The organism is Pseudomonas sp. DWP3-1-2 (genome assembly GCF_049896285.1).
GTDB lineage: Bacteria > Pseudomonadota > Gammaproteobacteria > Pseudomonadales > Pseudomonadaceae > Aquipseudomonas.
Window position 1 is genome coordinate 1 of record NZ_JAFCTZ010000014.1, and the last position, 111740, is coordinate 111740.

Sequence of the window (111740 nt, forward strand, 5' to 3'; positions counted from 1 at the left end):
ACCGACGCTGTCACACCGCCTCGAACAATTTGCCGCCCGCTGTTTTTGAGAAACGGGCGGCCTAATGCTCCTACGGAACGGTCCAAAAAAACTGGACCACTACAAGCTCGCTCCTACAGGTACTGATTCAACGCGATGCCGGGATGGCGGGCTTAGGCCCCCTGCTCCACCGACCCGATAAAATTCGCCAGCTCATGCGTGCGCGGGTTGGCGAACAGGATTTTCGGGTCGCCGACTTCGTGCACTTTCCCTTGATGCATGAACACCAGCTTGTCGCCCACTTCCCGCGCAAAGCGCATCTCGTGGGTCACCATGATCAGCGTCATGCCGTCGGCGGCGAGTTGGCGCACCACGCCCAGCACTTCGTTGACCAGCTCCGGGTCCAGCGCTGAGGTGATCTCATCGCACAACAGCACCTTGGGCGACATCGCCAGCGCACGGGCGATTGCCACGCGTTGCTGCTGACCGCCGGACAACCGATCCGGGAAGGCATCAAACTTCTCACTCAACCCGACTCGCTCAAGCATGCGTTTGGCCAGTTTGCGGGCTTCGTCCCGAGGCACCTTTTGCACGACCTGCGGCGCGAGCATGACGTTTTCGCCGACGCTCAGGTGTGGAAACAAGTTGAACTGCTGAAAGACCATGCCGACTTTCTGCCGCAACGTGCGCAGGTCTGCACGGGCGGCGTCCAGGTATTCGCCATCGACTTCGATAACGCCGTCATTGATCGACTCAAGCCCGTTCAAGGTGCGCAACAGCGTGCTCTTGCCCGAACCGCTGCGACCGATGATCGCCACGACCTGGCCTTCCTCAACGGAAAGATCAATGCCCTTGAGCACGTGATGGTCGCCGTAATATTTATGCAGCGCGGAAATTCTAAGCAGAGGCATGCAGTCTCCTTTCCAGATAGCGGGCACTGAGCGACAAGGGGTAACACAACATGAAATAGCCCAGGGCGACGAAGCCGTAGACCAGAAATGGCTGGAACGTCGCGTTGGCCAGCATGCCGCCGGTTTTGGTCAGTTCGGTAAAACCGATGATCGAGGTCACGGCGGTGCCTTTGACCACTTGTACGGAAAACCCCACGGTAGGCGCGACGGCAATACGCAGCGCTTGGGGCAGGATCACGTAACGCAATTGCTCCAACGGAGACAGCGCCAGACTCGCGGACGCTTCCCATTGGCCATGAGCAATGGATTCGACACAACCACGCCAGATTTCAGCCAGGTACGCGCTGGTAAACAACGTCAGCGCCAGCGCCGCAGCGGCCCAGGGCGAGATGTCGAAGCCCAGCAGCGCCACGCCAAAGAACACCAGAAACAGCTGCATCAACAGCGGCGTGCCTTGAAACAGCTCGATGTAGACCTTGGCCACAACCCTGGGCGCATTGAGTTTTGAAATGCGCATCCACATGACCAGCAACCCGATCACACCACCGCCGATGAATGCCACCAATGACAGCGCCAGCGTCCACTGCAGGCCGGTAAGCAGGTTGCGCACAATATCCCAGAGGGTGAAATCCATCAGCCTTTCCTCGATATATAGCGACGTCCGATCCACGCCAGCAATTGGCGGATCAGCAACGCCATGCACAGGTAGATCAGCGTGGTCACGATGTAGGTTTCGAAGGAGCGGAAGTTGCGGGACTGAATGAAGTTGGCGAAGAAGCTCAGCTCCTCAGTGGCAATCTGCGAGCACACCGCCGAACCCAGCATCACGATAATGATCTGGCTGCTCAGTGCGGGCCAGACCTTGCCCAACGCCGGGATCAACACCACGTAGCGGAAGGCCTCGAACCGACTCATCGCCAGCGCAGCCGCAGCTTCCAGCTGACCCCGGGGGATCGCCTGGATGCCGGCGCGAATGATCTCGGTCGAGTACGCGCCCAGGTTGATCACCATCGCCAGAATCGCCGCCTGCCATTCCGATATCTGGATACCCAGCGAGGGCAGCCCGAAGAAGATAAAGAACAGTTGGACCAGAAACGGCGTATTGCGGATCAGCTCGACGTACACCCCGAAAATCGCCGAGAAGGGCTGGATTTTCCAGGCCCGCACGATGGCGCCAATGATGCCCAGACCGACCCCGAGAACGGTGCCGATGGCGGTCAATTCCAGGGTGAACAACGCGCCTTTCAAGAGCAGATCGGCGTTTTGCAGAACCGGTACAAAGTCGAAGTGATACGCCATTGGCTGATCCCGAATTCAAAAAGCAGTGAGCAGGCAGCGGTTAGAGATCAGCGGGCAACGGCTGCTTGAGCCAGGTCTGGGCGTTCTTTTCCAGCGCACCGTCAGCCTTGGCGGCATTGAGGATCTCGTTGACCCTGGCCAGCAACTCCGGCTGATCCTTGTTCACGCCCACGTAAACCGGGGAATCCTTGAGTTTCACTTTCAGCTCGGGGATACGTTTCGGGTTCTTCTCGCTGATGGCAACCATCACCACGTTGCCGCTGGCAATCAGATCGGTCTGGCCGGCCAGGTAGGCCGCGATGGTGGAGTTGTTGTCTTCGAAACGCTTGATAGTGGCGTCCTTGGGCGCAACAGCGCTCAGCTCGATGTCTTCAATGGCGCCGCGGGTCACGCTGATGGTTTTGCCCTTGAGGTCGTCAATCGTTTTGATCGAAGCCTCAGGCGGGCCGAATACCGCCAGATAGAAAGGTGCATAGGCCCGGGAGAAGTCGATGACCTTTTCGCGGTCCGGGTTTTTGCCCAGGCTGGAGATCACCAGGTCCACCTTGCCGGTGGTCAGGTACGGGATGCGGTTGGTGCTGTTGACCGGGGTCAGCTCCAGCTTCACTTTCAACTGGTCTGCCACCAGCTTGGCCGTGTCGATATCCAGGCCACGTGGCTTCATGTCCGTGCCCACCGAACCGAATGGCGGGAAGTCCTGTGGCACAGCGACTTTCAAGGTGCCGCGCGAGATCACGTCGTCCAACCCATTGGCATGAGCAGGTGCCTGACTGAGTACGAGGCTGGCAAACAGAGCAGTAAGCAGGGCGCTGTAACGCTTGGTCATAGGAAGACTCCGGGTCGGACGAAAGAGGGTGCTGCGAGGCTGCGGTTCATGCACAAGTGCTTGCTCAGGCCATTGCACAGCCCATGCCATCGCGTGCAATGGGGCCGGAATCTGCGGGATGCAGCGCCGTTTTGGTCTTACTGGTCTGAACAGTTGCGTCCCGGACCGCCCCGCTTTGGAGCGCCCGCAAACCCCGTCGCCCCAGGCCTGGGCGTCGCTTGCCTGATGCAGAGGATGGTTATACAAGGGGCTTCTACTGGACTGACTGGCCTGAACAGTGATGCCACACAGCGCAATCGCAGTACCCGAGTCCGCCTTGCGAGCGATCCGCAAATTGATCGCCGAGCAAGGCTATGAGCCTGGCGACAGCCTGCCTTCACAGCGGGAGCTGGCCGTATTGCTGGGGGTCAGCCGCGCCTCCCTGCGCGAAGCCTTGTCATCGCTCAGTGCCCTGGGCGTCGTCAGCGTACAACCGGGTAAAGGCGTCTTCGTCCAGAAAATTTCTGAACCAGAACAGCGCACGGGCGGTTTTTCATGGCCTTTCGATGTGCAAATTTCACCGGCCGATACGTTTCAGCTGCGTTATGCCCTGGAAGGCTTCGCCGCCGGGCTGGCCGCCGTCACCTTGACCGCTGATGAGCGTGATGTGCTGGAAGACAACGTTGAAGCCATGCGCCTGGAGCTGCGCGCCGGTGATTTTGAAGCCGCAGCACGTCTGGATTTCGAATTTCACCGCCACATCCTCGTCGCCAGCGGCAATCAAGCGATGCTCGGCATCGTCACCGCCGGTGCCGATATCTTTCTGGAAAGCCAGAAAATGCCGTTCATCCGGGCCTCCAGGGCCATGGAAACCTGGCAGGAACACCGCAAAATCCTCCGCGCCCTGGCCCGCCACATCTCAGGCCCGGCCCAGAAAGCCATGCATGAACACATACGTGGCGCCGCGCTGCGCACCGGCATCGTGTTTGTTTCACCTTCCAGCTAAGCGGCGCTATAACCAAAGTCATGGACCGCTATAGCCAGACTCAATGACGTCCGGCTTCCTGAACCGGGCAAGGCCCGCTATGATGGGCGACGTTTTTAGCCTACTAACTCGGAGAACTCCATGAGTAGCGACCTTATCAAGCACGTGAGCGACGCCAGCTTCGAAGCCGATGTCCTCAAGGCTGATGGTGCTGTACTAGTTGATTACTGGGCTGAGTGGTGTGGCCCTTGCAAAATGATTGCCCCGGTTCTGGACGAGATCGCCGAAACCTACAAAGGCAAGCTGACCATCGCCAAGCTGAACATCGACGAAAACCAGGAAACCCCGGCCAAGCACGGCGTGCGTGGTATCCCGACGTTGATGCTGTTCAAGAACGGCAATGTTGAAGCGACCAAGGTTGGCGCACTGTCGAAGTCTCAGCTTGCAGCGTTCCTCGACGCCAATATCTGATGACCAAAGCCCCGCAAATTGCGGGGTTTTTTTCGGGCGATGTACTAGACTCCTCGAAAATCAAGTGGTACATTCGGCCCCGCAACGGCTTCTCCGTTGCCCCCTGCAAGCCGTCGCCGACGCTCTCCTTTCGAATTAGTACGCGATCCTGTCGCCTTCTCTGCGGCGCGGCCTCATTAAGCCAAAAGCTTAATTTCCCCCTCCATACATGATTACGTCATTCCTATATGAACCTGACTGAACTCAAGCAAAAGCCGATTACCGATCTGCTCGAAATGGCCGAACAGATGGGCATAGAAAATATGGCCCGTTCGCGCAAGCAGGATGTCATTTTCTCCCTGCTGAAAAAGCACGCCAAGAGTGGCGAGGAAATTTCCGGTGATGGCGTGCTGGAGATCCTCCAGGACGGCTTCGGTTTCCTGCGCTCCGCAGACGCTTCCTATCTCGCCGGCCCGGACGATATCTACGTCTCGCCTAGCCAGATCCGCCGCTTCAACCTGCGTACCGGCGACACCATCGTCGGCAAGATCCGCCCACCGAAAGAAGGCGAGCGTTATTTCGCCCTGCTCAAGGTCGACACGATCAACTACGACCGTCCGGAAAACGCAAAGAACAAGATTCTTTTCGAAAACCTGACGCCGTTGTTCCCGAACGTACGCATGAAGATGGAAGCCGGTAACGGCTCCACTGAAGACTTGACCGGCCGTGTGATCGACTTGTGCGCACCGATCGGCAAAGGCCAGCGCGGTCTGATCGTTGCTCCGCCCAAGGCGGGCAAGACGATCATGCTGCAGAACATCGCGGCCAACATCACGCGTAACAACCCGGAAGTGCATCTGATCGTTCTGCTGATCGATGAACGCCCGGAAGAAGTGACCGAAATGCAGCGCACCGTGCGCGGCGAAGTGGTTGCCTCGACGTTCGACGAACCGCCAACCCGTCACGTACAGGTTGCCGAAATGGTGATCGAAAAGGCCAAGCGCCTGGTCGAGCACAAGAAAGACGTCGTGATCCTGCTTGACTCCATTACTCGTCTGGCTCGCGCCTACAACACCGTCATCCCGAGCTCCGGCAAGGTACTGACCGGTGGTGTCGATGCCCACGCCCTGGAGAAACCGAAACGTTTCTTCGGCGCGGCGCGGAACATCGAAGAAGGCGGTTCGCTGACCATCATCGCCACCGCGCTGGTTGAAACCGGCTCGAAGATGGATGAAGTGATCTACGAAGAGTTCAAGGGTACCGGCAACATGGAACTGCCTCTGGATCGCAAGATTGCAGAGAAGCGTGTGTTCCCGGCGATCAACATCAACCGTTCCGGCACCCGCCGCGAAGAGTTGCTGACCGCCGATGACGAACTGCAACGCATGTGGATCCTGCGCAAACTGCTGCACCCGATGGACGAAGTCGCTGCTATCGAGTTCCTGATCGACAAGCTCAAGCAGACCAAGACCAACGATGAGTTCTTCCTGTCGATGAAACGCAAATAACAGGCTGAACGGCTAAACAAGAATGGTGTCCTTAGGGACACCATTTTTTTCGCCTGACTTTTGATCATCACGACAAGGAGCGTCATGCACACTTTCGGTAATCGGCGGGATATCGACGGCCTGCGCGCCCTCGCGGTTATTCCTGTCGTGCTTTTCCACTACGGCTTTACCACGTTCAGCGGCGGCTTCGTGGGCGTCGATGTTTTCTTCGTGATCTCGGGTTTCCTGATCACGTCGATCATTCATCGTGAAATCAGCGCCGGCCGCTTCAGCTTCGTCGACTTCTGGGCCCGCCGCGCCCGACGCATCATCCCTGCCTTAAGCGTGGTGCTCATCGCGACCCTGCTCGTTGGCTGGCTGCTGCTGACGCCCCATGACTATTCGCAACTGGGGCGCGCCGTGCGTTATCAGGCGATGTTCATTTCCAACATCCTGTTCATGCGCCAGGACGGCTACTTCAATCCGGCATCGGATTTCAAACCGTTGCTGCACACCTGGTCGCTGTCGGTGGAAGAGCAGTACTACGTCATTTTTCCGCTGCTGATGGTGCTGATCACGCGATTGTTTCGGCACTGGCGTTTGATGCTGCTGGGCCTGCTGCTGGTGTCGTTCGCCCTGAGTATCTGGAGCACCCGTCACGCACCGGACTCGGCGTTCTTCCTGCTGCCGATGCGCGCCTGGGAATTGCTGTGCGGCGCGATGCTGGCGGTCTTGCCTGCGTCCAGCGTCAGGCTGAGACCGTGGGTGTATCAGGCCGTAAGCCTGGCAGGGCTGGCGGCGATTCTGATTGCCGTTTGCGGGCTCAACAGCCGTACGCCGTTTCCAGGCTGGGCGGCGCTGCTCCCGGTACTCGGGGCCACGGCGCTGATCTGGGCCAACGGTCAGGCACAGACGCAGACGCTGGTCGCCAGGGCCTTGAGCACACCGCCGCTGGTGGCAATCGGGCTGATCTCTTACTCCCTATACCTGTGGCATTGGCCCGTATTCGTCTACGCCAACGCGATTTCCATTGATGGCATGCAGCGGCGCGAAGCCTTGATGTGGATCGGGCTTTGCGGGGTGCTGGCCTGGCTGTCCTGGCGCCTGATCGAAAGGCCCTTTCGCGAAAAACGTCTGTTTGCAGGGCGCAAGCCCGTGCTCGTCGGCGCGGCGCTGTGCATGCTGGTTGTCGCCATGGCCGGACAGGCCGTGCGCTGGGCCGACGGCGTACCGCAGCGGCTCACCGGCCAGGCCAGCCAATACGCTCAGGCTCGGGACTGGCAGCGGGGTCAGGTGGATTGCCTGCTGCAACCCGACAGCCCGGATTTGAGCGCCATGTGCCGGTTCGGCACCCATGCCGCCGTGCCACCGCTGCAACTGGTCTGGGGCGACAGCCATGCGGCAGCGCTGATGCCTGCGTTCAAAGAGGATGCCGACCGTTATGGCATTCCGGTCTGGCTGACGAGCCTGTCCGGTTGCGTGCCTGTGTCGGGCTTTGAATCGCGACCACAATGTCAGACCTTCAATCGCCAGACCCTGACGCTGATCGAACAGCAAAAAGTCCGTGACGTGGTGCTCGCGGCCCGCTGGAGCCTTTATTTGTATGGCGAGGAAGACGGCGACCAGGAACACATGACCTACCGCAACGAAAGCCGCGCCGTCGCCGAGCAGCACCTGGCGGACAACCTGCGCGCCACGGTGGCTCAGTTGCGCGCGGCTGGCGCGAACGTCTGGCTGTTCAAGGAAGTCCCGCTGCAACGTCAAGGCACCATTGCGCGGCTCAGCAGCCTGGCGATGGTCGGCCGTTCGGCGCAGGAGGTCGGTCGCCCCATCGCGGATCATCGCCAGCGTCAGCATTTCATCGACGCCCTGTTCGCCGATCTGGCGGCCTCAGACCCTCATGTCCACGTGCTTGACCCCGCGCCGTTGCTCTGCACCGATGGCCTCTGTCGCGCGGCCATGGATGGCTACTCCCAGTACAAGGACGAAAATCACCTGTCCGATCAGGGCGGCGAACGCGTGAAACCCTTGTTTGCGCCGATCTTCATGAGTGAGAACCCGCAGTGATACGCTGCACTGACGCGTTTGCGCAGTCGCTACAAGAGTGAGGCAGTCGGTTCCGAGAGCAGGTACGATACGAACCTATTTTTTAAGTGGCCGGGCTAATGAAATTCAAGGACCTACGCGATTTCGTGCAGCAGCTGGAGCAGCGCGGAGAGTTGAAACGCATTCAAATGCCCATTTCCCCTGTTTTGGAAATGACCGAAATCTGCGACCGCACCTTGCGCGCCAAGGGCCCGGCCTTACTGTTCGAGAAGCCGGTCGGCTTTGATATTCCGGTGCTCGGCAACCTGTTCGGTACGCCCGAGCGCGTTGCCATGGGCATGGGCGCTGAAGAAGTGGGCGAACTGCGGGAAATCGGCAAGCTGCTGGCGTTCCTCAAGGAACCCGAACCGCCCAAGGGCCTGAAAGACGCCTGGTCCAAGCTGCCAATCTTCAAGAAAGTCATCGCCATGGCGCCCAAGGTCGTCAAGGATGCACCTTGCCAGGAAGTCGTCATCGAAGGCGATGACGTGGACCTGGGCATGCTCCCGGTACAAACCTGCTGGCCCGGCGACGTTGCACCGCTGATCACCTGGGGCCTGACCGTGACTCGCGGCCCCAACAAGGAGCGGCAGAACCTCGGTATTTACCGCCAGCAAGTGATCGGCCGCAACAAGGTCATCATGCGTTGGCTGAGCCACCGTGGCGGTGCCCTGGACTTCAAGGAGTGGTGCATCAAGCATCCCGGCGAGCCCTTCCCGGTGTCCGTAGCATTGGGTGCCGACCCGGCCACCATCCTCGGTGCCGTGACCCCGGTGCCCGACAGCCTTTCCGAATACGCCTTCGCCGGTTTGTTGCGGGGCAGCCGTACCGAGCTGATCAAGTGCCGTGGCAATAACCTGCAAGTCCCGGCCAGCGCCGAGTTCGTCCTCGAAGGCGTGATTCACCCCGGCGAAATGGCCGACGAAGGCCCGTATGGCGATCACACCGGCTATTACAACGAAGTCGACAGCTTTCCGGTGTTCACCGTCGAGCGCATCACCCATCGGATCAAACCGATCTACCACAGCACCTACACCGGTCGGCCTCCGGATGAACCCGCGATACTTGGGGTGGCATTGAACGAAGTGTTCGTGCCGATCCTCCAAAAACAGTTCCCGGAAATCACCGACTTCTACCTGCCGCCGGAAGGTTGCTCTTATCGCATGGCTATCGTGACGATCAAGAAGCAGTACCCCGGCCATGCCAAGCGTGTGATGCTGGGCGTGTGGTCGTTTTTGCGACAGTTCATGTACACCAAGTTCGTTATTGTCACCGATGACGACATCAATGCCCGGGACTGGAACGACGTGATCTGGGCCATCACCACGCGCATGGACCCCAAGCGCGACACGGTGATGATCGACAACACGCCCATCGACTACCTGGATTTCGCCTCGCCGGTGTCCGGGCTGGGTTCGAAGATGGGGCTGGACGCAACGCATAAATGGCCGGGCGAGACCACGCGTGAGTGGGGTCGGGTTATCGTCAAGGACGAAGCCGTTACACGCCGGGTTGACGACATCTGGAATCAGTTGGGAATAGATTGATGCGCGTAACCTTGCAGCCATCGGGCGCAGTACTTGAAACACTGCCCGGCGAGCGGATTCTCGATGCCGCGCAACGCCTGGGTTACGACTGCCCGCAAAGCTGCCGCAACGGCAATTGCCATGTGTGTTCGGCGCTGCTGGTCCACGGCCGCGTGTTGCAGGCCGGTGAAGAACTGACCCATGGCGAAATCTACACCTGCCTGGCCGAACCCCTTGAGGCGTGCGAAGTCCTGTGGGATGGCGTTCTCCCTCTGGGTGAGTTGCCGGTGCGCACCTTCGCCTGCCAACTGAGCGAATGCGTCGAAGTGGGCGGCGATGTCTGGCGTATCGGGCTGCGCGCGCCCGCCGGCAAACCGCCCCGTTATCATGCGGGTCAGTATTTGATGATTCATCGGGATAACGGCGAAAAATCCGCCTTCTCGCTGGCCTCTGCCCCGGAAAGCGGCCGCGACCTGCAACTGCATGTCCTGGTTCGTGAAGCCAGCGCCCAAAGCCTGATCGAACAACTGCAACGCAATACCATGGCGAACGTCGAACTGCCGTTTGGCGACACGCACCTGGCTGAACTGCCCGACGGTCCATTGGTATTGATCGCGGCTGGCACGGGCATGGCGCAGATGCAAAGCCTGATCGAGCACTGCCGCATCAAGGGTTTCCATCATCCCGTGCATTTGTACTGGGGCGTGCGGCGGCCGGACGATTTCTACGAAATTCAGCACTGGGACGAATGGAAGAAGCTGCCTAACCTGTTCCTGCACAAAGTCGTCAGCGACTTGTGCGGTTGGGAAGGCCGCTGCGGGATGCTGCATGAAGCGGTGTGCAGCGACATCGCCGATCTCTCTGCCGTACACGTCTACGCCAGCGGCTCGCCAGCCATGATCTACGCCACCCTCGACGCCCTCGTCAGCGCGGGCATGAGCGCCCATCAAATGCGCGCGGACGTCTTCGCCTACGCACCTCGTCCCTGATCAACCACGACAGCGAGGCAGACCGCCCGCCAACGTCACTTTCCCGCCCAATGGTCACGGGCGTGGAGTGCTAATTGCTTCAAGACTGATGATCTTTCCGGCATTTGACGCGTGACTGACAGGCCGTCCGGGCAGTCTGATACGCAGGCACTTTTTGACGAAGCACGGTTTCTTTGTCAGTGCCCGTGAAGACATTTTCAGCAGGGACCGCTACAACTGGCCGGACGTTCGCCAGGGGGCAAAATGGGCAATCAAATCAACGAGTTGGTGGTCGCGGTGCACGACGGCCTTGGCCTGACGTACCCGCCCACCATCGACCTCGGGCCACAACTGACCCGCGAACAACTGATGATTTCAATGCGTGCCACCATGGCCCGCCATGAAGGTGGCCCGGTCTGGCTGTTCGCCTACGGTTCGCTGATCTGGAAACCCGAATGCACCGCCGTAGAGCGCCAACGCGGCCGCGTGCATGGTTATCATCGCGGCCTCTACCTTTGGTCTCACGAACACAGAGGCACGCCGGAAATGCCTGGCCTGGTGTTTGGTCTGGATCGCGGTGGCTCATGCAGCGGATTCGCTTATCGACTGCCCGACGACAACCTGGAAGCGTCGCTGCTGGCACTCTGGCAACGGGAAATGCCGTTCCCCTCCTATCGCCCGCACTGGCTCAACTGCCGGCTTGCCGACGGCACTCGCGTTCAAGCCCTGGGTTTTGTGCTTGAGCGACACCTGCCCAGCTACGCAGGCAATTTGCCGGATAGCGTCCTGAGCCAGGTACTGGCCAGCGCGAGCGGTCGATACGGCACCACCCGCGACTACGTCGAACAAACCGCCAACGCCCTGCGCAGCCACGCCATGCCAGACCTGAATCTGGAGGCGCGACTGAGAAGGTGTTGGGGGGGCTGCGAGGTGACATAAACATCAGGTTGCAAACGGTTCTCGCGATTAGTTGGCTAATCGCTAGACTAGAGGCATCGCCAAAGGAGCTTTGACATGAGCGCTCAATTGTCACCCATCGTTTCAGAGTTCGAATCTGAAGAGCAAGCCGCCAGTTACGATGCCTGGTTCAGAGCCAAGGTGCAGGCATCACTTGATGACACGGCGCCGAACGTTTCGCACGATAAAGTAATAGCCGAGATGAAAGCCCGTCTTGCGGCGAAGCGGGAAAAGCGACGGAATGATCGTTGAATCGCGTCCAGACGCAAGAGCCGCTTTAATCGAGATTCTTGACTACATAGATGAACGAAATCCTCAGGCTGCCCTGGCACTTCTGGAAGATATTGAATCCGCAACTTCAGCCCTCCCGGAACATCCGTACCTCTACAGATTCGGGCGGGTACCCAACACCAGGGAGATCGTCGTGCATCCCAACTATCTGGTGGTGTACCGAGTAACCGACAGAATCGAAATTCTGAATGTCCTGCATTCAAGGCGGCAGTACCCATAAGCCTGTGGCAGATCTCAAACCTTCAAGACCTGCCACCGCTCGCTTTACGCCACCACCTCCCGCGCCGTACTCGCCACCTGTTTATGCCAGAGCGTCGGCAACAGGAACGCGATTGCCAGCACGCACGCGATCAACAGCAAGACAAAGCCGCCGTCCCAGCCGAAGTGGTCCACGGTGTAGCCCATCAGCGCGCTGGCGGCGACTGATCCGCCCAGGTAGCCGAACAGACCAGTGAAACCCGCAGCCGTGCCCGCCGCTTTTTTCGGGACCAACTCCAGCGCCTGCAAGCCGATGAGCATGACCGGCCCGTAGATCAAAAAGCCGATGGAAACCAGCGCGATCATGTCTACCAGCGGATTGCCCGGCGGGTTCAGCCAGTAAACCAGCGTGGCGACGGTCACCATGACCATGAACACCACGCCCGTCAGGCCGCGATTGCCTTTGAATAGTTTGTCCGACATCCAGCCGCACAGCAGCGTGCCCGGAATACCCGCCCACTCATAAAAAAAGTACGCCCAGGACGTCTTGTCGACGGTGAAGTGCTTGGCTTCCTTCAGGTACGTCGGGGCCCAGTCCAGCACGCCATAACGCAGCAGGTAAACGAAGACGTTGGCCAGCGCGATGTACCAGAGCATTTTGTTGCGCAGTACGTACTTGACGAAGATTTCCTTGGCACTGAATTCTTTTTCGTGGCTCTCGTCGTAGCCTTCCGGGTAGTCGTTCCTGTAATGCTCAATGGGCGGCAAACCGACGGATTGCGGCGTGTCGCGCATGGTCGCAAACGCAAACAGCGCCACCAGCAAGGCAACGGCGGCAGGCACGTAGAACGCCGCATGCCAGTCATTGGTCCAGCCCAGGCCCAGCAGGAACAAAGGGCCGATCAAGCCGCCGCCGACGTTATGCGCGACGTTCCATACCGACACCACGCCGCCACGCTCCTTCTGCGACCACCAATGCACCATCGTCCGCCCGCTCGGCGGCCAACCCATGCCTTGCGCCCAGCCGTTGATGAACAGCAGGACAAACATGATTGCCACGCTGGACGTTGCCCAGGATGCGAACCCGAACACGAACATCACCGCCGCCGAAACCAGCAGGCCGAACGGCAGGAAATAGCGCGGATTGGAGCGGTCGGAAACGATCCCCATCAGGAACTTCGACAGCCCGTAGGCGATGGCAATCGCAGACATCGCCACCCCCAACTGACCCCGGGTGTACCCCTCGTCGATCAGGTACGGCATGGCCAGCGAAAAGTTTTTCCGCAACAGGTAATAACCTGCATAGCCAATAAAAATACCCGCGAAGATCTGCCAGCGCAGGCGGCGATAGGTGCTATCAACATTTTCTTCAGGCAACGGGGCCTTGTGTACGGCAGGGCGGAAGAAGGCAAACATCAAAGACTCTCCATTTTTGTTTTTCTGTGCGAAAGCGAATATTACATTTTCATTACAGAAAAAAGGAGAGCCTAACGCCGGAGATTCGGTAGGAAATACGGCTTTTTAGCCGTTGTTTTTTGAACACGCCCTGGATGTGTAAGCAAATGTCATGAGATTAGGATCGGTCCTACGCCTGAATAGGACGCCACTGGATTCACCCTCCGACAATCGCCCCTTACCATCGGCGCCTGCCTGTCATGTCGACAGGAAACGCTTACGGGGGCAGCGTGAAATTTTTTTCTTTATGGGTGCTGTGCTGGGTCTGCCTGACCGTTCAGGCAAACGAAGCCCTGTTGATTCCGGTTTCCAGGCCGGCTCCCGAATTCCCCGAAGACCTGCTCAAAAAACGACATGCCGGCAAGGTGTTCGTGAACCTCACCGTGGGCGCATTCGGGACCGTACAGACGGCCAGAGTCCGGGAAAGCAGTCACCCGAGATTTACCGAAGCAGCGCAAAAAGCCGTTGTTCAGTGGCGGTACCAGCCTTGGGGCGTAACAGACGGCAGGCCTTCAAGCGTTGACATCATCGTGCCAATTATCTTCGGCGCCCAAGGCATCGAACCCTTCTCCCCGCTCATTACCGTCGGCCTTGAGAACACGTTGTGTGCCTATCTCAATTACGAAGTTCAGACCAGCCAACAGAACTTCCCCGACGAGCCACTGAGCACAGTGGATGTCTTCTGGCGTGCCCGAGAGCATCTGACCGGGAGTTACACGCGCTTTATGGTCCCGGATGAAGACGCGAGAAACGTACTGTTATCACGACTCGAAACAGCCATCCCGAAGGCAGTCAACGCCTGCCGCAACAATCCGCAGCGAAAACTTAGCGAGTTTCTGCCCGAAGCAATAACGACGCTTTGGGCAGGCTCAGGCTAGCGCTCGCTCTTGATCACCCGCTGAAGCCCACGAATTTCCGTTCGTCCAACCCAAGCTCGCTTTCTTCCCCTACAAGGATTTTTCCATGCGGTATCTGCTCGTTGCACTAATCCTAAGCTTGTCCTTCATGGCTACGGCTGAGGAGATGACGCTGATTCCCGTGCACACACCCAAGCCCACCTATCCTCCTGAGCTGCGCAGCGACAGGATTACCGGGCAAACGAAAATCCGCTTCATCGTGCACGCCGATGGTTCGGTTTCCGACGTGACCGCTGTCGAAAGTGATCACCCGCAGTTTGCCCAATACTCAATCGAGGCCGTCAGCCAATGGACATTCAAACCATGGACAGTAACCGCAGACGCCCCCTCGGAAGCCGAAGTGTTCGCACCGATGATATTCATGCTGGATTCCCCACTGCCGTTGCCCATGGACATCAACGCGACGCTGTTAAAAACGCCGTGTCGCACCGTCAATCGTCAGGTGGCCAGGAAAAACTTCCTCTACCCCAAACAGCAACTTCGCGACCTGCGCGTTTTCAACGTCGTCATTCGCTACCTGTCCGAAGGCATGGTGAGCAGCCAGCTAGAGCCCGCGCAACGTACTGCGCTGATCAACGAACTGCTGGAAAACCTTCCGACAATCGTCGAACGCTGCAAGGCAAACCCCAAGGCTGCTTATGCTGATCAACTGCCGGCTAGCATTCGGGGGTTGATGTAGCTTTTTGCTCTGTAAAGCATCGAACAACAAAGCTCCTGTTGCGTTCATGTCCACAGGAGCCTGCTCACCGAGACGCCGATCCGCTGAACGTCACAGCATCGAAACCACCACCTTCCCCACCGCCCTTCTCTGCCCCAGCGAATCAATCGCCTTCCCCGCGTCTGCCAGCGGGTAAACCTGTGAAACCAGCGGTTTCAACTTGCCTTCGGTATACCAACTGAACAACTGCTGAAAGTTAGCCGCATTGTCTTGAGGCTGTCGCTGTGCAAACGATCCCCAGAACACGCCCACGACCGATGCGCCTTTAAGCAGTGCAAGGTTGACGGGCAGTTCGGGGATGCGGCCGCTGGCGAAGCCAACGACCAGCAGGCGGCCGTTCCAGGCGATGGCGCGGATGGCCTGATCGAAGAGGTCACCGCCGACCGGGTCGTAAATCACATCCACACCGTTACCTTGGGTGAGGCGTTTTATTTCTTCCTTGAGGTTGGTTTCGGTGTAGTTGATGAGTTCGTCGGCGCCAGCGTTTTTGGCGACTTCGAGCTTTTCGGCGGAGCTGGCGGCGGCGATGACACGCGCGCCCATGGCCTTGCCGATTTCTACGGCCGCCAGGCCGACACCGCCGGAAGCGCCGAGCACGAGCAAGGTTTCGCCGGGCTGCAGATTGGCCCGTTGTTTCAGCGCGTGCATCGAAGTGCCGTAGGTCATGCTGAAGGCGGCAGCGGTGGTGAAGTCCATGTTTTCAGGCATCGGCAGCACGTTGTAGCCTGGCACGGCGACGTGTTCGGCAAAACTGCCCCAGCCGGTCAGCGCCATGACGCGGTCGCCGACTTTCAGATGGCTGACTTTTTCGCCCACGGCCGCCACCACGCCTGCCGCTTCACCGCCCGGGGAAAACGGAAAGGGCGGCTTGAACTGGTATTTGCCCTGGATGATCAGCGTGTCGGGAAAATTGACGCCCGCGGCATGGACCGTCAGAAGGATTTCGTTTTTCTTGATTTCCGGGCTCGCGACTTCTTCGAGCACGAGCGTTTCGGCGGGGCCGAATGCTCTGCACAGCAAGGCTTTCATTGGGCTATTCCTTTTTGACTTGTGGCCGATACGTTCAGGTATGTGGCTTTTTGCGTCAATGAGCATCGCCGGGCCTGATAAGCCTGCATAAGTTGAAGTAACCTGTGCGCCAAACCGGATAAGGAGTGAATTGTGAAAGCGTGGATCCTGATGATGTTGTTGGCCCTGTCACTGCCCGCCCTGGCGCAGGAAGAAGTGAAAGAGGGCGAGGCGCCCAAGGCTATTTATATTTCGCTGACGCCTCCGTTCGTGGGCAACTACGCACTCGATGGCGGACCGAAACTGCGCGTTTATAAAGCCGACATCGCGCTGCGCGTCACCGGCCCGGAAGCCCAGGCCGCCGTGAAGCGCAATGATCCGCTGATTCGTAACCAACTGGTGGCGCTGTTCACTCAGCAGACCGTCGACAGCATGAGCAGCGCCGAAGGGAAGGAAAAAATTCGCCAGGAAGCGCTCAAGCAGGTTCAGCAGGTCATGACGGATGAAGAAGGCAAACCTGTGGTAGAGGATTTGCTGTTCAACAACTTCATTGTTCAGTAATTCGAGTATCCGGTATTGTTTCAGTGCTGATCAGCGCAATGCCAGGACCGCCGCCCATTGTTCGGCGGTAACCGGCATGACGGAAAGCCGACTGCCTTTTTGCACCAACGGCAGTTGTTCCAGCGCAGCCTGCTGTTTGAGGCAGGTCAGGCTGAGTACCTTCGGGAATGCTTCAACGAAGGTGACGTCGATGGCAGTCCACGGATTTTTTTCGGCGCTGGCCTTGGCATCGAAGTAGTGGCTTTTTGAGTCAAGCGCGGTAGGGTCCGGGTAGCCCGCGTGGGTGATTCGCCCGATCCCCGCGATACCCGGCTCCGGGCAACTGGAGTGATAGAAAAAGAACGCGTCGCCTACCGCCATCGCACGCATGAAATTGCGTGCCTGGTAATTGCGAACCCCGTCCCAGCGAGCCGTGCCAAGCGCTTGTAGATTCAAGACAGAGAACTCATCGGGCTCTGATTTCATCAGCCAGTAGGCCATTATTCCTGCTCCTGAAATGAGAAATGGCTAAGTTGTCGGACACTTTTGTGACAAACCGACGGTTGGCTGACGCCAACGTTTGCGTGTGCGGCGCTGTTGTCGGAGAATGCCGGGGTTTTAAGCTTCACGCTGCTGCACGGCCTATCTAAAAAACTGTTGCTCACATCGTATTGGTTTGCCGAAGGGGGGCAATCAATGAAACGCAAGCCGGATTTACTGTGGATACTGGTTATTTTGTTTGGCTTGGGCGTCGTGACGACGGGTTATGCGCAAAGTTTGTGGTCCAGCAAACCGGACGCGCCAATTGAAATTACACAACAGCAACAGAAATATCCTTCGCGGCATTGATTGATGGTCGGACCTTCGGAGCAGGTGTAGGAGCGCTCGGAGGTAACGACGGCCGCGAAGCGGAGTATGAGGCAGACTGCTATCGCTGCCTCGCGTTGCTCGGGAGCTCCTACAGGAACAACGCTTTACGCCAGATACCACCCCTTATCCGAAACAGTGCCATTCAGCGGCACGTCCCAACTGGCCTGAGCCAGCCGCTTCACCTTCTGACACTCATGCGCCAACCCCAGCAACACAGGCTTGCGCCAGGTTTTGCGTCGCGCCCGATACGCGAGGCTGCGGTCATAGAAGCCGCCGCCCATGCCCAGCCGTCCGCCCTCGTCATCGAAACCTACCAACGGCATCAAAACCAGATCCAGCGTCCATATCTTGCGCTGGCGTGCGGGATTGATACGTGGCTCCGGAATGCGAAAACGGTTGGGCTTGAATTTTTCCCCCGGACTGACGCGCTGGAACACCATTTTGGTCCGGGGCCAGGCACTGAGGACAGGCAAATACGTGGCTTTCCCCCGACGCTGAGCCGCACGCAGCAGCAGGCGCGGGTCGATTTCACCGTCCATGGGCAGGTACAGCGAGATATGTCGGGCACGGCGAAACAAGGGATGTTGCGCCAACTGACGATAAAGACCGCGAGCGGCGTCGCGTTGCTCGCTGGCACTCAGGGCGCGACGGGCTTTGCGCAACTGACGACGCAGTTGCTGACGACTCAGCGGCGATTCAAGGGTCATGAAAGGCGGGTCATGCAAACTGATCCATTGAAGATGGAACCAGAGTCGAGTCGTCAAGGCGACGATCCCGGGGGTGTCGGCGCCGGGTAAAACCGGCGACTGACAGAACAGAATAGGTGCTCCCCGACGAACCGCTGTCGGTGTAGCCCTTGAACCCGAAAGTTCAAGGTGGAGATTACAGGAGGTTTTAAGGCTTTCCGTCGAGCGGACATGCACACCAACCCCAACGTGCAACCCCCGTGGTTGTGCGTATCGGCTCAGGGACATGACCGACTGGCAAGCACTCCAGGGAACGGCGCAAGTATACCCGAAACTCTTCCCGACTTTCAGCTTCGAGGTGAATCCGGCGACGTATCGGTGTCGGTAGACAGCACCAGATCGACGCGATCGAGCAGATCACGAACCTGTTCGCGGGTCGAACCGCTGGCCTGCACGTCAGGCGAAACCTGCTTGTGCAGAAGGTCATGCGTAATGTTCAGCGCGGCCATTACGGCAATACGGTCGGCGCCGATAACTTTGCCGCTGCTGCGGATTTCACGCATCTTGCCATCCAGATAACGCGCAGCGCTGACCAGATTGGTGCGCTCTTCCTGAGGGCAAATGATCGAATATTCTTTGTCGAGGATTTGTACGGTGACGTTATTGCCGTTGCTCATGAGTCTTGCTCCAGGGCCTTGAGGCGCGAAATCATTGACTCGACCTTTTGCCGGGCGATTTCGTTTTTTTCAATGAGGTGAGCGCGTTCCTCGCGCCAGGACTTTTCCTGAGCTAATAGGAGTCCATTTTCGCGTTTAAGTTGCTCGACTCGATTGATCAGTAATTCCAGTCGGGCCATCAGCGCTTGCAGGTCGGTATCTTCCATTGTTTTCCACTGAGTTCTTTCTGATGAGTGGCGCTGGAGCTGGCTTTAAGCCACAACCTCGGACGGCCGCCTTGATGAACTTGTTGCTCGGATAGTCTAGGATAGATGCCCTCCATTCTAGACATTGCGCCGTTTGGCGACTAGTTGCCCATGCCCATTCAGAATTCCCCGTACAAAGCATTCGCCACCCTGCTCAACAGCAGCGGTCATCCTGTCTCTCCTGCCGAGCTTCATGGTCTGTTGCTGGGCCGCAGTTGTGCAGGCGCCGGTTTTGACAATGAAGCCTGGCTGGTGGATGCCACCGAAATCCTCGGCGCAGCCCCCGAAGACAACGTCCGCCAAGCCTTGATCGGTTTGCAGGAAATGGTCAAGGGTGAACTCACCAGCGACGACATGACCGTTGTACTCCTGCTTCCGGGCGATGACGAACCGCTCGGCGAGCGCGCTATCGCATTGGGCCAATGGTGTCAGGGTTTCCTTGCCGGTTTCGGCCTGACGGCCCGTGACAATGCCATCAGTGGCGAAGCCATGGAAGTGCTTCAGGATCTGGCGGCCATTTCCCAGGTCCAGGATGCGCTGGAAGAGTCCGAAGACGGCGAAAGCGATTACATGGAAGTCATGGAATACCTGCGCGTCGCTCCGCTGCTGCTGTTTACCGAATGCAACAAACCCGAAGCGGCCGCACCGAAACCTTCGCTGCACTGATTGCTCATCATCGGCGACGCCGGTCGTGGCTGCTTGCCCAGCCATGATCGGGTCGCTTCAGAACGGGAACCTGCCTGCCAATGATCCACATCCCCAAGTCGGAATACGCTCGTCGACGCAAGGCCTTGATGGCGCAGATGGAACCCAACAGCATCGCGATCCTGCCCGCCGCTGCCGTGGCGATTCGCAACCGGGATGTCGAGCACGTTTATCGACAGGACAGCGACTTCCAGTACTTGAGCGGCTTCCCGGAGCCTGAAGCCGTGGTGGTGCTGATCCCCGGCCGTGAGTACGGCGAGTACGTGCTGTTCTGCCGCGAGCGCAACCCCGAGCGCGAGCTGTGGGATGGCCTGCGGGCCGGCCAGGAAGGCGCGATTCGCGACTTTGGCGCCGATGACGCTTTCCCGATCAATGACATCGACGACATCCTGCCGGGCCTGATTGAAGGCCGCGACCGGGTGTACTCGGCCATGGGCAGCCATCCCGAATTCGACCGCCACCTGATGGACTGGATCAACGTAATTCGCTCCAAGGCGCATCTGGGTGCCCAGCCGCCGAACGAGTTTGTTGCGCTGGATCACCTGCTGCACGACATGCGCCTGTATAAATCGGCGGCAGAAGTGAAGGTCATGCGTGAGGCCGCGAACATTTCCGCCCGCGCCCACGTGCGCGCCATGCAAGCCAGCCGCGCCGGCCTGCACGAGTTCAGCCTTGAAGCCGAACTGGATTACGAGTTCCGCAAGGGTGGCGCGAAGATGCCGGCTTACGGTTCCATCGTCGCCTCGGGCCGCAACGCCTGCATCCTGCACTATCAGCAGAACGACGCGGTGCTCAAGAACGGCGATCTGGTGCTGATCGACGCGGGCTGTGAAATCGACTGCTATGCCAGCGACATCACCCGCACGTTTCCGGTAAACGGCAAGTTTTCCCCGGAACAGAAGGCCATTTACGAGCTGGTGCTTAAATCACAGGAAGCGGCGTTCGCGGCCATCGGTCCTGGCAAGCACTGGAATCAAGCCCACGAAGCGACGGTCCATGTGATTACCGCAGGGCTTGTGGAGCTGGGATTGTTGCAAGGCGACGTGGGCGAACTGATCGTCAATGAAGCTTTCAAACCGTTTTACATGCACCGCGCCGGCCATTGGCTGGGCATGGATGTTCATGACGTTGGCGACTACAAGATCGGCGGCGAGTGGCGGGTGCTGGAAGTGGGCATGGCGTTGACCGTGGAGCCCGGAATCTACATTGCACCGGACAACCAGCATGTTGCGAAGAAATGGCGTGGCATTGGTGTACGAATCGAGGATGACGTTGTGGTGACCAAACAAGGTTGTGAAATTCTTACCCGTGGTGCGCCGAAGACCGTGGCCGAAATCGAGGCCCTGATGGCAGACGCCCGCAATCAACAGAGACAGGCTTCATGAGCCGTTTCAATCTGGCCATCGTCGGCGGCGGGCTGGTCGGCGCCAGTCTTGCCTTATCGCTGCAGGCCGGTGCCAAGGCGCGCGGCTGGAAGATCGTACTGATCGAACCCTTCGCCCCCGGCGACACCTATCAGCCCAGCTACGACGCCCGTTCTTCGGCGTTGTCATTCGGCGCGCGGCAGATCTACGAGCGCCTGGGCCTGTGGCAGGACATCGCCCGCCGCGCCGAGCCGATCCGCCAGATTCTGGTGTCGGACCGCGGTCGTTTTGGCGCGGCGCGCCTTTCGGCCATCGAAGAAGGCGTGCCTGCCCTGGGTTACGTGGCGGAAAACGCCTGGCTGGGTCAATGCCTGTGGCGTGGCCTGGACAGTGAAGTGGTCAGTTGGCGCGTGCCTGCAGAGGTCAAGCACATGCAGGCCTTGCCTGATGGCTATCGCCTGACGCTGGACGACGAAACCGAACTGGAATGCGATCTGGCAGTGCTCGCTGATGGCGGTCGCTCAAACCTGCGCGAGCAACTGGGCATCAGTGTGCGCCAGCGGCCTTACAACCAGAGCGCGCTGATCGCCAATATCACGCCCAGCGAAGCCCATTGCGGCCAGGCCTTCGAACGTTTTACCGAAGAAGGTCCGATGGCGCTGTTGCCGCTGCCGGAAAACCGCTGCGCACTGGTCTGGACCCGCACCGGCAAAGACGTTGAACGGCTCGCCGCGCTGGATGACCGGGCCTTTCTCAGCGAATTGCAGAATGTATTCGGCTACCGTCTGGGCACGTTGCTCCAGGTGGGCGCGCGGCATGTCTACCCGCTCAGCCTGATTGAAGCTGAAGAGCAGGTGCGCTCGCATCTTGTCGTCCTGGGCAATGCTGCTCATAGCCTGCACCCGATTGCCGGTCAGGGTTTCAACCTGTCGTTGCGCGATGCTCACGCATTGGCAGAAGCCTTGCTCGCCAGCGACACGATGCCGGGCGATCTGCCGACCCTGCTGGCTTATCGCGAGCGTCAACGGCTGGATCAGCAATTGACGGTGGGGTTTTCCGATCAGGTGACGCGCTTGTTTGGCAGTACCCAGCCCCTGGTTGCGACCGGTCGGAACCTCGGGCTGCTTGGCCTTGACCTGCTGCCGGGGGCCAAACGCTGGTTCGCTCGCCAGGCCATGGGGCTGGGGACTCGGTCCGATGTCTGACGCCTTGATTTTCACATCCCGGCTCACGCCGCCAGCGAGAACGATTTAAAGCATGGAAACCCGCGCAGATGTGCTGATTGTCGGAGCCGGAATGGTCGGTAGCGCCCTGGCGCTGGCGTTACAAGGCAGTGGCCTGAATATCATCGTCGTCGATGGCGGGTCGCTGGACGTCAAACCGTTTGATCCGCAAGCGATGTTCGAGCCCCGGGTGAGCGCCTTGTCGGCGGCCAGCCAGCGCATCCTGCAGCGTCTGGATGTGTGGGAGGGCATTGCCAACCGTCGCGCCAGCCCCTATGGCGAGATGCACGTCTGGGACGGCAGCGGCACGGGACAGATCCACTTTTCTGCGGCCAGCGTTCACGCCGAAGTCCTGGGGCATATCGTCGAGAATCGCGTGGTTCAGGATGCGTTGCTCGATCGTCTGCACCACAGCGATATCGGCCTCTTGGCCCATGCGCGTCTGGAGCAGATGCGCCGCTCCGGTGACGACTGGCTGCTGACCCTGGCCGACGGCCGCCTGCTGCGTGCGCCCGTGGTCGTTGCCGCCGACGGGGCGAACTCAGCGGTGCGACGCCTGACCGGCACCGAAACCCGCGAATGGGATTATCTGCACCACGCGATCGTCACCAGCGTGCGTACGGCCGACTCCCACCGCAAAACCGCCTGGCAGCGCTTCACGGACAACGGGCCGCTGGCGTTCCTGCCGCTGGAGCGGGAAGGCGAGCATTGGTGCTCCATCGTCTGGTCGGTGACGCCGAGCGAAGCCGAGCGCTTGATGGCGCTGGACGAAGACAACTTCTGCCGCGAACTTGAGCACGCCTTTGAAGGACGGCTTGGCCCGGTCATCAGCGCCGACCCGCGCCTGTGCGTGCCCTTACGCCAACGTCACGCCAAGCGCTATGTCGCAAAGGGCCTGGCACTGGTGGGCGACGCGGCGCACACCATTCACCCGCTGGCCGGTCAAGGCGTGAATCTGGGTTTCCTGGATGCGGCCGTGCTGGCTGAAGTGTTGCTGCATGCTGCCGAGCGCGGCGAGCGCCTGGCCGATGTGCGCGTGCTCAGCCGTTTCGAACGCCGCCGCATGCCTCACAACCTGGCGCTGATGGCCGCCATGGAAGGCTTCGAACGCCTCTTCCAGGCCAATCCGCTGCCGCTGCGCTGGCTACGCAACACCGGGCTGAAAGTCGTCAATCAGCTGCCTGAAGCCAAGGCTGTGTTTGTGCGACAGGCATTGGGGCTGACGGGTGATCTGCCGGATCTGGCCCGACCGTAACATCTGGTAACGGCTCCGTCGGGAGTTCCATTGAGATAGCAAATGGGATTCACTACCATTTCGCCTCATTTTTCATACGCGAGACACTCCCATGCAGGCAAGCAAGCGAATTCTGGCGGCTTTGACACTGACCGTGCTCGGCAGCACCGTACAAGCGGCCGACGAAGTGGTGGTGTATTCGTCACGGATCGACGAGCTGATCAAGCCCGTATTCGATGCTTACACCGCCGAGACGGGTGTAAAAGTGAAGTTCATCACCGACAAGGAAGCGCCGCTGATGCAGCGGATCAAGGCCGAAGGCGAAAACGCCACCGCCGATCTGCTGCTTACGGTCGACGCGGGTAACCTCTGGCAGGCCGAGCAGATGGGCATTCTGCAGCCGTTCACCTCCCCCGTCATCGATGCCAATATTCCCGCGCAATACCGCTCGTCCACGCACGGCTGGACCGGCCTGAGCCTGCGCGCGCGCACCATCGCCTACTCTACGGAGCGCGTCAAACCGGCCGATTTGTCCACTTACGAAGCGCTGGCGGACAAAAACTGGGAAGGGCGTCTGTGCCTGCGTACCTCCAAGAAGGTCTACAACCAGTCGTTGACCGCCACCCTGATCGAAACCCATGGCGCCGAAGCGTCCGAGAAGATTCTCAGGGGCTGGGTGAACAACCTGTCCACCGACGTGTTCTCCGATGACACCGCGCTGCTTGAAGCGATCAACGCCGGGCAATGCGACGTGGGCATCGTCAACACCTATTACTACGGTCGTCTGCACAAGCAGAACCCGAAGCTGGCCGTGAAACTGTTCTGGCCCAATCAATCCGATCGCGGCGTGCACGTGAATCTTTCCGGGATTGGCCTGACCAAGTACGCGCCGCACCCTGAGGCCGCCAAAGCCTTGGTCGAATGGATGACCGGGCCGCAAGCCCAGGCGATGTTCGCCAGCATCAACCAGGAATTCCCGGCCAACCCGAAAGTCGCACCGTCCAGGGAAGTCGCCAGTTGGGGTGAGTTCAAGGCCGACACGATTCCGGTGGAAGTGGCAGGCAAGCGTCAGGCCGAAGCGATTCGCATGATGGACCGCGCAGGCTGGAATTGATTTAACGCAAAAATCCGTTGGAGCGAGGCTTGCCCGCGAAAGCATTTATTCAGGCGACAACTGTATCGACTGGAAAAACGCCTTCGCGGGCAAGCCTCGCTCCAACAGGGTCCAGTTTTCTGTAGCCCCCCATAGAGACCCACCCTTGGCCCATCCCGCCCAACGCCGCTGGTACCCACTGGTTTTCGCCATCGCCGCGCTGGTCTTGCTGCCGATCAGCGTGTTGCTGTTGTCGTGGCAAACCATCGACCCGCAGATCTGGTCGCATCTGTGGGAAACCCAGATGCCCCGGTTGCTGGGCAACACCTTGACGCTGGTGCTGGGTGTCGGCGTGGGTGTCACGGTGCTGGGGGTGAGTCTGGCGTGGTTGACCAGCCTGTGTGAGTTCCCCGGCCGACGCTGGCTGGACTGGGCGTTGATGCTGCCCTTCGCAATACCGGCTTACGTGCTGGCGTTCGTTTTCGTCGGGTTGCTGGATTTCGCCGGCCCCGTGCAAACGCTGATGCGTGAGTGGTTCGGCACGGGCCTGCGGTTGCCGCGTGTGCGCTCCACGGGGGGCGTGATCATCGTGCTGGTGCTGGTTTTCTACCCTTACGTGTACTTGCTGGCCCGCACAGCGTTTCTTGCTCAGGGCAAGGGCCTGATGGAAGCGGCACGCATTCTTGGCCAGACGCCGTTGCAGGCGTTCTGGCGCGTGGCCCTGCCGATGGCGCGTCCAGCCATCGGGGCTGGCGTTGCCTTGGCGCTGATGGAAACCCTGGCTGACTTCGGTGCGGTGGCGGTGTTCAATTTCGACACCTTCACCACCGCCATCTACAAAACCTGGTATGGCTTTTTCAGCCTTTCCAGCGCCACCCAACTGGCGAGCCTGTTGCTGCTGGCGGTCATGCTGGTGCTGTACGGCGAACGACGCGCACGCGGCGCGAGCCGCGCCACCAACGAGCGCCCCCGGGTCAAGGCCCTTTACCATTTGCGCGGGATCAAAGCCCTGGCGGCGACCTGCTGGTGCGGGCTGATCTTCGCCTGTGCCTTTGCCGTGCCATTGCTGCAACTGATCGTTTGGGTCTGGCAGCGCGGGCGGTTCGATCTGGACGAACGCTACACCGGGCTGATCCTGCACACGCTTTATCTGGGCGGCATGGCTGCACTCATTACGGTGAGTGTTGCGCTGATCCTGGCGTTCGCACGGCGTCTGGCTCCCACCCGGACAATTCGCTCCGGCGTGAGCCTGGCCAATCTCGGGTACGCGCTGCCAGGTTCGGTACTGGCCGTGTCGATCATGCTGGCGTTCAGTTATCTGGATCGCGAGCTGGTCATCCCCCTTTCCAGTTGGCTGGGCGGCGCGGGCAAACCCCTGCTGCTGGGCAGTCTGGCGGCCTTGCTGCTGGCTTATCTGGTGCGCTTCATCGCTGTGGCTTATGGGCCACTGGAAAACAGCCTGGCGCGCATTCGCCCTTCCCTGCCCGAAGCCGCCCGCAGCCTCGGGGTCAGTGGGCCGCGCCTGTTTTTCAAGATCTACTTGCCGCTGTTGGTGCCGGGCACCTTGAGCGCTGCGCTGCTGGTGTTTGTGGATGTCCTCAAGGAGATGCCCGCAACACTCCTGATGCGCCCATTCGGATGGGACACGCTGGCCGTGCGCATTTTTGAAATGACCAGCGAAGGCGAATGGGCTCGCGCCGCATTGCCGGCGTTGACACTCGTGCTGGTGGGCTTGTTGCCGGTCATCGGTTTGATCAGGCGCTCGGCACGTCAATCAGGCTAGGTGCGGGTCTACCTCCTTGCGGCTACAATGCGCCGCAATCGGTGCGGTCTGTCAGACTGTTCGCATGCTGTGATCAGCTTTAATCCCCTGTTTGTCGGGTTTTCCAGCGTCATGCCTGTCCGCACCTTCGCCACGCCCGGAAGGAGAAACCCATGGGACAGCGTACGCCGCTCTTTGACCTGCACCTCGCCCTTGGGGCGAAAATGGTCGACTTTGGTGGTTGGGACATGCCTCTGCACTATGGCTCGCAAGTCGAGGAGCACCATCAGGTGCGCCGCGACTGCGGTGTGTTCGATGTGTCTCACATGCACGTGATCGACGTCGCCGGCAGTCAGGCCCAGGTCTGGCTGCAATACCTGCTGGCCAACGATGTAGCCCGCCTGCAAAGCCCTGGCCGGGCGCTATACAGCGCCATGCTGAACACCGATGGCGGGGTCATCGACGACATGATCGTCTACCTCACTGACAGCGGGTATCGCCTGGTGGTCAACGCCGCCACGGGCGTCAAGGATCTGGCCTGGATGCAGGCGCATCTGAACGATTTTGATGTGCAGCTCACCGCCCACGACGAACTCTCCGTGTTGGCTATTCAAGGCCCTCACGCCCGAAGCAAGATTGCCGAGCTGGTGACCAGCTCCCGCGCCGAACTGATTCGGCAGCTCAAGCCATTTCAGGGCCACCAGGAACGCGACTGGTTTATTGCCCGGACCGGCTATACCGGCGAAGACGGCCTGGAGATCATCATGCCCGCCGAGCAGGCACCCGGGTTCTTCAATGATCTGGTCGGGGCGGGCATTTCCCCTATCGGCCTGGGCGCCCGTGACACGCTGCGCCTTGAGGCCGGAATGAACCTGTATGGGCAAGACATCGACGAGAATGTCTCGCCGCTGGTCTCCAACATGGCCTGGACCATCGCCTGGGAACCCGCTGCGCGCCCATTCATCGGTCGCGCCGCGCTGGAAGCCGAGCGCAGCGCAGGGCCTGCCTCCAAACTGGTGGGCCTGGTACTGGAAGAGCGCGGCGTTTTGCGCGCCCATCAAGTGGTGCGGATCGCAGAAATTGGCGAAGGAGAGATCACCAGTGGTAGTTTCTCTCCTACGCTAAGCAAGTCGATTGCTTTGGCGCGTGTTCCGATAGCCACTGCTGACCGGGCCGAAGTGGAAATCCGCGGCAAGTGGTATCCGGTTCGCGTGGTGCAGCCGGCGTTTGTTCGTCATGGCAAAGCCCTGATCTAAATTTCCTGGCGGGTTTTCCGCTGACTCGATGTAGAGGATGACTAAATGAGCAATATTCCCGCCGAACTGCGTTTTGCTGAAAGCCACGAATGGGCGAAAGTCGAAGGCGATCTGATCGTGGTCGGCATTTCCGATCATGCGCAGGAAGCGCTGGGCGACGTGGTGTTCGTTGAACTGCCGGAGATTGGTAAAGTGTTCGCCGCCGGTGATGCTGCAGGTGTGGTCGAGTCGGTTAAAGCGGCTTCGGATATCTATTCGCCAGTGGCCGGTGAAGTGGTTGAAGTCAACGAAGCCCTGGGCACTGAACCGGAAGCCTTGAACAACACGCCGTATGAATCCTGGATCTTCAAGGTCAAGCCAAGCGCTGCCGACGCTGATCTGGCGAAGTTGCTGGATGCTGACGGCTACAAGAGCGCGATTGGCGAATAAGCCGGAAATTTGATTAAAAAAATGCCGCTCACTGAGCGGCATTTTTTATGCGTGGGCGATTACTGGTTATCGGCAACCAGATTCTTCGCCAGGATCGCATTGGCCAGATCCATATCAGACGCTTTCAGGCCTGGATTATCGATACGCGCCTGTTGAATCGCGGCTTCCAGAAACGGGCCACGAATCCCGCCATCACTGGCCACAAAACTGCCTGCGTCATCCTGGGCGGCGACAATCAATTTGTGATCCTTGAACGTCAGATACGTGGAACCGGTGGTGGCGCCCGATGAAATCACATTACGCCAAAAACCCGCGTCAGCCATTGCTGAACCAACCGGAAGAGAAAGCAAAGCGAACGTCGCGACAGCAAGCTTGAGACGCATGGTGGGGATACTCCAACGATGGATGTTCTGAAACCGTTGGATAGGTGAAGCGAGGTGGTAGTTCCGTTGAGCGGCTTGCACAAATGAACCTGTTGGAGCGAGGCTTGCCCGCGAAGATCAGGCGCCTCGGTGACCAGGCCCACCGAGTTACCGTTCTTCGCGGGCAAGCCTCGCTCCAACGATGTCATAAAGCCTCCACCCGCAAAATCGCCCCATCCTGACCAATCACCCGCACCTGCCCGCCTACGGCTGTATCCGGTCCAGTCACGATCCACACGCCGTCACCCACTTTGATCTTGCCGCGCCCGTCAATAATGGCGTCATGCACGATGAAGGACCGGCCAATCAGTTCCTGGCCACGCATGTTCAGGCCGGGCTGGTCTGAAGGCCGCAGAACGCTGCGCTGTCGACGCCACCAATAGACGGCCGTGAGCACCGAAAACAGCGCGAACAGCAAGAACTGGATGGTCCACGGCATAAACGGCAAAACGAAGGTCAGGATGCCGACGGCAGCCGCCGCCACGCCGATCCACAGCAGATACCCCCCGGCACCGAACACTTCCAGAATCAACAGCACCGTACCCAGGCCCAGCCAATCCCAGAACGACAGGTTTTGCAGGAATTCCCACATGGTCGCGCCTCAGGCCTTCTTGCCATCGAATGTGGCTTTAACGATCTCGCTGATGCCACCCACCGCGCCGATCACCTGACTGGCTTCCAGCGGCATGAGGATGACTTTGCTGTTGTTGGCAGACGCCAGCTTGCCCAGCGCATCGATGTACTTCTGGGCGACGAAATAGTTGATGGCTTGCACGTTACCGCTGGCAATCGCCTCGGACACCACTTGCGTGGCCCGAGCTTCGGCTTCGGCCTGACGCTCACGCGCTTCGGACTCCAGAAACGCCGCCTGACGGCCGCCTTCGGCCTCCAGTATCTGCGCCTGCTTCTTGCCTTCGGCGGTGAGGATCGCCGCGGCGCGCAAGCCTTCGGCCTCAAGAATCTGTGCACGCTTGATCCGCTCCGCTTTCATCTGCCCGGACATGGCCGCCATCAGGTCAGCGGGCGGGCTGATGTCCTTGATTTCGATCCGAGTGATCTTGATGCCCCACGGCGCCGTGGCTTCATCCACCGTGCGCAGCAGCTTTTCATTGATGTTGTCCCGCTGGCTGAGCATGGCATCCAGTTCCATGGAGCCGAGCACGGTACGAATGTTGGTCTGCAGCAGGTTACGGATGGCATGTTCGAGGTTATTCACCTCATACGCGGCCTGAGCGGTGTTGACCACCTGGAAGAAACACACGGCGTCGATCTGCACCGTCGCGTTGTCCGAGGTGATGACTTCTTGAGGGGGAATATCCAGCACGCTTTCCATGACGTTGATCTTGCGCCCGATGCGGTCCATCACCGGCACAATGATATTCAGGCCTGGCTTGAGCGTGTTGGTGTAACGGCCGAAGCGTTCCACGGTCCACTGGTAGCCTTGCGGCACAACCTTGAACCCCATGAAGACGATGGCAATGGCCAGGCCGACAAACAGCAGGACTACAGTACCTATTTGCATAACTTTTCCCTGTTTAGCGTTGATTTAAAAAGTTGGGGCGAGCGGGCGGCGTTCCGACTTGCCCGCGAAAGCGTCCTGTCAGTCGAATCTTTTTCGCCTGAGAGGCCTTCGAACATCCGCGACTATGAACTCACCGCTGCTCACTCTGCGGCGTCACGCGCAGCACTTCTTCAAGGGTCGTCAGGCCCGCCGAGACTTTCTGCGCCCCGGACAAACGCAGGCTGCGCATGCCCTCCTTGAACGCCTGGCGGCGCATGGCCGTGAGGTCCAGGTCGGCACTGATGAGCGCCCGCACGCTATCGGACATCAGCATAATCTCATACACCCCCGCTCGCCCCCGATAACCGGTATCGCGACATTCCACGCACCCCACGGCACGGTGAGCGCCGGTGGGCACGGGGGCTTGCCACGGTCGCGTGAGCGCTTGCCAGTCGGTTTCGTCCAGTGCGATAGGCGCCTTGCAGTGCGGACACAAGGTTCGCACCAGCCGCTGGGCCATGACGCCCAGAATCGTGGCTTTGAGCAGGTAATGCGGCACGCCCAGCTCCAGCATCCGGCTGATGGCGCTGGGCGCGTCGTTGGTGTGCAGAGTGGAGAGCACCAAGTGACCGGTGAGCGCAGCCTGGATAGCCATTTCGGCGGTCTCCAGGTCGCGAATTTCGCCGATCATGATGATATCCGGGTCTTGGCGCATCAAGGCGCGTATGCCGCCGGCGAAGGTCAGGTCGATATTGTGCTGAACCTGCATCTGGTTGAACGCCGGTTCGACCATCTCGATGGGGTCTTCGATGGTGCACAGATTGACCTCGGGGGTCGCCAGCTTTTTGAGGGTGGTGTACAGCGTGGTGGTTTTGCCGGAGCCGGTCGGCCCGGTCACCAGAATGATGCCGTTGGGCTGGCGCGTCATGCCTTCCCAGCGCCGCAGGTCATCGCTGGAAAACCCCAGTTGATCGAAATCCTTGAGCAGCACATCCGGGTCGAAGATCCGCATGACCATTTTCTCGCCGAACGCCGTGGGCAGCGTCGACAGCCGCAGCTCCACTTCCCCGCCATCGGGCGTGGTGGTCTTGACCCGGCCGTCCTGGGGTTTGCGTTTTTCGGCCACGTTCATGCGGCCCAGGCTTTTCAGACGGCTGACGATGGCCATGGTGACTTGCGCCGGGAATTGATAGACGTTGTGCAGCACGCCATCAATGCGAAAACGCACGGTGCCTTGGTCACGCCGGGGCTCAATGTGAATGTCACTGGCGCGCTGCTGAAACGCGTACTGGAACAGCCAGTCGACGATGTTGACGATGTGCGCGTCGTTGGCGTCGGGCTCCTGATCGCTGGCGCCGAGTTTGAGCAACTGCTCGAAGTTACCCAGATTGCTTGTTTTCTGATCGACCGCCGAGGCGCCGCTCACCGACTTGGCCAAGCGGAAAAACTCAACGGTCACCCGCTGGATATCCACCGGGTTGGCGACCACCCGTTTGATCGGCAGCTTCAAGACGTGCGTCAGGTCGGCTTCCCAGCCCGTCACGTAGGGTTGCGCGCTGGCGATGGTCACCGAGTCCCGATCCACGGCCACGGCGAGAATCTTGTGTCGCTGGGCAAAGGCGTAGGACATCAACGGCGTCACGGCCGATGCATTGATTTTCAGCGGATCAATGCGCATGTAAGGCTGCCCGGCTTGCTGCGCCAGCCATACCGTCAGGGTTTCCAGGTCCAGTTTGCGACCTGGGCGCTTGAGGTCATCCAGCTGTTGCGCCGCGACGAACTCCAAAGGGTGCAACTGGATGTTCGCGCTGGTGCGCCGCAAGGTCAGCGCATGTTCAGCGCTGTTCTGATCGATAAAACCCTGGGCGACCAGTTCGCGCAGCAGCTCATTCAGATCCAGCCAGCGATCCTGGTTTGATGAGGCGAGGACTGACATGCGAGTTCCTTAAGACGATTCAGCTCATACGAGAGGCTAGAGTAGCCCCAAGCGTGCCAGTTGTTGGCGCAACTGTCTGGATAAGCGTTGCGATTATTTTCAGGATGGCCCGAACGGCGGTCCGAAAAGATCAACATCGTCTCTTTGAAAAGGCGGTGAAAAAACGCCCTCGACCCATAGCCATCGGCATTGATCCAGGCCATTGATGTTGCAGGCAAATAGCCATTCCGACAGCTTCGCGTTGGCGGCGGACATGGATCGTGGCACGATGACGCGGTTATCGACCGGGACTTTCAGACCATGCCGCAATCCACAGCCACGAATCTTTCCTTGATCGCCGCCATCGACCTGGGCTCGAACAGCTTTCACATGGTTGTCGCCAAAGCCAATATGGGCGAAATCCGCATTCTGGAACGCCTGGGTGAAAAGGTTCAGCTGGCCGCAGGCATCGATGAAGAGCGACAGCTTTCCGAAGAGTCCATGCAACGCGGCCTGGACTGCCTCAAGCGTTTCGCGCAACTGATCAACGGTCTGCCGCCGGGTGCCGTGCGTATCGTGGGCACCAACGCCCTGCGCGAAGCCCGCAACCGGGGCGACTTCATCCGTCGGGCCGAAGAGATTCTGGGGCACCCCGTCGAGGTGGTTTCCGGCCGTGAAGAAGCGCGCCTGATCTATCTGGGGGTTTCCCATACCCTGGCCGATACGCCGGGCAAACGCCTGGTGGCCGACATCGGCGGCGGCAGCACCGAGTTCATCATCGGCCAGCGCTTCGAACCGCTGCTGCGCGAAAGCCTGCAAATGGGCTGCGTGAGTTTTACCCAGCGTTATTTCAAAGACGGCAAGATCACCCCGGCGCGCTACGCCCAGGCCTACACCGCCGCGCGTCTGGAAATCATGAGCATCGAGCACGCCCTGCACCGACTGAAGTGGGATGAAGCGATCGGCTCGTCCGGCACCATTCGCGCCATCGGCCTGGCACTCAAGGCCAACGGCTATGGCGCGGGTGAGGTCAACGCTGACGGGCTGGCCTGGCTCAAGCGCCGGGTCTTCAAACTGGGCGACGTGGAAAAAATCGACTTTGACGGCATCAAGCCTGACCGCCGTGCGATCTTCCCGGCGGGCCTGGCGATTCTGGAAGCCATCTTCGACGCGCTGGAACTCAAGCGTATGGACCACTGTGAGGGCGCCCTGCGTGAAGGCGTGCTGTATGACCTCATGGGCCGCCATCATCACGAAGACGTGCGTGAGCGCACGCTCAGCTCGCTGATGGACCGCTATCACGTCGATCTGGAACAGGCCGCTCGCGTCGAGCGCAAAGCCCTGCACGCCCTTGAGCAAGTCGCCAAGGCGTGGGATCTGGAAGACGACTGCTACAAAGAGCTGCTCAGCTGGGCCGCCAAGGTGCATGAAGTCGGGCTGGACATCGCCCACTATCATTACCACAAGCACGGCGCCTACCTGATCGAGCACTCCGACCTGGCCGGTTTCTCACGCGAAGACCAGCAAATGCTCGCGCTGCTGGTGCGCGGTCATCGCCGTAATATCCCCAAGGACAAGTTCGCCGACTTCGGCAATGAAGGCATCAAGCTGATTCGCCTGTGCGTGCTGTTGCGCTTTGCGATTCTGTTCCACCACATTCGCGGCACCCAAGAGATGCCGCAAGTGGTGCTCAACGCCAACGGTCAGCACCTGGACGTGCAGTTCCCGGATGGCTGGCTGGAAAACAACCAGCTGACCCAGGCCGACTTCGCGCTGGAAGCGGAGTGGCTGACCCGGGCCGGCATCGACCTCAGCGTACGCTGAGGACCGGGTTGCTCAGGCGCTCCAGCAGGGTCGCCTGGGCGCTTCGAGGGTTCTGGTTGCCCGTCGGCATGCTGCGCACGTAACGCCCGTCAGACTGCAACAGCCAGCTGTGAGTGTTGTCGGTCAGGTAGCTTTCCAGCTCCTTCTTGACCCGCAGGATCAGCTTCTTGCCTTCCACCGGGAAACACGTCTCGACACGCTTGTCGAGGTTGCGCTCCATCCAGTCGGCGCTGGACAGGAACATCTGCTCTTCGCCGCCATTGAGGAAGTAGAACACCCGCGTGTGTTCCAGGAAGCGACCGATGATCGAGCGCACCTGAATGTTGTGCGACACGCCGACAATGCCCGGACGCAGGCAGCACATGCCACGCACCACCAGATCAATACGCACACCTGACTGGCTGGCCTTGTACAACGCGCGGATGATCTTCGGATCGGTCAGCGAGTTGAACTTGGCGATGATGTGCGCTGGCTTGCCCTCAACCGCAAACTGGGTTTCCCGGGCAATCATGTCGAGCATGCCCTTCTTCAGGGTGAACGGCGCGTGCAGCAGTTTTTTCATGCGCAGGGTCTTGCCCATGCCGATCAACTGGCTGAACAACTTGCCGACGTCTTCGCACAGGGCATCGTCGGAAGTCAGCAGGCTGTAGTCGGTGTACAGGCGTGCGTTGCCCGCGTGATAGTTACCCGTACCCAAATGTGCATAACGCACGATCTCGCCCGCTTCACGGCGCAGGATCAGCATCATCTTGGCGTGGGTCTTGAAGCCGACCACGCCATAGATCACCACCGCACCGGCCGCTTGCAGGCGGCTGGCCAGTTGCAGGTTGGACTCTTCGTCGAAGCGGGCACGCAATTCGATCACGGCCGTGACTTCCTTGCCGTTACGGGCGGCATCCACCAGCGCATCGACGATCTCGGAGTTCGCGCCGCTGCGATACAGGGTCTGGCGCACGGCCAGCACATGCGGGTCCTTGGCGGCCTGGCGCAGCAGGTCGACCACCGGCGTGAACGACTCGAACGGGTGCAGCAGCAGAATGTCCTGCTTGCTGATCACGTTGAAAATGTTCTCGCTGTTCTGCAGCAGCTTGGGGATCGCTGGCGTGAACGGCAGGTATTGCAACTCGGGATGGCTGTCCAGCCCGGTGATGCTGAACAGGCGCGTCAGGTTGACCGGGCCATTGACCTGATACAGCTCGGATTCGGCCAGGTTGAACTGCTTGAGCAGGTAGTCCGACAGAAGTTTCGGGCAGGTATCGGCCACTTCCAGCCGCACGGCATCGCCATAACGACGGGAGAACAGCTCGCCGCGCAGGGCGCGGGCGAGGTCTTCGACGTCTTCGGAGTCCAGCGCCAGATCGGCGTTTCGGGTCAGGCGGAACTGATAGCAGCCTTTGACCTTCATGCCTTGAAACAGATCGTCGGCGTGAGCATGGATCATCGACGACAGGAACACGAAGTTGTCGCCACTGCCGCCCACGTCTTCCGGCACCTTGATGACACGGGGCAGCAAACGTGGTGCAGGAATGATTGCCAGACCCGAGTCGCGACCGAAGGCATCGATGCCTTCGAGTTCGACGATGAAGTTCAGGCTCTTGTTGACCAGCAACGGGAACGGGTGCGTCGGGTCCAGCCCGATAGGCGTGATGATCGGCGCGATTTCGTCACGGAAATAGCGGCGCACCCAAGCCTTGATCTTGACGTTCCAGTGACGACGACGAATGAAGCGGACCTGATGTTTTTCCAGCTCCGGCAACAGAATGTCATTGAGGATCGCGTACTGGCGATCGACATGGCCATGCACCAGTTCACTGATGCGGGCCAGGGCCTGATGAGGTTGCAGACCATCGGCGCCAGCCTGCTCGCGAGCAAAGGCAATCTGCTTCTTGAGACCGGCGACACGAATTTCGAAGAACTCATCGAGGTTGCTGGAAAAGATCAGCAGGAATTTCAGCCGCTCCAGCAAAGGATAGGATTCATCCAGTGCCTGCTCCAGCACGCGAATATTGAACTGCAACTGCGACAGTTCGCGGTGGATATACAGGCTGCTGTCGTCCAGATTCGGCACGACGACGGCCGGCACAGAGTGCGGCGCCTCGACAACAACCGGTATGACTTCGATGCTTGGCTCGACCACGGGCAGAGCCTCTGGAACAGCGACATCAACAGCGGCTTCGGTGAGTCCTTCGGTATTCATGTGTGATCCTGTGAAGTTATTGCCCTTTTAACAATTGAGCAGCGCGGACGGCGAAGTAGGTGAGGATGCCGTCAGCACCAGCGCGTTTGAAAGCCGTGAGGGATTCAAGAATCACCCCTTCACTGAGCCAGCCATTCTGAATGGCGGCCATGTGCATCGCGTACTCGCCACTGACCTGATACACAAAGGTCGGCACCTTGAACTCATCCTTGACCCGATGAAGGATGTCCAGATAAGGCATGCCCGGCTTGACCATCACCATGTCCGCGCCTTCGGCCAGGTCGGCGGCCACTTCGTGCAGTGCTTCGTTGCTGTTGGCCGGGTCCATTTGATAGGACGCCTTGTTGGCCTTGCCCAGGTTCAACGACGACCCTACCGCATCGCGGAACGGCCCGTAATAGGCGCTGGCGTACTTGGCCGAATACGCCATGATCCGCACATTGACGTGATCCGCCAGTTCCAGCGCTTCGCGGATGGCCTGAATACGCCCGTCCATCATGTCGGAAGGTGCCACGACCTGGGCACCTGCATCGGCATGGGACAACGCTTGCTTGACCAGCGCATCGACAGTGATGTCGTTCTGCACATAGCCGTTCTCGTCGAGGATGCCGTCCTGACCATGGGTCGTGAACGGATCAAGCGCCACGTCAGTGATGACGCCCAGCTCGGGGAAGCGGTCACGCAATGCGCGAGTGGCGCGCTGGGCAATGCCGTCCGGGTTCCAGGCTTCGGCACCGTCCAGGGATTTCTTTTCAGGGGGCGTGACCGGGAACAGCGCCAGCGCCGGAATACCCAGGGCAACCCAGTTCTGCGCTTCTTCCAGCAACAGGTCGATACTCAGACGCTCGACGCCGGGCATCGACGCAATGGTCTCGCGACGGTTTTCACCCTCGAGCACAAAAACAGGAAGAATCAGATCGTCCACGGTCAGGACGTTTTCGCGAACCAGCCGACGAGAGAAATCGTCCCGGCGGTTGCGACGCAGGCGAGTCAAAGGGAAGAGGCGATTAGCTGGGGTAAAGCTCACGGCAAGACTCCTGAGCCCGCATACACGGGCAAGCGTGACAGTTATAAGCCGCCATTATGACCAATGTGTGACGGTCGTGGGTCAGCATGCGACTTGAGGCCGCAGCCTTGCCGCAGCCATTGTCCCTGCAGGAAACTTTAACGTCGAGACACATATCGACACTTTCACGAATGCCTTGGGCGAGTTAGGCTGCGCGTTCATTTCGCCAGCATCCAGACAATGCTCCAAAATTTCTTGCAGGAATTTGGCTACTTTGCCCTTTTCATCGGCACCTTTTTTGAAGGCGAGACCATTCTGGTGCTTGCCGGATTTCTTGCGTTCCGCGAATACATGGACATCAAACTGGTCGTGATCGTGGCATTCTTCGGAAGCTACGCCGGCGATCAGCTCTGGTATTTCATGGGGCGCAAACACGGTCGCAAACTACTGGCGCGCAGGCCCCGATGGCAACTGATGGGCGACAAGGCGCTGGAGCATGTTCGCAGACACCCCGATATCTGGGTGTTGAGCTTCCGCTTTGTCTACGGCCTGCGCACGGTCATGCCGGTGGCGATTGGTTTGTCCGGTTATCCACCGGGGCGTTATCTGCTGCTCAATGGCATTGGCGCGGCGGTGTGGGCGACAGCGTTGGGCTCTGCGGCCTATCACTTCGGCGCGGTGCTTGAAGGTTTGCTGGGCAACATCAAGAAATACGAGCTCTGGGTGCTGGGTGCGCTGGTGGTGATCGGCGTGGCGCTGTGGTTACGCCGGCGTATCAAGAACGCCCGCATCGCCCGGGAAGAAGCGGCAGCCAAGCTCATCACGCCCCTGGCCACGGACGTGCCGGCTGAAGTTGTGGTCGAGATCAAAAAAACCGCTGACGAATAAGCTTTCGTGTGCGCACCGCAGCTGCGCAGTGCGCACACGAACAGGCCTGATCGCCCCTCCAGATACCCCTCGCCCCACCCGCGCAAATCAGCCGCCGATTGAATCCCTGCCCCACGCCCTTGTCACACACAGTGAACGCCTCGCTATAGTCTTGCTATAGCTACGATTCATGTAATCAAGGTTCCGAGCAGGCAAGTTCATGAGCCGTTGACCCTAGGGAGTGCCTGGCATGCAAAAGAAAGTCGCCGTGATTCTGTCCGGATGTGGCGTCTATGACGGTGCGGAAATTCAGGAAAGCGTCCTGACACTGTTGCGCCTCGATCAGCGTGGCGCGCGGGTGCAGTGTTTTGCGCCCAATATCGCGCAGCATCACGTCATCAATCACCTGACGGGCAAGGAAATGCTCGAGACCCGCAATGTACTGGTTGAGTCGGCACGCATCGCACGCGGCGCCATCGAAGACATCCGCGAAGCCGACGTGACGCAATTCGATGCGCTGATCATCCCCGGCGGTTTCGGGGCGGCGAAGAACCTGTCGGACTTCGCCACGGCGGGCGCCGACTGCAAGGTTCAAGCGGAAGTGCTGGCCCTGGCAGAGGCGTTTGCGGTGGCAGGCAAACCCGTCGGCCTGATCTGCATTTCCCCGGCGCTGGCGGCAAAGATCTATGGCCCGGGCGTGATCTGCACCATCGGCAACGATGCCGAAACGGCCCAGGCCATCGTCAGGATGAAGGGCGAGCACCGCGACTGCGAAGTCACTGACATCGTCGAAGACACCGCCCGCAAACTGGTCAGCACCCCGGCCTACATGGTGGCTCAATCCATTGGTGAAGCCGCCGCCGGGATCAACAAGCTGGTGGACCGCGTGCTGGAGCTGACGCAGGAGTGAGCCGAGTCGGTGAATGGTCGCCTATCGCCGCCTTGCGTGACGCGTGAGGCAGCGATCAAAGGTCTACAAGCCCATGAACTCAACCCGCTCCGGCACCCGCGTCATCAGCACCTTGCCGCCACGAATCGACACCCGTGCCTTGGCCTGACGGCGCACGGCCTCATAGTCGCTGTCGGCGTCCAGCAACACCAGATTGGCCGGACGGCCTACGGCGATGCCATACCGGTCGCCAAGATTCAGCGCACGGGCGCTGTTGTCGGTGACCAGATCCAGACTGCGCGCCAGATCCTCAAACCCCATCATGTGGCAGATGTGCAGTCCGGCATCCAGCACCCGCAGAATGTTGCCGTTCCCCAGCGGATACCAAGGGTCCTTGATCGAATCCTGGCCAAAGCACACGTTCATTCCGGCTCGGTCCAGCTCCGCGACCCGCGTCACGCCGCGACGTTTGGGGTAGCTGTCAAAACGACCCTGCAAGTGAATGCTTTCGGTCGGGCAAGAGATAAAGTTGATGCCCGACAGCTTGAGCAGTCGAAACAGCTTGAAGCAATAAGCGTTGTCGTAAGAACCCATGGCGGTGGTGTGGCTGGCGGTGACACGGCTGCCCATGCCCCGCACTCGCGCCTGTTCGGCCAGCACTTCGAGGAAGCGCGAATTGGGGTCGTCGGTTTCGTCGCAATGCACATCCACCAGGCAGCCGCTGCGCTCCGCCAGGTCCATCAGAAACAGGATCGAACTGACGCCCTGCTCCCGCGTGTTTTCAAAGTGCGGAATACCGCCGACCACATCGACACCCAGCTCGACCGCACGCTCCATCAACTCGCGCCCACCCGCATAGGATTCGATGCCTTCCTGGGGAAAAGCCACAATCTGCAGATCAATCAAGCCCCGGGCTTCTTCGCGCACTTCGATCATTGATTTGAGGGCGCCGAGGGTCGGGTCGGTGATATCGACATGAGTGCGTACATGCTGGATGCCGTGCTCAGCCAACATACGAATGGTGGTGTGGGCGCGCAGCTTGGTGTCTTCGTGGGTGATGGTTTCCTTGCGTTGCGCCCAGCGCTCGATGCCTTCGAACAGCGTGCCGGACATGTTCCATTCCGGCTCGCCCGCCGTCAGCGTGGCATCCAGATGGATGTGTGGCTCGACCAAGGGTGCGATGAGCAACTGGCTCTGAGCATCGATGTCGCCCGGCTCCGCCGACACTCGGCCGGCCTGCACACGTATGTCGCTGATGCGTTCGCCTTCCCAACTGACCGTGTGCAGCCCTGAGGTTTTACGCAGCGTGGCATTGATGATTTTCATGGTCGTTCCTGTCGTTGAGCCTCGGTCATGCGCCACACCAGCAGCGCCACCGAAGCGTTCATCCGAAACAGCGGGTCATCGAGCGACTGTTGGCTTTGCTGCTCGATGCGCTGAATCCGTTGATTGAGGGTGTTGCGATGAATGCTCAGGCGCTGGGCCGTCTTGAGCGCGTTACCGTTTTCCTGCAATAGAGCGTCGAGGGTTTCGATCAGCAGATGGGGCTGCTTGCGGTTGGCTTCGATCAGCGGCCCCAACGTCTGTTTGACGAAGGCATCAATTACCGAGCGATCCGCAATGGCCTGCAACAGACGCAACACGCCCAGCTCGCTGAAATCGCACAGCCCGTTGGCCGGACGCAGGTTTTCCGCGACGTCCAGCGCCTGTCGTGCTTCATTCAGGGCCTGCTGATACTGCCCGCAGTCCTCAACCCGGCTCGCCAGCCCCATGAACAGCGCAAGGTCGCCGATCAGCCGGTGCAGCTCGCGATTGAGACCGAACAGGTCTGCGCGAATGCCGTCGTGCTCGGGCAGCAACAGGATGAACAGATCCCCCTGAACGATGACCGGCAGCGTGTCGGACAAGGTGCGGTTCCAGGCATCGAGATGGTCCTGCACGGCTTGCCGGGTCTGCTGTAACTGCCGTTCGGCCTCTTGAGGCGCATGGTTATCGAATAACCGGTTCACCGCCGACAGGCGCAGCGCCACCAGACGACGGGGGCCGTCCAGTGGCAGGTTCAGGTGCGCGGCACGCTGGCGTGCGATGGCCAGGCTCGGGTAATCACCGCAGAGCAACTGGCCGAGAATGTCGTGGCGGGAACGCTTGGTTTGCGCCATCTGCACCAGCGCCGTGCCGATCAAATGCGTGACGATGACCATCTTCAGCAAGTACGGCTGCTCAATCAGCGGCAGACCGCACTCCTCGGCCAGATCAATCACGGCCTGGGGGATTTTCCGGATGAATGAGCCTCCGGTCAGAATCACCAGACCGGCGATGCCACTGGCTTCACCGTCGCGCACCAGACTCAGCAAATTGGCCTCGTCGCGCGGGTGGTTGATCCCAGTGACGAACACCAGTTCGCCCCCCATGACCCACTCCGCGATGCCTTCGTTTTCCGCCACGTAGGACCAGCGCACACTGCGGTGCAGGTGGCGGGCACCGGCACACAGGGTCATTTCTTCCAGACCGGGCAGTTGCAGGATTTCTTCGACCGTGAGGCTCAAAGCTCCTCCTGCACACCGATGACAACTGTGCGGCGACCGGTCACTTCCAGCATGACGATGTAACACAGCGCCGAGGCAGCAATCCCCACCAACGGTGCAATCCAGGGCGAGAAGTAAGCCAGCGCGGCACCCACGGCGTAAGCGCTCAGGCCCAACAGGTTGTAGCGCGGCAGCGTGACGCTGTTCAGGGCCGGGTACTTGCCGCGATGGCGGTACCAGAAGTCAGCCATGATCACGCCACCAATGGGCGGGATGATCGAACCCAGCAGCACCAGAAACGGAATCAGCATTTCATACATGCCGCCAATGGCGAGGACCACGCCCAGGGCTGCAGCAATCAGGGTCATGGTGCGGCGCCGCTCGCTGCGCAGCAGGTGGCAGGCGGCGGCTGACACGTTGTAGATCGTCGGGCCCTGAATCGTCCACAGGTTGAGACAAAGCATGACCACGGCGGCAAAGGACAAGCCTTGCAGCATCATCACTTCAACGATATCGGCTTGCTGATAGACCATGGCGCACCACGCACCCGCCACGACCATCAAGCCATTGCCCAGCAGGAAGCTGACCACGCTGGCGATCACCGCAATGCGCCCGGTGCGGGAAAGCCGCGTCCAGTTGGTCGCCTGGGTCGCGCCGCTGGCGAAGGTGCCGAACACCATGGTGATGGCGGCAGAGAACGTCATGGTTTCATGGGGGATGACGGCCGCCAGGCCCTGAAAGCCGCCAATGTCATGGGTGGCGATATAGATGGAAATGATCAGCAGGACGAACATCAACGGCACGGACACCCGCGACAACACGTCGAGCCCCTTGTAACCGATGATCGCGGTGATACTGAAACCCATACCGAACAGGATCATCAGCGGGATCGTAAAGCCGCCCGCCAGGCCGAGCATTTTCACCAGAACAATGGCCACGGTCGCCGTGCCCCAGGCATACCAGCCGAGTTCGGCAAACCCCAGCAGAAAGTCCGACAGACGACTGCCCGCCTCGCCAAAGCAAAAGCGCCCCATCAATACCGTATTCAGGCCGCTGCGCGAGGCGATCAACGCCAGCGCGGCGGCATAGAGCGCCAACAGGCTGTTGCCGATGGCGGCGATCCACAGCATGTCGACAAAGTTGAACGCCATGCCCAGCTTGCCACCGGCAAACATGGTTCCGGTGAAGAAGGTGAAACTGAACAACACCATGGAAATGGACAGCAGCCCCTTGCGCGCTTCACGCGGGGCTTCGCTCAAGGGAAATTCGCCGGGTGAACTCATATCGTTTAGCTCCACATCGAAAGGGTCGGGGTTCGGACTCAATGGCAGGCTTGTCCAGGAGCAATAAACAGGCCCATTGCGAACAACCGCTCGAAGCAGAGAAAAGCAGGCACTAGTGATAAGCAGTGATGTGCACCCTGCACATTTTCAGAAGATGATCAGCCTTCAGACTGTGCAGAGTGATTCATTGTGAGGCGCGAATGCACCGTTTCAGGCAGGGTTACGAACGAGCGAGGCGGGTCAGAATGCGGTCGAGCGAATTGGCGAACGCCTGTTTTTCCCGATCGCCATAAGGCGGCTGACCACCGCCCATCTGGCCCTGATCCCGCAAGTCGGTGAACAGATTACGCACAGCCAGTCGGTCGCCCATGTTCTGCGCGTCGAACTCCTTGCCACGGGGGTCGAGTGCGGCCACGCCCTTCTTCACCAAACGGTCGGCCAGCGGCACATCGCTGCAAATCACCAACTCGCCGGGCACCGCATGCTCCACCAGATAATCATCCGCCGCATCCGGCCCGCTGGGCACCACGATCAGTCGGACGAGGCTGTACGTTGGCTTGACCTGACTCTGCCCTGCCACCAGCAACACCTCGAACTGACGCTTCAAGGCGAACTTGATGACTTGGTCCTTGGCCTGCTTGGGGCAGGCATCGGCATCGATCCAGACGCGCATGGGAATCGCCTTGCAAAGTGGATGAATGTTGGAGCGAGGCTTGCCCGCGAACCGGAACTCCCGGTCGACATAGCCTCGCCTGACCTGACGCCTTCGCGGGCAAGCCTCGCTCCAACGGGTCGAGGATTGCCAAGCGAAGGTGACACTGTTTACAACGCAAACGGCAATGGAACAGGCGTCTGCTGACGCTGTTCCAGGCGTTTCCGGGGTCCAGGTCTGTAGCTTACGCCACCTGTGCCCTGCGCTTCTCGGCCAGCCAACTGCGGCCATACAACACCGCAATGGCCGTCAGGGCAATCGCCTGAGCGCTCAACGAGTAAGCATCGGCGTGAATACCCAGCCAGTCGAACTCAAAGAACGGCACCGGCCGTGTGCCGAAAATGCCGGCTTCTTGCAGCGCCTTGACGCCATGTCCGGCGAACACCACCGAAAGCGCACACAACAGCGCAGCGTTGATGCCGAAGAAAACGGTCAGCGGCAGTTTCGCCGAGCCGCGCAGAATGATCCACGCCAGACCGACCAGCAACACCAGCGCCGTCGCACCCCCGGCCAAGACCGCATTGTGACCCGCCGGACCCGCCTGCAACCACAGGGTTTCGTAGAACAGAATCACTTCGAACAGTTCGCGATACACCGAGAAGAACGCCAGAATCGCAAAGCCGAACCGGCCGCCACCGCCCACCAGACTGCTCTTGATGTAATCCTGCCACGCCGCCGCATGGCGACGATCATGCATCCAGACCCCCAGCCACAGCACCATCACGCTGGCAAACAGCGCCGTGGCACCTTCGAGCAGCTCACGCTGGGCCCCGCTCACGTCAATCACATACGCGGCCAACGCCCAGGTCCCAAGACCCGCCAACAGCGCCAGGCCCCAACCGATATTGACGCTGCGCACAGCCGACTGCTGGCCGGTATTGCGCAGAAACGCAAGAATCGCCGCCAGCACCAGAATCGCTTCAAGGCCTTCACGCAGCAGAATCAACAAGCCGGAGATAAAACTCAACGAAGTGCTCAGGCCATCGCTGCCCAGCAGGTCCGCGGACGCCTTGAGCTTGCCCTTGGCGAACGCCAGCTTTTCCTCGGCCTGCGCCACCGTCAAGCCGTCCTGCAATGACTGACGGTAGGCCATCAGGGCTTTTTCGGTGTCCTTGCGCACGTTGGCGTCCACGTTATCCAGCGAGCTTTCCACCAGCTCGAAGCCCTCCAGATAAGCCGCTACCGACAAGTCGTAAGCCTGTTCATGGTCGCCCGCCCGGTAAGCGGCGAGGCTTTTGTCCAGGGTCTGGCTGGTGTAGTCGAGCAACTGCGCCGGGCCCCGCTGGACCTGCGGCGGCTGAGCACGCTGGGCTCGGAAAGTGGCGGCAGCAGGCGCGCCTTCAGCCGCGCTGACCTCGGCTGGCGTCTGACGCGCCAGATCGGCCAGGTTGTAGGTCTTGCCCGGCGCAGTGACCGGCTGGGCGCTGAAACCGGCAATGTACGTCGCCACGTCCCAACGCTGGCGGTCGTCCAGTTGATCGGCAAACGCCGGCATGTCCGTCCCCGACACCCCAAGCCCGAGGGTGTTGTAGATGTCGTACAAACTCAGCCGATCAAGACGGGCCGCATCCCGCAGATTGGCAGGCGGCGGCTCCAGGCCGATCCCCGCCGGGCCATCCCCCGCACCGGCATCGCCATGGCAAACCGAGCAGTGCTGGGCGTACAACGGCGCGCCCCGGGCAGGGTCCGGCGTAATCACCGGTGCCTGGCTCACCTCGTAAGCCACTGCCAGCTTCGCGCCCAATTGCCGCGCCTGACGCGCCACCGCCGGGCCGTCCTGTTTTTTGGCCACGGCCTCGGTCAGGCTGGCGACGCCGTGTTCAAGCTCGGCACGCTCGGCGCGCTGGGGCAAGGCGATCACCAGCCCCTGCAAAACGCCCAGAAACTCCACCTGTTCGCGGTATTCGGACTCATCAATGACCTTACCGTCGGCCACGGTGGACGGGTAATCAGCGCCAATGTAATCGAGCAAGTGCAAAGCCTGCGCCGCGCCATCAGTGGCATCGGCCAACAGGTTGAAACTGCAGACAGCCAGCACCGGCAGCATCAGCCAGGCCAGAAAACGGGAGCGCATCGACATCGTGAATCTCAATAAGAATGCTTGGCATTACATTGTTCACGTCCAAGCGCCCGTACTCAAGGCTTTGGCCGAAGTTTGTTACTGAATATTGCGTATTTCTCGACTGACGTTAACGCTGTAGGCCATTCCCCCAACAGGATCGAAACACGTCCTACGCCATTTGCGGCCGTTTCTGACCCCACTCTTCGCGCAGCCTTTGAATAATCCGTCTCGACGCTTGTCGCGCCATTTCGTCAGCCCGACCCGAGACCCGCAGATGACCGATTACCCACCCCACCGCTCACGCGTTGTACTGCTCAATGAAACCCTCGAGGGGGAGGAGAAAATGTGCCACTACCGCTGTGAGTTCGGGCACGAATGGACCGCCCCCGCCCGGTACGGCAATCGCGGCAACTGGTGCCGACTGTGCGTGCAGCGCCCCCGCTCACTGTCCCTGAACGATGCCCGCAAGCATGCCAAGGCAATGGGCGGCAAATGCCTGGCGACGCACTACCGCAATTCGTTGGTCAAAATGCCGTGGCAATGCCGCGAAGGGCATACGTGGGAACAAAGCCTGAGCCAGATACGCTCGGGAGAATGGTGCCGCATTTGCCGAAAAGCCGAACGCGAGGCGCTGTTCATAACCCTGGAAGCGCAGATCCCGGGCGTCGAGACCGGCGACCAGCCGATAAAACCCGGCCGCCGGGACACCTCGAAAAAAAACCTACGACGACGGGGACGTAAACCATGACAGCGGGTTCCAGCTCCGTCGGCAAGGCGCATCCAGCAAAACGCTGGGCATGTCCCGCAACCGGATCCACGGCTCGTTGCGCCAGTGCAGCAGGCTCAGGGAAGTGCCCGGCCCCTCCAGCACGCCCAATGTGGGCCGTTGCACCCGGCCGTATTCGTGCCGGTCCCGCAGCGCCGGCACCACATGATGGTCGAACCACTCACGCAGGCCCCGATTGGCGGCCGTCAGGTGATAGACCAGCAGCGCGTAAACGCCCGACTCGCTGAGCATCAACATCTCTTGCGCCTCGCCGTAGCGGTACAGCCACAGCGTCTTGCGTTGGTCCGGGTCAAGCTTGCGGGCCAGACGCCCATCCAGAAAAAAGCCCATCAGATAGCCCAGATCACGGGCACAGAACCACGCCTGATTGTCGATAATCAGGGCGTGGAGGCGGGTTTTGTTGCGGGTGAAGGTGATGGGGGTGTGCGTCAAGGTTGCGGTCATATCGGTAAACATCTCTTTTGTTTGGCCATAGCCACCCAACACGTCGCCAAACGAAAAAGGTGGCCGCTGTGTGCAGGTTGGCGAACCGGCAGAAGAGCAAATCCGGCAGACCCACAGGTCTCCCGCACACAACAGCCATAACGAAGTCAGGCGAAAATGGCCTGTCTTTGAAATGCCCGTACATTGTGACTGCTCTAATTCGGATCGCCAAACCCGGTGCTGAAAAAGTCAGCAGGCCGCAGCGTATGACCGTGACAGGCCCGGAGCAAGCCGGATTGCTGTGCAGACAAAAGCTTCAGCCGGGCCCCACCCGCAGAAGGCTTTCGCCCTACACGAGTATCGGAAATGTCTGATTTTAGGCCGCCGCAACCGGCCGCAATACTGCGCGTCACGCCCACCGCGCTCCATTGCCCGCAGACCCTCGCCCATGACCTAGCCAGCTCCCACACACCCCGTTCTTGATCGCAGCCCCAAATTGCGGGCCGCCGCCGACCGGTTTGGCTTCGGGTGCCTGGACCAACAGTGGATATCCTGGAACACACCGATGCGCTTCATCTGCCGCAACGGCCATCTGATGGTACGCACCCCGGTGTTGGCGCTGGCGTTTGGGCCACGCACCTGCAAGGAGTGCCTGGGCGAAGAGTACGCCCGCACGCTGCGCACCCGAGCCGAGGCGGCGGGGCTGCGCTGGCTGGATGAGCGATGGGTGAAGAATCCTGGCTTGATGACGTTTCAATGCCAGTGCGGCCATGAATGGAAAACCCCCTACCTCAATATCCGTCGCCACCTCAACTGCCCCCGCTGCGTTCAGGCCCGCCGACGCCAGTCCAGGGCGGCCATGGAAGAGGCTCTGCGCGCCATCGCCGCCAGCCACGGCGGCGAATACCTGTCTCGAAGCAAACGCCCTGAGCACCACCATTTCCGCTGTGCAAAAGGCCACCAGTGGGAAGCGACATCCACCCGGATCAAGCGTGGCGCGTGGTGCTATCCCTGCGGGCATGAGCAGCGAGGCAAGAGGATGCTGCGCACCGACAATCTGGCGCGAATTCATCAGGCCGCTCAACAGCGGGGCGGAACCTGCCTGGATGACATCTACCATGGCATGAGCCATCAGTACCGCTTTCGCTGTGACGCCGGGCATGAATGGCAGGCAAACGGCAACACCGTGACAACGGGTTCCTGGTGCCTGAAGTGCTACAAACTGGAACATGGGCTGACCCTCACGATCGCCCAGCAGCATGCCCGCGAGCGCGGCGGGCAATGCCTGTCCACGGAATACAAAAACATCAGTACGCCTATGCATTGGCTATGCGATCAGGGGCACGCATGGTACGCCCCCCTGCTCAGCATTCGCCAAGGGCATTGGTGCCACGTGTGTCACGTTCTGAGCCGCACCTGGGACCCGAAAAAGCGCGCGCGCTACCTGGCTGTGCGGCATTGAACCCGAGGGTGTGCCGGGTTGGACGTGTCCCGCTGCGCCCGGATACACCGCTGAAGCTGAATAGGTAAGCAGTGTTGCCTGCGACCCGGCCAGCGCATCGCAGACAACAGCGCTGTGACCCTAACTGCCCGCCCCGGAATTTTTCTTCGCCAGCTCCAGCCACAACGGATGGATGTCCGCCAGGAATTGGCTGAGCATGTCCAGTTCCTGTTTGGGTTCGGCGTTTTTCCTTGCCGCTTCTTTCAGGGCGGCCGCTGCGTGCACGGCGTCCAGGACCTGTTGCAGCTCGGGCGTGGTGGCGGTTTGTTCATTGAGGGGCGGCGGCAGTGGCAAGGCGGCGGCCTGTCTGGCCACGGCGCCGGGTTGTCGGGTGAAGTCGCGCAGCGGTGGCGGCACCTCCACCATGGGCAGGGCAATGCCGGTCAGGCTGTCGGTGGCGATGATTTGCGTCGGCCCCAGCTTGCCACGCATCGCTGGAATAGCCAGCGACGGCAGCACCAGCCCGGTGAGGTAGCGCGGGTCCTTGCGCTTGACGGTCAGCCCGACGCTGGCCACGGCAAGGGCCACGCCCAGCACTTGCCCGGTGGTGGCCAGCAGCGACAGTCGTTTGTTGGATTCGTCGTCGAAAAACACGCCGCGATAGCGAAAGTAGTCGCTGAACAGCTCCCGCTCGTTAAGGGCCGCGTTCATGAACCAGGCGCGGGAGTCGTGCACGTGCTCGTCGAACAGCAGGGTCAGCCCCGCGGCTTTATCGTCAAGCGCCTCGCCGTTGTCGGGGTCGTACAGCCGGTAAAAAGCCTTGTTGCCACCCTCGCGCAGACGCCGGTATTCGTCGGCCTCGTCCTGTTCGTTGGTCATGTACACCAGCCCGCCGAACAGCGCGTTCACCAGGGTTCCCGTCGACCAGCCCGCGTCATTGTCCATGGGCTTCCAGTCCCCCAGATAATCCCGGAGAAACTCCTTCATGGCGTTTTCCATCTGCCGGTGCGTCAGGTCCGGCTCGAACGCCTTGCTGGCATTGAGCGCCATGGGTTGCCGGGCACCGGTGCGTTGCTCGTAAGCCTGTTTGATGGCCAGGTGTTCGTCGTGCTGCACCTGCTCGCTTTCGCTCAGCGGTGCCAACGGTTTGCCCTTTTGCAGGGCGACGGTGTCTGCCAGGTGCCGGGCGTGCAGGGCCTCGAAGGCGTCGATCTCCTGGGCGGTCATGTCCTTTCCCCGGTAATGCTGATACCCGACGGTGGTGCGCAACATCGAATTGGCATACCGGTTGATGCGCCAGCCGGTGATCAGCTCGGCCTGGGAGGCCATGACGTTTTCCAGCGGGCCGTGTTTACAATCGGCGAGCCAGGTGTTGAAGCGGTTGGCGAGGGTGTCGGAGACGTTGAAGGCTTCGAAGGTCTCGAAGTCCATTTGAATCCACGGCCAGCGTTCGCGTTGATTCGAGCTCAGCGCCTCTGGCGGCACCTGTAACGGCGCACCCATCTTGAATGCTTCGGCGTACATATGCTGCAAAGGGATTTGCGACAACAGGTGCTCGCCGCCCCACAACGCCTTGCCCTGATCACCGGGCGGGTAGCCGCCGCCCACATCCGAATGCATGCCGGGGTAAAGGTATTCAAAAGTGCCAGCCCGGTAGGTGGAGGGACAGTCCGGGTCGTCAGGGTTGGCCTTGCGCCGGATCGAGTCCACCGGGAAGCAGCCGCGCTGTTCGTGGGCGGCCACCAGGTGAACGCAGCGCTCCAGAAACCGTTCCGAATCCGGCAGGCGCAACGAATCGTCGGCCCAGCCCATATGCCCTTCGGCAAAAGGCATCAGATACGCCATGCCGGCCGCCGCCACGGTGTCGAACAGCCCCAGAAAGCCAATGCGGATGGGAATGCCGGCGAACAGGTAGCAGGTTTCGCCGTCCACTTCGGTTCGGGTCAGTTGCTCCAGCCAGCTCGCAAACGCCCGCGCCTGCGCAGCGCCACGGGAAAAGCCATACACCCACAGGCGGATCGCGATGATTTTGGGAATGGTCTTGGCCCGGTGCACCCAATCCACGCGCCGGGTCAAGGTGGCCAACGGCACCTGAAACGCCCGCACCCGACGTTCATGGCTGTCGCTGAACAGGCCCGCGCCCAGCACGTCTTCGGTCATCGAAGTGCCCATTTTTCGGACCAGTTCATAGGCCGCTTCATGGCTCAGCGGTGGATCCCCACAGGTCCGCCCCACGGCGTCCAGCAAGCGGGTCAGGCCCCAGTTGATGCGGTTTTCGCCGCCGGTGGCGTACTTGAGCCCCGCACCCGAGGGTTCGTACTCGCCGATTTCCTTGAACTCGGTGCCGACGCCTTGGATGTAATAACGAAAGAACCCCTCTTTACTGGCTGAATTCTGGCCCTCCCCATTTTCCGGGCCAATACTGGCGTGATACAGCCGGGCCACATTGGAAGTGGTCGGTGGCATGCCTTTTTTGTCGGACGGCTCATGGTTATTGGTGCCGTCGAAGCACAGGGTGATGTTCAACATTTTCATGCACGGCGGGCCGGGGTAAGCGCGGTGCTCGGCCTCGGCCTGCAGCTCGGCGGCATATTCCGCATCCCTCAGCGGCAGTTGTTGCACGCGAACATGCTGCGCCACCGCCTCCGAGGTGCGGGGCAGAACGCCGGTGGCTTCGAATGCAGGCGTACGGCTCAGAGATTGCGGAGCCGGACGGTTCTGCTTAGGGATCAGGGCTTCGGACATACGGCAGGCACTTCCATTTTGTAGGGGTAGTTGAAGGGGTAACCGGGCTGCCCCGGCAATTGGGCAACGGCGGCCACCGCCAGCCGGTCACAAGGCAAAAAATGCACATCAAGCACGCCCAGCTCCTCATACGGCGCCACTTCGACGACGGCGCTGTGGCGGGTGTAGCTGGAGCGATGGCGTTTCACACGAGAGTTCCACTCATCCGAAAATCGACGCTCCGGCCAGCTTCCGTAGTCGTGTGGTTTGGGGTCCTCCTCCCACTCCACCAGCACCGTCAGGCCGGGATGCCATTGCCTTGGCAGGGAGATGCAACACGTCTGGCTGCCGCCGCCCATGTGCGGGCCGAAGTTGGAGCCGCCATTGCCATTGACCGTGAACCAGTTGATCGCCGCCGAGGTGTGGTTGTAACCCTCGATGGGCGCGCTGCCGCGTTCGGATTTTGTCGGGGTGCAGGCGGTGGCCAGCACCACCATGCAGAGCAAGGTCATCACCCCCGCCTGCCGTGTCCGGCTTTTTGAGGCACGGCGTTGCAACGTCAGGGCTTCGGACATACGGCAGGCACTTCCATTTTGTAGGGGTAGTTGTAAGGGTGACTGGGCATGCCGCGATAAGTCAGGCTGGCGGCGACCTTGACCTGATCGCAAGGCAGAAAATGCACATTGAGCAGACCCAGCTCTTCATACGGGGCTACTTCGACGATGGCGCTGTGACGGGTGTAGCTGGAGCGATGGCGTTTCACACGAGCGTTCCACTCATCCGAAAATCGACGCTCCGGCCAGCTTCCGTAGTCGTGTGGTTTGGGGTCCTTCTCCCACTCCACCAGCACCGTCAGGCCGGGATGCCATTGCCTTGGCAGGGAGATGCAGCAGTTCTGCTTACCCCCACCGCCGTAGGGCCCGATATTCGGCCCGCCATTGCGGTTAACCGAAAACCAGTTGATCGCCGCCGAGGTGTGGTTGTAGCCCTCGATGGGCGCGCTGCCGCGTTCGGATTTTGTCGGGGTGCAGGCGGTGGTCAGCAGCACTATGCAGAGCAAGGTCATCACCCCCGCCTGCCGTGTCCGGCTTTTTGAGGCACGGCGTTGCAACGTCAGGGCTTCGGACATACGGCAGGCACTTCCATTTTGTAGGGATAGTTGTAAGGGTGATTCGGCATGCCGCGATAAGTCAGGCTGGCAGCGACCTTGACCTGATCGCAAGGCAAAAAATGGACGCTGAGCACACCCAGCTCCTCATACGGCGCCACTTCGACGATGGCGCTGTGACGGGTGTAGCTGGAGCGATGGCGTTTCACACGAGCGTTCCACTCATCCGAAAATCGACGCTCCGGCCAGCTTCCGTAATCGTGTGGTTTGGGATCCTTCTCCCACTCCACCAGCACCGTCAGGCCGGGATGCCATTGCCTTGGCAGGGAGATGCAACACGTCTGGCTGCCGCCGCCCATGTGCGGGCCGAAATTGGAGCCGCCATTGCCGTTGACCGTGAACCAGTTGATCGCCGCCGAGGTGTGGTTGTAGCCCTCGATGGGCGCGCTGCCGCGTTCGGATTTTTTCGGAGTGCAGGCGGTTGAAAGCGCCACGGCGCAGAGCAGCGCCAAGGCTGCACCGCACCTCATGACTTGCGCTCCGGCGACGGTTGCCCTGGATAGCAGGGCGAGTTCTGCGCGAGCCACTGGCGAATGAATTCGTCCCGTTGCGCGTCGTTGAGCTTGCCCCGCTCACGACTGGCCGCCAATTGGCCATGGAAGACGTGCTGAATCAGGTCTTCGTGGCGGTTAAGGCCATATTGGTAAGGCTTGATGTCATGGTCACAGCACCAACGTTCGGCGGCACCTCGGGCACGCAGCCAGGTCACTTGTTCTTCGTTCAGCACCAGCGCAGACGGCGAATCAGGAGCCTCTGTGTGGCGGCAATGCCGCCCGGCCAACTCTCGCGATGTCCCGCTGCGGTCCAGCCAGCACCAACTGAATGCCGCCGCGTGAAAGCGCGTTGAGTACGGCGCAGCAAGCGCCTGAACGCTGCCCTGAAACAGGCGGGCATCGTAATAACAGAAGAGGCCGTGACTCGCCCCTCGGTCCCATTGCGCCTGTGAGCACCAACGCAGATGCTTGGCCAAGGCTTCAAAAGGCCAGTCACTCAAGGGCGAAATCACCCGCGCCTCGCGGTGCAGCCTGGAAAGAAATTGATCCAGCCATTCAAAATGGTCTGCCTCAAGGCGCGTCAGCCGCACCAACACCGGCCCCTGCTGCGCCAATGCGTGTTCCGGGGTACCTTCAAACAGCAGGGCGATGAGCGGTGCCGGTTGCAATGCCCTGAGCTCTGGCAGTAATGGATACTCAAGCCCTGTGGCATTGATCAGCACATCCACATGACCGAGCCCTTTGCCCATGGCCCTTGCATGCAAATGGTTCAGCCAGTCCTTGACGTACATCGACATCAAACAGTCCCCTGGGTCAGCGCTTTATCAGCGGATCGAACATGGCGCGTGCTTTTTGCAGGCATTCTTCACACACCGCCGCCTCTGGCACCGGCATCTCGGGCTCTAGCTCCACTCGGGATTCCCAGCCTTTAAGAGTCAGCCCCGGCACAGGCGCGATGGAGAGCAAACGGCCAGCCGCTTCGGCGGGGGTTTCACCCGGTAACCGAGGGGCACCCATGCCCATGCCGACACCGGGCACGGGCACACCGCCGGGCAGAATCGGGCAACTGCTGAAAATGCCGGCGGGGGTGATCAGCAGATGTTGCCCGCCCGCCTTGAGGGTCAACGTGGCACCGGCTTCCATCACGACTTGCGCGCCGGCCTGGATGTGCACCTGTTGCCCTGCCCCGATCACAACCGCCTGAGCGGCCTGGGTATTGCTGCTGCCAAGCACGTTCAAGTGATCATCGGCACCGACCTGAACCTTGCGCGGGCCGACGGTAGTGTGGCTTTCTTCGCCACGCACCTGGGTCAGGCTGTCGCCCTTGATGATGCTGTGCTGGTCGTTGCCGACTTCCAGGTGGCAGTCATTTTCCACCTGACTGTGCAGGTCGCGCTGGGCATGGAGGTAGATCCGCTCGGCCCCCTTGCGGTCTTCGACGTGCAGCTCGTTGGAGCCGCCGCCTCCCAGGGAGCTGACGGTTTTGAAGACGCTGCGGGTTTTGTTGGCGGGCAGTTCATACGGCACCCGATTGACGCTGTTAAACAGGCATCCGGTGATCAGCGGTCGGTCGGGATCGCCCTCTTCGAACGTCACGATGACTTCCATGCCCACCCGCGGAATGCTTATCGCGCCATAGCCATTGCCTGCCCAGCTTGACGCCACCCGCACCCAGCAACTGCTGTTGTGGTCTTCGGTACCGGAGCGGTCCCAGCGAAACCGGATTTTGACTCGACCGTATTCATCGCAATGGACTTCTTCGTTTGCAGGCCCGCACACCGTCGCCGTCTGGCTGACCAAAGCCAACGGTTTGGGGTGTTCGATCGGCGGACGGTATTCGCCTTTCCAGGGCATGGCGCAGAACGTGTTGCGATAGCCCTGGGAGAAACCGTCTTCTGAGGAAGCGGCTTCGGGGTGTGCCGATTCTTCCAGCACCTGAGGTTGCTTGCCCGCGTGCTCGACGCTGATGAGCAGCCAGCGGTCATTCCAGTCCTTGCGCGGATGCTGCTGCAGTGCCACACATTGCCCGCTCAGCATAAGCGGATGATTGCTTGCCCCGGTGGCCTGGTGCGTCGCCACCCGATGGCTTTCAAACAGGTGCATCGCGATGCGATGGCCGTCATTTCCCCGAGTGAACAAGCCCGGATAACGGTAGTGCTCAAGGCACGGACCTGGCGGCAACGATTGCTCGCAGTGCACGGAGGATCTGCCTTGCAGTTCCTGGTGCGGGTTGTGGAAATCGTAGTCGGCGGTGATCACCCGCGACGTTCCCACCTGGACACCCACGCTGAATTGATTGATCACCGTTTCGTCGGCAACCATTGCATCATCCATGACAAAGCTGACCGGGCGCGACAGCTGGTTGAACGCGATCTGGCTGTCACTCACTATCAGCTTGTGCTGCGTCGGGCTGTGCTCGAAGCGATAGGAAAATCCTTCCTCCTCACATAGCCTCTGGATGAAATCCAGGTCGCTTTCCTTGTACTGCGTGCAGTAGGTGCGAGGTGAATACCCTCTTGGCGACAACAGAAAGTCGCGCCGGTCGGCCAATATGCCGTTCTCGTCAAGCACAGTGGCGATGATTTGCTCGACGGTCTGTCGTTGAAAAATCCGCTGATTGATGCGGTGGCGCAGATAATCCAGATGCGGCACCAGCGTCAGTTCATAGTGGGTCCAGCGCCCTTGGTTACGCCCTTGAGAGCAGGCCCGCACCAGGCCATGAACGCCATTGCCTTGCTCATCAAAAGCAAGAAAAGCAGGTTGATGCACAATGCTATTGAGATCGAGGTCCCTACGCTCGCAGACCAACTGAATCTGGAACCGATAGGGTCGGTTTAGTCCCTCTTTGCCGTTGAATCCAAGGACGCGCATTTCGCGATGCGCTTGCTCAAGGCTAAGGGTGAATCGGGGTTGCTTGGCGGCGGCGAGCATCTAGAGATCCTTACTTAGCAAGAACCTCCCGCCCGGCGGGGTCATGGCAATTCCGGTGCTGTATGCAGGACTGATCCCTATCAACAGCGGGAAAGGTCTTGTCCACTCGACGCGGGGCAGAAGATCCGACTGGACGCTCAGACTAGTGCTTTCGAGGTGACAGACCGATATTGTGGTGGCGCGCCGTATCCACAGACCTTTCCGAAAAACGCATAGGAAATGTCATACAACGCCAATGCCCGCCAGCGGCACCAGCAACTGCCTGACGAAGGGAAATCCCGCGAACAGTCGATGCGCCCCATCAGCTACCCGGTGACAAAGGCCCGCGGATCCCGCGCTGACCCGGCGCAACACGGAGCGTCGAAAAGGCCGCGGGCAAGGAGGGCTATTGCACTGGCAATAAGGTGATGCGCTCGGTTGTCATCACATCACCGAAGGTGTCTTCAATGGAAGCCAGTGCGGAGCGATGCAATTCATCAGCGCTCACCGATTGCGTGTCTTTGACTGTAATCGCACGGGTGGCGGTGGCATCAGAGGCAACGACCACCGAATAGCCCAGCGGAACGGCATCACGTGCCGCGCCGGCAACACAGGCATGGGTCATCAGGCCCGCAACAATGACGGTCTTGATGCCTGCGCGCTTCAACTCGGCGTCCAGATCCGTACTGGCGAATACGCTGACTGTGGTTTTGCTCAGGGTTCTGTCGTGAGCACGAGGCATCATCAGCGGATGAAACCCAACGCCTTCACTGCCTGCCGCAAACACTGGCGAATCCTTGGGGGCGACGTGCCGGACATGGATCACCGGCAGATTTGCCCCGTCGGCAAAGCGGATCAGACGCTGGGTGTTTTCCAGAGCCTTCATGCCATCGGGAATCGGCAACCTGCCGGTGAAGTACTCGTTCTGAAAGTCGATGACGAGCAAGGCCGTCGTCTTGCGATCAATGTGATCGACCGGCATGGCGCCTGAGATTGCACGAATGGTCAAGTCGGGGGCTGGTGACAGATCAGCCGCCCATGAAAACTGGGCGGCGACAACGCCGAAACCTGCAAGAGCGGCCTTCAAAAGGTCCGGCAGGGATCGACTCCGTTTTTGCGGCAGCGAAACAACGAATGACATGTCTGGCCTTTGGGTGTGTGGTTGACCTGTCCAGCCTAGGAGTTATCCCGGGCGGCAACAACGCGGCAACAAGCACGTGAGGCGTGCGAAAAGGGCACAGAACATTGATGACTTTAGACACCGAAAGGCAGGAACAGAGCTCGGTCGGTCAGAGCATTGAATACAGCGGATGCGCCCATGAACATGGGCGCATTTGATCGTTATTTGACCAGACGCCAGGTGAACGGGTAGCGGTAAGGCAGGCCGTCATTGGCTTTCATACCGCCAATGATGGTCAGCACCAACGCCCCCACACCCACCAGCACCATCAGCGGGAAGCCGATGATGACAACCATCAGCAGCATGCAGATCATGGCGGCGATAGACACGGTGATCTGGAAGTTCAGGGCTTCCTTGCCCTGGGCATCAATAAAGGGATCGGCTTCTTTTTTGATCTGCCAGATGATCAGCGGCCCCAGCACGTTGCCGAACGGGAAGATCAGGCCGAAGAATGCGGCAAAGTGACAGAACATCGCCCATTGGCGGATTTCTGAATCGGGTTTGGGCAGCGGTAGCTGGCTGTCACTCATGTGCGATCCCTCGGGGTTGTCGATCAGTCGGCCAATGCAGCGGTTTGCAGTTCGAACAGTTCAGCCATGCCTTTCTGAGCCAGCGCCAGCATCGCGTTCAGCTCTTCCGGCTGGAACGGCGCGCCTTCAGCGGTGCCTTGTACTTCGATGAAACCGCCAGCGCTGGTCATGACCACGTTGAGGTCGGTCTCGGCTGCGGAGTCTTCAAGATAGTCCAGATCAAGCACAGGCTCGCCCTGATACATGCCCACCGAAACAGCGGCGATCATCTGCTTGAGCGGGTCGCCGCCTTTGAGGCCGCCGCGCTTCTTGATCACTTTCAAGGCATCGGCCAAAGCAACCATGGCACCGGTGATGGACGCTGTGCGCGTGCCGCCATCGGCCTGGATCACGTCGCAATCGACGTACAGCGTCACGTCGCCCAGCTTGGACATGTCCAGCGAAGCGCGCAGGGAACGACCGATCAAACGCTGGATTTCCAGCGTACGCCCGCCTTGCTTGCCACGGCTGGCTTCACGCTGGTTACGCTCGCCGGTGGCGCGCGGCAGCATGCCGTACTCGGCAGTCAGCCAACCCTGACCCTGGCCTTTGAGGAAGCGTGGAACGCCGCTCTCGACGCTGACGGTGCAAATCACTTTGGTATCACCAAACTCGACCAGTACAGAACCCTCGGCGTGTTTGGTGTAGTTGCGGGTGATGCGGATCGAGCGGAGCTGATCGGCGGCGCGACCACTTGGACGTTTCATTTGGGAATACCTGTACTGAGACGGAAAACTGCCGAGCATTATAGAGGCGACAGCCCGGACTGGGCACATCTAAAACTCGGTTGAGGGTGATCCAGCGGGTGAGCGGGCGTTGCAGCGGGTGTTTGCGGGCACTGATGACGCGACATGCAACACCATGCATCGCCTGTCGCATTCCCGGATTGGGAGCCTGCCTTGCACTGCGCTACAATCCTGCGCCTTTACAGCCTCTCGACTTTTCGTGACATCTATTGGTCACTGGCCGAAGCAGTGTGCTGTTCACCGGATTTAAAGAGGTGTTTCCCATGGTCCACAGCATGACGGCGTTTGCCCGGGTCGAACGGGCCGGGGCACAAGGCACACTGAGCTGGGAACTGCGCTCGGTCAACCATCGTTATCTGGAGCCGCATTTGCGTCTGCCGGAGTCTTTCCGGGATCTGGAAGGCGCCATCCGCGAAGCGCTGCGCCAGGGCCTTTCCCGCGGCAAAGTTGAATGCACCCTGCGTTTCGTCGAAGAAACCGCCGGCAAACCGTTACAGGTTGATCGCGACCGAGCGGCCCAACTGGTCGCCGCCGCAGAAATTGTCGCCAGCCTCATCCAGCAGCCCGCACCGCTCAACCCGCTGGAAGTTCTGGCGTGGCCGGGTGTTCTGGTGGCCGACGCCAGCGATCCGCAGGCGCTCAACCATGAAGCCCTGACGCTGTTCAACGAAGCGCTGACCGAGCTGAAAAACGGCCGTGGCCGCGAAGGGGCCGATCTGGCCAAGCTGCTCAATGAGCGCCTGGATGCCATCGTCACCGAAGTCGCCACCCTGAAAACCCTGGTTCCGCAGATGCTCGCGACCCAACGCCAGAAAGTTCTGGATCGGTTTGCCGACATGAAGGCCGAACTCGATCCGCAGCGGCTGGAACAGGAAATGGTCCTGCTGGCCCAGAAAAGCGACGTCGCCGAAGAGCTCGATCGCCTCAGCACACACGTCACCGAGGTCCGTCGCGTGCTCAAGGCGGGCGGACAGGCCGGGCGACGTCTGGATTTCCTGATGCAAGAGCTCAACCGCGAAGCCAATACATTGGGCTCCAAAGCCTTCGACCCGCGCAGCACGCAAGCGGCGGTCAACCTCAAAGTGTTGATCGAGCAAATGCGTGAACAAGTGCAGAATATTGAGTAAGGCAACCCCTGACATGACCCACAGCACCGGCACCCTGTACATCATTTCCGCACCTTCCGGCGCGGGCAAGACCAGTCTGGTCAAGGCCCTGGTCGACGCCCAGCCGTCGATCCGCGTTTCGGTTTCCCACACCACCCGCGCCATGCGCCCGGGCGAAGTGGACGGCGTGAACTACCATTTCGTCGACCGCGCCGAGTTCGTGCGCATGATCGAACATAACGATTTCCTCGAGCAGGCGGAGGTTTTCGGCAATCTGTATGGCACGTCGCAAAGCCACTTGCAGCAAACGCTGGACGAAGGCCATGACCTGATTCTTGAAATCGACTGGCAGGGCGCCGAGCAAGTGCGCGCAGTGATGCCCCATGCCACGTCGATCTTCATTCTGCCGCCGACCCAGCAAGCCTTGCGTCAGCGCCTGACCAATCGCGGCCAGGACAGCGATGAAATCATCGAAGGCCGCATGCGTGAAGCGGTCAGCGAGATGAGTCACTACAAGGAATATGACTACATCGTCATCAACGATGACTTCGCCACGGCGCTGGAAGACCTGAAAGCGATTTTCCGCGCCAACCTGCTGACCCAGTTGCACCAACAGCAGCGTTTCAGCCATCTGCTCGCCCAGTTGCTGGGTTGATATCAGCACGCTGCAAGCCACGGTCCGTCAGCTAAATAAGGCTGAGGACGGCTTGCCGCTTGAAGCTTGGGGCTCGCAGCTTGTAAACTACCGAGTCCGCTCGCCCATCCGGGCATCGCGCATCCGCATTTGCTACGAGGAATACCCATGGCCCGCGTAACCGTTGAAGACTGCCTAGAACACGTGGATAACCGCTTTGAGCTGGTCATGCTCTCTACCAAGCGTGCCCGTCAACTGGCAACCGGCGGCAAAGAACCAAAGCTGGCCTGGGAAAACGACAAGCCCACCGTTATGGCTCTGCGTGAAATCGCAGCGGGCCTGATGGACTACGCAGTTATTGCAGAAGCTGAAATCGTTGAAGATGAACCATTGTTCGCAGCGTTTGAGGACGAGTCCAACGAGGCCGTCTAAGCCTATGCCGGGTCGACGTAGTACGGCGCAGGGTACAAGCCATTGGCAGGGGGTCACGCCTTGCCGAGCATAGACGCCCTCGCCGATCGACTGTCGACCTATCTCGGCAAGGACCAGGTCAATCTGGTCCGCCGAGCGTATTTCTACGCCGAACAAGCCCACGACGGTCAACGCCGTCGCAGCGGTGAAGCCTACGTCACGCATCCTCTTGCGGTGGCCAACATCCTTGCTGACATGCACATGGACCATCAAAGCCTGATGGCCGCGATGCTGCATGACGTCATCGAAGACACCGGTATTGCCAAGGAAGCGCTCTGCGCCCAGTTTGGCGAAACCGTGGCCGAACTGGTCGACGGGGTCAGCAAACTGACCCAGATGAACTTCGAGACCAAGGCTGAAGCCCAGGCGGAAAACTTCCAGAAAATGGCCATGGCCATGGCCCGCGACATTCGGGTGATTCTGGTCAAGCTTGCCGACCGGCTGCACAACATGCGCACCCTGGAAGTCCTTTCCGGTGAGAAGCGCCGTCGCATTGCCAAGGAAACCCTGGAAATCTATGCACCCATTGCCAACCGGCTGGGCATGCACAGCATTCGTATCGAATTCGAAGACCTGGGTTTCAAGGCCATGTACCCGATGCGCTCTTCGCGGATCGGTCATGCGGTCAAGCGGGCACGGGGCAATCGCAAGGAACTGGTCAACAAGATCGAAGAGTCCTTGAGCCATTGCCTGGCGGTGGACGAGATCGAAGGCGAAGTCAGCGGGCGGCAGAAACACCTGTACGGCATCTACAAGAAGATGCGCGGCAAGCGTCGCGCCTTCAATGAAATCATGGATGTCTACGCGTTCCGCATCATCGTCGACAAGGTCGACACCTGCTATCGCGTGCTCGGCGCTGTGCATAACTTGTACAAGCCGCTGCCGGGGCGCTTCAAGGATTACATCGCGATCCCCAAGGCCAACGGCTATCAGTCCCTGCATACGACGTTGTTCGGTATGCATGGCGTGCCCATCGAAATCCAGATTCGCACCCGCGAAATGGAAGAAATGGCCAACAACGGGATCGCCGCTCATTGGCTCTACAAATCCCCGGGCGACGAAGCACCCAAAGGCACTCATGCCCGGGCTCGCCAATGGGTCAAAGGCGTGCTGGAAATGCAGCAGCGTGCCGGCAACTCCCTGGAATTCATTGAAAGCGTCAAGATCGACCTGTTTCCGGACGAGGTTTACGTCTTCACGCCCAAAGGCCGGATCATGGAGCTGCCCAAAGGCTCCACGGCGGTGGATTTTGCCTATGCGGTGCATACCGACGTGGGCAACAGCTGCATCGCCTGCCGGATCAATCGCCGTCTGGCGCCGCTGTCCGAACCGTTGCAAAGCGGTTCGACGGTCGAAATCGTCAGCGCGCCGGGTGCGCGTCCGAACCCTGCCTGGCTGAACTTTGTCGTCACGGGCAAGGCTCGCACGCATATCCGCCACGCCCTCAAACTGCAGCGCCGCTCGGAGTCCATCAGCCTTGGCGAGCGCCTGTTGAACAAGGTGCTGAACGGCTTCGACAGCAGCCTGGAAAAAATCCCTGCCGATCGCGTGCAGCTGGTCCTCGGCGAGTACCGCGCTGAATTCATCGAAGACTTGCTCGAAGACATCGGCCTGGGTAATCGCATGGCTTACGTCGTCGCCCGTCGCCTGCTGGGCGAAAGCGAGCAACTGCCGAGCACCGAAGGCCCGCTGGCGATTCGTGGCACTGAAGGTCTGGTGCTGAGCTACGCCAAGTGCTGTACACCGATCCCTGGCGACCCGATCGTCGGCCACCTGTCCGCAGGCAAAGGGATGGTCGTGCACCTGGACAACTGCCGCAACATCAGCGAAATCCGCCACAACCCGGAAAAATGCATCCAGCTTTCCTGGGCCAAGGACGTGACAGGCGAATTCAATGTCGAGTTGCGGGTCGAACTGGAACACCAGCGCGGCCTGATCGCGCTTCTGGCCAGCAGCGTCAACGCCGCCGACGGCAACATCGAGAAAATCAGCATGGATGAGCGCGACGGGCGCATCAGCGTGGTTCAGCTGGTCGTCAGCGTTCACGACCGGGTGCATCTGGCCCGCGTCATCCGAAAACTGCGCGCCCTGGCCGGAGTCATCCGCATCACTCGCATGCGTGCGTAGCCAACCATCATCAGGAGTTCTTCATGACCAAGACTGTTATCACCAGCGACAATGCCCCTGCGGCCATCGGCCCGTATTCTCAGGCCATCAAAGCTGGCAATACTGTCTACATGTCCGGGCAGATCCCACTGGACCCGAAAACCATGGAGCTGGTCGAAGGCATCGAAGCCCAGATCGTTCAGGTGTTCGAGAACCTCAAGTCGGTGGCTGAAGCGGCAGGTGGTTCCTTCAAGGACATCGTCAAACTGAACATCTTTTTGACTGATCTGGGCAACTTCGCCAAGGTCAACGAAATCATGGGCACCTATTTCCAGCAGCCTTACCCGGCGCGTGCAGCCATTGGCGTTGCAGCCCTGCCGCGAGGCGCGCAGGTCGAGATGGACGCCATTCTCGTCGTCGAATAAATCCCTCGCGGGGCGCCACCGCCCCGCCGCACCTGAAAAGAAGGACTCCGTTATGCGCTTTGCGCTTGCCCTCTCGCTGGTTGCCGTTTTTTTGACCGGCTGTGCCAGCCACGCCGACCGCAATCCTGACGGCACCTGGATCAACCAGGCCGCCATCGACGCCGCCGTCAAGGGCGACAATCTCCGTCAGGCGCTGCTTGCCAACGGCCCGAACCTCGAATGGCAAATCAACACCAAGGCCAGTCAGGCGCTGTATTCCAACGGTTTTGAAGTGGGCGAAGGCAAGATCACCAGCGCCGCCGATGGCAAGTTGCGGGTCGACTACTACAACTCCGTGGAAAAGCTTGAGATCAAGGGCGACCAGTTGATTCAGACCGCCAGCGACTCCGGCCCGGAGCAGCGTTTCGAAAAACCTGCGACCCCGGCGCCTGCGGGCGCACCCGCGGGCAGCAGCTTTGAAAAGGCCCTGTACGGCGCCTATATGGGCGGCAAATGGACCATCGTCAGCGGCGATGGCCAAGGCAGCACCGTGCAGTTCATGCCGGATGGCAGCGTGCAGGGTCTTCCGGAGAACGATCGTTATGCATTGTGTCTGGCCGGAGATTGTGCGGCCATGAGCGGCGAGTACGACAGCATGTGGCTGGAAAAAGCCGAGCAAGGCAATGCCTGGATCTTCTCGCGCACCGGCAATCAGCTGGAGATTTTCCAGGCGGTCAACAACGCCGCTGCCGACCAGATGCCAGAGCTGCGCCCGGGTGCGCGTCGCTGGTTGCTGGAGCGCAACTGAGTTAACACAAGTTCTGTTGGAGCGAGGCTTGCCCGCGAAGGCGTCATATCCAGCGACAAATATGTCGGCTGGGAGTCCGATTCGCGGGCAAGCCTCGCTTCAACAGTCCGATGTTGTCCTTTTAGCCAAGCATCGCCTTATACCCCTCCCGATACGTTGCATAACGCGGCACCCAGCCCAGCGCTTTAGCGCGAGCATTGCTGCAGCGCTTGCTGCCGGACCGGCGCAGGGTCGAGTTTTCCGCCCACTCCGTGACACCCAGGTATTCGCGCAGCCAGGCGACGACTTCACCCAAGGGTGCAGGGGCGTCATCAACGCCTATGTAGCAATCGTCCAGCTCCACACCTTTTGAATCCGCTTGAAGCAGATACGCCAGCAGGCCCGCCGCGTCATCGGCATGGATCCGGTTGCCATATAAAGGTGGCTCGTTGGCAACGCTGTACCCCTGACGAACCCGATTCGCCAAGTCCGTGCGCCCCGGCCCATAAATGCCCGTAAGGCGCACCACGCTGGCGGGTAAACCGCTTTGCAAGGCCACTTGCTCGGCCTCCAGCATCACCTTGCCGGAATAGTTACTGGCGTCTGTGGGCGAGGTTTCGTCGACCCATTCCCCGTGCTGCTGACCATAGACGCTGCTACTGGATACGAAAATGATCCGCCTGGGACGCTGGCCGTGCTGCGCGAGCCATCCCAGCACATGCTGCAAGCCTTGTACGTAGGCGGCGCGATAGCCCGCTTCGTCACGCTCGGTGGGGGTGGCGCAATAGACCAGGTAATCGATGCGGGCTGTCGGCCAATCCACTGGCGCTTGTGCCTGAAAAAGGTCACCTGCAATCCCGATCACACCCTCGGGCAGGCGAGACACCGTGCGGCGCAGCCCGAAGACGGTCCACTGATCCGGCAACAACCGATTGGCCAGACGACTTCCAATATCGCCACATCCAGCGATCAGGACGGAGGGGGCAGACATGTCGATTCTCCACAGAAAATGGCAAGTGAACGCAGCGGGCATTGGGCGAAAACCCGGTCGCGTCGCTGCGAGCGAAAGAAAAAAGATACTGTATTACTTTTGTTAACAAGAATTACTTGCAATAATGACGGCCCGTTTGTTCTCCTTCCAGCGTCGAACGCCCAGCGCGACGCCGCAGAACGACTCACCTATTTCTCTTCTCAGGTCCGGCCAGCATGACACGTATCGACTCCTCCGCTTCGCCTACCAAACTTCCCAGCCTTACGCGGGCATGGCGTGCAATTGCCGTTTTGCTGCTGAGCCTGATGCTTGCTCCCCTGGCATTGGCCGACCAGACAGCGCCTGCAGCACCGGCTGGCGCCTCAGCGTCTGCCTCCGCCCCGGCGCCGACTGCCGCTGCGCCGATGTCGGAGGACGTCGCACCGGTCGAAGGCCCTGCGGTTGTCGACGCTGAAGACAACAGCCTGGGCATGGCCCACGACCTGTCGCCATGGGGCATGTACCAGAACGCGGACGTTATCGTCAAAGCCGTCATGATCGGCCTGGCCATTGCCTCGATCATTACCTGGACCATCTGGATCGCCAAGGGTTTCGAATTGCTGGGCGCCAAACGCCGCCTGCGCACTGAAATTGCCAACCTGAAAAAAGCACGCACGCTGACCGAAGCCAGTGAAACCGCTGCAAAACAAGGCACGCTGGCCAATCTTCTGGTCCATGACGCGCTGGAAGAAATGCGCTTGTCGGCCAACAGCCGCGAACGTGAAGGCATCAAGGAACGCGTCAGCTTCCGTCTTGAGCGTCTGGTAGCGGCCTGCGGCCGTAACATGAGCATGGGCACCGGCGTGCTCGCGACCATCGGCTCCACTGCGCCCTTCGTAGGTTTGTTCGGCACCGTCTGGGGCATCATGAACAGCTTCATCGGCATCGCCAAAACCCAGACCACCAACCTGGCCGTTGTGGCACCGGGCATCGCCGAGGCCCTGCTGGCGACGGCGCTGGGGCTGGTTGCAGCGATTCCTGCGGTCGTTATCTACAACGTCTTCGCCCGCTCCATCGCAGGCTACAAGGCGCAAGTGTCCGACGCATCGGCTCATGTCCTGCTCCTGGTCAGCCGCGATCTTGATCATCAGCCTGCCGAACGCTCCCAGTCGCCGCACATGGTCAAGGTGGGCTAAACCTTGGGCATGCATCTGAAAGAAGGCGACGACGACCTCGTCGAAAACCACGAAATCAACGTCACGCCGTTCATCGACGTCATGTTGGTCCTGCTGATCATTTTCATGGTGGCCGCGCCGCTGGCAACGGTAGACATCAAAGTCGACCTGCCCGCCTCCACCGCCACGCCGCAGCCTCGGCCCGAAAAGCCGATCTTCCTCAGCGTCAAGGCGGACCAGAGCCTGTACCTGGGTGATGACAAGGTCGCTCGCGAACAACTCGGACGGACGCTTGATGCCCGGACCAAGGGCAAAAAGGACACCACGATCTTCTTCCAGGCTGACAAAGGCGTGGATTACGGCGATCTGATGGAGGTCATGAATGCCCTGCGTAGCGCGGGCTACCTGAAAGTCGGTCTGGTCGGTCTTGAGACGGTTGGTAAGAAATGATCAATTCGCGCCAAAAACTGACGCGCTATAGCGGTAGTCTGTTGTTGGTGCTTGCCGTGCATGCCATCGCGATCATTGTTGCGCTGCGCTGGCCGGCATCCCAGGCAATCGAGCTACCTCCGGCGGCAATGATGGTCGAGCTGGCGCCTGAGCCTGTGCCTGCGCCGCCTCCGCCGCCTGCCGTTGTGCAGCCCCCTCCACCGCCCGAGCCGGAGGAGCAGATCCCCGAGCCCAAGGTGGCGGAAGCGCCGAAACCGCAAATCGCCGTGCAAAAGCCGGTGGAGAAACCCAAGCCAAAGCCAAAACCCCAGCCGCCCAAGCCGATCAAGAAACCTGAGCCCCCTCAGGAAAAACCGGTGCAGGAAAAGCCGATCGACACGCCGCCGACCACTGCCAAGGCCGAAAAGCCCGTAGCGCCGACGCCACCGAGTCCGCCTTCGCCACCGAGCAATGCGCTGCCAAACTGGCAAAGCGACTTGCTGCGCCACCTGGCCAGGTACAAGAAGTATCCCGAGGATGCACGTCGTCGCGGCATGCAGGGCGTCAGCCGTCTGCGTTTCGTTGTAGATGCCCAGGGCAACGTCTTGTCGGCTTCGATTGCAGGCAGTTCAGGCAGTCCGGCACTGGACCGGGCCACGATGGAAATGATCCGTCGCGCCCAACCGCTGCCCAAGCCACCGGCTGAAACCCTGAACAACGGCACTATCGAAATCCTCGCACCTTTCGTTTACTCGCTGGACAGGCGCTAAAACGAACTTTTGATACACAGCAGTGACCTTGATAACGTGCGTCTATTGATTGCAGCCGCTATGCTGGGGTCGCAACTTCATGGACGCACGTTATGACCCTCACAGAATTGCGCTACATCGTTACCCTTGCCCAGGAACAGCATTTCGGCCACGCGGCCGAACGGTGCCACGTCAGCCAGCCGACCCTGTCAGTGGGTGTCAAAAAGCTGGAAGACGAGCTGGGCGTGCTGATCTTCGAGCGCAGCAAAAGCGCGGTACGCCTGACGCCAGTTGGCGAAGGCATCGTTGCTCAAGCCCAGAAGGTACTGGAACAGGCTCAAGGGATCCGCGAACTGGCGCAGGCGGGCAAAAACCAGCTGACGGCTCCTCTCAAGGTCGGCGCGATCTACACCGTCGGGCCTTACCTGTTTCCGCACCTGATCCCTCAGTTGCACCGTGTTGCGCCGCAAATGCCGCTTTATATCGAAGAAAACTTCACCCATGTGCTGCGCGACAAGCTGCGCAACGGTGAGCTGGACGCGATCATCATTGCGCTGCCGTTCAACGAAGCCGATGTGCTGACGTTGCCGCTGTACGACGAACCGTTTTACGTGCTGATGCCCGCCGACCATCCATGGACGCGCAAAGAAACCATTGATGCCTCGGCCCTCAACGACAAGAGCCTGCTATTGCTCGGCGAAGGGCACTGCTTCCGGGATCAGGTGCTGGAGGCCTGCCCGACGCTGGCCAAAGGCAGCGAAGGCGCCAGACACACGACGGTTGAGTCCAGCTCTCTGGAGACCATCCGCCACATGGTTGCGTCCGGACTGGGTATTTCGATCCTGCCAATGTCCGCCGTGGACAGTCATCACTACGCGCCTGGGGTCATAGAGGTTCGTCCGCTGACGCCGCCGGTGCCGTTTCGTACCGTTGCGATTGCCTGGCGTGCCAGCTTCCCTCGGCCCAAAGCGATTGAAATCCTCGCGGACTCCGTGCGCTTGTGTTCCGTCGCCCGTCCGAAAACCGAAGCGAGCTAAGCAGGGCCATGAGCGAGCTCTCCACGGTTTCGGTCACGGCGCTCAAAGGCGTGGGCGAGGCCATGGCTGAAAAACTGGCCAAGGTCGGTCTCGAAAACCTGCAGGACGTGCTGTTTCACCTGCCATTGCGTTATCAGGACCGCACCCGTGTTGTGCCCATCGGTCAACTGCGGCCGGGACAGGACGCGGTGATCGAAGGTGTGGTCAGCGGCGCCGATGTGGTCATGGGCAAGCGGCGCAGCCTGCTGGTGCGCCTGAGCGATGGCACCGGAACCCTGAGCCTGCGCTTCTACCATTTCAGCAATGCGCAGAAGGAAGGCATGAAGCGCGGCACTCATCTGCGCTGTTTTGGTGAAGCCAGGCCCGGTGCATCCGGCCTGGAGATTTACCACCCGGAATACCGCGCTCTGACCGGTGATGAACCCGCGCCGGTGGAACAAACGCTGACCCCGATCTACCCCACCACTGAAGGCCTGACCCAGCAACGTCTGCGCCAGTTGTCCCAGCAGACGCTCGCCATGCTCGGCCCTAAAAGTCTGCCGGACTGGCTGCCTGAAGAACTGGCCCGGGATTATCAACTGGCGCCGCTGGATGACGCGATTCGTTACCTGCATCACCCGCCCGCGGACGCGGATGTGGAAGAACTCGCCATTGGCCATCACTGGGCACAGCACCGGCTGGCGTTCGAAGAGCTGCTGACCCATCAACTCTCGCAGCAGCGATTGCGCGAAAGCCTGCGCTCGCAACGCGCCCCGGCCCTGCCTCTGGCGAAGAAGCTGCCGAAAAAATTCCTCGCCAACCTGGGCTTCCCGCCCACGGGCGCTCAGCAACGGGTCGGCAATGAAGTGGCCTATGACCTGAGCCAGCCGGAGCCCATGCTGCGCCTGATTCAGGGGGATGTGGGCGCGGGCAAGACCGTGGTGGCGGCACTGGCGGCCTTGCAGGCGCTGGAAGCGGGTTATCAGGTGGCGTTGATGGCACCCACCGAGATTCTGGCCGAACAGCACTACATCAATTTCCAGCGCTGGCTTGAACCATTGGGCATCGAAGTCGCCTGGCTGGCGGGCAAACTCAAGGGCAAGGCTCGGGTTGCTTCGCTGGCGCAGATCGCGGGCGGCACGCCTATGGTCGTGGGCACTCACGCGCTGTTCCAGGATGAGGTGCAGTTCAAGAACCTCGCACTGGTGATCATCGACGAGCAGCACCGCTTCGGCGTGCAACAACGTCTGGCCCTGCGCAAAAAAGGCGTCGGTGGCCTGATGTGCCCGCATCAATTGATCATGACCGCCACGCCCATCCCGCGAACCCTGGCCATGAGCGCTTACGCCGACCTCGACACTTCGATTCTCGACGAACTGCCCCCCGGACGAACACCGGTCAATACCGTGCTGGTCACCGATACCCGGCGTGTCGAAGTGATCGAACGGGTACGCGCCGCGTGCGCCGAAGGACGTCAGGCGTATTGGGTCTGCACGCTGATCGAAGAATCCGAGGAGCTGACGTGCCAGGCCGCCGAAACGACGTATGAAGACCTGACCAGCGCCCTGGGCGAGCTGCGGGTCGGCTTGATCCATGGCCGCATGAAGCCTGCCGAAAAAGCCGCTGTCATGGCGGAATTCAAACAGGGCGAGCTGCAACTGCTGGTGGCCACCACGGTGATCGAAGTCGGTGTGGACGTGCCCAATGCCAGCCTGATGATCATCGAAAACCCGGAACGCCTGGGCCTTGCGCAACTGCACCAACTGCGCGGCCGCGTGGGTCGCGGCAGCGCGGCCAGCCACTGCGTATTGCTCTATCATCCACCGCTTTCACAGATCGGCCGTCAGCGGCTGGGCATCATGCGTGAAACCAACGACGGTTTCGTCATCGCCGAAAAAGACCTGGAACTGCGCGGCCCGGGCGAAATGCTCGGCACCCGGCAAACCGGCCTATTGCAGTTCAAGGTGGCAGACCTCATGCGCGACGCAGACCTGTTGCCCGCCGTCCGCGATGCCGCTCAGGCCTTGCTGGAACGCTGGCCGCAACATGTCAGCCCGTTACTGGAGCGCTGGCTGCGGCACGGCCAACAGTACGGCCAGGTGTGATGTGAGTCAGGCTTTGGCGTGTGCTTCATACTCAAAATAACGAAGCTGGTTATACTTCAGCGATTGTAGGAATTTGGACACAAACCATGACAGACGCTGCCCACGTTGATGAAGCTCCCCATGCGCCATCCGTTATCCGTCAGCTGCTTGGCAAGTTGGCGATAGACTACAAGGAAGTCATTGATGACACTCACCTGCCCGCTGAGCGAAAAATTCAGGCGGTGTTGGTCGAGGATGCGGTCGGCGCCCTTCTGATTCTGTTTCCGCAAAACCAGCTTCTGGACCTGAACGCGATTACCGAGCTGACCGGGCGCAAGCTGACGGCGGTGCCTCATGATCGTCTGGTTCGCATGCTGGCCAAACACAGCCTGCGAACATTGCCGGGCCTGCCCGCACTCACCAGTTCCCCTTGCCTTTACGAAGAGCGCTTGCTTCAGGAGCCCACCCTGCTGATGGGGTCCGGGGAGCCGGGTATCCTGCTGGAAATCAGCAGTGATGACTTCAAGACCATGCTCAACAAAGCCAGCGCCGCGCGTTTCGGCGAGTTGCTGAGTACGATTCACCCCAATCTTGATCGCCCCCACGACGACCGCGAGGAAATCACCCAGGCCATGCACGCCTTCACGGCGCGGCGCATTCAGCAACGTCTGGAAGCGACCCTGGAAATCCCGCCGCTGGCCGAAACCGCGCAGCGCATTATCAAGCTGCGGGTCGATCCCGATGCCACTATTGATGACATCACCGGCGTGGTCGAAACCGATCCCGCGCTGGCGGCGCAAGTGGTGAGTTGGGCCGCGTCGCCGTATTACGCCTCAACCGGCAGGATTCGCTCGGTTGAAGACGCTATTGTTCGGGTGCTGGGCTTCGATCTGGTGATCAACCTGGCGTTGGGTCTGGCACTGGGCAAAACCCTCAGCCTGCCCAAGGATCACCCGCAACAGACCACGCCTTACTGGCAACAGTCGATCTACACGGCGGCGGTTATCGAGGGCCTGACCCGTGCAATACCTCGTGCCAAGCGCCCCGAGGGCGGGCTGACCTACCTGGCCGGTCTGTTGCACAACTTTGGCTATCTGTTGCTGGCCCACGTGTTTCCGCCCCATTTTTCGCTGATCTGCCGCCAACTGGAGGTCAACCCGCACCTGCACCACAGCTATGTCGAGCAGCATTTGCTTGGCATCAGCCGTGAGCAGATCGGTTCGTGGCTGATGCGCTACTGGGACATGCCCAATGAACTGGCCACCGCGCTGCGCTTTCAGCACGACCCTTCGTATGATGGCGAACATTACGAATACGCCAATCTGGTGTATCTGTCCGTGCGTTTGCTGCGCCAGAACGGCATCGGTTCCGGCCCCCAGGAAGACATTCCGGAAGAGCTGTTCAGCCGTCTGGGCCTGAGCCGCGAAAAGGCCGAAGAGTCCGTGCGCAAGGTGCTGGAGGCTGAAGTGCTGCTGCGCGAACTGGCTTCGCAGTTTGGTCCGCATTAAAAACAGCCTCGAATGAGAGGGCTCTTGTTCGTTGGAGCGAGGCTTGCCCGCGAAGGGCGTCACTTCATGCGAAAGAAATGTTGACCGGGATTACGATTCGCGGGCAAGCCTCGCTCCAACGCGGCCGGAGCTTGCAACGCGTGGCGGCGATTGGACGATCTGCTACAACGTCTCACCTGGCTCTTCCGGCAACTGCTCGTCCAGATGCAGCCACGGCAGACGGCTTTCGGTCCAGATGTGCCGGTCGGCAGGTGCCTGCTCCGGGTGGTCCAGAGTGGCGATGGTCACGTCCATCGCTTCAGGGCTGTTGCGGGAAAACAACGCCAGTTGGGCGCCGCAGTTACCGCAGAAATAGCGCACGCAGGTCGGCCCGGAGTCATAGCTTTTCGGGCTTCCCTCGGTCCACCTGAATGAATTCAACGGGATCGTGATCCAGGTCATGACGATGCCGCCCGAGGTGCGCCGACAGATCGAACAATGGCAATGAGCGATGTCCTGCAAGGGCGCATCGAACTCATAGCGCAGGCTGCCGCAATGGCAGCCACCGGTGTTGATAGCGCTCATTTCCCTTCTCCTTTTGCAGTCTGGACCGATACAGCCTGTGACAGCCGCTGCTCGCCATTGTTGTCATCACACATGATCGACGGTTCAGGCCGCGAAAGGTAGCTGAAAGCTTGGGTCATTAGGATTCACACACCGCCGGCAACAGACCGGTCAGCCACACGAGTGTTTTGTTCGCACTCAACGGCCCAGTTAACAACAACAATGGTGAATCTGATGTCCTGTCACGCCTCCCTGCACGCCCCCATTCCGCTTCGACTCCACGCGCCGCTCCCCTTGAGCTGATTCGTCACTTCGCCCTTTCCCAAGTCGCGTTACGCCTGGAGTATTCCCTATGTTGACCTTCCTCGGCTTTGCCATGGTTGTCGCCTTCATGTACCTGATCATGAGCAAGCGCCTGTCCGCGTTGATTGCCTTGATCCTGGTGCCGATCATTTTTGCTCTGTTCGGCGGCTTTGCCTCTGAAATCGGGCCGATGATGCTCTCCGGCATCACCAAGCTTGCGCCAACCGGCGTGATGTTGATGTTCGCTATTCTTTATTTCGCGCTGATGATCGACTCGGGTCTCTTCGACCCGGCAGTGCGCAAGATTTTGCAGCTGGTCAAAGGCGACCCGGTAAAGGTCTCCGTCGGCACCGCCGTGCTGGCCCTGGTGGTTTCCCTGGACGGTGACGGCGCGACCACTTACATGATCTGCGTGGCGGCCATGCTGCCGCTGTACAGCCGCATCGGCATGAGCCCGCGCATCATGGCCGGCCTGATTATCCTGGCCGGTGGCGTGATGAACATGACGCCTTGGGGCGGCCCGACCGCACGGGCGGCGAGCGCATTGCATGTGGACCCTTCCGACATCTTCGTACCGATGATTCCGGCCATGGGTGCCGGTGTGATCGCGATTCTGGTGATCGCTTACTTCTACGGCAAACGCGAGCGGGCTCGTCTGGGTGAGCTGCATCTGGTGGATGACGATGTCAATCACAGTGAAATCAGCGTTTCCCAGTTCCCCGGCGCACGTCGTCCGAAGCTGATCTGGTTCAACGGTTTCCTTACGCTGGGCCTGATGGCGGCATTGATTGCGGGCCTGTTGCCGCTGCCGGTGTTGTTCATGATCGCCTTCAGCATCGCGATGATCGTCAACTACCCGAACCTGCAGGATCAAAAGGATCGTGTGGCAGCCCACGCCGGCAGCGTGCTGGCAGTGGTCGGGCTGATCTTCGCGGCGGGTATTTTCACCGGTATCCTGTCCGGCACCGGTATGGTTGATGCAATGTCCAAAAGCCTGTTGGCCGTGATCCCGGAATCGCTTGGCCCGTATCTGGCGGTTATTACCGCGCTGGTCAGCATGCCGTTCACGTTCTTCATGTCCAACGACGCGTTTTACTATGGCGTGTTGCCGGTACTGGCCGAGGCGGCTTCCCATTACGGCATCAGCCCGGTGGAAATGGCTCGCGCGTCTATCGTGGGTCAACCGGTCCACCTGCTCAGCCCGTTGGTCCCTTCGACCTACTTGCTGGTGGCATTGGCCGGTATCGAGTTTGGCGATCACCAGCGCTTCACCTTGAAGTGGGCAGTGCTGGTGTGCCTGTGCATAATGGTCGCCGCCTTGCTGATGGGGATTTTCCCGCTGTTCAGCAGTCTATAAGTCGGATCACTTGCCTCAAGGCGTGCCTGTGTGCAGGCCCTGAGGGTTTAACCGCTCAAAGGAATACCTATGGAATGGCTGACCAGTCCAGAAATCTGGATTGCTTTTTTTACCCTGACTGCCCTGGAAATCGTCCTGGGCATCGACAACATCATCATGATCTCGATCCTGGTCAGCCGTATGCCCAAGCATATGCAGCATCGCACCCGGATCTTCGGCCTGGCGCTGGCCATGGTCACGCGAATCCTGTTGCTGCTGTCGATTACCTGGGTCATGCGTCTGACCAACGACCTGTTTGAAGTCATGGGCCAGGGCTTCTCGGGCCGCGACCTGATCCTGTTCTTCGGCGGTCTGTTCCTGCTGTGGAAAAGCTCCCAGGAGATCTACCACGGCCTGGAAGGTGAAGAAGAAACCCTGGACGAGCCGAAAGGCAAGGGTGGCAAGTTCATCTACACCATCATCCAGATTGCGATCATCGACATCGTGTTCTCGCTGGACTCGGTGATCACGGCGGTCGGCATGGTTTCCCATGTTCCGGTCATGATTGCGGCCATCGTGGTAGCGGTTCTGGTGATGATGCTGTGCGCTGGCGCCATCAGCAACTTCATCGACAAACACCCGTCGCTGAAAATGCTCGCGCTGTCGTTCCTGATCGTGGTCGGTACCGTGTTGATTGCCGATGCATTCGACGTGCATGTGCCCAAGGGCTATGTTTACTTCGCCATGGCGTTTTCGCTGGCGGTGGAAGCCATCAACATCAAGATGCGCATCGCCTCGGCCAAGAAACGGGCCCAGAGCGATCCGGTCAAACTGCGTAAGGATGTACCCGGCCAATAAGCCAGTACAGACTGTGAAGACGGGGCTCATTGCGAGCCCCGTTTTTCGTTCTGGCGGGCGAGGTGTTTTGATCCGTACGGAGTGCGTGCGGAGTGCGTGCGGATCAGCCCGCAAACAGGATTGATGTGAACGTCCCGGGCGTATCGAAGTCTGTTAACCATACCGGCCCGCAAGGAAGCACGTTTTATGCGTTGCCTGCTGTTCGCTTGTCTGCTTCTGGTTTCATCGGCGTCACAAGCACTCGACCGCTATCAGGTTGAGGGCTACCTGCTGCCCAACGGTTTGCAACTGCTGCTCAAACCGGGCTATGAGAAGGGCCATGTGGCTATTCGTCTGGTGGTGGGTATCGGCTTTGATGATTTCAACTGCACCGACAAGGAACTGCCCCATGTGCTGGAGCACTTGTTGTTCAGTGGCATTGATGACAGCGGCGAAGGCGGGCTGGAAGAACGCATGCAAGCGTTGGGTGGCGAGTGGAACGCGTTCACCAGCAACACCGACACGACATTCGTCATCGAGGCGCCAGCGCAGAACCAGCGCAAGGTGCTTGACCTGCTCCTGGCCCTATTGACCCGCACAACGCCGAATCAAAAGGCGCTGGACACCGTAAAACGCATTGTTGAACGTGAGGACGGCGGCCATTATTCGCACCTGCAACGCTGGCTGGACCGCAAAGACCTCGGCCACAGCGCCAGCAGCCAATTGGCGGTTGAATTGGGCCTCAAATGCGCTGAGCGCCCTGAGGTCGACCACCTGACGCTGGACCAGATCGAAAGCATCTATAAAGCCTGGTACGCACCCAACAACATGACCCTGATTGTGGTGGGCGATCTTGATCGGTTGCTGCCCAGCTATCTGGAACGCACTTTCGGCGCGCTTGAGGCCCTTGACCCCATTGATCATCCGCCGCTGGATCAGGCCCATGGCGACGCGCAAGCCGAACGCACGCTGATTCGCGGCGTTCTGGGTCAGGGCGCACGCCTGCATTTGATCCTGCCAGAGCCCCTGCTGGATGCCCGGCATGATGAAACCTGGGAGTTGGTCAAAGCCTACCTTGACTGGGCGCTGTACAAGGAGTTGCGACTCAAGCGCGGCTTGTCCTACGGGCCGTCGATTACCCGCGAAGTGTTCGGCGACAGCGGGTTCATGAGCCTGAACGCTGACGTGGAACGTGACGATGTCGAGGAGGCCAGGGACGATATTCAGGCCATGCTCACTGCGTTGCGCAAAGACGGCCTTGACCCGGCCGCCTTCGCCCGCCTGCAGCAAGCGGCCATCGCCAGGCAAACCTGGGCCGTGCAGGGCAACAGCGCATTGGCCGATTACTATTGGGGGGCGCTGAACGATTACGAAAAAGGACGTTTTACGGACCCGGCCAAGCGCATCAAGGCCGTGAGCCTGGACAACGCCAATCGGGCGATGCGCGAATTGTTGAATCAGCCAGGGTACTGGCGTGTCGAACAGCCGCTGTTGACGTATACCAGCCTGATTTGGCTGGCCGCTGCGGTGTTCGGGCTATTGGTCGCGATCCTCTGGTGGGGCTTTAGCCGAACCCGCAAGCGCCGATGAACTGCCGGGGCGACCGACGGGGGTCCGTCGTGCTCCCGATAGCGTCGAATCAGCCGACACAGACTCCGGTTGATGCATCGAATCGCGAGCACGTTCACCCTTGCTGCGGGTTTGTACGCTCCACAATTCCCCGGCGGCACTGTTATCCTGCAGTCGCTTTTTCCGTGTTACTCAAGTAGATCGCTCAAATGCCCGAATGGAGTTCGTACCTCACGCGTATCACCAATCTGATGAAGCGCTACCCGGGCCTTATCGCCGCCGGTGGTTTCATTTCGGGGGTTGCCAGTTTCATTCTGGTGGATCGCCAAGAGGCGCTGGCCACCTGGATCGCCGTCATCATGCTGGTCAGCTGGCTATGGTTGATGGTGGAGAGCAGCGCCGTGGTGTTGTTCACCAAGGTGTTCAAGCGCGAGATTCCCTCCGGCCTGCTGCGCTACGGCACGCAGATGATCCATCAGGAAAGCCTGTTCTTTGTCCTGCCGTTTTTCTTCATCACCACCACCTGGAACAGCGGGCAGTCCATTTTCACGGCGCTGCTGGGCGCGGCGGGGCTGGTTTCGATCATTGATCCGCTCTATTACAAATGGCTGGCGACACGACGCTGGCTGTTCATGGCCTTTCACACGCTGACACTGTTTGCGGCCCTGCTGACCGCCTTGCCCATCATCGTTCACCTGACCACGGCCCAGAGCTACAAGCTGGCGCTGGTCACCGCCATCGTGCTCTCCTTTCCAAGCCTGATCTCGGCGCTGCCCATGACCACCTGGCGGCGCGGGGCGGCACTGGTCCTGGCGATGTTGCTGATGGGCGGCGCGGGCTGGTTGCTGCGCTCATGGGTGCCACCGGCAACGCTCTGGTTGACCGAGGTCGCGGTCAGCACCGATTTCGATAACAAGAACCGCGCACCGGGCGACAGCATCAAGCAAGTCAGCGCCAATCAGATCCGCAGCAGTGGCCTTTATGCCTACACCGCCATCAATGCACCCCGCGGCCTGGACGAACGCATTTATCATGTGTGGCGTTTTAATGGAAAAGAAGTGGATCGCATCGCTCTGGATATTCATGGCGGGCGTAAAGAGGGTTATCGTGCGTGGACGCACAAGCGCAACTTCCCGGAGGATGCGGTCGGCAAATGGCAGGTGAGGGTGCTGACGGAAGACGGGCAGATGATCGGCGTCTTGCGCTTTGAAGTCACCGACACCGATCAGCCCGCCGTTATCCGGCCTTCGGGGAAAATTACCCGACTCAAACCCGGCGGTGATGACAGCGCGGCAGAACAAAAACCCGAGCCAGAGTCCGAGGCAACCAAGGAAGCCAAGCCCGCCGAGCCCGCCACCGAGATGCCGAGTGCGCCCGCGGTTCCCGATCAATAACAGGCCCGAACATGACCACGCGCACGTTGGCCCCATCGACAGCCATCAGCCCCGCCAGCGCTCCGGCACTGGCGGGCACGGCGCTTCTGGACACCTCAACCCAACCCGCTCAGTTGCGGATTTCGGGTGACTGGACGCTGGCGCACTATCGAACACTGAAACAACAAACCGACGCGCTGGGCGGCAACTACGACGCCAGCGTGCCGGTGGACATGACGCGCCTGCACGCGCTGGACACCGCCGGCGCGTCGTTGCTGGTGGAGCTGCTGGGCACCGAGCGTCTGGCCAAACTGTCGGTACAGGCACCGGACCTGCCGCTCTCAAGCCGCGCCTTGCTGCAAACCATCCAGTCCGCGCTCTGTGATTACTGCGCGCCGGTCAAGGAGCCGGAAATTGCCGTCAGCATGCAGCTGCTGTCCCGGATCGGCTGCGCGGTCGACAAAGTCTGGACTGACACCCTGCAATTGCTGGGTTTCATCGGCCTGATCCTGGAAACCATCGCACTCACCGCGCTACGTCCCAAGCGTTGGCGGATGACCTCAGTGTTCGTCCACATTGAACAGACCGGCCTGGACGCCGCGCCTATCGTCGCGTTGCTGACCTTTCTGGTGGGCGCGGTGGTGGCCTTTCTGGGGGCGACGGTACTCAAGGTATTCGGCGCCACGGTCTTTACGGTGGACCTTGTGGCCTTCTCGTTCCTGCGGGAATTTGGCGTGCTGCTGACCGCCATTTTGCTCGCGGGCCGAACCGCCAGCGCCTTTACCGCGCAGATTGGCTCAATGCAGGCCAACGAAGAAATCGACGCCATCCGCACGCTCGGCCTGAGCCCTGTGGAGCTGCTGGTGGTGCCACGTGTCCTGGCCTTGCTGGTTTCGTTGCCGATCCTGACCTTCGTGGCCATGATTTCCGGCATCGTTGGCGGCGGCGTGGTGTGCGCGATTGCGCTGGATATTTCCCCGGCGATGTTTCTTTCGCTGCTGCAAGCCGATATCGGCGTGCAGCATTTTCTGGTGGGCATGGCAAAAGCGCCCCTGTTCGCCTTCCTGATTGCCGCCATCGGCTGCCTGGAAGGCTTCAAAGTCAGCGGCAGCGCGGAGTCCGTCGGCGCGCACACCACCTCAAGCGTTGTGCAGTCGATTTTCGTGGTGATCGTGCTCGACGCCCTGGCGGCGCTGTTTTTCATGGAGATGGGTTGGTGAGGACGATGCCCAAAGCACGTGATCCGGTCATTGAAGTGCGCGGCCTGTGCAATCGGTTTGGCAGCCAGAGCGTGCACGAGAACCTTGATCTGGACCTGTACCGCGGTGAAATCCTCGCCGTGGTGGGTGGTTCGGGCAGCGGTAAATCCGTCCTGCTGCGCAGTATCGTCGGCCTGCGTCGCCCCAATGCAGGCAGTGTCCGGGTGTTCGGTGAAGACCTGCAAGGCGCGTCGGACCAGCAACGTTCGTTAGTCGAACGCCGCTTTGGTGTGCTGTTTCAGAAGGGCGCGCTGTTTTCTTCGCTGACCCTGACCGAGAACGTCGCGCTGCCGCTGATCGAACATGCGGGCCTGAACCGCGATGAAGCGGAGCATCTGGCGGGGGTGAAGCTGGCGCTGGCCGGGTTGCCGCTGTCATCGGCCCACAAATACCCGGCGGCGCTGTCTGGTGGCATGATCAAGCGTGCGGCGCTGGCCCGTGCCCTGGCACTGGACCCGGACATCCTGTTTCTCGACGAGCCGACTGCCGGGCTTGATCCCATCGGTGCAGCGGCGTTCGATCAACTGATTCTGACCCTGCGCGATGCGCTGGGCCTGAGCGTGTTTCTGGTCACCCACGATCTGGACACGCTGTACACCATCACCGACCGGGTGGCGGTGCTGTCCCAGAAACGTGTGCTGGTGGCGGATCAGATCGACAAGGTCTCGGCCACCCCTGACCCCTGGATCCACGAATACTTCCACGGCCCTCGCGGCCGCGCGGCATACTCCGCTTCCCTGCCTAAAGAGGTTTGACGATGGAAACCCGTGCCCATCATGTACTGATCGGCCTGTTCACCGTGCTGGTGGTGGCCGGGGCGCTGCTGTTCGGGCTGTGGCTGGCCAAGTCCAGCGTCGACAGCGCATTCAAGGATTACGAAGTGGTGTTCAACGAGGCCGTCACGGGTTTGTCCCAGGGCAGTGCGGTGCAGTACAGCGGGATCAAGATCGGTGACGTGATCCAGTTGCGTCTGGACCCCAAAGACCCGCGTCGGGTGTTGGCGCAGATTCGGGTCACTGGCGAAACCCCCATCAAGCAGGACACTCAAGCCAAGCTGGCCCTGACCGGCATTACCGGCACCTCGATCATCCAGCTCAGTGGCGGCACGCCGCAAAGCCCGGAGTTGGTCGGGAAAGAGGGCAAACTGCCGATCATCACCGCGTCTCCATCGCCCATTTCGCGGTTGCTCAATGACAGCAGCGACCTCATGGGCAGCATCAATCAGCTGCTGCAGAACGCCAATCACATGTTCTCCACCGAGAACGTGACCAGCCTGAGCCGTACGCTGGACCACCTTGAGCAAACCACCGGCGCCATTGCCGATCAGCGCGACGACATTCGCCAGACCCTGAAGCAACTGGCCCAAGTCAGCAAGCAGGCCAGCGCGACGCTGGAGCAAACCACTGCGCTGATGCGTAACGCCAACAGCCTGCTCAACAGCGACGGCAAGCAGATCTTCCACAACGCCGAACAGGCCATGGCATCGCTGCAACAGAGCAGCGCGACCCTCAACCGCCTGCTCAATGGCAACCGGCAATCGCTGGACAGCGGCATGCAGGGACTGGGTGAGCTGGGCCCTGCGATCCGTGAACTGCGCGACACGATGAGTTCGTTGCGCGGGATTTCCCGTCGACTGGAAGCCAATCCCAGTGGTTATTTGCTGGGCAGCGACAAGAACAAGGAGTTTGAGCCATGAGGTTGTTTCAAAATCCGGACTTTGTAGGAGTGAGGCTTGCCCGCGAAGACGTCATCTCAGGCAACAGATGCGTTGAAGGGAATACCGATTCGCGGGCAAGCCTCGCTCCAACGAGAGGGTTGTTTTCGTTCGCGAAGCTGTTTGTGCTCAGTGCAATCGGCGGGGCCCAAAACCAGCGAAACCCTCGACAGCCCGCACATCTATTTGCTGATTCAAAAAATGCGGACTTTGTAGGAGCGTGGCTTGCCCGCGAAGACGTCATCTCAGGCAACGGATGCGTTGAAGGGAATACCGATTCGCGGGCAAGCCTCGCTCCAACGAGAGGGTTGTTTTCGTTCGCGAAGCTGTTTCTGATGGGCACCCTCCTGCTGAGCAGCGCCTGCTCGATCCTGCCCGCATCCGAACCGGCTGATGTTTACCGCCTGCCGATCCATTCGGCTGCGGACAAACCGGCCACTGTGCAGCCGGTGAACTGGTCGTTGCGCCTGGCGCGGCCCAAAGCCAGCGAAACCCTCGACAGCCCGCGCATCGCCGTGGTGCCGCAAGGGGATTTGATCAGCAGCTACAAGGGCGCACGCTGGAGTGACCCGGCACCGGTGTTGTGGCGTAATCGCTTGCTGGACGCATTCGCGCGCGACGGCCGGGTGCCGCTGCTCAGCACCGATGACAGCAACCTGCAGGCTGACGTAGAAATCGGCGGAGAATTGCAGGCGTTCCAGAGCGAATACCACGGTCAGGCCATTGAAGTGGTCATCCGCCTGGATGCGCGGCTGGTCAGCGACCATCAGCGCATCATCGCCACTCGCCGTTTCGAGGTGCGTCAGCCCCTGAGCGACAAGCAGTTGCCTGCCGTGGTCGAAGGCTTTGGCAAGGCGGCCGACGTGCTGGCCGCGCAGGTGTTGCAATGGACTGTCGAACAGGGCCAGCGACACTACGTGGCGGTAGCACCGAAGAACCAGTAGCACACGAAGATCGCGGCGATCACGCCGGAAAGCTCGGCCAGCAGCGCGCAACCGACTGCGTGGCGCGCGCGCTGGATGCCCACGGCGCCGAAGTACACCGCCAGCACGTAAAACGTGGTTTCCGTGCTGCCCTGTATCGTCGCAGCCACCAACGCGGGGAAACTGTCCACGCCCTGGGTTTGCATGGTTTCGATCAGCATTGCCCGGGCTGCGCTGCCTGAGAATGGCTTGACCAGCGCCGTGGGCAGCGCATCGACGAAGCGGGTGTCCAGGCCGAACCACTGCACCACATGGCGAATGCCTTCCAGGCCAAAATCCAGCGCCCCTGAAGCGCGCAAGACACCGACCGCGCACAGCATTGCCACCAGATACGGCAGCAGGCTTTTGGCAACGTCGAAACCTTCCTTGGCACCTTCGACGAAGGCCTCGTAGACCTGCACTTTGCGTAACGCGCCGATGATCAGGAACATCATGATCATGCCGAACAGCGTCAGGTTGCCCAGGATGGAGGACAGCCCCGCCAACGCCGCCGCCGACATCGTTGCCAGCAAGGCCATGAAGCCGCCAAGGGCCAGCGCGCCAGGGATCAGATAAGCCAGCACGACCGGATCCCACAAGCGCAGCCGCTGCATGAACGCCACCGACAGCAGCCCCACCAGCGTCGAGGCGCTGGTGGCCAGCAGAATCGGCAGGAAGACCAGGGTCGGGTCCACAGCGCCTTGCTGGGCGCGGTACATGAAGATCGTGACCGGCAACAAGGTCAGCGAGGACGCGTTAAGCACCAGAAACAGAATCTGCGCATTGCTGGCGGTGGTCTGGCTCGGGTTGAGCTCTTGCAGCGAGCGCATGGCCTTGAGGCCGATGGGCGTGGCGGCGTTGTCCAGGCCCAGCGCATTGGCGGCAAAGTTGAGGGTAATCAAGCCAAGGGCGGGATGCCCGGCCGGGACTTCCGGCATCAAGCGCAGAAACAGCGGACCGAGCATCTTTGCCAGCCAGTCGACGATTCCGGCTTTCTCGGCAATGCGCAAAAAGCCGAGCCAGAGTGTCAGGGTGCCGAACAGCAGGACCATGACCTCTACAGACAACTTGGCCATGGCGAAAATACTTTCCACCATCGCCGCGAAAATCCCCGCGTTACCGCCAATCAGCCACTGTGCCAATGCAGACACTGCAGCCACGACAAAAAAACCAAGCCACAGGCCGTTGAGCATCAGTAAGTCTCCCGAAGATGCGGCGATGATAGCGGCGGGAGGATAAACAACCAATGGCTTTGCCAATCGCCATCAGAATTGAAATACAGCTTCTTGCACAGGCCGTGCAGGAGCGAGCTTGCTCGCGATGGCGTCGGGTCATTCAGCCTGGGCATGGCCTGAAATATCCAATCGCGAGCAAGCTCATTCCTACAGATCGCCTTCTGCCGCGCTACAGCGCCCTATTCAGTTGGACGCTGCCTCACCCGCCGGCAACGGGTCTTTGCTGCGCCAGTGGGGCAAGGAGTTCCAGTAGCGCTGGCCTTTGGCATCGTCGTACATGCCTTCCCAGCGGGAGATGACCAGCACGGCCAGGGCATTGCCGATGACGTTCAACGCGGTGCGCGCCATGTCCATGATCCGGTCCACGCCCGCGATGAACGCCAGACCTTCCAGCGGAATGCCCGCGCTGCCCAAGGTAGCCAACAACACCACAAAGGACACACCCGGAACCCCGGCGATGCCTTTGGACGTAACCATCAACGTCAGAACCAGCATCAGTTGCGCGCCGACGGAAAGATCAATGCCATACAACTGAGCGATGAAAATCGCCGCGATGCTTTGGTAAAGCGTCGAGCCATCGAGGTTGAACGAGTAGCCGGTCGGCACCACGAAGCTGCAAATGGCTTTTGGCGCCCCGTACGCTTCCATTTTCTCGATGACGCGCGGCAGCACGGTTTCGGAACTGGCGGTGGAGTACGCCAGCACCAATTCGTCCTTGAAAATCCGCATCAGCTTGAGCACGGAAAAGCCGAACATCCGGGCAATCAGGCCAAGCACGACAAACGCGAAGAATGCGATTGCCACGTAAACCAGAATCACCAGCTTGGCCAAGGGCAACAGCGATGCGAAGCCAAAGTTGGCCACCGTCACGGCAATCAGGGCGAACACACCAATCGGCGCGTAGTTCATGATCATGTGCGTGACTTTGAACATGGTTTCCGAAACGCCCTGGAAAACCCTGACCAGTGGATCACGGACTTCCGCTTGCAGGCTGGACAAGCCCAGGCCGAACAGCACAGAGAAGAAGATGATCGGCAGCATGTCGCCACGGGCGATGGCCGCAAAGATATTGGACGGGATCAGGTTGAGGATCGTCGCGATAAACGCGTGATCGTGCTGAACCTCAGCGCTCGTCTTCTGATACTGCGAGATATCCACAGTGCCCAGCGTGCTCATGTCGATGCCGGAACCCGGCTGGAACACGTTGGCCAGCACCAGGCCGACCAGAATGGCGATGGTGGTGACGATCTCGAAGTAGATGATGGTCTTCAGACCGATGCGACCCAGTTTCTTCGCGTCGCCCACACCGGCGATGCCCACCACCAGGGAAGACACCACAATCGGGATCACGATCATTTTGATCAAGCGAATAAAGATGTCGCCAGCCGGTTGCAGGATATTACTGATCCACCAGGCCTTTTCAGCACTGAAATGGTTAAGCAGCGCTCCCAACGCAATCCCGAGAACCAGACCGATAAGGATCTGCCAGGCCAGGCTCAGCTTTGCCTTCTTCATGTCGTTACCTTTTTCAAGTGGCTAGGACATCTCTAAAACCGACACGCTCGACGTTGCTCTTGCACAGCAGCTTCGAGGGCATGGATGCCTTTAGAGCTGTCCTGAGAAGGTCGCCGCAGACGAGCATCCTGGCTCTGTAGCAGGCGAAAAAAGGCGCAACTATTGGCACCTGACGGCTCATCGTCTAATGCCGTAAATGACTACCCTATACCGAATCGGCATAATGCAATTTATGGCGAAAGCTTGAAAAAGCGTCGGGGAAATACCGCTATTCGGCTGTAAAGTGGCTAAAACGTCGTGTGTAGCGAGGTGAGCCCATCGGTTACGCGGTTTTTTAACGACAAATGACGAATTGGGAAGGGAATTTTTCCTACAGAATTTGACTGACGTGCGGCGATGTGACGCGCAGGTTCAACGACCCTGAAACGATAAAACGCGACGCACACCCTGAACTGACACTCGATAATTTTCGAGAAGACAATCATGGACATGCGCCGCGTTTTTTTCCTGACCCGGCCCTTGCGGAAGCACTCCCTGTACTCCTAGGTCGCTTCAATCCGAACAATCAAAGCATCCCGGCCCCATGGTCATGCGTCAGCCCTCATCAAGCTGCGCAACATCAAAGAGCGGCCCTCCAGGAGGAGCGCTCTCAGGGTCTTGAATCAGTACCAGTTCGGGTCTTTGCGCAGTTGCTCTTGCAGCAAGCCCTGCATACCTTCGTCTGGTTTGCCCAGGAAGCGGTAGGTCGCGTGGCGGGTGGGCGACTTGTCAGCGGGCAGGCCCGCCGGCACTTCTACTAGCATCGCGTAAGCGTCTTCCTTATCCAGGCTAAAAGCAACGATCAGACGCTTGCTCTTGCATGAATCAGCCGTTTCGCACAGCGGCCCCACCAGGTAGGGTTCGCCGTCTTCAGTCACGGCATTCATCTGCTGCTCGGAAGCGCCGGAGAGATTGATCACCCAATCGGGCAAGCGCTCTTCCTTCTTGATGACGCCCATCCAGGTCTGCCGGTACTCGGGCGCCGAACTCAAAAGTTCATTAACCCGGGCTTGTCCATCATTGGCAGCCATTGCCGCAGCACTGCCGCCCATGATCAGGGCGGCGGCCAGCAGTTGGAAAGAAGCACGCATGTGTCAGCCTCGGCCGCGACGGCCAAAGAAGAAGGACACAACGAACATGACCAGGAACACGACGAACAGGATCTTGGCGATACCTGTAGCAGTACCTGCGATACCGCCGAAGCCCAATACTGCAGCAACGATGGCGATGATTAGAAACGTGATTGCCCAACTCAACATGGTGATTCTCCTACGACTGTTTTTTAATCGGGTGTGCTGCGTTCACTGGACAGCGGGTTAGAAAATCCACGATTGCCTCGGGGGCATTTCACTGACTGGCACCTTACCTTCTACGGGTATGAAGCTCAGAGCAGCTTCCTTGGCCGAAGGCAAAACTGCCTGCGATGCCGAGGAATAGGACTGGCTGTAAGTGAACGGCTGCTTGGCCTGGGTCGCCTGATGGGCGCCGGACCAATGCTGAAACTGTTGGATGACGATCAATGTGACCAGCAGCGCCAAGGTGGCGAACAAACCTTGCTGGATGTGCAGAGGCGAAATACGCAATTGTGCAAGACGCTGGCTGTTCATCCGAGTGCTCCTTCCACCTTGGTGGACGTACGATCTTGATCTTGTGAGCCGGTAACTTCACGGCTTGGGTTGAGAGATGTACTGCAGTCTGCATGCCAGTTTCGAAAACCTGACAAAACCCATATAAATCAGCACTTTATAAAGATTTTAAACACGTCGCTGGCAGCATCCTGCACGATTGACCCTTTGGCATCGTGCGTTCTGCACGAACGCACGGTGCCCAAGGCATGGCGTGTCAGCCCCCGGTACGCGCCATCACCTTCAGCGCATCCGCATTCACGCCTTTCACACCGCGAATGTTTCGGGCGATTTCCACGGCCAGTTCTTTCTCTGCAAAGTTGGCAACAATGCCATTCAGGGTGACCAGACCGTCCTGAGTGTCCACCTTGATGTTCAAGCCATCCAGATTGCGACTGTAGATCAGGCTGGACTTCACCTTGCTGGTAATCCAGGTATCGCTGAGTTGTTCCACAGGATTGCTGGACGGTGGCTGAACCTTGGAGGCAATGGAGTCCTCGGCGCTCAGACTGATGAGGTTGTTGACGCTCGTGACCCCATTGGTATTGCTCGCCAGACTGCCAGCCAGCTCTTTGGCTTCAGGGCTGGTCGCCCGACCTTTGAGGGTGACTACGCCATCCTTACTGTCCACGTCGATCTTCAGCGCTTCAGTGACGCTGTTCCACAACAGCTTGGACTTGACCGTCGCGGTCAGCGTGGCGTCGTCAAAGCGCTGAGCCAGATTGGTCTTGGTACCAGGATCAGCGGCGACACTGGCGTCAATTTCCAGCTGGTTATCGACTTTATCGATGCCCTTGACGTCCATGGCGATCCTTTCCGCCAGCTCGCGATCCACCTCATTCTCGACCTTGCCTTTGAGGGTGGCGGCGCCTTGTTCCACGCTGACATCGATCTTGAACGGGCTTAAGTGGCGGTTGAGCGCGAAGGCGGTCCAGATCGAACCTTCCTGACGGGCTTCGGTGAGCTGGCTGGGCAAATCTTGTTGCGCAGCGCTGGCAAGCAGCGGGTTTAGACCCAATACGGTGATTGTCGCAGTGGCCAGAGCGAGCTTTTTCAGCGGGTGCATGGCACGTCTCCATCAATTGCTGTGCATGAATTTCATTTGAATCGCCTGAGGCGAAAAGCAAAAGAAACTCGCAAGGCCTGTGCCAGAGACGTTTTCTACAGAATTATCAACAAATTCAGTAGCTTACTGATTATTGTGGTAGGCAGTTACCATGCATCACGCAAAATCAATCAGAATTCACCATGCAACTTGCCCGATTATTCTGAGACTAACCAAGATAATTCACTAAGGAGCGTAGGAAAATGGAAGCAGCCACTGAGAGTCAGGGCCGTATTCTGCTTGTGGATGACGAATCCGCGATCCTTCGCACGTTCCGTTATTGCCTGGAAGATGAAGGCTACAGCGTCGCCACCGCGAACAGCGCAGCGCAGGCGGACACGTTGCTGCAACGCCAGGTCTTCGATCTGTGCTTTCTGGACTTGCGACTGGGCGAAGACAACGGCCTGGATGTGCTGGCGCAAATGCGCATTCAGGCCCCCTGGATGCGTGTCGTCATTGTGACGGCACACTCGGCGGTCGATACGGCCGTGGATGCCATACAAGCCGGCGCCGCCGATTACCTGGTAAAACCGTGCAGCCCGGACCAGCTGCGCCTGGCAACAGCCAAGCAGTTGGAAGTTCGGCAATTGTCGGCCCGGCTGGAGGCGCTGGAAGGGGAAGTGCGCAAACCCAAGGACGGCCTGGATTCCCACAGCCCGGCGATGATGGCCATTCTGGAAACAGCCCGACAAGTGGCCAACACCGATGCCAACATCCTGATTCTGGGTGAGTCAGGCACCGGCAAGGGCGAGCTGGCGCGGGCCATTCATGGCTGGAGCAAGCGCTCCAAAAAATCATGCGTGACCATCAACTGCCCATCGCTGACCGCGGAATTGATGGAAAGCGAGCTGTTCGGCCACAGCCGGGGCGCGTTCACCGGGGCCAGCGAAAGCACGCTGGGTCGCGTCAATCAGGCTGACGGCGGCACACTGTTTCTCGACGAGATCGGCGATTTTCCCCTCACGTTACAGCCTAAACTCCTGCGCTTCATTCAGGACAAGGAATACGAGCGGGTCGGTGATCCGGTGACTCGTCGTGCCGACGTGCGCATCCTGGCCGCGACCAACCTGAACCTTGAGGACATGGTGCGCAGCGGACGCTTCCGTGAAGACTTGCTGTATCGCCTGAACGTGATCACGCTGAATCTGCCGCCTTTGCGCGAACGCAGCGAGGACATCCTGACGCTGGCTGATCGCTTCCTGGCGCGCTTCGTCAAGGAATACGCCCGGCCCGCCCGTGGGTTCAGCGAAGAAGCCAAGGCCGCGCTGCTCAATTACCGCTGGCCTGGCAACATCCGTGAATTACGCAACGTCATCGAGCGCGCCAGCATTATTTGCCCGCAAGAGCGCGTTGAAATCAGTCATTTGGGCATGGCCGAGCAACCCACCAGCAATGCCCCCCGCGTCGGCGCGGCACTGAGCCTGGATGAACTGGAAAAGGCCCACATCGGCGCCGTTCTGGCCACCAGCGAAACACTGGACGCAGCCGCCAAGACCCTTGGCATTGACGCCTCCACGCTTTATCGAAAACGCAAGCAGTACAACCTATGAACTGCCGCCCATGAAGCTGGCCATGAAGTTGCGCACTCGACTGTTTCTCAGCATCTCCGCGCTGATAACCGTCGCGTTATTGGGATTGATGTTGGGGCTGGTCAGCGTCATGCAAATGGCCCGATCGCAGGAATCGGTGATTCAGCAGAACGTCGTTACGCTGGATCTGGGGCTGAAGCTCAGGCAAAACCTCGGCGATCAATTGGTCATGATGCTGGACGAGGCTCCTGAACCTGCGGTTCTCAAGGCTTCTCAGGATCAGTTCCGGCAGTTGCTGATCAAAGGTGTTGAGCACGATCAGCAGTACAACGCCAACAATGGCTTCGAAGAAGCCACTGCTGACTATCAGAAATTCCTCGAAGCCTACGCACGAACCCGTGACGATCCCCGAGCATTGCGCGATAACACCGAGCTGAGTCAGAGCTTCAATACGTTGCGCAATAAGTTGCTGGCGGCTCATCGACTGGCGTTGAACAACATCAGCGAAGCCGAGAGTCATTCCCGTGAGCGGGCACTGTGGGTCGCAGGGCTGTTGGGCCTGGTCGGCCTCGCCGTGCTGTGCATCGGCTTCATTACCGCCCATGGCATCGCACGGCGCTTCGGCGCGCCCATCGAGGCGTTGGCCAAGGCTGCCGACAATATCGGCCAGGGCAATTTCGAGGTCACGCTGCCGATTTCGTCTGCGGAGGAAATGAACCTGCTGACCCGCCGCTTCGGCGTGATGGCTGAAGCCTTGCGTCAGCATCAGGCAACCAATATCGACGAACTGCTGGCGGGGCAGCAACGCTTGCAAGCCGTGCTGGACAGCATTGATGACGGTTTGTTGATGATTGATCGTCAGGGCCGTCTGGAACACCTCAACCCTGTCGCCCAGCGCCAGCTTGGCTGGGACGAGGAACGACTGGGCCAGGGCCTTGGCGAGGCCTTGCAGCGGCCTGAGCTGGATGAACAGCTTTACCTGACGCTGCGCGGTGGCACCCTTGAACGGGCACCGGAGGATCTGTCGATTGATATCGATGGGGAAACCCGCCTGCTGACGTACAGCCTGACACCGGTCAGCCACACGCAAGGGCATATCCTGGGCGCGGTGATGGTGCTCCACGACGTGACGGAACAGCGCGCCTTCGAGCGCGTGCGCAGCGAGTTTGTGCTGCGCGCCTCCCATGAGCTGCGCACGCCCGTGACCGGCATGCACATGGCGTTCGGCCTGCTTCAGGAACGGGTTCACTTCGCCGAAGATTCCCGGGAAGCGGACCTGTTCAATACCGTCAACGAAGAAATGCAGCGTTTGATGCAGCTGATCAACGACTTGCTGAATTTCTCTCGCTATCAGAACGGCCTGCAAAAGCTGACGCTGGAGCCGTGCTCGGTGGACGAAATGCTCGAACAGGCGCGATCACGTTTTGAGGACCGCGCCAGCGAGCAGGAAATCGTGCTCACGGTGGAGGTCCAGGATCAACTGCCGCATCTGCATGCCGACCGGGCGCAACTGGAGCGAGTGCTGGATAACCTGCTGGACAACGCCCTGCGTCATACGCCGGAGAAGGGCCTCATCCGCCTGCAGGCAAGACGCCACGGCGAACGGGTGATCATCAGCGTCGAGGACAACGGCGAAGGCATTGCCTATGGCCAGCAGGGCCGTATCTTCGAACCCTTTGTGCAGGTCGGACGCAAGAAAGGCGGCGCGGGCCTGGGTCTGGCGCTGTGCAAGGAAATCGTGCAACTGCACGGCGGGCGCATGGGCGTGTATTCAAGACCGGGGCAGGGCACGCAGTTCTATATGGCGTTGCCGCTCTAGCAGGCGGCCTGGACGCGCGCCTCGCGCCTATAGACCGCTCATGCCACATCTTCCGCCCGACGCCCATTGCTGCGTCGTCCGCCTGTTACCAGTTCAGTGAACTTGCTGGCGGTGAGCGGGCGGGCAAACAGCCAGCCCTGGCCGTAGATCACACCTTCGCTTTTGAGCAACTGCACCTGGGACTCGAACTCGATGCCTTCGGCAATCACCCGCAACTCCAGCGCGTGAGCCATGCGAATGATATGGGGCGCCACCCCGCTGCTGGCCGCGTCATGGCCCAGCGCGTCGATAAAGGCTTTATCGATTTTCAGGCAGTCCACCGGAAGGGTTTGCAGGTAGGCAAGGCTGCAATAACCCGTGCCGAAATCGTCGATCAACACCTGATGCCCTTTGTCGCGCAGCGCCTGGAGGTGATTGCGCGCCACCACCACATCAATCAAGCCGCGCTCGGTGACTTCGAAGGCAATCTGTCGCGCCGCAACCCGGTGCTGGGCCAGCAATCGCGCTGTTACCCTTCCGATCCGTGGCGCCATGACGTCGCACGCCGCCAGGTTGACCGAGATATAAAGCTGCGGATTGGCGCGCAGTAACGGGCCAAGCTGTTCGAGCAATTGCTGGAGGACAAAGTCGGTGATCTGCCGGATCTGCCCGGTGTTTTCCGCCAGCGGTATGAACAGATCAGGACTGGTCAACGTGCCATCCGGCCTGCGCCAGCGCACCAAAGCTTCGGCACCGACACACTGCCGGGTACTGAGATTGAAGATGGGCTGGTAGAGCACCTTCAGCTCACTGCGCCGCAATGCCCCCTGTAATTCACCCCCGAGAGACTGACGCTGGCGAGCCAGTTGCAGCACCAGCGCGCCGATACACAGGGAAATCAAGACGCTGGCAGGAACAAGCAGCCACCACGCGCCGGTGATTTTTTCCTGTAGACCGCTGCGTGGCGTGGTCAGCACCAATTGATATTCGGGACTTTGCGTCGGCATGCGGTAGATGAGGCGGGTCCGCGTGGTCAGCAGCGTCTCATCGGGGGACGAAGACCAGTCTGTCGTGGGCGGCCAGATTTGTTCCGGCCCGAGGACAGTCACGGCCTTTCTGCCTTGGTCGAGCACCACCAATAAACTGCCGCGTGCGGGCAGGTCGACCACATCGGTCAGGTGTCCGCGGGAAGTGGTGACCCTGAACTCGCCGCGCCCCATCATCAGCGCCGCAAGATTGTCGTCAGGCTGGGCCGCTGTGTTGAGCCAGTAATCGTAGGTGGGCCCGCGGATGTCCGGTTCGCGGGAGGTGCCGAGCTTGCTGTTGCGCGGCCAGCTGGAGCAAACGGTCGTGTCGCCAACGAATCCGGCTTCATAAATGAAGCGATAACTGGAGATCACCTGACGCAAACGGTCCACCATCTGCGGCGTGCATTGCCGTAAAGGCTGCGCCTCAAGCTGGTCCAGCCCGGCACGCAATTGACCGAACAATTGCTCAAGACGCACCAGAAAGCGCTCGCCCTGAGCCTTCATTTGTACGCTTTCGTTTTGCCTGGCCTGATGAACCGCCACGGCAAAACTGCCACATAGCAACACGGCCGCACTCAAAACGGCTGCAAGCAATGCCATTAGCCAGGGGCGGTAGAGGTTCAATCGAAAAGGAACGGGCACATCACGCATCGACGGGTATCCGGATCAATACCCATCAGGTTAGCAACACACCGGGAAATCGCCCGTAAAAATGGCCAATCGGCCGAAATTTATCGGTCGGGACGGTTGAGCACCTTGAGTAACGCGGCGGTGCGTACATCCGGGTCGCCTGTGAAACGCTCTGGACGGTAGTGCATCTGAAAGGCCGCCAGCACATGGCGCGTGGCGACATCCAGTTCGCCCGTCTGCGGCGTTTCATAGCCCAGCCGCGCCAGTTGTTGCTGGAACCACGAAATGCTGGGCACGTTATCCATCATCAACGCTTGCTCGCGCGCCACCCGTTGCTCATCAGGCCATATGCCCAACCCCTCTTTGGCCAGCCGCTCCCAAGGGAACAACGGACCCGGGTCCAGCTTGCGCAGGGGGGCGATATCGCTATGGCCGACGATGTGGCGAGGGTCGATGTGATTGCGCTTGACGATGTCCTTGAGCAACACGATCAGCGACTGAATCTGGCCCTCGGTGTAGGGATACCAGACCCGCCCGGAGGGGGTGTCTTTGAAACCCGGATTGACGATTTCAATGCCGATGGAGCTTGAGTTGAGCCAGGTCCGGCCTTCCCATTGGCTTTCACCGGCATGCCAGGCGCGGGCGGATTCATCCACCAGCTTATAAATAGTGGGCGGCGTATCGCCGATCAGGTAATGGCTGCTGACCTCGCCGTGAGTCAATAACGCCAAGGAGCGCTCAAGATTCGCGGAGGTGTAATGCACAACCACGAACTGAATGCGGTTGTCGAAATTGACCGAAGCATGACGGGTATCGAGCGGCGGCCCGCTGGTGCAGGCCGTCAAGGTGATGAGTAACAACGCAGAGAAAAAAAGCTTCATGAACATCTGAACACACTGACAGGAAAGGGGTGAGCATAACGCACTGGCGCCATAACATTTACAGGCGATTGAGTCACGATCATCCTTGTTCGACCCGATTGCGGCCGTTTTCCTTGGCTCGATAAAGCGCCTGATCGGCGCGCTTGAGCGCAACATCGCTACGCTCGCCCGGGCGCAACGCCGTGAAACCCATCGAGACCGTGACGGTCACAGGCTCGCCCTTGAAATGGAACGGACAGAGTTCGACCGCTGCACGCAGCTCGCCGAGCAGGCTGGCTCCGGCCGTTGCGGCTGTCGCCGGAAGCAGAAGCACGAATTCTTCGCCACCGAAGCGCGCAATGAAATCCGTGCTGCGCAAGCGTTTTTTCAGCACGTTGGCGATGATTTTCAGCACCCGGTCGCCCGCCAGGTGCCCGAAACCATCATTGATGCGCTTGAAGTGATCCAGATCGAGCATGCACACCAGCAGGCTGTTCTTCTGCTGCTGCCAGGTCGCCATTTCCTGCTCAAGACGCTCGCCCCAGGCGGCGCGATTAGGCAGTCCGGTGAGCGGATCGATCAGGGCTTTCTGACGCTGTTCTTCCAGGTGACCACGAAAGCCTTGGGCTTCCTGCTCCATGGTGGCGACACGACTTGCCAGGCTTTGCAGGCGCTCAGCGACTTCCTGTTCCCGGGCATCGCGCTGCGCCTGATGCTGATCCATGGTGCTCAACAGGCCGTCGAGCCGGTTCTCCAGCACGCGCTTGAGGCTGGAAAGATCGGGGGCATCCTGCACGCTGTTTTGCAAGCCATCGACCTGCTCACGCAACTGGCTGTTCAGATCACGGGAAGCCGACTGATTGTCGGCATGGTCTGCGCTGGCCGCCAGCAGGTTGCTCTGGAAGGACTCCAGTCGCTCATTCAACTGCTTGAGGTAAATCTCGAATTCACTCTGACCGCTGTCGGTGATCGCCAGCATCAGCACGGCAAGATCATCGAGGATGGGCAGCAATTCGTACCAGTTCAGTCCGTGTTCCAGACGCTTGCGCATCGCCTCGGCCTGAGGGCGGTGATGCTCCGGGAGCGTCAAGTCATCGAGCAGGCCCAGCAAGGTCTGTTCGATGTGAGCGGCCACCGAGCTGTAACTGGGCTCCGGTGAAACGGGAAGCGAAAATCCCCCGTCCTCTCCTTCGCCAGGCTCCTGCTCATCACTGTCTTCATCTGGCTCGCCAGCCCGCTCGATCACAACCTCAGGCCGTTGCTCGTAAGGAACAGACGGCGTGGGTGTGAGCAGCGCCTGAGCGTCAAACGCTTCAAGCGGTATTTCATCGGCGGATGCCTGAGCGGCAGGTTGCACGGCCTCATCAAATGCTGGCGGCGCATCGAAAGGAACGGGGGGCGCTAGCGCGTCGGCAACGGCGTCAGTAACAGACTCGGGAACCGGCTCGGCAATTTCTGTGACCGGCACAGCCGCCGACTGGGCAACCGGCTCTGCAACCTCACTGACTCGCGGCGGTGGCGTCAGGGAGGCGGATGATTGCTGAACGTCTTCGGTCTTATCTTCTTCAGGCTCAACCGGTAGCGTGACCCCGGGCACAGCAGTCGCAGTGCTGTCAGGCGGGGCGACAGGCGCGGGCTGAGCGTTTTGCTCAGGCTGGTAGTGCTGCGCAGGGGGCTGGTCGTGATCAGGATCGGGCTTGACGTCGCGGGGGGCTTCATGGCTGCCGAACAGACGCTGTAACAAACCGGGGCGCGCGCCCCCTTCGGGCTTGTCCATCATGGTCAGTGCCTGACCTTGCAGGCTGCTCAACTCGCTGAGCAGCAGCGGCAACTCTCGCGCCTGGGACGCACGCTCTTCCAGCTCCTTGGCGAACCGCTTGAGCGGCTTGCGCACGTCTTTGGGCAACGGTAATGACTGCAACTGCGTCACCAGCGCCGTCAGGGCATCATTGATCTGCCCGGCGCGGACTTCCCGACGCTGCTCGGAGTCCAGCACAGCCTTTTCAAGGCGGGGAATAAGCGCGGCGAGGCCCGCGTCCATGTCGTCCTTGCGCACGATTTCACGCATTTCCTTCATGCACTGGTCGACTGCCCGGTCCGAGCCTTCTGCCGCCAGACTGCTGCGCACCAGACCGCGACGCAGAAGGTCGAGACGCGCCTCCCAGCGCTTGTCGAGCTCGTCCTGTTGCTCAATGCCCTTGAGGTACTTCTCTTTCCAGCGTTCGGCTTCATCGCTCATGCAATGGGCTCGCTTGCAACCGTGCTGGGTACCGGTAGCGAGTCCTGATTCATTGAAGCAGGCAGACGAATTTCCACTGCCACGGGCAGGTGATCGGAAATCGGCTGGGCAAGTACCTGGACGCGTTCAAGGGTCAGACTGGGGCTGAGCAAAATATGATCAAGGCAACGCTGCGGGCGCCAACTCGGGAAGGTCGCTTCGATCTGCGGGGCGAGCAGGCCAAGGTCGCGCAGGGGAGAGTTCTCCAACAGGTCCAGCGCATGTGTGTTCATGTCACCCATCAGCACCTGATGACGATAATCACCGATCAGATCGCGGATGTAGGCCAACTGGCGGGTTCGGGTACGGGCGCCGAGGGCCAGATGCATCATGACCACGATCAACGCATCCTTGCCTTCACCGAAGCGCACCAGGATCGCGCCACGACCTGCGGGGCCGGGCAACGGATGATCTTCGATGGCTGATGGCCGCAAGCGACTGAGCACACCATTGCTGTGCTGCCCGAAGCGTCCAAGATTGCGGTTGAGCTGCTGATACCAGTAAGGGAAAGCACCGAGCTGGGCCAGGTGCTCCACCTGATTGACGTAGCCGGAACGCAGACTGCCGCCATCGGCTTCCTGCAGAGCGACAAGATCGAAGTCGCCCAGCAGATCGCCGATTTTCTGCAGATTGCCGGCGCGGCCACCGTGAGGCAGCAGATGCTGCCAGCCCCGCGTCAGGTAATGACCATAACGCTCGGTGCTGATACCGACCTGAATGTTGAAGCTGAGCAAGCGTAACCGGCCATCGGCCGGTAAGCCGCTGGCTTGCACGTGGTGTTCGTTGACCTGTGGATCATGTCGGCCAACGACCCGTTCCGTTCTCCAGCGCCGCATGGCGGGCGCCGCTTACTTGGCTGCCGCTCGCTCTTTGGCGATGAGCTGATCGGCCACCTGCAAGGTTTGCTCCGGACCACCCGCCGTGCCCAGGTCAAAACGGTACTTGCCGTTGACGATCATGGTCGGCACGCCGGTCACTTCATACTTCTTGGCCAGTTCCTTGTACTGAGCAATCTTGCCCTTCACTGCGAAGGAATCGAAGGTCTTCAGGAACTCTTCCTTGTCTACGCCTTGGGTGACGAGGAAATCAGCCATATCGTTCTTGTCGGTCAGACGCTTGCCGCCCTTCTGGATCGCTTCGAAGACTGCGGCGTGAACCTTGTGCTCTACGCCCATCATGTCCAGGGTGATGAACAACTGGCCATGGGCATCCCAAGGGCCGCCGAACAGGGCGGGGATGCGCACGAAGTGAACATCGGCAGGCAGTTTTTCTACCCAGGGATTGATAACGGGTTCGAAGGCATAGCAATGCGGGCAGCCGTACCAGAACATTTCCACGACCTCGATCTTGCCTGGCTCGGAAACCGGAACGGTGCTGCTCAGTTCGACGTACTGCTTACCGGCTTCGATGGGCTCGGCTGCTTGAGCCGAAATACCGAACAAGCTGGCGGCAACCAGGGCGGCGCTGAGAATCAGATTACGCATGCTTTACTCCTGAGACAGATTTGGGTCGCCTTCAAGCGACCGGTTTTCGACCGGCCTGGATGGCGCGAGTTCGCTAGTGTAACGCTGGCGACAATAAAAAAGGGCAGCCTGAGCTGCCCTTTTTAATCGTGTGCAAACGTTTCAGCGGATCAATGCAGGCCCTGAATATATTGCGACAGCGCCTCGATATCCTTGTTGCTCAACTTGGCTGCAATAGAGCGCATGACCATGGTGTCGCCGTCGTTGGTGCGGTCGCCTTCGCGGAAAGCCGTCAGTTGTTTCTTGATGTAATCCGCATGCTGACCGCCCAGATGAGGGAAGCCGGCCTGAGCGTTGCCCACGCCATTGGGCGCATGGCAGCCAGTGCAGGCAGGCAGGCCTTGGTCCAGGTTGCCACCCCGGAACAATGCCTCACCCCTGGCCACGAGCTTCGGATCGGCGGCGCCGACGCTGCCCTTCTGGCTGGAGTAGTAAGCGGCGATGTCTGCCAGGTCCTGATCATTGAGATTGGTCAGCAGGCCGGTCATCTCCAGCACCACGCGCTTGCCGCCCTTGATTTCCTGCAGTTGCTTGACCAGATAACGCTCGCCCTGGCCTGCCAGCTTTGGAAAGTTCGGAGCCATACTGTTGCCGTCCGGGCCATGGCACGCACCACACACGGCGGTTTTTGTCTGGCCAGCAGCGGGGTTTCCAATCTCACCAGCGGCCTGTGCCGCACCGCCGATGCCCAAGGTCAACAGCAGACTCACGAATATTTTCTTCATCAGGTAATCCAAATCGGCTAAAGGTGAAAAGTTATGTAGGAAGATGACTCGCTCATCCAGGGGGATGATGGTTCGCAACTCCTCGCTACTGCTGTCCTTGCACAATCCACGCGGCGGCATTGCTTTGAACTACCGGACACAGGCAACTCCAAAGCCTTCATACTTAACAAAACCTTTTCAGGTTCAAAGCGGACTGCGTTCTAATGCGCATGTTTATGTCTCGCCCAGGTGGTGATCCTGCCCTGTTTACAGGACAAAGCACACACAAAATCTGCGGCATTATATACTGGCGCCACTGAAACGGAAACGACACCTCTTGCCGCACCCCTTGCAGGCACCGCCCTCACCGGAAATCACATGCAACTCAAGAACCCCATTCTCGGCCTGTGCCAACAGTCCACCTTCATGCTCAGCGCCGCCAAAGTCGATCAGTGCCCTGATGACGAAGGCTTTGAAGTCGCCTTTGCCGGGCGCTCCAACGCAGGCAAATCGAGCGCGCTCAACACCCTGACTCATGCCAGTCTAGCTCGTACATCGAAAACACCCGGCCGTACTCAACTGCTTAATTTCTTCAAGCTGGACGACGAACGCCGTCTGGTGGACTTGCCCGGTTACGGCTATGCCAAGGTGCCCATCCCGCTCAAGCTGCACTGGCAGCGCCACCTGGAAGCGTATCTGGGCAGCCGTGAAAGCCTGAAGGGCCTGATTCTGATGATGGACATCCGTCATCCAATGACCGACTTCGACATCCTGATGCTCGACTGGTCCATCGCCAGCCACATGCCGATGCACATCCTGCTGACCAAGGCTGACAAGCTGACCTACGGCGCGGCCAAGAACACTTTGCTCAAGGTTCAGGCCGAGATTCGCAAGGGCTGGGGCGATGCCGTGAGTATCCAGTTGTTCTCGGCCCCCAAGCGCATGGGGCTGGAAGACGCCTACACTGTACTGGCCAACTGGATGGAACTGGAAGACAAAGCGCCTGCCGAGTCCGGCGCCTGAATCCAGGGCAAAAAAAACCCCGGACTTCGTATGGGGAGGGGAAGTTCGGGGTCTAAGTTTCAGACCTTAGGGTGGGGTCTGAATATCTGCCAACACTTAACACAACTAGGAGCATTGATCGGCTTCGCTGCCAATCGAGAACTATGACTCGCGTTTCACGGGGTAAGTTCCTGGCCGTTTGAAATTCCTCGCACGCGCGATGGGTGGCGTGCGACCTCATGCCGCACGCCCGATCAGCGCCTGTCAGTGCGCTTCATCCCAGTTATTGCCCACGCCCACTTCTACCAGCAGCGGCACGTCCAGTTGCGCCGCGCCGCTCATGTACGGGCGAATCTGCTCGCTGATCTGCTCCACCAGGTCTTCGCGCACCTCCAGGACCAGTTCATCGTGGACCTGCAGGATGACCCGGGCGTCCAGCTTCGATTCTTCCAGCCAGCCATTCACTGCCACCATGGCTTTCTTGATGATATCCGCCGCCGTGCCCTGCATGGGCGCGTTGATCGCCATGCGCTCGGCGCCTTTGCGCAAGGCTTGGTTCTTGGCGTTGATGTCCGGCAGATACAGGCGACGGCCAAAGATGGTTTCGACAAAGCCTTGCTCGGCCGCCTGGGTGCGCGTGCGCTCCATATAGGCGAGTACGCCGGGATAGCGGGCGAAGTAGCGGTCCACATAGGCTTGTGACTGCTTGCGATCAACGCCGATCTGCTTGGCCAGACCAAACGCGCTCATGCCGTAGATCAAGCCGAAGTTGATCGCCTTGGCGCTGCGGCGCATGTCGGTGGTGACATTTTCGAGCTCGACGCCAAAGACTTCGGCCGCCGTTGCCCGGTGCACGTCAAGGTTGTTGCGGAAGGCGTGCAGCAGCCCTTCATCCTTAGCCAGGTGCGCCATGATGCGCAGCTCGATCTGCGAATAGTCCGCTGCCAGCAGTTTGTAGCCTGCGGGCGCGACGAAGGCCTGACGAATACGACGCCCTTCGGCGGTGCGGATCGGGATGTTCTGCAGGTTAGGGTCGCTGGAAGACAAGCGCCCGGTTACTGCCACGGCTTGATGGTAGGAGGTGTGAATGCGCCCGGTACGCGGGTTGATCTGCTCCGGCAACCGGTCGGTATAGGTGCTTTTCAGCTTGCTCATGGAGCGGTACTGCATCAGCACGGTCGGCAGCGGGAAGCCTTGTTCAGCCAGTTCCGCCAGCACGGCTTCAGCGGTGGACGCCTGGCCTTTGGCGGTTTTGCTGATAATCGGCATACCGAGCTTTTCGTAGAGAATCGTACCCAGTTGCTTGGGCGAGCCGAGGTTGAATTCCTCCCCGGCAATTTCGAACGCCTCGCGCTCAAGGGCCACCATTTTTTCACCCAGTTCTACGCTTTGAATGCCCAGCAGCTTGGCATCCACCAGCGCACCCTGGCGCTCGATGCCCGCCAGGACAGGCACCAGCGGCATCTCGATCTCATTGAGTACCGGCAGCAGGCTGGGAATTGCGTTGAGCTTTTCCAGCAGGGCTTCATGCAGGCGCAAGGTCACGTCGGCTTCTTCAGCGGCGTACTGCGCGGCCAACTCCAGGGATATCTGGTCGAAGGTCAGCTGCTTCACACCCTTGCCGGCGATGACCTGAATAGGGGTGGTCGCATGGCCCAGGTACTTGAACGCCAGGCTTTCCCGGTCATGCCGCGTCGCGGTGGAATCAAGCACGTAGGATTCCAGCATGGTGTCGTACACCAGGCCTTGAACGGTAATGCCCTGGCTTTGATCACCACCGATGGCGCAGTTGGCCAGGATGTTGATGTCGAACTTGGCGTGCTGGCCGACCTTGATTTTGCCGGAGTCCTCCAGCAACGGCTTGAGCTGCTTGAGCACATGATCCCGATCCAGCTGCTGCGGCACGCCCATGTACGAGTGAGTCAGGGGGATATAAGCGGCTTGATGGGGTTGCACAGAGAACGACAGCCCCACCAGTTGAGCACGCTGCGCGTCCAGGCCATTGCTTTGGGTCACAAAGGCGATGAGCTTGGCTTCATTGAGTTTTTTCAGCCAGGCGTCCAGCTGATCCTGCTCAAGGATGGTTTCGTATCGGGTTTCGGCGCTGGGCGGCGCTTCGACGATAGCCACTTCTAGCCCGGCACGCTGCGCATCGCGGTGCAGGTCTTCAATCCAGCTCTTGAATTCCAGTTCGGCGTACAACGCCAGCAAGGCTTCGCGGTCCGGCTCGCCGCAATACAGCGCGTCGAGCTCGATGTCCAGCGGTACGTCGATCTTGATCGTCGCCAGCTCGTAGGACAGGAACGCCATGGCGCGATGCTCTTCGAGTTTCGCCGCCAGGGTTTTCGCCCCGCGAATCGGCAACGCCGCCACGGCGTCAAGGTTGGCGTACAACTCGGCCAGACCACCGCCGACGCCGACCAGCAGGCCAACAGCGGTTTTTTCCCCCACGCCGGGTACACCCGGAATGTTGTCGACTTTGTCGCCCATCAGCGCCAGGTAATCGATGATGTGCTCGGGACCGACCCCGAACTTCTCCTTCACGCCAGCCACGTCCAGCACGCTACCGGTCATGGTATTGACCAGGGTAATGTGCCCGTCGACCAGCTGCGCCATGTCCTTGTCGCCGGTGGAGATGATCACCGGCCGGTCCGCCGCCGCGCTGCTGCGCGCCAGGGTGCCGATCACGTCGTCCGCTTCGACGCCGTCGACACACAGCAACGGGTAGCCCAGCCCTTTGACGCAAGCGTGCAGCAGATCAATCTGCACCCGCAGGTCATCGGGCATGCTCGGACGATTGGCCTTGTACTCGGCGTAAAGATCGTCGCGAAACGTGCCGCCCTTGGCATCGAACACCACGGCGAACGGGCTTTCAGGATATTGCCGTCGCAAGCTTTTCAGCATGTTCAGCACGCCTTTGACCGCCCCGGTCGGCAGCCCCTTGGACGTAGCGAGCGGCGGCAGTGCGTGGAAGGCGCGATACAAGTAAGAAGAACCGTCCACCAGGACGAGGGGAGCTTGGCTCATGAGCAGAATCAACCTTTTCGGCGGGGTCGGCGCTAGAATGCGCGAATCATTGACGATAAAGGGACAAGGTTATCATGCGCACACCCAATCGCTTGTTGCTGGCTGGCCTGTTTGCACTCTGCCCGCTGATTGCTGTTGCCGCCGACGATGCACCGTCTGCAGACCCGGACGTTACGATCCGCACCGAGGGCGACAAGACCATCCAGGAATTCCGCCAGAACGGATTTCTGTATGCAATCAAGGTCACGCCCAAGGGCGGCAAGCCTTATTTCCTGGTGCGCGCCGACGGTAGCGAAGGCAATTTCATTCGTTCGGACCAGCCGGATATGCTGATTCCTTCGTGGAAAATATTCGAGTGGTAACGTCCCACATTCACTTTATTGGCTGGCAGTCCTGATATGTCCGTTTTTACACCCCTTGCTCGGCCCGAGCTGGAAACCTTTCTCGCCCCTTACAGGCTAGGCCGTTTGCGCGATTTCCAAGGCATCGCCGCCGGCAGCGAGAACACCAACTACTTCATCAGCCTGGAGCAGGGCGAGTTCGTCCTGACCCTGATTGAGCGCGGGCCGATTCAGGACTTGCCGTTTTTCATCGAGTTGCTGGATGTTCTGCACGAAGCGGATCTGCCCGTGCCTTATGCACTGCGCACCACTGACGGCAGTGCATTACGCGAACTGGCGGGCAAACCGGCGCTGCTGCAGCCGCGCTTGCCGGGCAAGCACATCAGCGAGCCGAACACTCAGCATTGCGTACAGATTGGCGAGTTATTGGGGCACCTGCACCTGGCGACCCGGGAGCACGTGCTGGAACGCAAGACGGATCGCGGCCTGGACTGGATGCTGGCCGAAGGTGCCGAGCTGGTTTCGCACCTTGACCCGACACCCGGTCAACTGCTGAAAAACGCGCTGGAGGAGATCGAACGCCTTAAGCCAGGCATCATGGCGCTGCCCCGCGCCAACCTGCACGCGGATCTGTTTCGTGATAACGCGCTGTTCGAAGGCACCCACCTGACCGGGCTGATCGACTTTTATAACGCGTGTTCCGGGCCGATGCTGTATGACCTGGCCATTGCGCTGAACGACTGGTGCTCTCGCGAAGACGGCCAGATCGACCCGCAACGCGCTCGGGCCATGCTCGGCGCCTACGCCGCGCTGCGCCCGTTCAATTCAAGCGAAGCCGAGCTGTGGCCCACTATGCTGCGTGTGGGCTGCGTCCGGTTCTGGCTGTCCCGCCTGATCGCCGCAGAATCCAACGCCGGGCAAGACGTGCTGATCCACGACCCGATGGAATTCCAGAAACGCCTGGAACAGCGTCAGCAGACGCATATTCCATTGCCGTTTGCGTTGTAAACAGCGCCACCTGCGCGGACCTCGTTGGAGCGAGGCTTGCCCGCGAAATCAGACGCCTCGGTGCGCCAGATACACCGCGTTATCGTTCTTGGCGAGCAAGCTCGGCGCCAACAGGTTCAGTGATTCGTTCCAACAATGCCTGGATCAAAGCGACTCCAGGCACCCGGCCAGGTCATCACCCAGCCGGCTCAGCAACAGCTCGTAACCTTGTGCGTTGACGGGCGTATCGCTGCCCAGCGCATCCAGTTCCGCCAGCTTCGCCGGCAGGCCTGCGGTCAAGGTCTCGGCCAGGCGCGGACGCAGGGGCGGTTCGCTGAAGACGCAGGTTTTGCCCATTTCAGTCAGCTGTTTACGCATCGCAGCCACATGCCGGGCACCGGGCCGGACTTCAGCCGCGACGCTGAACACGCCCGCATGCTTAAGGCCGTAAGCGTCTTCGAAATAGTCGAATGCTTCATGGAAGACAAAATACGGCTTGCCGGAAATGCCGGCGACACGGGCCTTGATCCGCGCGTCCAGCGCATCCAGCCGGGCACTGAATGCCTTGGCGTTGCTGTTGTAGCGCGCCGCGTTGGCCGGGTCGGTGACGCTCAGATCCGCCGCCATCTTCGCGGCAATCACCCGGGCGTTGAACGACGACAACCACAGATGCGCGTCCAGGCTTCCGGGGCGGTGGTCATGGTCGTGCTCTTGCGGGTCCTCTTCCTCATGGGAGGCGCTGTCGGCAGCAAAATGGCGCAGGTGCATGCCGGGCAGAGACTGAACATCGACAGCAGGCAGCGTACGATTTTTCAGCACTCGTGGCAGGAAGCTCTCCATGTCTGGCCCGATCCAATACAGCAGATCCGAGTCCTGGACGCGCCGCACGTCGGATGGACGCAAGGCGTAATTGTGCGGCGATGCGCCCGGCGGCAGCAGCACCTCCGGCGAGCCGACGCCGTCCTGCACAGCCGCTGCAATCAGCTGCAATGGTTTGATGCTGGTCAGGAGGCGGACCTCGGCCTGGGCGGGGGCATTTGCCAGAAAACTGGCCGATAAAGCGATGAGCAAAGCAAAAAGACGGTGCACGTGGGTCACTCATTGACGGCGGGAACGGGTAACATAATAACGTCTCTCACAAATATCGTCGCCGCTCATGCCTATAACACCGCTGGCCAGTCGTCCCCATGATCACTCTCACTGCGTCCACTCCGCCCTCGCTGAAGCCGATACGCTCTGCGCCGAAAAAGGCTTGCGGCTGACCGCATTGCGTCGCCGCGTGCTTGAGTTGGTCTGGCACAGTCACAAACCTTTGGGCGCCTACGACATCCTTGCGGTCCTGAGCGAAGAAGACGGCCGCCGCGCCGCGCCGCCGACGGTGTACCGGGCGCTGGATTTCCTTCTGGAAAACGGTCTGGTGCATCGCATTGCCTCGCTCAACGCCTTCACCGGCTGCAATCACCCGACCCACGCGCACCAGGGTCAATTCCTGATCTGCCGCGAATGCCACGCCGCCATCGAGTTGCAACACCCCGCCATCAGCAATGCGGTCATTGCCGCCGCTGCCGAAGTCGGCTTCGAAGTAGAAGGCCAGACCGTTGAAATCGTCGGTGTCTGTTCCGGCTGCAAGGCGGCCTGATGAGCGACGCGTTGATCAAGCTTGAGCAGGTTCGCGTCACGCTGTCCGGGCAAAACGTTCTGGAAAACATCCAGCTGAGCGTCAAGCCCGGGGAAATCGTGACCCTGATTGGCCCCAATGGCGCGGGCAAGACGACCCTGGTGCGTGCCGTACTTGGCCTGCTAACCCCGAACGCCGGTACGGTCTGGCGCAAGCCGAAGCTGCGCGTGGGTTACATGCCGCAAAAACTGCACGTAGACCCGACCTTGCCACTGTCGGTGCTGCGCTTTTTGCGTCTGGTGCCGGGTGTTGATCGCGCCGCCGCCCTGGCCGCCCTTGTCGAGGTCGGTGCCGAAAAAGTCATCGACAGCCCGTTGCAGGGTGTTTCCGGTGGTGAAATGCAGCGCGTGCTGCTGGCCCGTGCGTTGTTGCGCGAACCGGAACTGTTGGTGCTGGACGAGCCCGTGCAAGGCGTCGATGTGGCCGGTCAGGCCGAGCTTTACAGCCTGATTACCCGCCTGCGGGACCGTCACGGCTGCGGCGTGCTGATGGTCTCCCATGATTTGCATCTGGTGATGAGCACCACCGATCAAGTGGTGTGCCTGAATCGCCACGTCTGCTGTTCAGGCCACCCGGAACACGTCAGCCACGATCCGGCGTTTGTCGAGCTGTTCGGCAAGAACGCCCAGAGCCTGGCGATTTATCACCACCATCACGATCATGCCCATGACCTGCATGGCGCCGTGGTTGAAGACACCGCCGGGCCAACCCCACCGACCCATCATCATAATCACGGAGATAGCTGCAAGCATGGCTGATTTTCTACTGTATGCCTTGCTTGCCGGCTTGGCGTTGGCGCTGGTGGCCGGGCCGTTAGGCTCATTCGTGGTCTGGCGGCGCATGGCGTATTTTGGCGACACGCTGTCCCACGCTGCGCTACTGGGCGTGGCGCTGGGTTTCCTGCTGGACGTGAGCCCGACCATCGCCGTGACCGTCGGCTGTCTGCTGCTGGCGATCCTGCTGGTGACCCTGCAACAGCGTCAGCCGCTGGCGTCCGACACCCTGCTGGGCATCCTGGCGCCGAGCACCTTGTCACTGGGCCTTGTTGTTCTAAGCTTCATGCACGATGTACGCATCGACCTGATGGCCTATCTGTTCGGTGATTTGCTGGCGATCAGCGCGACAGATCTTGCCTGGATACTGGGCGGAGCGGCGGTGGTGCTGGTGTTGATCATCGCGCTGTGGCGGCCATTGCTGGCAATCACCGTGCATGAGGAACTGGCCCGAGTCGAAGGGTTGCCCGTGGCGGCGCTGCGCATGGCCCTGATGCTGTTGATCGCGGTGGTGATTGCGGTGGCGATGAAGATCGTCGGCGTATTGCTGATCACTTCGCTGCTGATCATCCCGGCGGCTGCGGCACAACGTCACGCCCGTTCACCCGAGCAAATGGCACTGGGTGCAAGCGTGCTCGGCGTGGCTGCGGTGTGTATTGGCCTGTCCATGTCCTGGTTCAAGGACACCCCCGCCGGGCCGTCAATTGTGGTGTCGGCGGCAGGGTTGTTTTTGCTGAGTTTTGTTCTACCCAAGCGGGCGGTGTAGACTTGCTCGTTTTTTGCGCAATTAGAGAATCGCAGGAATGAAGCCGTTTGCATCCCGTTATCTGCTGCTTGCCGCATTTTCCATCCTGTTGGGTGCGTGCCAAAGCGCGCCCACCGTTGATGCGACCACGTCCGAGGCGCCGCCCGACGCGTTTGCGCAGCTTGAGCAAAACATCGCCAGCAACGAACTGGCAACCGCCGAAGATCAGCTGGCGGCACTGCAAGCCGCCGATCCTGCGGACAGCCGTCTGGAACAGCTTCAGCGCCGACTGGCAGAAGCCTATTTGAGTCGCAGCCAGATCGTGCTGCAAAAAGGCGATGTGAATGCTGCGGCAACGGCGCTCAGCCGCGCACGCGCCTTGATGCCCAAAGCCCCGGCGCTGACCAGTGGCGTCAACGGTGCCATTGCCCACGCCCGTAAAGCCGAGCTGGATAAAGCTGAAGCCGATTTGAAAGCAGCCGAAGCCCGACGTGTCGCCAAACTGGTTGATCCCACGGCCGAAAGCACGACGATTGTTCTGAAAACGAGCGATATAGAGCAGATGCGTCGACAACTGGATGCGATTGCCGCCGATACGGTTGCGTTCAACTGTGATGTGGTGGTGCAAGTACCGCGCACCGAAGACTACCCGTGGCTGGCCCACTTGCTGACCAAGCGGGTCAACAGGATCAATCCTGATTTCGAGCTGGATCTGCGCCGCGTGATCGAGCGCAATGAGAAGGCTCAGATCGTGTTGAAGCCCGCGCAGCTGTAAAGACCGATAAAGCCTCGCGGCTGAAGTCGCTCCTACAGATCGCGCAGACCTATAGGAGCAGCCGCAAAGGTCTTAAGCCGGAATGGCTTTGGCCTTAGGCTCACGCGCCCAGACCCGATGCTGGGCCATCGCATCGAAGAACGTCTTGAACGACGCACTGTCCGTCACTTCCAGCAGACCGGCATCCAGGTCCAGATGCAGCAACGACACCAGATCCCTGGCCTCTGCGCTGAACGAGATGGCCTTGAGGTGCTTGTAGGCTTCCAGCACGTAGTGCAGCGCCACGCCGTCACCGCTCAGTGCCTTGATGGAATCAGCACCGCCCGGAATGAATACCGCATCGAATGCAACCGACGGCAGGCCTTCCATTGACGCGTCAACGGCAAGCGTTGCGCCGCCAGCGGTTTTGACCGGTGCCGAAGTCGGGCCCAACACCTTGGCGTGAGCGCCTTGCGCTTCCAGCGCGGCTTTCATCGCGGCCACGGCCTTATCGTCTACGCCATTGGCGACCAGAATGGCCACTTTGCGCGAAACGATATCGCCGGAAAGCAGGTTGGCCTGGCTCAGCAACGGCGATTCCTGGATGGAAGTCGACTTGGCGGGCACCGTAGCGGCTTTCGGCGCAGGCAGGCCCAGATTGGCGGCAACACGGGTGGCGAGCTCCATATCGATGTTAGCCAGAATCTCGTTCACCTGACGCGCACGGATGTGTTCACGCTCGACTTTGCCCAGCTCGAAACTATACGCCGCGATGATGTGCTCTTTCTCATGGGGGGCCATGCTGTTGAAGAACAGCGTCGCCTGAGAGAAGTGATCACCAAACGACTCGCTGCGCTCACGCACTTTGTGCGCCTCGACGCGCTCGTGATACGTCTCGAAACCGCCATCCACCGGACCGGCCGGTGTTTCTTTCGGCCAGCCGCCATCGATGGAGTTGGGCTCGTAAGCTGCACGTCCTTTGTCGATCGTGGTGCGGTGCTGTGCGTCACGTTGGCCGTTGTGATTCGGCGCAACCGGACGGTTGATCGGGATCTCGTGGAAGTTCGGCCCGCCCAGACGGCTGATCTGCGTGTCGGTGTACGAGAACAGACGACCTTGCAGCAGCGGATCGTTGGAGAAGTCGATACCCGGCACGATATGGCCAGGGCAGAACGCGACCTGCTCGGTTTCCGCAAAGAAGTTGTCCGGATTGCGGTTCAGCACCATCTTGCCCAGCGGCGTGACGGGCACCAGCTCTTCCGGGATGATCTTGGTCGGGTCCAGCAGGTCGAAGTCGAACGTGTGCTCGTCTTCTTCCGCCACGATCTGCACGCCCAGTTCCCACTCAGGGTAATCACCGGTTTCGATGGATTCCCACAGGTCGCGGCGGTGGAAATCAGTGTCCTTGCCGGCCAGTTTCTGCGCTTCGTCCCACACCAGCGAACAGGTGCCGAACTTGGGTTTCCAGTGAAACTTGACGAAGCTGGACTTGCCTTCGGCATTGATCATGCGGAACGTGTGCACGCCGAAACCTTGCATGGTGCGCAGGCTTTTCGGGATGGCACGGTCGGACATGGTCCAGAGCACCATGTGCGCGGATTCCGGCACCAGGGAAACAAAGTCCCAGAACGTGTCGTGGGCGGAGCCGCCGGTCGGGATTTCGTTATGCGGCTCAGGTTTCACGGCGTGGACAAAGTCCGGAAACTTGATCGCATCCTGAATGAAAAATACCGGCATGTTGTTGCCGACCAGGTCGTAGTTGCCTTCGCCGGTGTAGAACTTGACCGAAAACCCGCGAACGTCACGAACCGTGTCGCCTGAGCCACGTGGGCCTTGTACGGTCGAGAAACGCGCAAATACCGGCGTTTTCTTGCCCGGATCGCGCAGGAATTCAGCTTTGCTCAAGGCGGAGTGATTTTCATAGGTCTGGAAATAGCCATGGGCACCGGTGCCGCGGGCGTGGACGATACGCTCCGGGATACGCTCATGGTCAAAGTGGGTGATCTTCTCGCGCATGATGAAATCTTCAAGCAGCGAAGGACCGCGTGCACCCACTTTCAAGGTGTTCTGGTTATCCGAGACCTTTACGCCCTGATTGGTGCGCAACGCCTGTTGGGTAGCGTCGGATCGAAATTGCTCAAGGCTCTCGAGCTTTTCATTGGTGTTGCCGCGATCGAGCGTATCAGTGCCCGCCAGTTCGCTTGGGGTGCTGGGTGTCAGGGGTGTGTTTTCAGTAGCCATCAGGCAAGAGCTCCTCGGTTAAAACGGCCCGTATGCTCGATTCGGCAGGGCTCAAGACAATTGGAAGTCCCCCTTGAACAGAACCTGGGGGAATTACCTTGCTCATTGAGTGACCGAGGAAAAAATGACCCGTTCCGTGATTTTTCCGATCTTCGGTCGGCCGGTAGCCGGAATCCTGCGGGCCCGTTTTTGGCGAAACCATTGATCGGCTTATTCCAATTTGAAAGGTCGCTTATGAAATAAATGCTAAATACCTCACGGCGGACAGGCTAAAATGCGCGCCCGGCTTATCCAGCCGATGCGAAGCAGCCCGTGCGCGTCCTGCCACTGCGCTGATTTTTTTACCGCGCCCCACAAGGTTCGCTACGTGATCGAGTTTCATAACGTCCACAAAACCTATCGGGTGGCAGGCAAGGAAATCCCGGCCCTGCACCCCACCAGCCTGCGTGTCGAAGACGGCCAGGTGTTCGGCCTCATCGGCCATTCCGGCGCAGGCAAAAGTACGTTGCTGCGCCTGATCAATCGCCTGGAAACCCCAAGCGGTGGGCAGATCATCGTTGATGACGAAGACGTCACGGCGCTGGACGCCAACGGCTTGCGGCGCTTTCGCCAGCAGGTCGGGATGATCTTCCAGCACTTCAATTTGCTGGCCTCCAAGACGGTGGCCGACAACGTCGCCATGCCGCTGACGCTGGCCGGCGATATGTCCCGCCGCGAGATCGACCAGCGTGTCGCCGAACTGCTGGCGCGGGTCGGCCTGGCCGATCATGCGAAGAAATACCCGTCCCAATTGTCCGGCGGCCAGAAACAGCGCGTCGGCATCGCCCGCGCCTTGGCCACCAAGCCGAAAATCCTGCTGTGCGACGAAGCCACCAGCGCACTGGACCCGCAAACCACGGCGTCGGTGCTGCAATTGCTGGCCGAGATCAATCGCGAGTTGAAGTTGACCATCGTCCTGATCACCCACGAGATGGACGTGATCCGCCGGGTCTGTGATCACGTAGCGGTGATGGATGCCGGTGTGATTGTCGAGCAGGGCACGGTGGCTGATGTGTTCCTGCACCCGCAGCACGCAACCACCAAGCGCTTTGTTCAGGAACACGAGCAAGTCGATGAAAACGAGCAACGCGATGACTTCGCCCATGTCGAAGGCCGCATCGTTCGCCTGACGTTCCAGGGCCAGGCCACCTACGCGCCGCTGCTGGGCACGGTTGCACGGGAAACCGGCGTCGATTACAGCATCCTGGCCGGTCGCATCGACCGCATCAAAGACACCCCTTATGGGCAACTGACACTGGCCATCACTGGCGGCGACATGGAAGCCGCGTTCGCGCGCTTCACCGCCGCGGATGTTCACATGGAGGTGCTGCGCTGATGCAAGCGTTCATCGAACTGTTTTCCAACGTCGACTGGCAGGAAATCTGGATCGCCACCGGCGACACCCTGAACATGCTGGTGGTGTCCCTGGGCTTCACCGTCCTGTTCGGCCTGCCGCTGGGGGTGCTGCTGTTCCTCACTTCGCCGCGCCAACTGCTGGAAAACAAACCGTTGTATTCGGTGCTCTCAGTGGTGGTCAACCTGCTGCGCGCCTTGCCGTTCATCATTCTGCTGATCGTCATGATGCCGCTGACGCAGATCATCACCGGCACATCGCTGGGCATCCTGGGCACCTTGCCGCCCCTGATAGCCGGGGCCACGCCGTTCTTTGCGCGACTAGTGGAAACGTCCCTGCGTGAAGTGGATAAAGGCATCATCGAAGCGACTCAGGCCATGGGCGCCACCACCCGCCAGATCATCGTCAAGGCGCTGTTGCCCGAGGCGCGTCCCGGCATTCTGGCGGCCATTACGGTGACCGCCATTGCGCTGGTATCGTTTACCGCAATGGCCGGTGCCGTGGGCGCGGGCGGTCTGGGTGATCTGGCGATTCGCTACGGTTACCAGCGCTTCCAGAACGATGTGATGTTTGTCACGGTCGTATTGCTGTTGGTGCTGGTGCAGATCCTGCAAACCATTGGCGACAAACTGGTCGCGCATTACTCGCACCGATAACTGAATTGGCTGGTACTCAACCAGCAAAAGCCCGCCATACGGCGGGCGCTCAAAGGAGTTGATCCATGAAAAAGCTGTTGGCCGTATTTGCTGCTGTTGCCGCGCTGTCCGCGCACGCTGATGAAACCCTGACCGTCGCCGCCAGCGCCGTTCCCCACGCCGAGATCCTGGAGTTCGTGAAACCGACCCTGGCCAAGGAAGGCGTAGACCTGCAGATCAAGGTCTTCAACGACTACGTGCAGCCCAATCTGCAAGTGGCGGAAAAGCGCATGGACGCCAACTTCTTCCAGCACCAGCCGTACCTGGATGAGTTCAACAAGGGTAAGGGCACTGATCTGGTCAGCGTCGCCAAGGTTCACGTCGAACCGTTCGGTGCGTATTCGGACAAACTCAAATCCCTGGCCGACCTTCCCGATGGCGCCAACGTTGCTATCCCCAACGATGCCACCAACGAAGGCCGTGCGTTCCTGCTGCTGGCCAAGGCCGGCCTGATCACCCTGAAGGACCCGACCAGCATCCTGGCCACCCCGAAGGACGTGCTGCAGAACCCGAAAAACCTGAAATTCCGTGAGCTGGAAGCCGCCACGTTGCCACGGGTGCTGACTCAGGTTGACCTGGCGTTGATCAACACCAACTACGCGCTGTCTGCCAAGCTTGACCCCACCAAGGATGCGTTGATCATCGAAGGTGCAGAGTCGCCGTACGCCAACATTCTGGTGACTCGCTCCGAAAACAAGGATGCCGACGCTATCCAGAAACTCGTGGCTGCCTTGCACAGCCCGGAAGTGAAAGCGTTCATTCTCGAAAAGTACAAAGGCGCCGTGGTTCCAGCGTTTTGATGTGAAGTCACCCGATCGCTGCTCGTGAGCGCCTACAAAACATGTGTAGGAGCTCACGAGCAGCGCGAGGCAGCGATAGCTTTATAAGGGCCGTCGTATCGACTGACGCACCGCATTTCCCGTAGGAGCTACCGGGGTGGCGATCCACCTTGCTCGCGATGGCGGCGGGTCAGTCAATATTGGGGGCGTCTGAATATCGAATCGCGAGCAAGCTGTTGTGGCTCAATATTTATGGACCATGATGTAGGAGTATCAACCTAAGGAAGCATCATGGGATTTCGGGTCGTTACTGCCGAAGAAAAAGCCGAAGCTATTCGTCTGGTCGTTGAGTT

At 60.0% G+C, this 111740-nt stretch carries 106 protein-coding genes and 1 other RNA gene; 58 read left to right on the forward strand and 49 right to left on the reverse strand.

All coding sequences use genetic code 11. From position 1 onward, the window contains the following. Positions 1-152 precede the first annotated feature (152 nt). The 4 genes from ACP7B0_RS21465 to ACP7B0_RS21480 are packed head-to-tail and all read right to left on the reverse strand — an operon-like array spanning position 153 to position 3015. Positions 153-890 carry an amino acid ABC transporter ATP-binding protein gene (locus tag ACP7B0_RS21465; RefSeq protein WP_426143675.1) on the reverse strand — a complete coding sequence of 246 codons (738 nt, stop codon included), beginning with the start codon at positions 888-890 and terminating at the stop codon, positions 153-155. Continuing rightward, positions 877-1527, reverse strand: coding sequence for an amino acid ABC transporter permease (locus tag ACP7B0_RS21470; RefSeq protein WP_426143798.1), 651 nt, complete (start codon positions 1525-1527; stop codon positions 877-879). Before ACP7B0_RS21470 ends, ACP7B0_RS21465 begins: the two co-directional genes overlap by 14 nt. Continuing rightward, positions 1524-2189, reverse strand: a complete 666-nt coding sequence (locus tag ACP7B0_RS21475; protein ID WP_426143676.1) for an amino acid ABC transporter permease — start codon at positions 2187-2189, stop codon at positions 1524-1526. Before ACP7B0_RS21475 ends, ACP7B0_RS21470 begins: the two co-directional genes overlap by 4 nt. 40 nt (positions 2190-2229) lie before the next feature. Next, positions 2230-3015: a transporter substrate-binding domain-containing protein gene (locus tag ACP7B0_RS21480; RefSeq protein ID WP_426143677.1), complete on the reverse strand. Its 786-nt coding sequence runs from the start codon at positions 3013-3015 to the stop codon at positions 2230-2232. A gap of 280 nt (positions 3016-3295) precedes the next feature. On the opposite strand from ACP7B0_RS21480, the gene ACP7B0_RS21485 reads away from it, so the two are divergent. From ACP7B0_RS21485 to ACP7B0_RS21525, 9 genes are all read left to right on the forward strand, one after another. Further along, complete coding sequence (locus ACP7B0_RS21485) at positions 3296-4000, forward strand: FadR/GntR family transcriptional regulator (protein WP_426143679.1); 705 nt, start codon at positions 3296-3298, stop codon at positions 3998-4000. Positions 4001-4120: 120 nt separating this feature from the next. Beyond that, positions 4121-4450 carry a thioredoxin TrxA gene (gene trxA, locus ACP7B0_RS21490; RefSeq protein WP_005792406.1) on the forward strand — a complete coding sequence of 110 codons (330 nt, stop codon included), beginning with the start codon at positions 4121-4123 and terminating at the stop codon, positions 4448-4450. Positions 4451-4677: 227 nt separating this feature from the next. Beyond that, a complete protein-coding gene (gene rho / locus ACP7B0_RS21495) occupies positions 4678-5937 on the forward strand; it encodes a transcription termination factor Rho (RefSeq protein WP_122849594.1) in 1260 nt (419 codons plus the stop codon). 84 nt (positions 5938-6021) lie between these two features. Beyond that, the gene (locus ACP7B0_RS21500) at positions 6022-7983 is read left to right on the forward strand and encodes an acyltransferase family protein (protein ID WP_426143680.1); all 1962 of its coding nucleotides are present in this window, start codon (positions 6022-6024) and stop codon (positions 7981-7983) included. Positions 7984-8081: 98 nt separating this feature from the next. Then, entirely contained in the window at positions 8082-9548 is a 1467-nt protein-coding gene (gene ubiD, locus ACP7B0_RS21505; RefSeq protein ID WP_426143682.1) for a 4-hydroxy-3-polyprenylbenzoate decarboxylase, read from the forward strand. After that, positions 9548-10516 carry a CDP-6-deoxy-delta-3,4-glucoseen reductase gene (locus ACP7B0_RS21510; RefSeq protein WP_426143683.1) on the forward strand — a complete coding sequence of 323 codons (969 nt, stop codon included), beginning with the start codon at positions 9548-9550 and terminating at the stop codon, positions 10514-10516. Before ubiD ends, ACP7B0_RS21510 begins: the two co-directional genes overlap by 1 nt. Before the next feature lie 243 nt (positions 10517-10759). Then, positions 10760-11434, forward strand: a complete 675-nt coding sequence (locus ACP7B0_RS21515) for a gamma-glutamylcyclotransferase (RefSeq protein WP_426143684.1) — start codon at positions 10760-10762, stop codon at positions 11432-11434. A 75-nt stretch (positions 11435-11509) separates the two neighbouring features. Then, positions 11510-11704 (forward strand): antitoxin, encoded by a 195-nt coding sequence (locus tag ACP7B0_RS21520; protein ID WP_426143685.1) that lies wholly within the window; start codon positions 11510-11512, stop codon positions 11702-11704. Beyond that, a complete protein-coding gene (locus ACP7B0_RS21525) occupies positions 11694-11963 on the forward strand; it encodes a type II toxin-antitoxin system RelE/ParE family toxin (RefSeq protein ID WP_426143686.1) in 270 nt (89 codons plus the stop codon). Before ACP7B0_RS21520 ends, ACP7B0_RS21525 begins: the two co-directional genes overlap by 11 nt. A gap of 44 nt (positions 11964-12007) precedes the next feature. Here the strand turns inward: ACP7B0_RS21525 and glpT are convergent, their stop codons facing one another. Continuing rightward, on the reverse strand, positions 12008-13357 hold the full coding sequence (gene glpT, locus ACP7B0_RS21530; RefSeq protein ID WP_426143688.1) for a glycerol-3-phosphate transporter: 1350 nt from the start codon (positions 13355-13357) through the stop codon (positions 12008-12010). Positions 13358-13596: 239 nt separating this feature from the next. Here glpT and ACP7B0_RS21535 point away from each other — a divergent pair, with 239 nt between their 5' ends. Together ACP7B0_RS21535 and ACP7B0_RS21540 are read left to right on the forward strand one after the other, a co-directional pair. Next, entirely contained in the window at positions 13597-14274 is a 678-nt protein-coding gene (locus ACP7B0_RS21535) for an energy transducer TonB (RefSeq protein ID WP_426143689.1), read from the forward strand. A 127-nt stretch (positions 14275-14401) separates the two neighbouring features. Further along, positions 14402-14992: an energy transducer TonB gene (locus tag ACP7B0_RS21540; protein ID WP_426143690.1), complete on the forward strand. Its 591-nt coding sequence runs from the start codon at positions 14402-14404 to the stop codon at positions 14990-14992. A gap of 90 nt (positions 14993-15082) precedes the next feature. Here the strand turns inward: ACP7B0_RS21540 and ACP7B0_RS21545 are convergent, their stop codons facing one another. Continuing rightward, on the reverse strand, positions 15083-16060 hold the full coding sequence (locus ACP7B0_RS21545) for an NADPH:quinone oxidoreductase family protein (protein ID WP_426143692.1): 978 nt from the start codon (positions 16058-16060) through the stop codon (positions 15083-15085). A gap of 132 nt (positions 16061-16192) precedes the next feature. Here ACP7B0_RS21545 and ACP7B0_RS21550 point away from each other — a divergent pair, with 132 nt between their 5' ends. Next, positions 16193-16600 (forward strand): flagellar basal body-associated protein FliL, encoded by a 408-nt coding sequence (locus ACP7B0_RS21550; RefSeq protein WP_426143693.1) that lies wholly within the window; start codon positions 16193-16195, stop codon positions 16598-16600. A gap of 30 nt (positions 16601-16630) precedes the next feature. On the opposite strand, the gene ACP7B0_RS21555 is transcribed toward ACP7B0_RS21550, so the two are convergent. Continuing rightward, the gene (locus ACP7B0_RS21555) at positions 16631-17080 is read right to left on the reverse strand and encodes an EVE domain-containing protein (RefSeq protein WP_426143695.1); all 450 of its coding nucleotides are present in this window, start codon (positions 17078-17080) and stop codon (positions 16631-16633) included. 96 nt (positions 17081-17176) lie between these two features. Here ACP7B0_RS21555 and ACP7B0_RS21560 point away from each other — a divergent pair, with 96 nt between their 5' ends. After that, positions 17177-17428 carry a hypothetical protein gene (locus ACP7B0_RS21560; protein WP_426143799.1) on the forward strand — a complete coding sequence of 84 codons (252 nt, stop codon included), beginning with the start codon at positions 17177-17179 and terminating at the stop codon, positions 17426-17428. Positions 17429-17553: 125 nt separating this feature from the next. Here ACP7B0_RS21560 and ACP7B0_RS21565 read toward each other — a convergent pair whose 3' ends face one another. The 4 genes from ACP7B0_RS21565 to ACP7B0_RS21580 all read right to left on the reverse strand — a co-directional run bounded on the left by ACP7B0_RS21565 (position 17554) and on the right by ACP7B0_RS21580 (position 19018). Then, positions 17554-18156 carry a 5-formyltetrahydrofolate cyclo-ligase gene (locus ACP7B0_RS21565; RefSeq protein WP_426143696.1) on the reverse strand — a complete coding sequence of 201 codons (603 nt, stop codon included), beginning with the start codon at positions 18154-18156 and terminating at the stop codon, positions 17554-17556. Between the two features lie 116 nt (positions 18157-18272). Further along, a non-coding RNA gene (gene ssrS, locus ACP7B0_RS21570) (6S RNA) lies at positions 18273-18451 on the reverse strand. Between the two features lie 31 nt (positions 18452-18482). Further along, positions 18483-18812, reverse strand: coding sequence for a cell division protein ZapA (locus ACP7B0_RS21575; RefSeq protein WP_426143698.1), 330 nt, complete (start codon positions 18810-18812; stop codon positions 18483-18485). After that, entirely contained in the window at positions 18809-19018 is a 210-nt protein-coding gene (locus ACP7B0_RS21580) for a TIGR02449 family protein (RefSeq protein ID WP_426118535.1), read from the reverse strand. The genes ACP7B0_RS21575 and ACP7B0_RS21580 overlap by 4 nt, the downstream gene beginning before the upstream one ends. 150 nt (positions 19019-19168) lie before the next feature. On the opposite strand from ACP7B0_RS21580, the gene ACP7B0_RS21585 reads away from it, so the two are divergent. The 8 genes from ACP7B0_RS21585 to gcvH all read left to right on the forward strand — a co-directional run bounded on the left by ACP7B0_RS21585 (position 19169) and on the right by gcvH (position 28123). Next, the gene (locus ACP7B0_RS21585; RefSeq protein WP_426143699.1) at positions 19169-19723 is read left to right on the forward strand and encodes a YecA family protein; all 555 of its coding nucleotides are present in this window, start codon (positions 19169-19171) and stop codon (positions 19721-19723) included. Between the two features lie 80 nt (positions 19724-19803). Continuing rightward, positions 19804-21147: a Xaa-Pro aminopeptidase gene (gene pepP / locus ACP7B0_RS21590; RefSeq protein ID WP_426143700.1), complete on the forward strand. Its 1344-nt coding sequence runs from the start codon at positions 19804-19806 to the stop codon at positions 21145-21147. Beyond that, positions 21144-22331 carry a 2-octaprenyl-6-methoxyphenyl hydroxylase gene (gene ubiH / locus ACP7B0_RS21595; protein ID WP_426143701.1) on the forward strand — a complete coding sequence of 396 codons (1188 nt, stop codon included), beginning with the start codon at positions 21144-21146 and terminating at the stop codon, positions 22329-22331. Before pepP ends, ubiH begins: the two co-directional genes overlap by 4 nt. A 52-nt stretch (positions 22332-22383) precedes the next feature. Continuing rightward, entirely contained in the window at positions 22384-23604 is a 1221-nt protein-coding gene (locus ACP7B0_RS21600) for a 2-octaprenyl-3-methyl-6-methoxy-1,4-benzoquinol hydroxylase (RefSeq protein WP_426143702.1), read from the forward strand. A 91-nt stretch (positions 23605-23695) separates the two neighbouring features. After that, a complete protein-coding gene (locus ACP7B0_RS21605; protein WP_426143704.1) occupies positions 23696-24697 on the forward strand; it encodes an extracellular solute-binding protein in 1002 nt (333 codons plus the stop codon). 145 nt (positions 24698-24842) lie between these two features. Further along, entirely contained in the window at positions 24843-26459 is a 1617-nt protein-coding gene (locus ACP7B0_RS21610; RefSeq protein ID WP_426143705.1) for an ABC transporter permease, read from the forward strand. A 152-nt stretch (positions 26460-26611) separates the two neighbouring features. Then, complete coding sequence (gene gcvT, locus ACP7B0_RS21615) at positions 26612-27694, forward strand: glycine cleavage system aminomethyltransferase GcvT (protein WP_426143707.1); 1083 nt, start codon at positions 26612-26614, stop codon at positions 27692-27694. Between the two features lie 45 nt (positions 27695-27739). After that, positions 27740-28123 carry a glycine cleavage system protein GcvH gene (gcvH, locus tag ACP7B0_RS21620; RefSeq protein ID WP_426143708.1) on the forward strand — a complete coding sequence of 128 codons (384 nt, stop codon included), beginning with the start codon at positions 27740-27742 and terminating at the stop codon, positions 28121-28123. 59 nt (positions 28124-28182) lie between these two features. On the opposite strand, the gene ACP7B0_RS21625 is transcribed toward gcvH, so the two are convergent. The 4 genes from ACP7B0_RS21625 to ACP7B0_RS21640 all read right to left on the reverse strand — a co-directional run bounded on the left by ACP7B0_RS21625 (position 28183) and on the right by ACP7B0_RS21640 (position 31982). After that, entirely contained in the window at positions 28183-28506 is a 324-nt protein-coding gene (locus ACP7B0_RS21625; RefSeq protein ID WP_426143709.1) for a DUF2388 domain-containing protein, read from the reverse strand. Between the two features lie 184 nt (positions 28507-28690). Then, positions 28691-29137, reverse strand: a complete 447-nt coding sequence (locus tag ACP7B0_RS21630; RefSeq protein WP_426143710.1) for an NfeD family protein — start codon at positions 29135-29137, stop codon at positions 28691-28693. 9 nt (positions 29138-29146) lie between these two features. Next, on the reverse strand, positions 29147-30067 hold the full coding sequence (locus ACP7B0_RS21635; RefSeq protein WP_426143712.1) for an SPFH domain-containing protein: 921 nt from the start codon (positions 30065-30067) through the stop codon (positions 29147-29149). A gap of 130 nt (positions 30068-30197) precedes the next feature. Beyond that, entirely contained in the window at positions 30198-31982 is a 1785-nt protein-coding gene (locus tag ACP7B0_RS21640) for a GspE/PulE family protein (protein ID WP_426143713.1), read from the reverse strand. A gap of 300 nt (positions 31983-32282) precedes the next feature. Here ACP7B0_RS21640 and ppx point away from each other — a divergent pair, with 300 nt between their 5' ends. Then, the gene (gene ppx, locus ACP7B0_RS21645) at positions 32283-33785 is read left to right on the forward strand and encodes an exopolyphosphatase (RefSeq protein ID WP_426143714.1); all 1503 of its coding nucleotides are present in this window, start codon (positions 32283-32285) and stop codon (positions 33783-33785) included. On the opposite strand, the gene ppk1 is transcribed toward ppx, so the two are convergent. Both ppk1 and hemB read right to left on the reverse strand, forming a co-directional pair. Further along, positions 33772-35982, reverse strand: a complete 2211-nt coding sequence (gene ppk1 / locus ACP7B0_RS21650; RefSeq protein ID WP_426143715.1) for a polyphosphate kinase 1 — start codon at positions 35980-35982, stop codon at positions 33772-33774. The two genes, ppx and ppk1, sit on opposite strands and share 14 nt — an antisense overlap. Positions 35983-35998: 16 nt before the next feature. After that, the gene (gene hemB, locus ACP7B0_RS21655; protein WP_426143716.1) at positions 35999-37009 is read right to left on the reverse strand and encodes a porphobilinogen synthase; all 1011 of its coding nucleotides are present in this window, start codon (positions 37007-37009) and stop codon (positions 35999-36001) included. Between the two features lie 219 nt (positions 37010-37228). Here hemB and ACP7B0_RS21660 point away from each other — a divergent pair, with 219 nt between their 5' ends. Both ACP7B0_RS21660 and elbB read left to right on the forward strand, forming a co-directional pair. After that, positions 37229-37876, forward strand: coding sequence for a DedA family protein (locus tag ACP7B0_RS21660; RefSeq protein WP_426143718.1), 648 nt, complete (start codon positions 37229-37231; stop codon positions 37874-37876). 229 nt (positions 37877-38105) lie between these two features. Then, entirely contained in the window at positions 38106-38765 is a 660-nt protein-coding gene (gene elbB, locus ACP7B0_RS21665) for an isoprenoid biosynthesis glyoxalase ElbB (protein ID WP_426143720.1), read from the forward strand. A 63-nt stretch (positions 38766-38828) separates the two neighbouring features. Here elbB and codA read toward each other — a convergent pair whose 3' ends face one another. From codA to ACP7B0_RS21690, 5 genes are all read right to left on the reverse strand, one after another. Continuing rightward, positions 38829-40070: a cytosine deaminase gene (gene codA, locus ACP7B0_RS21670; RefSeq protein ID WP_426143721.1), complete on the reverse strand. Its 1242-nt coding sequence runs from the start codon at positions 40068-40070 to the stop codon at positions 38829-38831. Beyond that, entirely contained in the window at positions 40067-41290 is a 1224-nt protein-coding gene (locus ACP7B0_RS21675; protein WP_426143722.1) for a PucR family transcriptional regulator, read from the reverse strand. Before ACP7B0_RS21675 ends, codA begins: the two co-directional genes overlap by 4 nt. Continuing rightward, the gene (codB, locus tag ACP7B0_RS21680; RefSeq protein WP_426143723.1) at positions 41287-42552 is read right to left on the reverse strand and encodes a cytosine permease; all 1266 of its coding nucleotides are present in this window, start codon (positions 42550-42552) and stop codon (positions 41287-41289) included. The genes ACP7B0_RS21675 and codB overlap by 4 nt, the downstream gene beginning before the upstream one ends. A gap of 220 nt (positions 42553-42772) precedes the next feature. Beyond that, positions 42773-43225: a YaiI/YqxD family protein gene (locus ACP7B0_RS21685; RefSeq protein ID WP_426143725.1), complete on the reverse strand. Its 453-nt coding sequence runs from the start codon at positions 43223-43225 to the stop codon at positions 42773-42775. A gap of 223 nt (positions 43226-43448) precedes the next feature. Next, positions 43449-45344 carry an FTR1 family protein gene (locus tag ACP7B0_RS21690; protein WP_426143726.1) on the reverse strand — a complete coding sequence of 632 codons (1896 nt, stop codon included), beginning with the start codon at positions 45342-45344 and terminating at the stop codon, positions 43449-43451. 196 nt (positions 45345-45540) lie between these two features. On the opposite strand from ACP7B0_RS21690, the gene ACP7B0_RS21695 reads away from it, so the two are divergent. Next, complete coding sequence (locus ACP7B0_RS21695) at positions 45541-46074, forward strand: hypothetical protein (RefSeq protein ID WP_426143728.1); 534 nt, start codon at positions 45541-45543, stop codon at positions 46072-46074. Here ACP7B0_RS21695 and ACP7B0_RS21700 read toward each other — a convergent pair. After that, positions 46048-46557: a BRO-N domain-containing protein gene (locus tag ACP7B0_RS21700; RefSeq protein ID WP_426143729.1), complete on the reverse strand. Its 510-nt coding sequence runs from the start codon at positions 46555-46557 to the stop codon at positions 46048-46050. The two genes, ACP7B0_RS21695 and ACP7B0_RS21700, sit on opposite strands and share 27 nt — an antisense overlap. Positions 46558-47101: 544 nt before the next feature. Here ACP7B0_RS21700 and ACP7B0_RS21705 point away from each other — a divergent pair. Next, positions 47102-47998 (forward strand): hypothetical protein, encoded by an 897-nt coding sequence (locus tag ACP7B0_RS21705; RefSeq protein WP_426143731.1) that lies wholly within the window; start codon positions 47102-47104, stop codon positions 47996-47998. Positions 47999-48118: 120 nt separating this feature from the next. Here ACP7B0_RS21705 and ACP7B0_RS21710 read toward each other — a convergent pair whose 3' ends face one another. The 9 genes from ACP7B0_RS21710 to rph form a co-directional block, all read right to left on the reverse strand. Further along, positions 48119-50722, reverse strand: a complete 2604-nt coding sequence (locus ACP7B0_RS21710) for a T6SS phospholipase effector Tle1-like catalytic domain-containing protein (protein WP_426143732.1) — start codon at positions 50720-50722, stop codon at positions 48119-48121. Further along, positions 50707-51276, reverse strand: a complete 570-nt coding sequence (locus ACP7B0_RS21715; RefSeq protein ID WP_426143733.1) for a DUF3304 domain-containing protein — start codon at positions 51274-51276, stop codon at positions 50707-50709. Before ACP7B0_RS21715 ends, ACP7B0_RS21710 begins: the two co-directional genes overlap by 16 nt. Continuing rightward, positions 51261-51830, reverse strand: a complete 570-nt coding sequence (locus ACP7B0_RS21720; protein ID WP_426143734.1) for a DUF3304 domain-containing protein — start codon at positions 51828-51830, stop codon at positions 51261-51263. Before ACP7B0_RS21720 ends, ACP7B0_RS21715 begins: the two co-directional genes overlap by 16 nt. Then, the gene (locus tag ACP7B0_RS21725) at positions 51815-52339 is read right to left on the reverse strand and encodes a DUF3304 domain-containing protein (RefSeq protein ID WP_426143735.1); all 525 of its coding nucleotides are present in this window, start codon (positions 52337-52339) and stop codon (positions 51815-51817) included. Before ACP7B0_RS21725 ends, ACP7B0_RS21720 begins: the two co-directional genes overlap by 16 nt. Next, positions 52336-53160 (reverse strand): DUF4123 domain-containing protein, encoded by an 825-nt coding sequence (locus ACP7B0_RS21730; protein WP_426143736.1) that lies wholly within the window; start codon positions 53158-53160, stop codon positions 52336-52338. Before ACP7B0_RS21730 ends, ACP7B0_RS21725 begins: the two co-directional genes overlap by 4 nt. Positions 53161-53176: 16 nt before the next feature. Then, complete coding sequence (gene tssI, locus ACP7B0_RS21735; RefSeq protein WP_426143738.1) at positions 53177-55294, reverse strand: type VI secretion system tip protein TssI/VgrG; 2118 nt, start codon at positions 55292-55294, stop codon at positions 53177-53179. 385 nt (positions 55295-55679) lie between these two features. Continuing rightward, positions 55680-56414 carry a cysteine hydrolase family protein gene (locus tag ACP7B0_RS21740; protein WP_426143739.1) on the reverse strand — a complete coding sequence of 245 codons (735 nt, stop codon included), beginning with the start codon at positions 56412-56414 and terminating at the stop codon, positions 55680-55682. A gap of 200 nt (positions 56415-56614) precedes the next feature. After that, positions 56615-56983 (reverse strand): DUF4870 domain-containing protein, encoded by a 369-nt coding sequence (locus ACP7B0_RS21745; RefSeq protein ID WP_426143740.1) that lies wholly within the window; start codon positions 56981-56983, stop codon positions 56615-56617. Positions 56984-57006: 23 nt separating this feature from the next. Further along, complete coding sequence (rph, locus tag ACP7B0_RS21750; RefSeq protein WP_426143742.1) at positions 57007-57729, reverse strand: ribonuclease PH; 723 nt, start codon at positions 57727-57729, stop codon at positions 57007-57009. Between the two features lie 302 nt (positions 57730-58031). Here rph and ACP7B0_RS21755 point away from each other — a divergent pair, with 302 nt between their 5' ends. The 6 genes from ACP7B0_RS21755 (at position 58032) to ACP7B0_RS21780 (ending at position 63297) form a co-directional block, all read left to right on the forward strand. Continuing rightward, positions 58032-58895 (forward strand): YicC/YloC family endoribonuclease, encoded by an 864-nt coding sequence (locus tag ACP7B0_RS21755; protein ID WP_426143744.1) that lies wholly within the window; start codon positions 58032-58034, stop codon positions 58893-58895. A gap of 13 nt (positions 58896-58908) precedes the next feature. Then, positions 58909-59529, forward strand: coding sequence for a guanylate kinase (gene gmk, locus ACP7B0_RS21760; RefSeq protein WP_426143745.1), 621 nt, complete (start codon positions 58909-58911; stop codon positions 59527-59529). 147 nt (positions 59530-59676) lie between these two features. Next, complete coding sequence (gene rpoZ, locus ACP7B0_RS21765; protein WP_002551500.1) at positions 59677-59940, forward strand: DNA-directed RNA polymerase subunit omega; 264 nt, start codon at positions 59677-59679, stop codon at positions 59938-59940. A gap of 60 nt (positions 59941-60000) precedes the next feature. Further along, entirely contained in the window at positions 60001-62106 is a 2106-nt protein-coding gene (spoT, locus tag ACP7B0_RS21770; RefSeq protein ID WP_426143746.1) for a bifunctional GTP diphosphokinase/guanosine-3',5'-bis pyrophosphate 3'-pyrophosphohydrolase, read from the forward strand. 23 nt (positions 62107-62129) lie between these two features. Then, complete coding sequence (locus ACP7B0_RS21775; protein ID WP_426143747.1) at positions 62130-62510, forward strand: RidA family protein; 381 nt, start codon at positions 62130-62132, stop codon at positions 62508-62510. Between the two features lie 52 nt (positions 62511-62562). Then, positions 62563-63297, forward strand: a complete 735-nt coding sequence (locus ACP7B0_RS21780; RefSeq protein WP_426143748.1) for a hypothetical protein — start codon at positions 62563-62565, stop codon at positions 63295-63297. Between the two features lie 121 nt (positions 63298-63418). On the opposite strand, the gene ACP7B0_RS21785 is transcribed toward ACP7B0_RS21780, so the two are convergent. Next, positions 63419-64267, reverse strand: a complete 849-nt coding sequence (locus ACP7B0_RS21785; protein ID WP_426143750.1) for an SDR family oxidoreductase — start codon at positions 64265-64267, stop codon at positions 63419-63421. Between the two features lie 215 nt (positions 64268-64482). Here ACP7B0_RS21785 and exbB point away from each other — a divergent pair, with 215 nt between their 5' ends. From exbB to ACP7B0_RS21815, 6 genes are all read left to right on the forward strand, one after another. Beyond that, positions 64483-65442, forward strand: a complete 960-nt coding sequence (gene exbB, locus ACP7B0_RS21790; RefSeq protein WP_426143751.1) for a tonB-system energizer ExbB — start codon at positions 64483-64485, stop codon at positions 65440-65442. 3 nt (positions 65443-65445) lie between these two features. Beyond that, entirely contained in the window at positions 65446-65871 is a 426-nt protein-coding gene (gene exbD / locus ACP7B0_RS21795) for a TonB system transport protein ExbD (protein ID WP_426143752.1), read from the forward strand. Further along, positions 65868-66620, forward strand: a complete 753-nt coding sequence (locus tag ACP7B0_RS21800) for an energy transducer TonB (RefSeq protein WP_426143754.1) — start codon at positions 65868-65870, stop codon at positions 66618-66620. The genes exbD and ACP7B0_RS21800 overlap by 4 nt, the downstream gene beginning before the upstream one ends. A 92-nt stretch (positions 66621-66712) precedes the next feature. Then, positions 66713-67636, forward strand: a complete 924-nt coding sequence (locus ACP7B0_RS21805; protein WP_426143755.1) for a hydrogen peroxide-inducible genes activator — start codon at positions 66713-66715, stop codon at positions 67634-67636. Positions 67637-67644: 8 nt separating this feature from the next. Beyond that, entirely contained in the window at positions 67645-69720 is a 2076-nt protein-coding gene (gene recG, locus ACP7B0_RS21810) for an ATP-dependent DNA helicase RecG (RefSeq protein WP_426143756.1), read from the forward strand. Between the two features lie 86 nt (positions 69721-69806). Then, on the forward strand, positions 69807-71207 hold the full coding sequence (locus ACP7B0_RS21815) for an HDOD domain-containing protein (RefSeq protein ID WP_426143757.1): 1401 nt from the start codon (positions 69807-69809) through the stop codon (positions 71205-71207). A gap of 162 nt (positions 71208-71369) precedes the next feature. On the opposite strand, the gene ACP7B0_RS21820 is transcribed toward ACP7B0_RS21815, so the two are convergent. Beyond that, the gene (locus tag ACP7B0_RS21820; protein ID WP_426143758.1) at positions 71370-71771 is read right to left on the reverse strand and encodes a GFA family protein; all 402 of its coding nucleotides are present in this window, start codon (positions 71769-71771) and stop codon (positions 71370-71372) included. Between the two features lie 331 nt (positions 71772-72102). Between ACP7B0_RS21820 and ACP7B0_RS21825 the strand changes: the two genes are divergently transcribed. From ACP7B0_RS21825 to ACP7B0_RS21860, 8 genes are all read left to right on the forward strand, one after another. Further along, positions 72103-73410: a CitMHS family transporter gene (locus ACP7B0_RS21825; protein ID WP_426143759.1), complete on the forward strand. Its 1308-nt coding sequence runs from the start codon at positions 72103-72105 to the stop codon at positions 73408-73410. Between the two features lie 69 nt (positions 73411-73479). Continuing rightward, positions 73480-74247 (forward strand): TerC family protein, encoded by a 768-nt coding sequence (locus ACP7B0_RS21830; protein WP_426143760.1) that lies wholly within the window; start codon positions 73480-73482, stop codon positions 74245-74247. A gap of 186 nt (positions 74248-74433) precedes the next feature. Then, on the forward strand, positions 74434-75816 hold the full coding sequence (locus tag ACP7B0_RS21835) for a M16 family metallopeptidase (RefSeq protein WP_426143762.1): 1383 nt from the start codon (positions 74434-74436) through the stop codon (positions 75814-75816). A gap of 188 nt (positions 75817-76004) precedes the next feature. Continuing rightward, positions 76005-77189 (forward strand): DUF5924 family protein, encoded by a 1185-nt coding sequence (locus ACP7B0_RS21840; protein ID WP_426143763.1) that lies wholly within the window; start codon positions 76005-76007, stop codon positions 77187-77189. An 11-nt stretch (positions 77190-77200) separates the two neighbouring features. Continuing rightward, positions 77201-78388 (forward strand): MlaE family ABC transporter permease, encoded by a 1188-nt coding sequence (locus ACP7B0_RS21845; protein ID WP_426143765.1) that lies wholly within the window; start codon positions 77201-77203, stop codon positions 78386-78388. A 5-nt stretch (positions 78389-78393) separates the two neighbouring features. Further along, positions 78394-79182 (forward strand): ABC transporter ATP-binding protein, encoded by a 789-nt coding sequence (locus ACP7B0_RS21850; RefSeq protein ID WP_426143766.1) that lies wholly within the window; start codon positions 78394-78396, stop codon positions 79180-79182. A gap of 2 nt (positions 79183-79184) precedes the next feature. After that, positions 79185-80123, forward strand: a complete 939-nt coding sequence (locus ACP7B0_RS21855) for an MlaD family protein (protein ID WP_426143768.1) — start codon at positions 79185-79187, stop codon at positions 80121-80123. A 353-nt stretch (positions 80124-80476) separates the two neighbouring features. Then, on the forward strand, positions 80477-81085 hold the full coding sequence (locus ACP7B0_RS21860; RefSeq protein ID WP_426143769.1) for an ABC-type transport auxiliary lipoprotein family protein: 609 nt from the start codon (positions 80477-80479) through the stop codon (positions 81083-81085). On the opposite strand, the gene ACP7B0_RS21865 is transcribed toward ACP7B0_RS21860, so the two are convergent. The 6 genes from ACP7B0_RS21865 to ACP7B0_RS21890 all read right to left on the reverse strand — a co-directional run bounded on the left by ACP7B0_RS21865 (position 81055) and on the right by ACP7B0_RS21890 (position 86583). After that, positions 81055-82296, reverse strand: a complete 1242-nt coding sequence (locus ACP7B0_RS21865; RefSeq protein WP_426143770.1) for a nucleoside recognition domain-containing protein — start codon at positions 82294-82296, stop codon at positions 81055-81057. The two genes, ACP7B0_RS21860 and ACP7B0_RS21865, sit on opposite strands and share 31 nt — an antisense overlap. Before the next feature lie 225 nt (positions 82297-82521). Further along, positions 82522-83853: a glutamate/aspartate:proton symporter GltP gene (gltP, locus tag ACP7B0_RS21870; protein ID WP_426143771.1), complete on the reverse strand. Its 1332-nt coding sequence runs from the start codon at positions 83851-83853 to the stop codon at positions 82522-82524. Positions 83854-84515: 662 nt separating this feature from the next. Beyond that, positions 84516-84983, reverse strand: coding sequence for an inhibitor of vertebrate lysozyme family protein (locus ACP7B0_RS21875; RefSeq protein ID WP_426143772.1), 468 nt, complete (start codon positions 84981-84983; stop codon positions 84516-84518). A gap of 3 nt (positions 84984-84986) precedes the next feature. Further along, positions 84987-85151, reverse strand: a complete 165-nt coding sequence (locus ACP7B0_RS21880; RefSeq protein WP_002555679.1) for a DUF1328 domain-containing protein — start codon at positions 85149-85151, stop codon at positions 84987-84989. Positions 85152-85208: 57 nt separating this feature from the next. Then, the gene (locus tag ACP7B0_RS21885) at positions 85209-85499 is read right to left on the reverse strand and encodes a hypothetical protein (RefSeq protein WP_426143773.1); all 291 of its coding nucleotides are present in this window, start codon (positions 85497-85499) and stop codon (positions 85209-85211) included. Positions 85500-85734: 235 nt separating this feature from the next. Beyond that, positions 85735-86583: a BON domain-containing protein gene (locus ACP7B0_RS21890; RefSeq protein ID WP_426143774.1), complete on the reverse strand. Its 849-nt coding sequence runs from the start codon at positions 86581-86583 to the stop codon at positions 85735-85737. Positions 86584-86825: 242 nt separating this feature from the next. Here ACP7B0_RS21890 and algB point away from each other — a divergent pair, with 242 nt between their 5' ends. Both algB and ACP7B0_RS21900 read left to right on the forward strand, forming a co-directional pair. After that, positions 86826-88172: a sigma-54-dependent response regulator transcription factor AlgB gene (gene algB, locus ACP7B0_RS21895; RefSeq protein ID WP_426143775.1), complete on the forward strand. Its 1347-nt coding sequence runs from the start codon at positions 86826-86828 to the stop codon at positions 88170-88172. 10 nt (positions 88173-88182) lie between these two features. Continuing rightward, positions 88183-89970 (forward strand): KinB sensor domain-containing domain, encoded by a 1788-nt coding sequence (locus tag ACP7B0_RS21900; RefSeq protein WP_426143776.1) that lies wholly within the window; start codon positions 88183-88185, stop codon positions 89968-89970. A 38-nt stretch (positions 89971-90008) separates the two neighbouring features. Here ACP7B0_RS21900 and ACP7B0_RS21905 read toward each other — a convergent pair whose 3' ends face one another. The 6 genes from ACP7B0_RS21905 to ACP7B0_RS21930 all read right to left on the reverse strand — a co-directional run bounded on the left by ACP7B0_RS21905 (position 90009) and on the right by ACP7B0_RS21930 (position 96993). Then, positions 90009-91628 (reverse strand): EAL domain-containing protein, encoded by a 1620-nt coding sequence (locus ACP7B0_RS21905; protein WP_426143777.1) that lies wholly within the window; start codon positions 91626-91628, stop codon positions 90009-90011. 80 nt (positions 91629-91708) lie between these two features. Beyond that, positions 91709-92488, reverse strand: coding sequence for an N-acetylmuramoyl-L-alanine amidase (locus tag ACP7B0_RS21910; protein WP_426143778.1), 780 nt, complete (start codon positions 92486-92488; stop codon positions 91709-91711). A 79-nt stretch (positions 92489-92567) separates the two neighbouring features. Beyond that, the gene (locus ACP7B0_RS21915; RefSeq protein ID WP_426143779.1) at positions 92568-94706 is read right to left on the reverse strand and encodes a diguanylate cyclase; all 2139 of its coding nucleotides are present in this window, start codon (positions 94704-94706) and stop codon (positions 92568-92570) included. Further along, positions 94703-95581 carry an endonuclease/exonuclease/phosphatase family protein gene (locus ACP7B0_RS21920; RefSeq protein ID WP_426143780.1) on the reverse strand — a complete coding sequence of 293 codons (879 nt, stop codon included), beginning with the start codon at positions 95579-95581 and terminating at the stop codon, positions 94703-94705. The genes ACP7B0_RS21915 and ACP7B0_RS21920 overlap by 4 nt, the downstream gene beginning before the upstream one ends. Positions 95582-95593: 12 nt before the next feature. Beyond that, positions 95594-96229, reverse strand: coding sequence for a thiol:disulfide interchange protein DsbA/DsbL (locus tag ACP7B0_RS21925; RefSeq protein ID WP_426143781.1), 636 nt, complete (start codon positions 96227-96229; stop codon positions 95594-95596). A 149-nt stretch (positions 96230-96378) separates the two neighbouring features. After that, positions 96379-96993, reverse strand: a complete 615-nt coding sequence (locus ACP7B0_RS21930) for a c-type cytochrome (protein WP_426143782.1) — start codon at positions 96991-96993, stop codon at positions 96379-96381. A gap of 357 nt (positions 96994-97350) precedes the next feature. Here ACP7B0_RS21930 and yihA point away from each other — a divergent pair, with 357 nt between their 5' ends. Beyond that, positions 97351-97995, forward strand: a complete 645-nt coding sequence (yihA, locus tag ACP7B0_RS21935; RefSeq protein WP_426143783.1) for a ribosome biogenesis GTP-binding protein YihA/YsxC — start codon at positions 97351-97353, stop codon at positions 97993-97995. A gap of 243 nt (positions 97996-98238) precedes the next feature. Here yihA and polA read toward each other — a convergent pair whose 3' ends face one another. Further along, complete coding sequence (gene polA / locus ACP7B0_RS21940) at positions 98239-101001, reverse strand: DNA polymerase I (RefSeq protein WP_426143784.1); 2763 nt, start codon at positions 100999-101001, stop codon at positions 98239-98241. A 74-nt stretch (positions 101002-101075) separates the two neighbouring features. On the opposite strand from polA, the gene ACP7B0_RS21945 reads away from it, so the two are divergent. Both ACP7B0_RS21945 and ACP7B0_RS21950 read left to right on the forward strand, forming a co-directional pair. Further along, entirely contained in the window at positions 101076-101363 is a 288-nt protein-coding gene (locus ACP7B0_RS21945; RefSeq protein WP_426143786.1) for a DUF2782 domain-containing protein, read from the forward strand. 36 nt (positions 101364-101399) lie between these two features. Further along, entirely contained in the window at positions 101400-102350 is a 951-nt protein-coding gene (locus ACP7B0_RS21950; RefSeq protein WP_426143787.1) for a homoserine kinase, read from the forward strand. 144 nt (positions 102351-102494) lie between these two features. Here the strand turns inward: ACP7B0_RS21950 and ACP7B0_RS21955 are convergent, their stop codons facing one another. Then, positions 102495-103418 (reverse strand): zinc ABC transporter substrate-binding protein, encoded by a 924-nt coding sequence (locus ACP7B0_RS21955; RefSeq protein ID WP_426143788.1) that lies wholly within the window; start codon positions 103416-103418, stop codon positions 102495-102497. Positions 103419-103485: 67 nt separating this feature from the next. On the opposite strand from ACP7B0_RS21955, the gene ACP7B0_RS21960 reads away from it, so the two are divergent. Genes ACP7B0_RS21960 through ACP7B0_RS21975 form a run of 4 tightly spaced genes read left to right on the forward strand, consistent with a single transcriptional unit; the run spans position 103486 to position 106300 of the window. Next, complete coding sequence (locus ACP7B0_RS21960; RefSeq protein WP_426143789.1) at positions 103486-103968, forward strand: Fur family transcriptional regulator; 483 nt, start codon at positions 103486-103488, stop codon at positions 103966-103968. Beyond that, positions 103968-104765, forward strand: a complete 798-nt coding sequence (gene znuC, locus ACP7B0_RS21965; protein ID WP_426143790.1) for a zinc ABC transporter ATP-binding protein ZnuC — start codon at positions 103968-103970, stop codon at positions 104763-104765. The genes ACP7B0_RS21960 and znuC overlap by 1 nt, the downstream gene beginning before the upstream one ends. Next, entirely contained in the window at positions 104758-105546 is a 789-nt protein-coding gene (znuB, locus tag ACP7B0_RS21970) for a zinc ABC transporter permease subunit ZnuB (RefSeq protein WP_426143791.1), read from the forward strand. The genes znuC and znuB overlap by 8 nt, the downstream gene beginning before the upstream one ends. A gap of 37 nt (positions 105547-105583) precedes the next feature. Further along, on the forward strand, positions 105584-106300 hold the full coding sequence (locus ACP7B0_RS21975; RefSeq protein ID WP_426143792.1) for a PA5502 family lipoprotein: 717 nt from the start codon (positions 105584-105586) through the stop codon (positions 106298-106300). 72 nt (positions 106301-106372) lie between these two features. Here the strand turns inward: ACP7B0_RS21975 and katE are convergent, their stop codons facing one another. Beyond that, positions 106373-108520, reverse strand: coding sequence for a catalase HPII (gene katE / locus ACP7B0_RS21980; protein WP_426143793.1), 2148 nt, complete (start codon positions 108518-108520; stop codon positions 106373-106375). 367 nt (positions 108521-108887) lie between these two features. On the opposite strand from katE, the gene ACP7B0_RS21985 reads away from it, so the two are divergent. From ACP7B0_RS21985 to ACP7B0_RS21995, 3 genes are all read left to right on the forward strand, one after another. Beyond that, positions 108888-109895, forward strand: a complete 1008-nt coding sequence (locus ACP7B0_RS21985) for a methionine ABC transporter ATP-binding protein (RefSeq protein WP_426143794.1) — start codon at positions 108888-108890, stop codon at positions 109893-109895. Further along, the gene (locus ACP7B0_RS21990; protein ID WP_426143795.1) at positions 109895-110569 is read left to right on the forward strand and encodes a methionine ABC transporter permease; all 675 of its coding nucleotides are present in this window, start codon (positions 109895-109897) and stop codon (positions 110567-110569) included. The genes ACP7B0_RS21985 and ACP7B0_RS21990 overlap by 1 nt, the downstream gene beginning before the upstream one ends. 65 nt (positions 110570-110634) lie before the next feature. After that, positions 110635-111408, forward strand: coding sequence for a MetQ/NlpA family ABC transporter substrate-binding protein (locus ACP7B0_RS21995; RefSeq protein ID WP_426143797.1), 774 nt, complete (start codon positions 110635-110637; stop codon positions 111406-111408). Positions 111409-111740 lie beyond the last annotated feature (332 nt).

Excerpts from the sequence above, each read along its gene's own strand:
- elbB (WP_426143720.1), top strand. The coding sequence starts at position 38,106 with ATGCAAAAGAAAGTCGCCGTGATTCTGTCCGGATGTGGCGTCTATGAC.
- ACP7B0_RS21730 (WP_426143736.1), bottom strand. The coding sequence starts at position 53,160 with ATGTCGATGTACGTCAAGGACTGGCTGAACCATTTGCATGCAAGGGCC.
- ACP7B0_RS21855 (WP_426143768.1), top strand. The coding sequence starts at position 79,185 with ATGGAAACCCGTGCCCATCATGTACTGATCGGCCTGTTCACCGTGCTG.
- ACP7B0_RS21865 (WP_426143770.1), bottom strand. The coding sequence starts at position 82,296 with ATGCTCAACGGCCTGTGGCTTGGTTTTTTTGTCGTGGCTGCAGTGTCT.
- ACP7B0_RS21960 (WP_426143789.1), top strand. The coding sequence starts at position 103,486 with ATGCCTATAACACCGCTGGCCAGTCGTCCCCATGATCACTCTCACTGC.
- ACP7B0_RS21975 (WP_426143792.1), top strand. The coding sequence starts at position 105,584 with ATGAAGCCGTTTGCATCCCGTTATCTGCTGCTTGCCGCATTTTCCATC.
- gcvH (WP_426143708.1), top strand. The coding sequence starts at position 27,740 with ATGAGCAATATTCCCGCCGAACTGCGTTTTGCTGAAAGCCACGAATGG.
- ACP7B0_RS21605 (WP_426143704.1), top strand. The coding sequence starts at position 23,696 with ATGCAGGCAAGCAAGCGAATTCTGGCGGCTTTGACACTGACCGTGCTC.
- ACP7B0_RS21825 (WP_426143759.1), top strand. The coding sequence starts at position 72,103 with ATGTTGACCTTCCTCGGCTTTGCCATGGTTGTCGCCTTCATGTACCTG.
- ACP7B0_RS21475 (WP_426143676.1), bottom strand. The coding sequence starts at position 2,189 with ATGGCGTATCACTTCGACTTTGTACCGGTTCTGCAAAACGCCGATCTG.
- ACP7B0_RS21580 (WP_426118535.1), bottom strand. The coding sequence starts at position 19,018 with ATGGAAGATACCGACCTGCAAGCGCTGATGGCCCGACTGGAATTACTG.
- recG (WP_426143756.1), top strand. The coding sequence starts at position 67,645 with ATGAGCGAGCTCTCCACGGTTTCGGTCACGGCGCTCAAAGGCGTGGGC.
- ACP7B0_RS21660 (WP_426143718.1), top strand. The coding sequence starts at position 37,229 with ATGCTCCAAAATTTCTTGCAGGAATTTGGCTACTTTGCCCTTTTCATC.
- ACP7B0_RS21700 (WP_426143729.1), bottom strand. The coding sequence starts at position 46,557 with ATGACCGCAACCTTGACGCACACCCCCATCACCTTCACCCGCAACAAA.
- ACP7B0_RS21805 (WP_426143755.1), top strand. The coding sequence starts at position 66,713 with ATGACCCTCACAGAATTGCGCTACATCGTTACCCTTGCCCAGGAACAG.
- pepP (WP_426143700.1), top strand. The coding sequence starts at position 19,804 with ATGATCCACATCCCCAAGTCGGAATACGCTCGTCGACGCAAGGCCTTG.
- ACP7B0_RS21785 (WP_426143750.1), bottom strand. The coding sequence starts at position 64,267 with ATGTCTGCCCCCTCCGTCCTGATCGCTGGATGTGGCGATATTGGAAGT.
- ACP7B0_RS21860 (WP_426143769.1), top strand. The coding sequence starts at position 80,477 with ATGGGCACCCTCCTGCTGAGCAGCGCCTGCTCGATCCTGCCCGCATCC.
- ACP7B0_RS21910 (WP_426143778.1), bottom strand. The coding sequence starts at position 92,488 with ATGAAGCTTTTTTTCTCTGCGTTGTTACTCATCACCTTGACGGCCTGC.
- ACP7B0_RS21520 (WP_426143685.1), top strand. The coding sequence starts at position 11,510 with ATGAGCGCTCAATTGTCACCCATCGTTTCAGAGTTCGAATCTGAAGAG.
- ACP7B0_RS21900 (WP_426143776.1), top strand. The coding sequence starts at position 88,183 with ATGAAGCTGGCCATGAAGTTGCGCACTCGACTGTTTCTCAGCATCTCC.
- ppx (WP_426143714.1), top strand. The coding sequence starts at position 32,283 with ATGCCGCAATCCACAGCCACGAATCTTTCCTTGATCGCCGCCATCGAC.
- ACP7B0_RS21510 (WP_426143683.1), top strand. The coding sequence starts at position 9,548 with ATGCGCGTAACCTTGCAGCCATCGGGCGCAGTACTTGAAACACTGCCC.
- trxA (WP_005792406.1), top strand. The coding sequence starts at position 4,121 with ATGAGTAGCGACCTTATCAAGCACGTGAGCGACGCCAGCTTCGAAGCC.
- ACP7B0_RS21485 (WP_426143679.1), top strand. The coding sequence starts at position 3,296 with ATGCCACACAGCGCAATCGCAGTACCCGAGTCCGCCTTGCGAGCGATC.
- polA (WP_426143784.1), bottom strand. The coding sequence starts at position 101,001 with ATGAGCCAAGCTCCCCTCGTCCTGGTGGACGGTTCTTCTTACTTGTAT.
- ACP7B0_RS21635 (WP_426143712.1), bottom strand. The coding sequence starts at position 30,067 with ATGCAAATAGGTACTGTAGTCCTGCTGTTTGTCGGCCTGGCCATTGCC.
- ACP7B0_RS21690 (WP_426143726.1), bottom strand. The coding sequence starts at position 45,344 with ATGTCGATGCGCTCCCGTTTTCTGGCCTGGCTGATGCTGCCGGTGCTG.
- rph (WP_426143742.1), bottom strand. The coding sequence starts at position 57,729 with ATGAAACGTCCAAGTGGTCGCGCCGCCGATCAGCTCCGCTCGATCCGC.
- katE (WP_426143793.1), bottom strand. The coding sequence starts at position 108,520 with ATGGCTACTGAAAACACACCCCTGACACCCAGCACCCCAAGCGAACTG.
- ACP7B0_RS21925 (WP_426143781.1), bottom strand. The coding sequence starts at position 96,229 with ATGCGTAATCTGATTCTCAGCGCCGCCCTGGTTGCCGCCAGCTTGTTC.
- glpT (WP_426143688.1), bottom strand. The coding sequence starts at position 13,357 with ATGTTTGCCTTCTTCCGCCCTGCCGTACACAAGGCCCCGTTGCCTGAA.
- ACP7B0_RS21890 (WP_426143774.1), bottom strand. The coding sequence starts at position 86,583 with ATGCACCCGCTGAAAAAGCTCGCTCTGGCCACTGCGACAATCACCGTA.
- ACP7B0_RS21915 (WP_426143779.1), bottom strand. The coding sequence starts at position 94,706 with ATGAGCGATGAAGCCGAACGCTGGAAAGAGAAGTACCTCAAGGGCATT.
- ACP7B0_RS21465 (WP_426143675.1), bottom strand. The coding sequence starts at position 890 with ATGCCTCTGCTTAGAATTTCCGCGCTGCATAAATATTACGGCGACCAT.
- ACP7B0_RS21525 (WP_426143686.1), top strand. The coding sequence starts at position 11,694 with ATGATCGTTGAATCGCGTCCAGACGCAAGAGCCGCTTTAATCGAGATT.
- yihA (WP_426143783.1), top strand. The coding sequence starts at position 97,351 with ATGCAACTCAAGAACCCCATTCTCGGCCTGTGCCAACAGTCCACCTTC.
- znuB (WP_426143791.1), top strand. The coding sequence starts at position 104,758 with ATGGCTGATTTTCTACTGTATGCCTTGCTTGCCGGCTTGGCGTTGGCG.
- ACP7B0_RS21715 (WP_426143733.1), bottom strand. The coding sequence starts at position 51,276 with ATGTCCGAAGCCCTGACGTTGCAACGCCGTGCCTCAAAAAGCCGGACA.
- ACP7B0_RS21815 (WP_426143757.1), top strand. The coding sequence starts at position 69,807 with ATGACAGACGCTGCCCACGTTGATGAAGCTCCCCATGCGCCATCCGTT.
- exbB (WP_426143751.1), top strand. The coding sequence starts at position 64,483 with ATGACACGTATCGACTCCTCCGCTTCGCCTACCAAACTTCCCAGCCTT.
- ACP7B0_RS21515 (WP_426143684.1), top strand. The coding sequence starts at position 10,760 with ATGGGCAATCAAATCAACGAGTTGGTGGTCGCGGTGCACGACGGCCTT.
- ACP7B0_RS21905 (WP_426143777.1), bottom strand. The coding sequence starts at position 91,628 with ATGCGTGATGTGCCCGTTCCTTTTCGATTGAACCTCTACCGCCCCTGG.
- gltP (WP_426143771.1), bottom strand. The coding sequence starts at position 83,853 with ATGAAGAAGGCAAAGCTGAGCCTGGCCTGGCAGATCCTTATCGGTCTG.
- znuC (WP_426143790.1), top strand. The coding sequence starts at position 103,968 with ATGAGCGACGCGTTGATCAAGCTTGAGCAGGTTCGCGTCACGCTGTCC.
- ACP7B0_RS21630 (WP_426143710.1), bottom strand. The coding sequence starts at position 29,137 with ATGTGGGAATTCCTGCAAAACCTGTCGTTCTGGGATTGGCTGGGCCTG.
- ACP7B0_RS21995 (WP_426143797.1), top strand. The coding sequence starts at position 110,635 with ATGAAAAAGCTGTTGGCCGTATTTGCTGCTGTTGCCGCGCTGTCCGCG.
- ACP7B0_RS21830 (WP_426143760.1), top strand. The coding sequence starts at position 73,480 with ATGGAATGGCTGACCAGTCCAGAAATCTGGATTGCTTTTTTTACCCTG.
- ACP7B0_RS21990 (WP_426143795.1), top strand. The coding sequence starts at position 109,895 with ATGCAAGCGTTCATCGAACTGTTTTCCAACGTCGACTGGCAGGAAATC.
- ACP7B0_RS21885 (WP_426143773.1), bottom strand. The coding sequence starts at position 85,499 with ATGAACAGCCAGCGTCTTGCACAATTGCGTATTTCGCCTCTGCACATC.
- ACP7B0_RS21600 (WP_426143702.1), top strand. The coding sequence starts at position 22,384 with ATGGAAACCCGCGCAGATGTGCTGATTGTCGGAGCCGGAATGGTCGGT.
- codA (WP_426143721.1), bottom strand. The coding sequence starts at position 40,070 with ATGAAAATCATCAATGCCACGCTGCGTAAAACCTCAGGGCTGCACACG.
- ACP7B0_RS21575 (WP_426143698.1), bottom strand. The coding sequence starts at position 18,812 with ATGAGCAACGGCAATAACGTCACCGTACAAATCCTCGACAAAGAATAT.
- ACP7B0_RS21740 (WP_426143739.1), bottom strand. The coding sequence starts at position 56,414 with ATGTCATTCGTTGTTTCGCTGCCGCAAAAACGGAGTCGATCCCTGCCG.
- ACP7B0_RS21920 (WP_426143780.1), bottom strand. The coding sequence starts at position 95,581 with ATGCGGCGCTGGAGAACGGAACGGGTCGTTGGCCGACATGATCCACAG.
- codB (WP_426143723.1), bottom strand. The coding sequence starts at position 42,552 with ATGAGTTCACCCGGCGAATTTCCCTTGAGCGAAGCCCCGCGTGAAGCG.
- ACP7B0_RS21835 (WP_426143762.1), top strand. The coding sequence starts at position 74,434 with ATGCGTTGCCTGCTGTTCGCTTGTCTGCTTCTGGTTTCATCGGCGTCA.
- ACP7B0_RS21535 (WP_426143689.1), top strand. The coding sequence starts at position 13,597 with ATGTCGACAGGAAACGCTTACGGGGGCAGCGTGAAATTTTTTTCTTTA.
- ACP7B0_RS21820 (WP_426143758.1), bottom strand. The coding sequence starts at position 71,771 with ATGAGCGCTATCAACACCGGTGGCTGCCATTGCGGCAGCCTGCGCTAT.
- ubiD (WP_426143682.1), top strand. The coding sequence starts at position 8,082 with ATGAAATTCAAGGACCTACGCGATTTCGTGCAGCAGCTGGAGCAGCGC.
- ACP7B0_RS21800 (WP_426143754.1), top strand. The coding sequence starts at position 65,868 with ATGATCAATTCGCGCCAAAAACTGACGCGCTATAGCGGTAGTCTGTTG.
- ACP7B0_RS21780 (WP_426143748.1), top strand. The coding sequence starts at position 62,563 with ATGCGCTTTGCGCTTGCCCTCTCGCTGGTTGCCGTTTTTTTGACCGGC.
- ACP7B0_RS21875 (WP_426143772.1), bottom strand. The coding sequence starts at position 84,983 with ATGCGTGCTTCTTTCCAACTGCTGGCCGCCGCCCTGATCATGGGCGGC.
- ACP7B0_RS21950 (WP_426143787.1), top strand. The coding sequence starts at position 101,400 with ATGTCCGTTTTTACACCCCTTGCTCGGCCCGAGCTGGAAACCTTTCTC.
- ACP7B0_RS21480 (WP_426143677.1), bottom strand. The coding sequence starts at position 3,015 with ATGACCAAGCGTTACAGCGCCCTGCTTACTGCTCTGTTTGCCAGCCTC.
- ACP7B0_RS21585 (WP_426143699.1), top strand. The coding sequence starts at position 19,169 with ATGCCCATTCAGAATTCCCCGTACAAAGCATTCGCCACCCTGCTCAAC.
- ACP7B0_RS21930 (WP_426143782.1), bottom strand. The coding sequence starts at position 96,993 with ATGAAGAAAATATTCGTGAGTCTGCTGTTGACCTTGGGCATCGGCGGT.
- ACP7B0_RS21625 (WP_426143709.1), bottom strand. The coding sequence starts at position 28,506 with ATGCGTCTCAAGCTTGCTGTCGCGACGTTCGCTTTGCTTTCTCTTCCG.
- ACP7B0_RS21850 (WP_426143766.1), top strand. The coding sequence starts at position 78,394 with ATGCCCAAAGCACGTGATCCGGTCATTGAAGTGCGCGGCCTGTGCAAT.
- ACP7B0_RS21945 (WP_426143786.1), top strand. The coding sequence starts at position 101,076 with ATGCGCACACCCAATCGCTTGTTGCTGGCTGGCCTGTTTGCACTCTGC.
- ACP7B0_RS21500 (WP_426143680.1), top strand. The coding sequence starts at position 6,022 with ATGCACACTTTCGGTAATCGGCGGGATATCGACGGCCTGCGCGCCCTC.
- rho (WP_122849594.1), top strand. The coding sequence starts at position 4,678 with ATGAACCTGACTGAACTCAAGCAAAAGCCGATTACCGATCTGCTCGAA.
- ACP7B0_RS21710 (WP_426143732.1), bottom strand. The coding sequence starts at position 50,722 with ATGTCCGAAGCCCTGATCCCTAAGCAGAACCGTCCGGCTCCGCAATCT.
- gcvT (WP_426143707.1), top strand. The coding sequence starts at position 26,612 with ATGGGACAGCGTACGCCGCTCTTTGACCTGCACCTCGCCCTTGGGGCG.
- algB (WP_426143775.1), top strand. The coding sequence starts at position 86,826 with ATGGAAGCAGCCACTGAGAGTCAGGGCCGTATTCTGCTTGTGGATGAC.
- ACP7B0_RS21775 (WP_426143747.1), top strand. The coding sequence starts at position 62,130 with ATGACCAAGACTGTTATCACCAGCGACAATGCCCCTGCGGCCATCGGC.
- ACP7B0_RS21725 (WP_426143735.1), bottom strand. The coding sequence starts at position 52,339 with ATGAGGTGCGGTGCAGCCTTGGCGCTGCTCTGCGCCGTGGCGCTTTCA.
- tssI (WP_426143738.1), bottom strand. The coding sequence starts at position 55,294 with ATGCTCGCCGCCGCCAAGCAACCCCGATTCACCCTTAGCCTTGAGCAA.
- ubiH (WP_426143701.1), top strand. The coding sequence starts at position 21,144 with ATGAGCCGTTTCAATCTGGCCATCGTCGGCGGCGGGCTGGTCGGCGCC.
- ACP7B0_RS21545 (WP_426143692.1), bottom strand. The coding sequence starts at position 16,060 with ATGAAAGCCTTGCTGTGCAGAGCATTCGGCCCCGCCGAAACGCTCGTG.
- ACP7B0_RS21720 (WP_426143734.1), bottom strand. The coding sequence starts at position 51,830 with ATGTCCGAAGCCCTGACGTTGCAACGCCGTGCCTCAAAAAGCCGGACA.
- ACP7B0_RS21685 (WP_426143725.1), bottom strand. The coding sequence starts at position 43,225 with ATGCGCGTCTGGATCGATGCCGATGCCTGCCCCAAGCAGGCCAAGGAC.
- ACP7B0_RS21565 (WP_426143696.1), bottom strand. The coding sequence starts at position 18,156 with ATGACCCTTGAATCGCCGCTGAGTCGTCAGCAACTGCGTCGTCAGTTG.
- ACP7B0_RS21745 (WP_426143740.1), bottom strand. The coding sequence starts at position 56,983 with ATGAGTGACAGCCAGCTACCGCTGCCCAAACCCGATTCAGAAATCCGC.
- ACP7B0_RS21845 (WP_426143765.1), top strand. The coding sequence starts at position 77,201 with ATGACCACGCGCACGTTGGCCCCATCGACAGCCATCAGCCCCGCCAGC.
- ACP7B0_RS21640 (WP_426143713.1), bottom strand. The coding sequence starts at position 31,982 with ATGTCAGTCCTCGCCTCATCAAACCAGGATCGCTGGCTGGATCTGAAT.
- ACP7B0_RS21705 (WP_426143731.1), top strand. The coding sequence starts at position 47,102 with ATGCGCTTCATCTGCCGCAACGGCCATCTGATGGTACGCACCCCGGTG.
- ACP7B0_RS21755 (WP_426143744.1), top strand. The coding sequence starts at position 58,032 with ATGGTCCACAGCATGACGGCGTTTGCCCGGGTCGAACGGGCCGGGGCA.
- ACP7B0_RS21880 (WP_002555679.1), bottom strand. The coding sequence starts at position 85,151 with ATGTTGAGTTGGGCAATCACGTTTCTAATCATCGCCATCGTTGCTGCA.
- gmk (WP_426143745.1), top strand. The coding sequence starts at position 58,909 with ATGACCCACAGCACCGGCACCCTGTACATCATTTCCGCACCTTCCGGC.
- rpoZ (WP_002551500.1), top strand. The coding sequence starts at position 59,677 with ATGGCCCGCGTAACCGTTGAAGACTGCCTAGAACACGTGGATAACCGC.
- ppk1 (WP_426143715.1), bottom strand. The coding sequence starts at position 35,982 with ATGAATACCGAAGGACTCACCGAAGCCGCTGTTGATGTCGCTGTTCCA.
- ACP7B0_RS21840 (WP_426143763.1), top strand. The coding sequence starts at position 76,005 with ATGCCCGAATGGAGTTCGTACCTCACGCGTATCACCAATCTGATGAAG.
- ACP7B0_RS21540 (WP_426143690.1), top strand. The coding sequence starts at position 14,402 with ATGGCTACGGCTGAGGAGATGACGCTGATTCCCGTGCACACACCCAAG.
- ACP7B0_RS21555 (WP_426143695.1), bottom strand. The coding sequence starts at position 17,080 with ATGGCCTACTGGCTGATGAAATCAGAGCCCGATGAGTTCTCTGTCTTG.